The organism is Neptuniibacter pectenicola, assembly GCF_001597735.1.
Classification (GTDB): Bacteria; Pseudomonadota; Gammaproteobacteria; order Pseudomonadales; family Balneatricaceae; genus Neptuniibacter; species Neptuniibacter pectenicola.
In genome coordinates this window covers 1-115,343 of sequence record NZ_LUTS01000001.1, presented here as the reverse complement: position 1 = coordinate 115,343, position 115,343 = coordinate 1, and the positions used below count along the sequence as shown (strand labels likewise).

At 45.1% G+C, this 115,343-nt stretch carries 100 protein-coding genes and 1 CRISPR repeat array (1 of these 101 running past the window's edge); of the genes, 69 read left to right on the top strand and 31 right to left on the bottom strand.

The window, feature by feature from the left end; all coding sequences use genetic code 11:
* The 5 genes in view from dinG to A3773_RS00475 are tightly spaced (at most 29 nt apart) and all read left to right on the top strand, a layout consistent with a single transcriptional unit that may run on beyond the window.
* Positions 1-1,031, top strand: partial view of an ATP-dependent DNA helicase DinG gene (gene dinG, locus A3773_RS00495; RefSeq protein ID WP_331709161.1) — the end only. 1,126 nt of this gene lie to the left of the window's left edge; the window shows 1,031 of its 2,157 coding nt (coding positions 1,127-2,157); its start codon lies off the left edge, out of view; its stop codon occupies positions 1,029-1,031.
* A 29-nt stretch (positions 1,032-1,060) separates the two neighbouring features.
* Positions 1,061-2,494, top strand: a complete 1,434-nt coding sequence (rhlB, locus tag A3773_RS00490) for an ATP-dependent RNA helicase RhlB (protein ID WP_067981599.1) — start codon at positions 1,061-1,063, stop codon at positions 2,492-2,494.
* The gene (locus tag A3773_RS00485; protein ID WP_067981598.1) at positions 2,457-2,678 is read left to right on the top strand and encodes a hypothetical protein; all 222 of its coding nucleotides are present in this window, start codon (positions 2,457-2,459) and stop codon (positions 2,676-2,678) included. The genes rhlB and A3773_RS00485 overlap by 38 nt, the downstream gene beginning before the upstream one ends.
* 21 nt (positions 2,679-2,699) lie before the next feature.
* Complete coding sequence (locus tag A3773_RS00480) at positions 2,700-3,728, top strand: NAD(P)H-dependent glycerol-3-phosphate dehydrogenase (RefSeq protein ID WP_067981596.1); 1,029 nt, start codon at positions 2,700-2,702, stop codon at positions 3,726-3,728.
* 11 nt (positions 3,729-3,739) lie between these two features.
* The gene (locus tag A3773_RS00475; protein WP_067981594.1) at positions 3,740-4,177 is read left to right on the top strand and encodes a histidine phosphatase family protein; all 438 of its coding nucleotides are present in this window, start codon (positions 3,740-3,742) and stop codon (positions 4,175-4,177) included.
* On the opposite strand, the gene A3773_RS00470 is transcribed toward A3773_RS00475, so the two are convergent.
* Positions 4,125-5,933, bottom strand: a complete 1,809-nt coding sequence (locus A3773_RS00470) for a PglL family O-oligosaccharyltransferase (RefSeq protein WP_067981592.1) — start codon at positions 5,931-5,933, stop codon at positions 4,125-4,127. The genes A3773_RS00475 and A3773_RS00470 overlap by 53 nt on opposite strands.
* Before the next feature lie 103 nt (positions 5,934-6,036).
* Here A3773_RS00470 and A3773_RS00465 point away from each other — a divergent pair, with 103 nt between their 5' ends.
* The 3 genes from A3773_RS00465 (at position 6,037) to A3773_RS00455 (ending at position 8,686) form a co-directional block, all read left to right on the top strand.
* Positions 6,037-6,882 carry an alpha/beta fold hydrolase gene (locus A3773_RS00465; protein ID WP_067981590.1) on the top strand — a complete coding sequence of 282 codons (846 nt, stop codon included), beginning with the start codon at positions 6,037-6,039 and terminating at the stop codon, positions 6,880-6,882.
* A 78-nt stretch (positions 6,883-6,960) separates the two neighbouring features.
* Positions 6,961-7,779: a DUF4892 domain-containing protein gene (locus A3773_RS00460; protein ID WP_067981586.1), complete on the top strand. Its 819-nt coding sequence runs from the start codon at positions 6,961-6,963 to the stop codon at positions 7,777-7,779.
* A gap of 22 nt (positions 7,780-7,801) precedes the next feature.
* Entirely contained in the window at positions 7,802-8,686 is an 885-nt protein-coding gene (locus A3773_RS00455) for a patatin-like phospholipase family protein (protein ID WP_067981585.1), read from the top strand.
* A 20-nt stretch (positions 8,687-8,706) separates the two neighbouring features.
* On the opposite strand, the gene A3773_RS00450 is transcribed toward A3773_RS00455, so the two are convergent.
* On the bottom strand, positions 8,707-9,261 hold the full coding sequence (locus tag A3773_RS00450) for a Smr/MutS family protein (RefSeq protein WP_067981583.1): 555 nt from the start codon (positions 9,259-9,261) through the stop codon (positions 8,707-8,709).
* A gap of 65 nt (positions 9,262-9,326) precedes the next feature.
* Between A3773_RS00450 and prmB the strand changes: the two genes are divergently transcribed.
* The 4 genes from prmB to A3773_RS00430 all read left to right on the top strand — a co-directional run bounded on the left by prmB (position 9,327) and on the right by A3773_RS00430 (position 13,536).
* Complete coding sequence (gene prmB / locus A3773_RS00445) at positions 9,327-10,253, top strand: 50S ribosomal protein L3 N(5)-glutamine methyltransferase (RefSeq protein ID WP_067981582.1); 927 nt, start codon at positions 9,327-9,329, stop codon at positions 10,251-10,253.
* Between the two features lie 62 nt (positions 10,254-10,315).
* Positions 10,316-11,407 (top strand): chorismate synthase, encoded by a 1,092-nt coding sequence (aroC, locus tag A3773_RS00440; RefSeq protein ID WP_067981581.1) that lies wholly within the window; start codon positions 10,316-10,318, stop codon positions 11,405-11,407.
* A gap of 98 nt (positions 11,408-11,505) precedes the next feature.
* Positions 11,506-12,765, top strand: coding sequence for a threonine/serine exporter family protein (locus A3773_RS00435; RefSeq protein ID WP_075109457.1), 1,260 nt, complete (start codon positions 11,506-11,508; stop codon positions 12,763-12,765).
* A 30-nt stretch (positions 12,766-12,795) separates the two neighbouring features.
* The gene (locus A3773_RS00430; protein WP_067981579.1) at positions 12,796-13,536 is read left to right on the top strand and encodes a lytic transglycosylase domain-containing protein; all 741 of its coding nucleotides are present in this window, start codon (positions 12,796-12,798) and stop codon (positions 13,534-13,536) included.
* A 7-nt stretch (positions 13,537-13,543) separates the two neighbouring features.
* Here the strand turns inward: A3773_RS00430 and A3773_RS00425 are convergent, their stop codons facing one another.
* The gene (locus A3773_RS00425; RefSeq protein ID WP_067981577.1) at positions 13,544-14,401 is read right to left on the bottom strand and encodes a LysR family transcriptional regulator; all 858 of its coding nucleotides are present in this window, start codon (positions 14,399-14,401) and stop codon (positions 13,544-13,546) included.
* A gap of 152 nt (positions 14,402-14,553) precedes the next feature.
* Between A3773_RS00425 and A3773_RS00420 the strand changes: the two genes are divergently transcribed.
* A complete protein-coding gene (locus A3773_RS00420) occupies positions 14,554-15,207 on the top strand; it encodes a glutathione S-transferase family protein (protein WP_067982661.1) in 654 nt (217 codons plus the stop codon).
* Between the two features lie 114 nt (positions 15,208-15,321).
* Here the strand turns inward: A3773_RS00420 and A3773_RS00415 are convergent, their stop codons facing one another.
* The 4 genes from A3773_RS00415 to A3773_RS00400 form a co-directional block, all read right to left on the bottom strand.
* On the bottom strand, positions 15,322-16,086 hold the full coding sequence (locus A3773_RS00415) for an amino acid ABC transporter ATP-binding protein (protein WP_423804736.1): 765 nt from the start codon (positions 16,084-16,086) through the stop codon (positions 15,322-15,324).
* A gap of 18 nt (positions 16,087-16,104) precedes the next feature.
* A complete protein-coding gene (locus tag A3773_RS00410) occupies positions 16,105-17,208 on the bottom strand; it encodes an amino acid ABC transporter permease (protein ID WP_067981576.1) in 1,104 nt (367 codons plus the stop codon).
* 4 nt (positions 17,209-17,212) lie between these two features.
* Positions 17,213-18,397 carry an amino acid ABC transporter permease gene (locus tag A3773_RS00405; RefSeq protein WP_067981575.1) on the bottom strand — a complete coding sequence of 395 codons (1,185 nt, stop codon included), beginning with the start codon at positions 18,395-18,397 and terminating at the stop codon, positions 17,213-17,215.
* A gap of 77 nt (positions 18,398-18,474) precedes the next feature.
* Positions 18,475-19,488: an amino acid ABC transporter substrate-binding protein gene (locus A3773_RS00400; RefSeq protein ID WP_067981573.1), complete on the bottom strand. Its 1,014-nt coding sequence runs from the start codon at positions 19,486-19,488 to the stop codon at positions 18,475-18,477.
* A gap of 660 nt (positions 19,489-20,148) precedes the next feature.
* Between A3773_RS00400 and speE the strand changes: the two genes are divergently transcribed.
* The 4 genes from speE to phaR all read left to right on the top strand — a co-directional run bounded on the left by speE (position 20,149) and on the right by phaR (position 23,134).
* A complete protein-coding gene (speE, locus tag A3773_RS00395; protein ID WP_067981571.1) occupies positions 20,149-21,003 on the top strand; it encodes a polyamine aminopropyltransferase in 855 nt (284 codons plus the stop codon).
* A gap of 106 nt (positions 21,004-21,109) precedes the next feature.
* The gene (locus tag A3773_RS00390) at positions 21,110-22,270 is read left to right on the top strand and encodes an MFS transporter (protein WP_067981569.1); all 1,161 of its coding nucleotides are present in this window, start codon (positions 21,110-21,112) and stop codon (positions 22,268-22,270) included.
* A gap of 71 nt (positions 22,271-22,341) precedes the next feature.
* Entirely contained in the window at positions 22,342-22,608 is a 267-nt protein-coding gene (locus A3773_RS00385) for a DUF6489 family protein (RefSeq protein WP_067981567.1), read from the top strand.
* A complete protein-coding gene (gene phaR / locus A3773_RS00380; protein ID WP_231902101.1) occupies positions 22,601-23,134 on the top strand; it encodes a polyhydroxyalkanoate synthesis repressor PhaR in 534 nt (177 codons plus the stop codon). The genes A3773_RS00385 and phaR overlap by 8 nt, the downstream gene beginning before the upstream one ends.
* A 104-nt stretch (positions 23,135-23,238) precedes the next feature.
* On the opposite strand, the gene speD is transcribed toward phaR, so the two are convergent.
* The 4 genes from speD to A3773_RS00360 form a co-directional block, all read right to left on the bottom strand.
* Positions 23,239-24,060 (bottom strand): adenosylmethionine decarboxylase, encoded by an 822-nt coding sequence (gene speD, locus A3773_RS00375; protein WP_067981565.1) that lies wholly within the window; start codon positions 24,058-24,060, stop codon positions 23,239-23,241.
* Positions 24,061-24,223: 163 nt separating this feature from the next.
* Positions 24,224-25,288: a class III poly(R)-hydroxyalkanoic acid synthase subunit PhaC gene (gene phaC, locus A3773_RS00370; protein WP_067981561.1), complete on the bottom strand. Its 1,065-nt coding sequence runs from the start codon at positions 25,286-25,288 to the stop codon at positions 24,224-24,226.
* 6 nt (positions 25,289-25,294) lie between these two features.
* Positions 25,295-26,287, bottom strand: coding sequence for a poly(R)-hydroxyalkanoic acid synthase subunit PhaE (locus tag A3773_RS00365; RefSeq protein WP_067981559.1), 993 nt, complete (start codon positions 26,285-26,287; stop codon positions 25,295-25,297).
* A 58-nt stretch (positions 26,288-26,345) separates the two neighbouring features.
* Entirely contained in the window at positions 26,346-27,221 is an 876-nt protein-coding gene (locus tag A3773_RS00360) for a LysR family transcriptional regulator (RefSeq protein ID WP_067981557.1), read from the bottom strand.
* Between the two features lie 173 nt (positions 27,222-27,394).
* On the opposite strand from A3773_RS00360, the gene leuC reads away from it, so the two are divergent.
* From leuC to A3773_RS00280, 16 genes are all read left to right on the top strand, one after another.
* Positions 27,395-28,822, top strand: coding sequence for a 3-isopropylmalate dehydratase large subunit (leuC, locus tag A3773_RS00355; protein ID WP_067981552.1), 1,428 nt, complete (start codon positions 27,395-27,397; stop codon positions 28,820-28,822).
* Positions 28,823-28,845: 23 nt separating this feature from the next.
* A complete protein-coding gene (gene leuD / locus A3773_RS00350) occupies positions 28,846-29,493 on the top strand; it encodes a 3-isopropylmalate dehydratase small subunit (protein WP_067981550.1) in 648 nt (215 codons plus the stop codon).
* Positions 29,494-29,580: 87 nt separating this feature from the next.
* Positions 29,581-30,660 (top strand): 3-isopropylmalate dehydrogenase, encoded by a 1,080-nt coding sequence (gene leuB, locus A3773_RS00345; RefSeq protein ID WP_067981548.1) that lies wholly within the window; start codon positions 29,581-29,583, stop codon positions 30,658-30,660.
* A 152-nt stretch (positions 30,661-30,812) separates the two neighbouring features.
* Positions 30,813-31,928: an aspartate-semialdehyde dehydrogenase gene (gene asd, locus A3773_RS00340; protein WP_067981546.1), complete on the top strand. Its 1,116-nt coding sequence runs from the start codon at positions 30,813-30,815 to the stop codon at positions 31,926-31,928.
* A gap of 71 nt (positions 31,929-31,999) precedes the next feature.
* The gene (locus A3773_RS00335) at positions 32,000-33,022 is read left to right on the top strand and encodes an aspartate-semialdehyde dehydrogenase (RefSeq protein WP_067981542.1); all 1,023 of its coding nucleotides are present in this window, start codon (positions 32,000-32,002) and stop codon (positions 33,020-33,022) included.
* A gap of 143 nt (positions 33,023-33,165) precedes the next feature.
* Entirely contained in the window at positions 33,166-36,051 is a 2,886-nt protein-coding gene (locus A3773_RS00330) for a FimV/HubP family polar landmark protein (protein WP_067981536.1), read from the top strand.
* A 1-nt stretch (position 36,052) separates the two neighbouring features.
* Entirely contained in the window at positions 36,053-36,904 is an 852-nt protein-coding gene (gene truA / locus A3773_RS00325) for a tRNA pseudouridine(38-40) synthase TruA (protein ID WP_067981535.1), read from the top strand.
* 57 nt (positions 36,905-36,961) lie between these two features.
* Positions 36,962-37,600 carry a phosphoribosylanthranilate isomerase gene (locus tag A3773_RS00320; RefSeq protein ID WP_231902100.1) on the top strand — a complete coding sequence of 213 codons (639 nt, stop codon included), beginning with the start codon at positions 36,962-36,964 and terminating at the stop codon, positions 37,598-37,600.
* Positions 37,590-38,810, top strand: coding sequence for a tryptophan synthase subunit beta (gene trpB, locus A3773_RS00315; RefSeq protein WP_197462689.1), 1,221 nt, complete (start codon positions 37,590-37,592; stop codon positions 38,808-38,810). Before A3773_RS00320 ends, trpB begins: the two co-directional genes overlap by 11 nt.
* Positions 38,811-38,831: 21 nt before the next feature.
* Positions 38,832-39,635 carry a tryptophan synthase subunit alpha gene (gene trpA, locus A3773_RS00310; RefSeq protein ID WP_067981533.1) on the top strand — a complete coding sequence of 268 codons (804 nt, stop codon included), beginning with the start codon at positions 38,832-38,834 and terminating at the stop codon, positions 39,633-39,635.
* 15 nt (positions 39,636-39,650) lie between these two features.
* On the top strand, positions 39,651-40,580 hold the full coding sequence (gene accD / locus A3773_RS00305) for an acetyl-CoA carboxylase, carboxyltransferase subunit beta (RefSeq protein ID WP_067981531.1): 930 nt from the start codon (positions 39,651-39,653) through the stop codon (positions 40,578-40,580).
* Positions 40,581-40,657: 77 nt separating this feature from the next.
* Positions 40,658-41,926, top strand: coding sequence for a bifunctional tetrahydrofolate synthase/dihydrofolate synthase (gene folC, locus A3773_RS00300; protein WP_067981529.1), 1,269 nt, complete (start codon positions 40,658-40,660; stop codon positions 41,924-41,926).
* Positions 41,927-42,490 (top strand): SPOR domain-containing protein, encoded by a 564-nt coding sequence (locus tag A3773_RS00295; protein ID WP_067981528.1) that lies wholly within the window; start codon positions 41,927-41,929, stop codon positions 42,488-42,490.
* A gap of 64 nt (positions 42,491-42,554) precedes the next feature.
* Positions 42,555-43,049 (top strand): CvpA family protein, encoded by a 495-nt coding sequence (locus A3773_RS00290; protein WP_067981526.1) that lies wholly within the window; start codon positions 42,555-42,557, stop codon positions 43,047-43,049.
* A 33-nt stretch (positions 43,050-43,082) separates the two neighbouring features.
* The gene (gene purF / locus A3773_RS00285; protein WP_067981524.1) at positions 43,083-44,600 is read left to right on the top strand and encodes an amidophosphoribosyltransferase; all 1,518 of its coding nucleotides are present in this window, start codon (positions 43,083-43,085) and stop codon (positions 44,598-44,600) included.
* An 11-nt stretch (positions 44,601-44,611) separates the two neighbouring features.
* Complete coding sequence (locus tag A3773_RS00280; protein ID WP_067981523.1) at positions 44,612-45,829, top strand: O-succinylhomoserine sulfhydrylase; 1,218 nt, start codon at positions 44,612-44,614, stop codon at positions 45,827-45,829.
* Positions 45,830-45,935: 106 nt separating this feature from the next.
* Here A3773_RS00280 and thpR read toward each other — a convergent pair whose 3' ends face one another.
* On the bottom strand, positions 45,936-46,454 hold the full coding sequence (gene thpR / locus A3773_RS00275) for an RNA 2',3'-cyclic phosphodiesterase (RefSeq protein ID WP_067981522.1): 519 nt from the start codon (positions 46,452-46,454) through the stop codon (positions 45,936-45,938).
* A gap of 78 nt (positions 46,455-46,532) precedes the next feature.
* On the opposite strand from thpR, the gene A3773_RS00270 reads away from it, so the two are divergent.
* The 5 genes from A3773_RS00270 to A3773_RS00250 all read left to right on the top strand — a co-directional run bounded on the left by A3773_RS00270 (position 46,533) and on the right by A3773_RS00250 (position 54,348).
* Positions 46,533-47,474, top strand: coding sequence for a tRNA dihydrouridine synthase (locus A3773_RS00270; RefSeq protein WP_067981521.1), 942 nt, complete (start codon positions 46,533-46,535; stop codon positions 47,472-47,474).
* A 38-nt stretch (positions 47,475-47,512) separates the two neighbouring features.
* Positions 47,513-49,516 (top strand): methyl-accepting chemotaxis protein, encoded by a 2,004-nt coding sequence (locus A3773_RS00265; RefSeq protein WP_067981519.1) that lies wholly within the window; start codon positions 47,513-47,515, stop codon positions 49,514-49,516.
* Between the two features lie 105 nt (positions 49,517-49,621).
* Positions 49,622-50,140 (top strand): O-acetyl-ADP-ribose deacetylase, encoded by a 519-nt coding sequence (locus tag A3773_RS00260; RefSeq protein WP_067981514.1) that lies wholly within the window; start codon positions 49,622-49,624, stop codon positions 50,138-50,140.
* 387 nt (positions 50,141-50,527) lie between these two features.
* On the top strand, positions 50,528-53,023 hold the full coding sequence (locus A3773_RS00255) for a bifunctional diguanylate cyclase/phosphodiesterase (RefSeq protein ID WP_231902098.1): 2,496 nt from the start codon (positions 50,528-50,530) through the stop codon (positions 53,021-53,023).
* An 80-nt stretch (positions 53,024-53,103) separates the two neighbouring features.
* Positions 53,104-54,348 carry an ABC transporter substrate-binding protein gene (locus A3773_RS00250; RefSeq protein WP_231902097.1) on the top strand — a complete coding sequence of 415 codons (1,245 nt, stop codon included), beginning with the start codon at positions 53,104-53,106 and terminating at the stop codon, positions 54,346-54,348.
* 103 nt (positions 54,349-54,451) lie between these two features.
* On the opposite strand, the gene A3773_RS00245 is transcribed toward A3773_RS00250, so the two are convergent.
* Positions 54,452-54,871 (bottom strand): immunity protein Imm33 domain-containing protein, encoded by a 420-nt coding sequence (locus tag A3773_RS00245; RefSeq protein WP_067981512.1) that lies wholly within the window; start codon positions 54,869-54,871, stop codon positions 54,452-54,454.
* Positions 54,872-55,103: 232 nt separating this feature from the next.
* Between A3773_RS00245 and A3773_RS00240 the strand changes: the two genes are divergently transcribed.
* A complete protein-coding gene (locus A3773_RS00240) occupies positions 55,104-55,409 on the top strand; it encodes a DUF3622 domain-containing protein (RefSeq protein ID WP_075109440.1) in 306 nt (101 codons plus the stop codon).
* A 102-nt stretch (positions 55,410-55,511) separates the two neighbouring features.
* Here the strand turns inward: A3773_RS00240 and A3773_RS00235 are convergent, their stop codons facing one another.
* Entirely contained in the window at positions 55,512-56,282 is a 771-nt protein-coding gene (locus tag A3773_RS00235; protein ID WP_067981511.1) for a DUF4197 domain-containing protein, read from the bottom strand.
* 295 nt (positions 56,283-56,577) lie between these two features.
* Between A3773_RS00235 and sugE the strand changes: the two genes are divergently transcribed.
* From sugE to A3773_RS00205, 6 genes are all read left to right on the top strand, one after another.
* Positions 56,578-56,895, top strand: a complete 318-nt coding sequence (sugE, locus tag A3773_RS00230) for a quaternary ammonium compound efflux SMR transporter SugE (RefSeq protein WP_067981509.1) — start codon at positions 56,578-56,580, stop codon at positions 56,893-56,895.
* A 50-nt stretch (positions 56,896-56,945) separates the two neighbouring features.
* Positions 56,946-57,695, top strand: coding sequence for an SDR family NAD(P)-dependent oxidoreductase (locus A3773_RS00225; protein WP_197462688.1), 750 nt, complete (start codon positions 56,946-56,948; stop codon positions 57,693-57,695).
* A 205-nt stretch (positions 57,696-57,900) separates the two neighbouring features.
* Positions 57,901-58,374 (top strand): hypothetical protein, encoded by a 474-nt coding sequence (locus A3773_RS00220; RefSeq protein WP_067981504.1) that lies wholly within the window; start codon positions 57,901-57,903, stop codon positions 58,372-58,374.
* A gap of 75 nt (positions 58,375-58,449) precedes the next feature.
* Entirely contained in the window at positions 58,450-59,124 is a 675-nt protein-coding gene (locus A3773_RS00215) for a 2OG-Fe(II) oxygenase (protein WP_231902096.1), read from the top strand.
* A 914-nt stretch (positions 59,125-60,038) separates the two neighbouring features.
* The gene (locus A3773_RS00210; protein WP_067981499.1) at positions 60,039-62,024 is read left to right on the top strand and encodes a pyrroloquinoline quinone-dependent dehydrogenase; all 1,986 of its coding nucleotides are present in this window, start codon (positions 60,039-60,041) and stop codon (positions 62,022-62,024) included.
* Positions 62,025-62,083: 59 nt separating this feature from the next.
* Positions 62,084-62,464 (top strand): c-type cytochrome, encoded by a 381-nt coding sequence (locus tag A3773_RS00205; RefSeq protein WP_067982642.1) that lies wholly within the window; start codon positions 62,084-62,086, stop codon positions 62,462-62,464.
* Positions 62,465-62,735: 271 nt separating this feature from the next.
* Here A3773_RS00205 and metH read toward each other — a convergent pair whose 3' ends face one another.
* The gene (gene metH / locus A3773_RS00200) at positions 62,736-66,437 is read right to left on the bottom strand and encodes a methionine synthase (RefSeq protein ID WP_067981497.1); all 3,702 of its coding nucleotides are present in this window, start codon (positions 66,435-66,437) and stop codon (positions 62,736-62,738) included.
* 445 nt (positions 66,438-66,882) lie between these two features.
* On the opposite strand from metH, the gene panD reads away from it, so the two are divergent.
* From panD to A3773_RS00185, 3 genes are all read left to right on the top strand, one after another.
* A complete protein-coding gene (panD, locus tag A3773_RS00195; protein WP_067981495.1) occupies positions 66,883-67,317 on the top strand; it encodes an aspartate 1-decarboxylase in 435 nt (144 codons plus the stop codon).
* Positions 67,318-67,533: 216 nt separating this feature from the next.
* Positions 67,534-68,151 carry a bifunctional phosphoserine phosphatase/homoserine phosphotransferase ThrH gene (gene thrH, locus A3773_RS00190; protein WP_067981493.1) on the top strand — a complete coding sequence of 206 codons (618 nt, stop codon included), beginning with the start codon at positions 67,534-67,536 and terminating at the stop codon, positions 68,149-68,151.
* Positions 68,152-68,357: 206 nt separating this feature from the next.
* Complete coding sequence (locus A3773_RS00185) at positions 68,358-69,560, top strand: HD-GYP domain-containing protein (RefSeq protein ID WP_067981491.1); 1,203 nt, start codon at positions 68,358-68,360, stop codon at positions 69,558-69,560.
* 39 nt (positions 69,561-69,599) lie between these two features.
* On the opposite strand, the gene pabB is transcribed toward A3773_RS00185, so the two are convergent.
* Complete coding sequence (gene pabB, locus A3773_RS00180) at positions 69,600-70,958, bottom strand: aminodeoxychorismate synthase component I (protein WP_067981489.1); 1,359 nt, start codon at positions 70,956-70,958, stop codon at positions 69,600-69,602.
* 209 nt (positions 70,959-71,167) lie between these two features.
* Between pabB and A3773_RS00175 the strand changes: the two genes are divergently transcribed.
* From A3773_RS00175 to A3773_RS17490, 14 genes are all read left to right on the top strand, one after another.
* Positions 71,168-72,034, top strand: a complete 867-nt coding sequence (locus A3773_RS00175; protein ID WP_067981487.1) for an alpha/beta fold hydrolase — start codon at positions 71,168-71,170, stop codon at positions 72,032-72,034.
* Between the two features lie 142 nt (positions 72,035-72,176).
* On the top strand, positions 72,177-72,881 hold the full coding sequence (locus A3773_RS00170; protein ID WP_067981486.1) for a GntR family transcriptional regulator: 705 nt from the start codon (positions 72,177-72,179) through the stop codon (positions 72,879-72,881).
* Between the two features lies 1 nt (position 72,882).
* Positions 72,883-73,776, top strand: coding sequence for a methylisocitrate lyase (gene prpB, locus A3773_RS00165; RefSeq protein ID WP_067981484.1), 894 nt, complete (start codon positions 72,883-72,885; stop codon positions 73,774-73,776).
* Between the two features lie 81 nt (positions 73,777-73,857).
* A complete protein-coding gene (gene prpC, locus A3773_RS00160) occupies positions 73,858-74,985 on the top strand; it encodes a bifunctional 2-methylcitrate synthase/citrate synthase (protein ID WP_067981482.1) in 1,128 nt (375 codons plus the stop codon).
* 134 nt (positions 74,986-75,119) lie between these two features.
* Positions 75,120-77,723, top strand: coding sequence for a Fe/S-dependent 2-methylisocitrate dehydratase AcnD (gene acnD, locus A3773_RS00155; RefSeq protein ID WP_067981480.1), 2,604 nt, complete (start codon positions 75,120-75,122; stop codon positions 77,721-77,723).
* 251 nt (positions 77,724-77,974) lie between these two features.
* Positions 77,975-79,156, top strand: coding sequence for a 2-methylaconitate cis-trans isomerase PrpF (gene prpF / locus A3773_RS00150; protein ID WP_067981478.1), 1,182 nt, complete (start codon positions 77,975-77,977; stop codon positions 79,154-79,156).
* A gap of 247 nt (positions 79,157-79,403) precedes the next feature.
* Positions 79,404-80,255 (top strand): BrxR family helix-turn-helix transcriptional regulator, encoded by an 852-nt coding sequence (locus A3773_RS00145; RefSeq protein ID WP_067981475.1) that lies wholly within the window; start codon positions 79,404-79,406, stop codon positions 80,253-80,255.
* Positions 80,256-80,411: 156 nt separating this feature from the next.
* Positions 80,412-81,374 (top strand): type I-F CRISPR-associated endonuclease Cas1f, encoded by a 963-nt coding sequence (gene cas1f, locus A3773_RS00140; protein ID WP_067981472.1) that lies wholly within the window; start codon positions 80,412-80,414, stop codon positions 81,372-81,374.
* Positions 81,371-84,664: a type I-F CRISPR-associated helicase Cas3f gene (gene cas3f / locus A3773_RS00135; RefSeq protein ID WP_067981471.1), complete on the top strand. Its 3,294-nt coding sequence runs from the start codon at positions 81,371-81,373 to the stop codon at positions 84,662-84,664. Before cas1f ends, cas3f begins: the two co-directional genes overlap by 4 nt.
* Positions 84,664-86,097: a type I-F CRISPR-associated protein Csy1 gene (gene csy1, locus A3773_RS00130; RefSeq protein WP_067981469.1), complete on the top strand. Its 1,434-nt coding sequence runs from the start codon at positions 84,664-84,666 to the stop codon at positions 86,095-86,097. Before cas3f ends, csy1 begins: the two co-directional genes overlap by 1 nt.
* A complete protein-coding gene (gene csy2, locus A3773_RS00125) occupies positions 86,094-87,266 on the top strand; it encodes a type I-F CRISPR-associated protein Csy2 (protein WP_067981467.1) in 1,173 nt (390 codons plus the stop codon). Before csy1 ends, csy2 begins: the two co-directional genes overlap by 4 nt.
* An 18-nt stretch (positions 87,267-87,284) precedes the next feature.
* Complete coding sequence (gene csy3 / locus A3773_RS00120) at positions 87,285-88,265, top strand: type I-F CRISPR-associated protein Csy3 (RefSeq protein ID WP_067981465.1); 981 nt, start codon at positions 87,285-87,287, stop codon at positions 88,263-88,265.
* A gap of 18 nt (positions 88,266-88,283) precedes the next feature.
* The gene (cas6f, locus tag A3773_RS00115; RefSeq protein ID WP_067981463.1) at positions 88,284-88,916 is read left to right on the top strand and encodes a type I-F CRISPR-associated endoribonuclease Cas6/Csy4; all 633 of its coding nucleotides are present in this window, start codon (positions 88,284-88,286) and stop codon (positions 88,914-88,916) included.
* Positions 88,917-89,045: 129 nt separating this feature from the next.
* Positions 89,046-92,192: a CRISPR direct-repeat array (repeat unit 28 nt; unit sequence GTTCACTGCCGCACAGGCAGCTTAGAAA).
* Positions 92,193-92,211: 19 nt separating this feature from the next.
* Positions 92,212-92,487: a KilA-N domain-containing protein gene (locus A3773_RS17490; RefSeq protein WP_082800519.1), complete on the top strand. Its 276-nt coding sequence runs from the start codon at positions 92,212-92,214 to the stop codon at positions 92,485-92,487.
* A 337-nt stretch (positions 92,488-92,824) separates the two neighbouring features.
* Here the strand turns inward: A3773_RS17490 and A3773_RS00110 are convergent, their stop codons facing one another.
* From A3773_RS00110 to fusA, 3 genes are all read right to left on the bottom strand, one after another.
* A complete protein-coding gene (locus tag A3773_RS00110; RefSeq protein ID WP_067981461.1) occupies positions 92,825-94,972 on the bottom strand; it encodes a methyl-accepting chemotaxis protein in 2,148 nt (715 codons plus the stop codon).
* Positions 94,973-95,629: 657 nt separating this feature from the next.
* Positions 95,630-96,283 (bottom strand): DUF4253 domain-containing protein, encoded by a 654-nt coding sequence (locus tag A3773_RS00105; RefSeq protein ID WP_067981459.1) that lies wholly within the window; start codon positions 96,281-96,283, stop codon positions 95,630-95,632.
* A gap of 97 nt (positions 96,284-96,380) precedes the next feature.
* Positions 96,381-98,465 (bottom strand): elongation factor G, encoded by a 2,085-nt coding sequence (gene fusA / locus A3773_RS00100; RefSeq protein WP_067981457.1) that lies wholly within the window; start codon positions 98,463-98,465, stop codon positions 96,381-96,383.
* A 380-nt stretch (positions 98,466-98,845) separates the two neighbouring features.
* On the opposite strand from fusA, the gene A3773_RS00095 reads away from it, so the two are divergent.
* A complete protein-coding gene (locus tag A3773_RS00095) occupies positions 98,846-99,457 on the top strand; it encodes a MiaE family protein (RefSeq protein ID WP_067981455.1) in 612 nt (203 codons plus the stop codon).
* A gap of 81 nt (positions 99,458-99,538) precedes the next feature.
* On the opposite strand, the gene A3773_RS00090 is transcribed toward A3773_RS00095, so the two are convergent.
* Both A3773_RS00090 and A3773_RS00085 read right to left on the bottom strand, forming a co-directional pair.
* Positions 99,539-100,273: a UDP-2,3-diacylglucosamine diphosphatase gene (locus tag A3773_RS00090; protein WP_067981452.1), complete on the bottom strand. Its 735-nt coding sequence runs from the start codon at positions 100,271-100,273 to the stop codon at positions 99,539-99,541.
* A gap of 2 nt (positions 100,274-100,275) precedes the next feature.
* The gene (locus tag A3773_RS00085) at positions 100,276-100,806 is read right to left on the bottom strand and encodes a peptidylprolyl isomerase (RefSeq protein ID WP_067982639.1); all 531 of its coding nucleotides are present in this window, start codon (positions 100,804-100,806) and stop codon (positions 100,276-100,278) included.
* A gap of 283 nt (positions 100,807-101,089) precedes the next feature.
* Between A3773_RS00085 and A3773_RS00080 the strand changes: the two genes are divergently transcribed.
* Positions 101,090-102,757 carry a glutamine--tRNA ligase/YqeY domain fusion protein gene (locus A3773_RS00080; protein WP_067981450.1) on the top strand — a complete coding sequence of 556 codons (1,668 nt, stop codon included), beginning with the start codon at positions 101,090-101,092 and terminating at the stop codon, positions 102,755-102,757.
* 93 nt (positions 102,758-102,850) lie between these two features.
* On the opposite strand, the gene A3773_RS00075 is transcribed toward A3773_RS00080, so the two are convergent.
* Positions 102,851-103,399 (bottom strand): TetR/AcrR family transcriptional regulator, encoded by a 549-nt coding sequence (locus A3773_RS00075; RefSeq protein WP_067981448.1) that lies wholly within the window; start codon positions 103,397-103,399, stop codon positions 102,851-102,853.
* Positions 103,400-103,517: 118 nt separating this feature from the next.
* Between A3773_RS00075 and A3773_RS00070 the strand changes: the two genes are divergently transcribed.
* Positions 103,518-104,156 carry a glutathione S-transferase family protein gene (locus A3773_RS00070; RefSeq protein WP_067981447.1) on the top strand — a complete coding sequence of 213 codons (639 nt, stop codon included), beginning with the start codon at positions 103,518-103,520 and terminating at the stop codon, positions 104,154-104,156.
* Positions 104,157-104,708: 552 nt separating this feature from the next.
* Positions 104,709-105,716, top strand: a complete 1,008-nt coding sequence (gene trhO, locus A3773_RS00065) for an oxygen-dependent tRNA uridine(34) hydroxylase TrhO (protein ID WP_067981445.1) — start codon at positions 104,709-104,711, stop codon at positions 105,714-105,716.
* 66 nt (positions 105,717-105,782) lie between these two features.
* Here trhO and hisI read toward each other — a convergent pair whose 3' ends face one another.
* The gene (gene hisI / locus A3773_RS00060; protein WP_067981443.1) at positions 105,783-106,205 is read right to left on the bottom strand and encodes a phosphoribosyl-AMP cyclohydrolase; all 423 of its coding nucleotides are present in this window, start codon (positions 106,203-106,205) and stop codon (positions 105,783-105,785) included.
* Between the two features lie 129 nt (positions 106,206-106,334).
* On the opposite strand from hisI, the gene A3773_RS00055 reads away from it, so the two are divergent.
* The gene (locus tag A3773_RS00055; RefSeq protein WP_067981441.1) at positions 106,335-106,517 is read left to right on the top strand and encodes a hypothetical protein; all 183 of its coding nucleotides are present in this window, start codon (positions 106,335-106,337) and stop codon (positions 106,515-106,517) included.
* A 103-nt stretch (positions 106,518-106,620) separates the two neighbouring features.
* Here A3773_RS00055 and A3773_RS00050 read toward each other — a convergent pair whose 3' ends face one another.
* The 4 genes from A3773_RS00050 to A3773_RS00035 all read right to left on the bottom strand — a co-directional run bounded on the left by A3773_RS00050 (position 106,621) and on the right by A3773_RS00035 (position 109,452).
* Complete coding sequence (locus tag A3773_RS00050) at positions 106,621-107,493, bottom strand: MYG1 family protein (protein WP_067981439.1); 873 nt, start codon at positions 107,491-107,493, stop codon at positions 106,621-106,623.
* A 305-nt stretch (positions 107,494-107,798) separates the two neighbouring features.
* Entirely contained in the window at positions 107,799-108,377 is a 579-nt protein-coding gene (locus A3773_RS00045) for a HupE/UreJ family protein (protein WP_067981437.1), read from the bottom strand.
* A 55-nt stretch (positions 108,378-108,432) separates the two neighbouring features.
* Positions 108,433-108,852 (bottom strand): cytochrome b562, encoded by a 420-nt coding sequence (locus A3773_RS00040; protein ID WP_067981435.1) that lies wholly within the window; start codon positions 108,850-108,852, stop codon positions 108,433-108,435.
* Positions 108,853-108,999: 147 nt separating this feature from the next.
* Entirely contained in the window at positions 109,000-109,452 is a 453-nt protein-coding gene (locus tag A3773_RS00035; protein ID WP_067981432.1) for a hypothetical protein, read from the bottom strand.
* A gap of 507 nt (positions 109,453-109,959) precedes the next feature.
* Here A3773_RS00035 and A3773_RS00030 point away from each other — a divergent pair.
* Entirely contained in the window at positions 109,960-110,934 is a 975-nt protein-coding gene (locus tag A3773_RS00030; RefSeq protein ID WP_067981431.1) for a DUF1852 domain-containing protein, read from the top strand.
* A 44-nt stretch (positions 110,935-110,978) separates the two neighbouring features.
* Positions 110,979-112,007, top strand: a complete 1,029-nt coding sequence (locus A3773_RS00025; RefSeq protein WP_067981429.1) for a methionine synthase — start codon at positions 110,979-110,981, stop codon at positions 112,005-112,007.
* 592 nt (positions 112,008-112,599) lie between these two features.
* Here A3773_RS00025 and A3773_RS00020 read toward each other — a convergent pair.
* The 4 genes from A3773_RS00020 to A3773_RS00005 all read right to left on the bottom strand — a co-directional run bounded on the left by A3773_RS00020 (position 112,600) and on the right by A3773_RS00005 (position 115,095).
* Positions 112,600-113,136, bottom strand: coding sequence for a hypothetical protein (locus A3773_RS00020; protein ID WP_067981427.1), 537 nt, complete (start codon positions 113,134-113,136; stop codon positions 112,600-112,602).
* 123 nt (positions 113,137-113,259) lie between these two features.
* Positions 113,260-113,727, bottom strand: a complete 468-nt coding sequence (locus tag A3773_RS00015) for a hypothetical protein (RefSeq protein WP_067981426.1) — start codon at positions 113,725-113,727, stop codon at positions 113,260-113,262.
* Positions 113,728-113,920: 193 nt separating this feature from the next.
* A complete protein-coding gene (locus tag A3773_RS00010) occupies positions 113,921-114,577 on the bottom strand; it encodes an esterase/lipase family protein (RefSeq protein ID WP_067981422.1) in 657 nt (218 codons plus the stop codon).
* A gap of 125 nt (positions 114,578-114,702) precedes the next feature.
* Positions 114,703-115,095 carry a VOC family protein gene (locus A3773_RS00005; RefSeq protein ID WP_067981420.1) on the bottom strand — a complete coding sequence of 131 codons (393 nt, stop codon included), beginning with the start codon at positions 115,093-115,095 and terminating at the stop codon, positions 114,703-114,705.
* Positions 115,096-115,343 lie beyond the last annotated feature (248 nt).

Below are 115,343 nucleotides of genomic sequence, written 5' to 3'. Positions count from 1 at the left end.
CGAATGCTGCAGAACGGGTTGTACTGAAACTCGATCAGATCGTCGATCTATTAAAAGAGGCGATGGATGGCGAGTTAGCGGATATTGATAGAACGATTGCGGAGAAGTGGTATCCGCAAATGGGTATTTTTCTTTCCCGTATGCAGGGGATGTTTGGTTTAGCGCGCTCTTATGCTTCGCCGGATGAGAGAGGCGGGCTGCCAACGGCGCGTTGGGTATTACGTATTGATGGGAACGATGGCCTTGATCTAGAATGTTGTAGCAGTCCCGTATCTGCCGCTGTAACCTTACAAGAGCACTTGTGGTCACAATGTTATGGTGCAGTGGTAACCTCAGCCACCTTAACCGCGCTGGGTCGTTTTGATCGATTGTATACGGACTTGGGGATTCCAGCAGATAGCCCGTGCGCTATTTTTCAAAGCCCGTTTAACTTTAATGAAGCGGCTGAATTGCGTGTTCCGGCTATGCGTACGGACCCGAGTAACCCTAACGATCATAGCGGGGAGTTGGCTGAAATCTTATTAGCCACGTTGCCTAATGAAAAATCGACTTTGGTGTTATTCAGCTCTTGGCGACAGATGCGGTATGTTCTTGAGCAGATGCCTGATAAGATGGTTGCCAATATTTTGGTTCAAGGTGACCTTGCAAAGCATGAGATTTTGCGACAGCACCGTGAACGTATAGATAATGAACTGCCAAGTATTATTTTTGGACTTGCCTCATTTGCTGAGGGGGTCGATCTACCAGGTGATTATTTAACACACGTGGTTATCACTAAACTACCGTTTGGTGTGCCGGATGATCCTGTGGATGCTACTTATTCAGAATGGATTGAGTCCCAGGGTGGAAATCCGTTTGCTGAGTGGGTTATACCTATGGCCTCTATGCGTCTAACTCAGGCGACAGGGCGATTGCTTAGAACTGAAAAAGATCAAGGTATAATTACACTGCTTGATCGACGTTTTATTACGCGTCGTTATGGTAAGCAGCTATTGGCAGCGTTACCGCCTTATAGGCGAAATTTTTCTTAGGATATATTGAATTGACTATAGATAATACAATGGATATGCACGAAAAAAATGAGACCGAAGCGAAGGATAAATCTGTACCTTCTCACACATCACGGTCGGATAATGACAGCGCTGCATGGAGCCCCGATCAAGTAAATGTTCCGGAGGTTGAAGGGAAGCAACGTTTTTGTGATTTCAATCTGCCTGATACCGTGCTTCATGCGATAGCTGATCTTAATTTTGAGTACTGTACTGGGATTCAAGCTGCAACAATCCCCGCCGCACTTGAGGGTAAAGATATTATTGGTAAAGCGCAGACCGGTACCGGTAAAACTGCTGCTTTTCTGCTCGGTATCATTACCGATTTGCTCGACTTTCCTATTGAGGAAAAACGTCGTTTAGGTGAACCGCGTGCTTTAATTGTTGCGCCGACCCGCGAGTTAGCGTTACAGATAGCCGATGATGCTGAAAATCTAGCAAAGTATACTGATCTGCATGTGGTTAGCCTTGTCGGTGGTATGGATTACGATAAGCAGCGTCAGAAACTGAAGAAGAAACCGGTTGATATTCTGGTGGCGACGCCAGGGCGTTTGATCGATTTTGTGAACCGTAAAGATGTAGATCTGTGGAATGTAGAGATACTGGTTCTTGATGAAGCCGATCGTATGTTAAGCATGGGCTTTATCCCTGATGTACGTACTATCGTCCGTAATACACCACGAAAAGGCACTGATCGTCAGACATTGCTTTACAGCGCAACCTTTACTGATGATATCTTGAGCTTAGCGGAGCAGTGGACACTTGATCCGGTTGTGATTGAGATCGCTCCAGAGATCAGAACCACTGATAATGTCAGCCAAACGGTCTACCTTGTGGCCGCGGACCAGAAATACCGCTTATTGCGCAATTATATGGATAAGGATCAGGCTGAGAAGGTTATTGTTTTTGGTAACCGCCGTGATGAAACGCGTCGATTAGCCGAAAAACTATCTAAAGATGGGATTAAAGCGGCCCTGATGTCAGGTGAAATTCCACAGCAAAAACGCGTACGCACGTTAGAAGATTTCCGTAACGGGAAGATTCAAGTGCTGGTTGCGACGGATGTGGCAGGGCGTGGGATTCATATTGATGGTGTGACTCATGTTTTTAACTATCAATTGCCCGAAGACCCTGATGATTATGTTCATCGTATTGGACGTACAGGCCGTGCGGGTGCAGCTGGAGCGTCTATCTGTTTTGCGTGTGAGGATGATTCTTTTCTTATTCCAGAGATTGAGGCAGAAACAGGGGTTAAGTTGAACTGTATTCATCCTGAGCCTGAATTGCTGAAAGAGCCTAATACCACCGCTCGTACGCCTAAAGCTGAACCGCCCGCTCCGCAAGAAGTAGACCTACAGACTGAAGTTGTCAGCGACGATAGCGAAAGTGAAATTAATGGAAGTGACGATGCAGCAGGACACACACAAGACAAAGCGTCTAGCTAATATTATTGCGGTCGTATTTAGTGCGGTGATTGCCGCATTAGGTGTGGCCGGTTATCAACGTACAGATGATCCTTTACAGTTGATGCTTTTTTTAGGCTTAGCGTGTTTAGGGTACTTCATTGTCCTGTTGTTGTTTAAAGGCATTAATAAAATGCTGGATAGCTTGGACGATTCTGTTAAATAAGTTCTGTAGTGGAAAAAAATCATGTCTCAGATACGTAAGGTGGCCGTTCTTGGTGGGGGTAGCTTTGGTACCGTTATCGCAAATATGGTGGCGGAAAACGGTTCTGATGTTCGTTTGTGGTTAAGGGATCCTGTGCTCGCGGATGAGATTAATCAGCAGCATGAGAACACCCGTTATCTTCCTGGTTATTCCCTTTCGCGGAGTTTGCTGGCCTCAACGTCGTTAAAAGATGTTTTGTCAGACGTAGATCTGGTTTTTATCTCCATTCCTAGCCAATCCTTTCGGCAGGTTATTCAACAAGCGCGCCCTTTCTTAAAGGTAGATCAGATGCTGGTGTCTACTACAAAAGGGATAGAGGCTCATACCTTCCGTTTAATGAGTGAAATCCTTCGGGAGGAGATGCCTTCTGCGCGTATTGGTGTCCTTAGTGGGCCCAACTTGGCGAAAGAGGTGGCTGCGAAGCAGTTGACTGCTACGGTTATCGCTAGCGAATGTGCAGAGCTTCGTAGCGAAGTGCAGGCCCGCCTCCATTCATCCTATTTTCGTGTCTATGCAAGTTCTGATACTTATGGTGTTGAGCTGGGGGGCACGCTGAAAAATATTTATGCGATCGCCGCAGGTTTAAGTGCTGCCCTTGGAATGGGGGAGAATACTAAAAGTATGCTGATGACGCGGAGCTTAGCTGAGATGAGCCGGTTTGCCGTTTCTATGGGGGCTAACCCAATGACGTTTATTGGTTTGGCAGGCGTTGGTGATCTTATTGTGACCTGTATGTCTCCTCTAAGTCGTAATTACCGTGTCGGTTACGCTTTGGGCGAAGGAAAAAGCCTTGAAGAGGCTGTAGAAGCCCTTGGGCAGGTAGCTGAAGGTGTCAATACGATAAAGCAGGTTAAAGAAAAAGCATCTGAAATGCAGATATACATGCCGCTTGTTTCTGGTCTCTATGAAGTTGTTTTCAATAAAGCACCGATAGCTGAAGTGGTGAAAATGCTGATGATGAGTGAACAGAGTACCGATGTAGAGTTTGTCTTACCTCGCGAAGGCTTATGAGGTTTTTTTTGATGCGCCACGGTGAGGCTGAGTCTTCAGCATCATCGGATGCGGCAAGACGTTTAACGCCTTCAGGGGCTCAATCGGTCATTACACGTATCCAGTACAATGCTGAACGTCTGTCGAGCGTAAACCGTGTTATCCACAGCCCTTACCTTCGAGCGATTCAGACCGCTGAATCAGTCGCTCATGGGTTGAATCTAACGGCGATGGTCGACTCTTCACTTTGGACGCCTGACGCGGACCCTTTGACCGCGCTTGAGTCTTTAGCTGACCATATAGATTCTACACCGCTCATTGTTACCCATATGCCTCTTATCTCGTATGTAGAAGCGTTGTGCTGCGAAGGTGCAATCGCTTACCCTCGCTCATTCTCCTGTGCTGAGATCGCCGAGATCAAGGTTGAGTGGCCTGCGGCTGGGCTTGGGAGCTTAGTGCGTCGTTTTTAGCTTGGCGGGCTTTCTTATCTTTTTTGTGTAGCACGGCTTGCAGCTCTAGCAACCCTTTGTGTATAGGAAATGTACGTAAGGCTTGGTCGAGAACGGCATCCCTTTCTTCTGTGTTTCCTACAATATCGTAAGCAATGGCTAAGTCACGATAAGTAACAATAGCGGGAGTTGTTGTTAGTGAGTTTTTAGCCCAGTTAATATAATCCTGTGCTGGCTTTGTATTATTCTCTGATATACCTATCAGCATATTACGCCTTAAAATAAGATACGTTGTATATTCCCTAAAATACGCTGATTCGAGAGGTGAGCGTAGGTATTGGGGCTGACTTTGTTTGTATTTCAAATAACTGACGATACCTGCATTCGCGATTTGCGTTTGTACTAAACTTGTCGTAGTAAAAATAGAGATCGCCATAAAGCTTATAGGTATAGTGCGTTGGGCTGATGTCGATAGTCCATTGATTGCTATTGATTTCTTACCATGTTGATGGGTAAGAAATAGAAGGAAAAGGAGTAAAAACCAAGGGGTGTTGGATATATAAAAAGGGAGTTCTACTTGGGTATGAAGTGTTAACGGAAATAATAACGAAGCATACCCCCATCCTCTTTGCCAGCCTGTTTTAAAGAGTTGTATAAAGGTATAAACCGCAGCCGCGAGTATACCAATGATTGATACTATGCCCCCTTCAACTAACCAAAAGATCAACTCATTATGGGGGTGGCTAAAGCGGGGAGCTGATCTAAGACTATTGCCTTCCTGTTTTTGGTATTCTCGTCGCTCTTCTTGGAATACTTTTTGAAAACTGCCTAGGCCGTGCCCAATAAGAGGGGCTTGGGTGAAAATATCCCAAGAAAGAGTATATATATGCCATCTAACATCGGCGCTAACCCCTCCAATCGCTCTATCTACCTTATTTACTGTATCCTCGAGTCCGCTTTTGCCTAAAACTCCACCTAGAATAGTTGCTATCGTGAGTGCCAAAAAGATAGCTTTTGTTTGACGAAATAGTTTCCAACGACCGATCACAAGACATATTAAACCTAAGCTTGCACCGAGTAGCCCAACGCGTGATCCGCTGATAGCAATATTGTAACTTACGGTTAACGCCGCAATGATTAAGGTTGCTTGTGTTAAAAAACTAAAGCTACGAAGCGTTGGCCTAGATGCTAAATAGTAAGTAAGCAGTAAAAATGTAGCCATAAATGAAGCTTGTAAATTAACCTGTTGAAATATGCCTATTGGTGAATGTTTTGTGCTGACAGGCATAAAACTACCCAAATTGGCAGCGCCTGTTTGTGTTTGAATAACCCCGTAGGTGGCCGCGATTAAGCCCATGGCCATGAGAATATAAAGGCTGCGTTCGATATGTTTAGATGTAAGCTGGAATTGGAAGAGACTGATTAAAAATAGATAACCACCTAAGATAACGGACAATCTAACAATCCACTCGGTTGGGTTATTGTTTTCAGCAATAAATCCCGTTGCTAAGGCGCCTATAGGCAGTAGGGCTAAACCTAACCAGTATTTGGGTAAAATAATCTGTTGGTTTTTATAGATGAGAAAGCTAGCGCTGGCAATGATCCAGCTGGCAACAATCCATAGCGCGCTATTGTGGGGTATAAAGAGCCCTTCTCCACCGAGATTAGGTTGATAGTAGAAGGGGGCAATTAAGAACAGGCAGCCAAACAGGACAAAAAAAAGTCGCTGTGGTTTTTTTAAGCTAGGGTCATGTTCTAGTTGCTGTCCTAAGATCATCGCACTTTCCTTTTTGATACTTATTTCTGTAGAAGATCTTACCCGAATTTCTGTTTATAGTATGTAAATAGCTTTGCTAATCAGCCAATTAGTGAGAACGTTCATGTCACAGTGTCGAGAGTATTTAGTCAGCGCGGGGGGGTATAACATCGCGATAACGGAATATGGGAACCCTAAAGGGCGACCCGTATTAGCCTTGCACGGCTGGTTGGATAATGCGGCCAGTTTTTATGCCTTAGGCGAGTTTATCTCTGAAGTGCGTTTTATTGCGGTAGACCTTGTTGGGCATGGCCATTCTGATCACCGTCCCGCAGAGATGCCTTATTATATCTGGGATAATGTGACGGATCTTTACCGGTTGATTAGCGCACTTGGTCTGGAGCAGGTTGATTTAATTGGCCACTCGATGGGGGCGAGTATCGCGATGATGTTTGCTGCAAGCTTCCCGCAAAGGGTTGATAATTTAATGTTTATTGATGGATTGGGACCCTTGTTTTATGAGGCCGATACGCTACCAATGGATTTTTCTGATGCGATAACGAAGAGAGAACGGATGATCTCGCGCGTGCTGAAGCCTTATGGGAGCTTTGACGTGGCGGTTGAGGCGCGGGCGAATGGCCGGTGGCCGGTATCCAAGACGGCGGCAGAGAAGTTAATGGCGCGGGGGTTGACGCATACGGATAAGGGCTACATTTGGAATAATGACCCTAAGCTACTCTTACCCTCTTTAATACGCTTGAGTCCTGAGCAAATACGCTCTTTTATTCGAAAAGTTAAATCTAACGCTATAGTTATAATAGGTGAGACGGGGGCACGCGATAGCATCATCGACCCTTGGCTGGATGATTTGACCGATGCAGAGGTTATTGAATTAGAAGGTGGACACCATCTTCACTTGGATCTTCCTATCGCTCAGTTGTTAGCGGGTAAAGTAGATCGTTGGTGTTGAACAAAGGGTAGATGGTGAGCGATTGTCGGCGGGTCGGTTAGCGTCGTTATTATTTGTAGACGAATTGGGATAAATATTATGCGAACCTTGGTTGTTTTTTTATATATTTTGTTTTGTTCAGTGTATGCATCAGCAGAAACAGATCTTCCTAATTCAAGCGATTATCCTCAGCTTTTGCGTTTTCCTGGTTCCTATATCGTTCAATATGATCAGGGTGATGAAAACTATCGACTTGTTCTTGGCAGCCTACAAAAGGTTAACGGGGTTGTTATACCTGAGAAGGAGCAACGTTTAACCGGGTGGCTAACACAGATCACCTATCGTATACCGGAGCCAAGTACGCCCGATGAAGCGTTCTCAATGTTTGAGGCGCAGTTGACTAAGCGTGGTGCGACTACGCTCTTTAAATGCAGTGGACGGGATTGCGGTAGTAGTAACCAATGGGCGAACACTATTTTTCGTTATTCACGTTTATACGGGGTCGAGGAGAGTCAGTCTTTTGCCGCGTTTCGTTTAAATAATAAATATGTCTCCTTGTATGCGGTTGAGCGTGGTAATAAACGTGTTTACCTCCGACTCGATGTTTTAGTCGAAAATATTATGGGGCTGGATGGACAAGTCGGTGAGGGGGATGGAATACCATTCACGGGAAACGCGTCAGAACTGCAAGCACTCGTGGCCTATCTGAACGCCAATCCAGAGCAGAACGTGTGGTTAGTTGGGCATGACCTTTCAGGCCAAACACGGCAGCAGCAATTGGATAAGGCGAAAGAGAAACTGTTAGCTTTACAGTTACGCTTGATCGAACAAAACATCAGTTCAGACCGTATCAATGTATATTCCTTGGGTGGTTTTGCCGCAACGTCGAGTGCTGAGATTTTAGTCTTCATCGAATAACTTATAGGTGTAGAGGTATGTTATGGCAACAGTCTCGCTGGTTTTAGGTAGTGGTGGTGCACGAGGCTACGCCCATATAGGTGCGATTGAAGAGATAGAACGTAGGGGCTATGAGATCGTATCGGTCTCTGGAAGTTCTATGGGGGCACTTGTGGGAGGTATGTATGCTGCGGGCAGGTTGGCAGAGTACAAAGAGTGGGTGTTATCGCTGAACTGGATGCGGGTGGTAAAACTCTTAGACTTTACCTTGTCTAAAGGGGCGATTCGAGGGGATCGGATCTTTGTTAAGTTGGCTGACATTTTAGGCCCCCGTTTAATTGAACAGTTGGATATTGATTTTACGGCAGTGGCCGCTGATATTGCCCATCAAAAAGAGATTTGGTACCAAAAAGGACCGCTTCTTGATGCCATTAGAGCTTCGGTTGCCGTGCCTGGTTTATTTACGCCAGTTATTAAGGAGGGCAGAGTGCTGGTTGATGGTGGCATTCTCAATCCTCTACCTATTATCCCTGTAGTGGCTGCTCAAGCAGACCTGATTGTTGCGATTGATTTAAATACCGGTGACGCTAGCCACAGCCATTTAACCCTGCCGCGTAATCAATATTTAAATCGCAGCGGTGTGAGTGATGAGTGGAATATGCCGGATCAAAACCACCTTGACGATATCTTTACGCAGAAAGTCGATAAGATTGGTGGTCGAATGGATATATTGCTGAACTCAGTGGAGGTGATGCAGGCGAGTTTAGCTGAGTATAAAATTGCCGGTTATCCGCCTGATATCGTGATACGTATTCCTAAAAACTTATGCAGCTTTTATGACTTTCACCATGCTCTTCCTGCCATAGAGTACGGTCGACTTGCTGCGCGAGATCGGTTGGAGGCGTTTGAAACGGGTGAGCCACTGTAGTGGATATTAACTACTTACGCTTACTTGTCGCGTTTTAGTAATACATATAGTGCACCAGTGCCGCCATCTTTCGCTTGGGCTGAACAGAACGCAAGCACCCCCGGTAGTCGTTTTAGCCATTCATTAACGTATGATTTAATCATGGGTTGCTCACTGCCTGATGAATGAGCTTTCCCATGAATAACAATGGCGCAGCGACATTTGTTTCTGCGGGCATCAAAAATAAACCGACTCAGTTGATCGCGGGCTTGATCAACGGTATAACCATGAAGGTCTAATCCTTGTTCCCAAGGTATATGGCCTTGTTTCAGGCGCTTTAAAAGCTTTAATTGTACGCCTGGATTTGCAAAAACAAGCTCTTCAGTGGACTCAACGAGTGCAACCGCCTCATCAGATAAACCATCAATCACTTTATCGTCTTCCAGCGTTGCGGCTTGGCGTCGATAATGGTTATTAAGCTTATCTTTAGTTTTTTGGGCTGAAAGGTCTGCTTTGTCATGCTTATGTTGTTGGACACCTTTCATTGCTTCAAAAAATGATAAGGCTTCATTTTGCTCATCAGGTTGGTCTTTCATGGTGTTCCCAAGCAATATTTATTAGTATGGCGGTCTTTCATTAGTAAATTATCGGTCCAGAGTGTATGAGTGATCAACCCTTGTTTTCTAATTCAGTGAAAAATGAGTTACATAGCCTTAGAGATTACATCCGTTTTGCGATGAGTCAATTTGGCGAGCACCGAGTGTACTTTGGTCATGGGACGGATAACGCGTGGGATGAAGCGACACAGCTAGTCTTGGCCGCTGTTCATTTGCCGTGGAATACTAATCCCGCTGTGCTCGATGGTCGTTTGGCTGAAGATGAAAAAGAACAGGTGTTAGATTTCATTAAGTTACGTGCATTGGGCCGAAAACCGCTGCCTTATATTACCCATGAAGCATGGTTCTGTGAACTGCCTTTCTTTGTTGATGAGAGAGTACTGATTCCTCGTTCACCTATCGCTGAATTGATTAAAAATGAGTTTTCTCCTTGGTTAAGAGAGGGCACAGTGAATCGTATATTAGACCTGTGCACCGGGAGTGGGTGTATTGGTATTGCGTGTGCATATGCTTTTCCTGAAGCGGAGGTTGATCTTGCGGATATCTCTAAAGATGCGATTGATGTGGCCAATATCAATATTGAAAAACATGACATGGTTGATTGCGTCCATGCGATTGAGAGTGATCTGTTTTCAGGTTTAAGTGGTATAAAGTATGACCTGATTGTGAGCAATCCCCCTTATGTGGATGCGTCAGATCTAGCCTCTATGCCAGATGAATATGGCCATGAACCTGAATTGGCGTTAGGGTCAGGTCCCGATGGTTTAGATATCACCCGTAGAATATTACGGGAAGCATCAGATTATTTGACGGAGGATGGGTTGCTTGTTGTCGAAGTGGGTAATAGTGAAGTGCACCTCATGAAGGCCTATCCAGAGTTGCCAATTATCTGGTTGGATTTTGAGGAGGGTGGAAATGGTGTCTTTACAATTACTGCCCAAGAGTTGCGAGAATACAGAGATAGCATTTAATTTGTTATACTCGCGTGCTTCATTTTTATATATGTTTTTTAGTTTCTTAATGGATCGATACGATGTCAGGAAATAGCTACGGTAAACTGTTCACAGTGACCACATTTGGCGAAAGTCACGGTAAGGCATTAGGTTGTATTGTTGATGGTTGCCCCCCCGGCATCGAATTATCAGAAGCGGACCTTCAGCTTGATTTAGATCGTCGTAAACCGGGTACGTCCCGCCATACGACTCAACGTCGAGAGGCCGATGAGGTAGAGATCTTATCGGGTGTGTTTGAAGGAAAAACGACGGGAACACCTATAGGGTTGTTGATTAAAAATACGGATCAGCGCTCTAAAGATTACTCCAACATTGAAGAAACCTTTCGTCCAGCGCATGCGGACTACGTATATACGCATAAGTATGGCTTCCGTGATTATCGCGGCGGTGGACGCTCTTCTGCGCGTGAAACGGCCATGCGTGTCGCTGCGGGGGCGATTGCTAAAAAGTTTTTGGCAACTAAAGGCATTGGAGTTAAAGGGTACTTATCCCAGTTGGGCCCTGTGAAGATTGATCCTGCAAAGTTTGACTGGAACGAAGTGCACAATAACCCTTTCTTTAGTCCTGATGCGGACATCGTGAATACGATGGAGCAATATATGGATGACTTACGCAAAGAGGGGAATTCTGTCGGTGCTAAAATTAGCGTGGTGGCGACAGGCACGCCTGTTGGCTTAGGCGAACCGATCTTTGATCGTTTGGATGCCGACCTTGCACATGCATTAATGAGTATTAATGCGGTTAAAGGTGTTGAGATTGGTGATGGCTTTGAGTGTGTCGCGCAAAAAGGGACAGAGCACCGTGATGAGATGACGCCGGATGGTTTCTTATCAAACCACGCGGGAGGTGTTTTAGGCGGTATATCAACTGGACAAGATATTATTGCCCATATCGCGCTGAAACCAACATCAAGTTTGCGTTTGCCCGGTCGTAGTATTAATAGCCGTGGTGAAGCTATTGAGGTGATTACAACGGGGCGTCATGACCCTTGTGTGGGTATCCGAGCGACACCTATAGCTGAAGCGATGATGGCGATTGTATTGATGGACCATCTGCTTCGTCATCGAGGGCAAAATGCCGATGTAAGCTGTGATGTGCCAATTATTACATAAGATTTTATCAATCTAATATGTGTTCTAAGAAGGATAAATTAGTGATAATTTATCCTTCTTTGCATTTGGGCCTTAGGTCCAATTATTGAGTGTTAGCGATGTCTTTCGACTTACTAGATCACTACTCGCTGTATAAGCAACCTCACTTCCCCCCTCGAACGCTTCCGGTGGGGTTTATGCTGCGTTTGGCGCGTGCGCTACATACCTATGGTATGACGGCGTATGAGCTTGAAAGTACGATGAACAAAGTCGGTATTCGATTGGGTTTCGGACTTCAGTGCCTTGCTCAACCAACCACGTTGATTATGAGCTTTTCACACCCCGATGAGCCAGAGCCAAAAACCTACGTTTTTCGTGTAGAGCAAGGCGAGGTTAATCTTGAGCGTCAAATTCAGGTGCAAGAAATTGTAAGCGCAGTGCTTGATGAATCAGTATCAGTGGAAGAGGGCGCCGGTCGTTTAAAAGAGATCTCTAATACGCCTCCGCGGTTTGGTGCAAAAGGACAGATGGCAGCCTTTGGGCTTTTGGCCGGTTGTGTGGCTCAGTTGTTAGGGGGAGGCGTGTCTGAAATTGTTGTCGCGCTTTTTATGGGCGTGGTGACCGGGTTTGTGGCAGTTAAACTTTTACAATCCGAATCGCTTAGATATCTTTTTCCTACAATATCCGCAATTCTGTCCGCCTTATTGGCTAACTTTGTTGCGAGCTTTGGTTTGTTGTCATCGCCAGATATCGCAACGGTTGCAGGGGTGATTGCATTAGTGCCTGGGCTTCCATTAACAACGGCAGTCGCGGAATTAGCACGTCAAAATATGGTTTCAGGCACATCAAGGTTAGTGTATTCAGGTACTATTTTGCTGCAAATTGGCTTTGGTGTGGCCATAGGGAATGCGGTAGGGGTTGAGTTGTTCCCGGCAACGGAGATTAGTCGTGAGGTTTTTCTGCCGGATTGGAGTATTTGGATCTCTATTATCATTGCCGGCATCGGCTTGTGTTTTCTGTTCCAAGGGCGTCCTAGAGATATTCCGTGGATCGTTTTAGGTGGGCTGATCGCTTTTGCAACAACTTGGTACGGGAAAGAGTTTTTTGGGCATGTGATGGGAGCCTTTGTGGGAGCTTTAGTTACCGGTTTGGCGGCCAATCTATTCGAGCGCATTTCGGGGATTACGCGTGGGGTTATGCTGATGCCGGGTATCTTATTATTGGTTCCCGGTAGCGTTGGGCTACAGAGTTTATCTTTACTGGTTGAAAAGAACGTTTTAGAAGGGATTGATACCGCTTTTAGTATGAGCTTTGTTGCTATTGCGTTAGTAACCGGATTATTATTTTCCTCTTTAATTTTACCGCCGAAAGATATCTGACTTTACTTTATTGGGTGCTAAACTGCCATTATGGGTAATAAAGACGCTGCTTTTATCAATATTGAACGTTGTTTAACACATTGTATCGCTGTTATTTTGTGCTGTGTGTGTAGCACGGTTGGTGCAGGTGAAGTGCGTAAAATTATCCACCCTGATGGGCGTGTTGAATATACAAACCTGACGGATCAGCAACGTAAAGTTCATTTTACGAATCAAAGTAAGCAATCTACGAGCAGTATCTATAAATACCGTAATAATAAAGGCGTAGTCGCGTTTTCGGATCAGAAACCGGTCAATTTCGATTTTGAAGTGCTTCGTTTTGACTGCTACGCTTGCAGCTTATCTTCACGTGTTAATTGGCATACAACCCCTTTAAACCGTTCGACTTATCAATCGCAGGTAAAAGCGATGGCGCGTAAATATGGCGTTGAAGAAGCACTTGTTCGAGCGGTTATTCATGCGGAGTCTGCGTTTAATAAGAATGCAACTTCGCGTGCTGGAGCTCAAGGGTTAATGCAGCTTATGCCTGCCACTGCAAAAGAGTTAGGTGTGACTGATAGCCTGAACGCCCACCAGAATATTGAAGGTGGGGCGAAGTACCTTTCCCAGCTATTAAATAACTTTTCAGGTGATGTGCGCTTGGCGACGGCTGCTTATAACGCAGGTCCGGGGGCTGTCTCGCGTTATAACGGCATTCCTCCGTATGCAGAAACACAAGCCTATGTGAAGCGTGTTGCTATATTGAAGCAGCGCTACGCAAAAGCCGAGTAAGCCCGCCTTAATTATCGTACGAATATAGCTTTCTATAATGGTTGCTTAGTTCAGCTGCCATCGCCGAGCCAAAGAGAGGGTGCGGAACGGGTGCTACCGCTAACACTATATTAATAAAGGGGAGCGGCGGTAAGTCTGCTGAATGTTCAATCGATAAGCCCTGAGAAACGGTTGAGGCTGCAACGGCACTAATACCTAAGCCTTGTCGTAAGAGGCTTTTGATCGCGGTGGCGCTCGACGTGCTGCAAAGCAACCTGTAGTCGAGTCCTTGCTTCTCTAAACCATCAATGGCGGCACTGTGAAATTTACAATCTGGCTCGTATAGAATGAGCGCAAGCGGGGTGATCTCCATTAGCTGGGGGTGGCCGCCATGTACCCAGACTCCCCGATCATGCTTGAGTAGATAACCTTCTTCTATGTCGGGTGCGCCGGTTAAAATTGCGATATGAACGGCCCCTGCATCCAGCTTTAAGCGTAGCTGGCTACTGCAATCACAGCATATTTTAATATTTTGCTGAGGGAGTCTCTCTACGATGAGTGTGATGAGCTGAGGGAGAATCGATTCCGCATAGTCATCGGGGCAGCCAATGACTAAAGGAGGGTGGCCGCTACTCCCTGAAAAGCTGCCTATGACCTCATCGTGCAAAGATAGGATACGACGCGCATAACTCACTAAAAGGCGTCCCTGCTCCGTTAGCGCAAGGCTACGCCCCTCTTTGATAAATAACGCCTGCCCCGTTTCCTCTTCAAGCCTCTTCATCTGCATACTGATCGCACTTTGAGTCCGAAAAGTTTGTTTCGCCGCCCGGGTAAAGCTACCCGTATCAACAAATGCGATAAAGCTTCGTAGTGCATCTATATCCATGTGCTGTTCCATTCATACGTTTGAAGCCGTGGATGATTTAAATCCATCAGTCTTTTGAATAGGTGCTATCAAAACTATTGGTTAGTCAAAAGGAATGCAAGCTGAGAAGATGGAGAGGTAAACGAATGGCGATCTCTAGGAGGATGGTGGCGATGAAATTGATAATAGGTAACAAGAATTATTCATCTTGGTCGTTACGGGGATGGTTAATGTTAAAAGCGTTTGAAATCCCCTTTGAGGAGACGCTACTGCCCCTGTTTAGCGAGCAGTTCTATGCTGTTTTGAAAGATTATACGCCGGTAGGAAAAGTGCCTGTGTTGGTGGATCAAGACGTAAGTGTTTGGGATTCACTCGCTATCTGTGAATATCTGAATGAAACCTATTTACATGGCAAGGCATGGCCAAGTGATGCCCAGCACCGTGCTGTAGCAAGAGCGATGGTGTGTGAAATGCATTCAGGTTTTTCGGCGCTACGTAATGAGATGCCGATGAACTGTCGAGCTCACCGATCGATTTCGTTGAGCGAGTCTGCACAGCAGGATGTTGCTCGGATCGACCAGCTATGGGCTAGGTGTTTAACCCGCTATGCGGGAGGCAAACCGTGGTTATTTGGTGAGTTTAGTATTGCAGATGTGTTTTTTGCGCCGATCGTTTTTAGATTTAAAACATATGGTATATCGCTGTCGACCGAGTCCACGGCGTATCAAAAACGCCTGCTTACACATCCCGCGATGCAGTTATGGTTAGCGGAAGCCCTTAAGGAAACGGCGATAGTCCCAGAGGATGAAGCGGGGGAGGAACGGTGATAATTTCCAGCCGTTAGATAGTAAAAGCCGCAACTTGAATCAAGTTACGGCTTTGTTTTTCAAATAAGCTCGCTGGAGACTTAGTTGAATTATATCTATGTCTGTTAAGTGTAGTTAATGATCCAATATTTGGCTCAAGAATAACTGCAATCTATCTGTCTGAGGGTTATTAAAAATCTCCTCTGGTATGTTTTGCTCCACAATTTCGCCTGCATCCATAAAAATCACGCGGTCAGCGACTTTTTTCGCAAAGCCCATCTCGTGGGTTACACACAGCATGGTCATCCCTTCATCGGCGAGCTCGACCATTACATCTAATACCTCTTTGATCATTTCAGGGTCGAGTGCAGAGGTCGGTTCGTCAAAAAGCATGATTTCGGGGTTCATACACAAGGAGCGCGCAATGGCTACGCGTTGCTGCTGTCCACCCGAGAGCTGACCTGGGAATTTAAGTGCTTGATCAGGTATTTTGACACGCTCAAGATACTTCATGGCGATCGCTTCAGCTTCTTTCTTCGGCTTTTTCTGAACCCAAATAGGCCCTAAGGTTAGATTTTCAAGAATAGTGAGGTGTGGAAACAGGTTGAAGTGCTGAAATACCATGCCAACTTCGCGGCGGATCGCTTCAATGTTTTTAACATCTTCGATCATCTCAACGCCATTCACGGTTAGTGAACCCCGTTGAAACTCTTCTAAGCGGTTAATACAGCGTGTCATAGTGGACTTGCCTGAGCCAGAAGGGCCACAGACTACAATACGCTCACCTTTTTTGACACGAAGATTAATATCTTTCAATACATGAAAATCGCCATACCACTTATTGAGGTCTTTGATGATGATAATGTCGTCATTGTTTTCAATACTTTGTTCGTGGTTAATGCTCACAAAGATATCCTCTTAATTTCTATGGCTAGTGTCTAGCTTACGTTCAATGGATGAGCTGATCATGGACATACTGAAACAGCAGATCCAAAAAACAACGGCCACAAATAGATAACCTTCTGTTGAATGTCCGCCTAACCAATTTGAATTGGCGAGTGCGGTTTGGGTGGTGCTCAACATCTCAAAAATGCCGATAATCAATAGGAAGGTTGTGTTTTTAAATAGCATGACAAAGGTCGCCAAAATATTTGGCATAGATATTTTGATAACCTGAGGCAAAACAATCAGCAATGTTTTTTGCCAAAAGCCAAGACCTAAGGAATCGGCGGCCTCGTACTGCCCGCTTGGCACCGCTTGAAAACCGCCTCGAAACACTTCTGCCATATAGCCTGACATAAAGAGGGTGAGCACGATCCAAACACGTAGTAATTTGTCGACATTGGTTCCTTCAGGGAAGAACAACGGCAACATAACTGAGCCCATAAAGAAGAGTGCCAGTACAGGAACGCCTCGGAAGAACTCAATTAATATGACGCTTACACTACGAATAAAAGGCATATCTGAGCGTCGGCCTAAAGCCCAAAGGAAGCTTAAAGGGAACGCGACGATAATGCTGGCAGCGGCAAGCATGACGTTAAGCGTAAAGCCGCCCCAGTAATCGGTTGAAACATACGCTAAGCCGATTAGAGAGCCATCTAATATCACAATTGAGAAAAACGGCAGTAATAAAAATAGCGGGATTGCTACTTTATTACGTAGGTCTTTATGTAGTTTGAAGGAGGCGATAATAATCGCTACAAGAGCGATAAGGCAGGTATGAATTCTCCATACCTCTTCGATAGGGTAGCTGCCATAGAAAAACTGTTTTGACCAGGCAATGACAAAGACCCAGCATGCGCCATCCTTATTTGTACAGGCATCTTGTGTTGTACCGGACCAGTTGGCAGAGAAAAATAGCCAATCAAATAGCGGTGGTATAACCGTGACAAAAAAAGCGAGGAGTGCAAGGGTGACCAGAGAGTTTAAAGGCGTGGGAAAAAGATTGTCTTTTAACCAAGGAATGACGCCTACAACATCAGCTGGAGCGGGTTTATCGGGTAAAGGTTTAAACTCTTTCATAGCATCAATTCCGTTCCGCCAACTCTACGCTTGCGTTGAAACGGTTCATCACAAACGAGATAGACATATTGATCACAAAGTAAACCGCCATAGTCATAAATACGATTTCAATCGCTTGACCCGTTTGGTTTAACGTTGTCCCCACAAATACGGTAAAGAGGTCTGGATAGCCAATGGCCGTAGCCAGTGTCGAGTTTTTAACTAAACTTTGATATTCACTGTTTAGCAAAGGAACGATGACACGCATGGCTTGGGGAACAATAATCAACTTCATGATTTTGCTCTCTTTTAAGCCAAGACTACGGGCGGCTTCTGTTTGTCCATGTGGTACCGCCTGCACACCTGCACGTACCGCTTCAGCAATAAATGCACCGGTGTATACTGTCAGGGCTAATACGAGCGCCATAAGCTCCGGAATAATAGTAATACCGCCGCGGAAGTTAAATCCTTTTAGTGCAGGGAAGTCCCAAACAAAAGGGATACCGGAGAGTAATAGTGCAACCAGTGGTAGGCCAACTAGAATGCCTAAGCTCGTTAGAAATACAGGGAACTGTTGTCCTGTGTCATTTTGACGTTTACGTGCCCAGCGCACTAGAAAAATGATCGCCGTGAATGCCAAGCCAATCGCAGCATAGACAAACCCTGCACCGGGTTCAGCAATCAAGCCAGGTAGGTATAAACCACGCACATTGAGAAAGATAGCCTCTCCGATGCTAAGGCTCTGACGGGCGCCGGGTAGTGTTGCCAGTACCGCGAAGTACCAAAAGAAAATCTGTAGGAGCAAAGGGATATTACGGAAGGTTTCAATGTAAGCGACGGCGAGTTTTCTAATTAACCAGTTTTTAGAAAAGTGGGCGACGCCCATTAAAAAGCCAACAATTGTCGCGAGTACTATACCGATGGTCGACACTAAAATGGTATTTAACAGGCCTACAACAAATGTTCGACCATAAGTATAGGTCGCATCGTAGGGGATCAATGACATTAAAATGTCAAAGCCTGCGGTTGTAAATAAGAAATCATAACCGCTCTTAATACCCCTCGCTTCCATGTTGACGAGTGTATTGTTAATGATTCCGTAAAAGAAATAAGCCAAGCCCGCGAGTAATAAAAACTGATAAATCAGTGAACGGTTTCTTGGATTGTTGAAGAAGGAGGGTGAGGATTTCACCTGTGGCTTTTCAGACATAATTAAGCACTTATCTTCAGAAGGTTAGTAGTAAACATAGCAGAGGGACACGAAATGTCCCTCTTTTTTATGTTTTATTAACGTACTGGAGACGAGTACATAATACCGCCTTTGTTCCACTGAGCATTAAGACCACGAGCGATCTTAAGGGATGAGCCAGAACCTACATTACGTTCGAAGCTCTCAGCATAGTTACCAACCTGCTTAACAATGTTGTAGGCCCAATCAGCAGGAATACCCATCTTCGCACCGGCATCGCCTTCAGAACCCATCAAGCGTTTCTGTGAAGGGTTACCTTCCGCTTTGGCTTTATCAGCGGATGCGCTATCGATACCAAGAAATTCAGCTTCGATCATCGCCATCAATGACCAACGAACAACGTTGAACCATGCGTCATCCCCTTGGCTTACAACAGGGCCTAAAGGCTCTTTGGAGATAACTTCAGGTAGCACGATCGCAGATGAAGGATCAGATAAGCCTATGCGTAGTGCATAAAGCTGGGATTGGTCAGATGTGAGTACATCGCAACGGCCGCTCTCAAAGCCTGCGCGTGTTTGGTCTGATGTATCAAACGTTATTGCGTTATATGTAATGCCGTTTGTACGGAAATAATCGGCAAGGTTTAACTCCGTTGTTGTACCTGCTTGGATACATACTGCGGCACCATCAAGCTCTAAGGCGCTTTTTACGCCCAGTGCTTTAGAAACCATAAAACCTTGACCATCATAATAGTTCACCCCGGCAAAGTTTAATCCGAGTGATGTATCACGGGTATGGGTCCATGTAGTGTTACGCGAGAGGATATCGATTTCGCCAGATTGTAAAGCCGTAAAGCGCTCTTTTGCTGTTAATGGCTTGTATTGAACTTTGCTCGCATCTCCCAATACGGCGGCTGCCACTGCACGACATACGTCTACATCCAATCCGCTCCAGACGCCGTTTTCATCTTTCTGAGAAAAGCCGGCTAAACCAGTGCCCACGCCACAGGAAACAGTGCCGCGTTTCTGCACGTCTTCAAGTGTTCCTGCTTGTGCGCCCAAGGATAAACTGAGTGCTAAGCCAGTCGCGATTACTGAGGTAAGTTGTTTCATTATCTTTCTCCGTCAATTGTAGTGGCGATGACGCCAATCTTTGATGTTTTTATTGTTCTTATTAGGTTGATGCAGTTAATAAAACTTTCTTACTAGATACCCTAGCAGAATATATACCACCCTGTAGTTTAAATTATACTTTGGTCCAACCAATGTTAGATCCCTTTGTTTATGGGGACTGTGGCTTTGTTATGGATTCTCTAATATTAAAGAGGGTGCACTAAAATAGAACGTCACTACTTTTTATAGTGCAATATTGATGATTGTGTGAGCTTGAATGTCATTATTGTTGAACGTAATTGTTATTTTTATATATTTTGTTTAGTGATCTATCATGCCGGATGATCGGTGTTTGTCTGCCTCTAATTGGCCCCGTTGAATACAAGCATCGTCTTTTTTCTGAGGTAAAAAAGCAGGTTTAAGCCTGGTTAAGGGCGTCGTTAACTTCGGTGTTTGATGGTATGGCTTCTGCCTCTCGTTGAGGGTGATTTTTTGCAATAAGAAAAATGCAGTTCATTTAGGCATAAAGTTATTTTTTTCTCGCAGGTTGCAGTATAAAATGCGCGCAAAATGAGGTCCTAAGGATGGGCATCAATTAGAGCAATCATTAAATATCGTAATTCACCGAGAGTCGTGAATTTCGGATAGGATGAGATCCATATGACAACCGCTTATAGCGAAACGTTACACAAGGGTTACGGCCAAACATTTGATGTTGAAGAGGTGCTATTCGAGCACCAAACTGATTCTTGGCATCTTATTATTTTCCGTAACTCGGTTTATGGCACGGTCATGGCGCTGGATGGGATTATCCAAACCACTGAGCGTGATGAATTTGTCTACCATGAAATGCTGACACATGTTCCCCTGCTTGCCCATGGCGATGCGAAGCGTGTATTGATTATTGGTGGTGGTGATGGCGGTATTCTACGTGAGGTGTGCCGTCATGGCTCCGTTGAGCATGTGACGCAGGTCGAGATCGACCAAGCGGTGATCGATATGTGTAAAGAACACTTGCCGAATCATTCCGCAGGGGCTTTTGATGATCCACGGGTCAATATTGTGATTGCTGACGGGGTCGAATACGTTAATGAAACAAACGAAACCTTCGATGTCATTATCTCTGATTGCACTGATCCTGTAGGCCCCGGTGAAGTCTTGTTCTCTAGTCGCTTCTATGAAGGCTGTAAGCGTTTATTGAATGAGGGTGGGGTATTTGTTGCACAAAACGGTGTGCCCTTCCTACAGCAGGACGAGGTGGTTACTACCCGTCGCCGCTTGAGCCCTTATTTTGCTGATCAATCCTTCTACACCGCTGCTGTGCCCACATATATTGGCGGGCTAATGACATTGGCGTGGGGGTCAGATAATGCTGAGTTGCGTCAGTTAGGGATCGATGAATTAGCCGCGCGTTATAAAAAGAGCGGTATTGTTACCCGTTACTATAACCCGCAGATGCATGTCGGTTGTTTTGGCCTGCCTCAATACCTACTGCAAGCATTAGACGACGCGTAGTACTGCTTTGTTTACCTAAGCCGGTCAATTGACCGGCTTTTTTGTGACTGATTTCTGCTAGGCTCTGAGGTGTGAATACCACGCTGATTTTTAGGGTTATTATCGTTTGAACAATTACTTTCGCCTTTCGGGGTTCTATTTTTTTTATTTTGCCCTGCTTGGGGTACTGGTTCCTTATTGGAGTTTGTATCTGATTTCGTTTGATTTTGATGCGCAAACGGTAGGGGCACTAATGGCATTGCTACAGCTCTCTCGCATAGTCGCGCCTAATTTATGGGGCTGGATGGCGGATAAAAGCGGTAAACGTGTTGAAATTGTCCGCTTTGGTGCGCTCATGACCTGCCTGATGTTTATCAGTATGTTTTGGCAGGATACGGCTTTAGGTATCGGTCTGGTGATGTTGGCGTTCAGCTTTTTTTGGAATGCCGTTCTACCCCAGTTTGAGGTAATCACACTGGAAGAGCTGGGTGATAAAAAAGATAAATACAGCCAGATAAGGTTATGGGGCTCGATCGGTTTTATTGTCACGGTTGTGGGGATTGGCGCGTTACTTGATTTTATCAGTATACGCTGGCTGCCTAGCCTGATGCTTATTTTAATGATCTGTATTTGGTTGAATACCTTATTCATTCCTAAGCAAGCCCGCGTGATTGAGACTGAAGAGGAGGGGAGTCGTTCAGGTTTTATGGCGCTGTTGCTGCGGCCGCAAGTTATTGTTTTTTTTGTTATCTGCTTCCTTGTTCAATTTGGACATGGTGCGTATTACACATTTTATAGTGTATTGATGGTTGATGTAGGTTACAGCCGTACAGAGATCGGCTTTCTTTGGGCTATAGGTGTTGTCGTTGAAGTCTTAGTTTTTATCTATATGCATTGGATGCTTCAGCGCTGGGGGATCCGAAAGATTATGGTGGTTAGTTTGTTTTTATGTGTGGTTCGCTGGCTGTTGATTGGCACCGTGCCTGAAAACTTATCGCTTATGTTATTTGCTCAAACGCTACACGCGGCAACGTTTGGTTGTTTACATGCGGTGGGTATCGCATTAGTGCATGCGTATTTTACAAAAAAAACGTATGGCCAAGCTCAAGCACTGTTTTCTAGTATAGGGTTTGGTTTAGGTGGGGCCTTAGGGGCTTTTTTAAGTGGTCTGTTGTGGGATGATTTTGGTGCATTTTACACCTTTTCCCTGTCTGCCTTTGCCAGCTTTATTGCGGTTGCTTTAGCGCTGATATGGATCTACCCAGAAAAAGTGCACAAAAACTATTGATCTGGATATATTGCACTGCCGCAGTTTTACTATAGGATTAGAGGATAGACTACCCACTTAGGAGTCAGAGAGTGAAGTTTAAGATTGATATTGATATGTCTCCTGAAGAGCTGCGCAAAGTACTGGGTTTACCCGATGTGCAGCAATTTCAGGACGATATGATGACAAAGATCACTGAAAGGATGGAATCCGGTGTAGAAGGATATGATCCATTGACTTTGTTTAAGCCATATTTAACGGGTGGGGTTGGTTCGATGGAAGCACTGCAAAAAATCATGATGAGTTTAATGACCTCAACGTATAATAATTCTAATAGTGCAGATAATAAAAATGACTGATCAGCGAGATGATCAGCCGAATTCAAAGGAAAGTGACGAGAGAGATAGTACCTTGCGTATACTACGAAAATATACCAATCGTCGTTTGTATGACACATCACGTAGTTGTTATGTGACATTAGATGATGTGAAGCAGCTTGTACTTAGTGGTGAAGCTTTTAAAGTTGAAGATTCTAAAACCGGGAACGAGCTAACCCGTAATATTCTTTTGCAAATTATCAGCGAGCAGGAAGCCCAAGGGCATGGTACGTTGCTGACGAATCAAGTATTACAGCAATTGATTCGTTTTTATGGTGATAGTATGCAAGGGATGATGAGCCAATATTTAGAGCAGAGCATTGCTTCATTTTTGGAGCATCAAGATCGTATTCGTGATCAGATGCAAACGATGATGGGGGCCGCTAACCCGCTCACGGTGATGAACCGTATTGCCGATCAAAATATGCAGATGTGGGGTATGTTTAAGCCTGGTGAAAACCCGGATGGCACGGTCGATGATGACCCAGATACTAAGAACAAGCCTTAGGGGTTTGTAATCGTTTGGCTCTGGTGCTGGACGGTAAAAAAGTTAAAATAAAAGGCCGCTTTGTAAGCGGCCTTTTATTTTTTAGCTAACAGAGAAGATATGACTTAGGTGTTGTATTGCGTCATGTCGGGCATATTGCGGCCGTAAAAGATCTCATTCATCTCTTTATGTAAGCGTTCTGTCATCTCCTTCACATCCGCTTCGGGTAACTCCTCCTTCGTTGTTCCAAAGAGGTAGGTATTGAGATCCAGATCTTTCTGCATCATTTTTGTGTGGAAGATGTTTTCTTGATATACGTTCACATCCAGCATCTGGTAATTGTCATGGATGTCGGGGGTAAAGAAGTTTTGTATGGAGTTAATATCGTGATCGATATAATGCTTCACACCCTTGATGTCACGAGTAAAGCCGCGAATACGGTAATCAATAGTGACAATATCGGATTCCAGCTGGTGGATCAGGTAATTAAGCGCTTTTAAGGGCGATATAATACCGCAGGTCGATACTTCAATATCGGCTCTGAATGTGCAAATACCATCATCCGGGTGGGCTTCTGGATAGGTGTGGACACAGATATGGCTTTTGTCTAAATGCGCAACCACTGAGTCAGGCATAGGGCCCGGTTTCTCAGTTGTATCTACATCTTCTGAGTCTTTAATTGGTTCTTCTGCAACCAGTATGGTAACGCTTGCGCCTTGAGGCTCGTAATCTTGACGGGCAATATTGAGCACGTTTGCGCCAATAATCTCACAGCATTCAGTAAGAATCTCGGTTAGGCGGTCAGCATTGTATTGCTCATCTATATACTCAATATACTCCGCTTTTTGTTCAGGCGTTTGAGCATAACAGACGTCATATATACAAAAGCTCAGGCTTTTTGTTAGGTTGTTAAACCCTTCAAGCTTGATTTTCTTACTCGTTGGCAAGGCGGTTTGCTCCGTAATAAAGCATTACAAAATTTTAGTCGCGCGATTTTAGTAAACTATTTCGCGTGGAGGAAGTAAAAAATTACAGTAATGTCACTGAAAAAAACGAGTATTAGCCAAGTCAGCACGCAATAGAGGTGCTTGTGTATTGATATATAAGGATTTAATCGCGCTCAACAAGCCAATCCACGATGGCCGGGGCTACGTGAGTTTGTGACTTTCCTGATACAAAAACACCAATATGACCTGCTTTAACCTCCATTACCTGATAATCAGAAGAGGCGACGTACTTTTTAAGTGCTTTTGATGCGTTCGGTGGTACTAAGTGATCAAAACGACCAAAAATATTGAGAATAGGCTGGGTGATATTGGCTAAGTTGACCTGTTTGTCGCCAATCATTGCCTCGCCTTTAATTAATTTGTTTTGTTGGAAAAATTGGGTGATAAATTCCCTAAAGGCTTCGCCGGCTTGGTCTGGGCTGTCGTAGATCCACTTTTCCATGCGTAAAAAGCTTAAAGCGCGCTCTTTATCTTCGAGTTGATTGGGCATGCCTAAGTTTTTCTGGACGCCTAAGCGCATTGGCATTAACGAGTTGTAAGAATCATTAAGCATGCTGCCAGGTATGTTGCCATACGTTTCAACGGCTAAGTCGGCATCCACATATTTGGCTAAGTGGTACAGTAAGTTGTCTTTCGTTTGAAAATCAACCGGTGTAACCATTGGGATAAGGTTTTTGATCTTATGTGGGTTTAGCGCCGTGTAGCATAAGCTGAATGTCCCCCCTTGGCAGATACCTAGAAGGTTTGTTTGGTCGGTCTCCGCATGCTGACAAACGGTATTAACACAGTTATTGAGGTACTCATTAATATAGTCATCAAGATCTAAATAACGATCAGCGGCATCTGGGTATCCCCAATCGATTAGATAGATATCAAGGCCAAGCGCGAGTAAGCGCTGTAACATGGATCGCTTTGCTTCGAGATCGATCATGTAAGGGCGGTTAACTAAGGCATAACAGATCAGTAAAGGGGTTTTACAGCGCTTTTCTGATGGCGTTTTGTAATAACGAAGTTTGAGCTTGTCCTCTTGGTAGATTACATCATAAGGTGTTGAATCTACATCAACCTCTTTGAGCTGGTTGAGAGTCGTGTAACTTTTTAAAAGCTTACGATTGAACTCAAATAGCTCATGAGAGACAGTGGCTAGGTCAAGATCAAATCCGTTCATAACAGATTACCTTTTAGCGGCGTTCTTTAGCGTGGCCACCTCTTTTTTTAAAGCGGTGACCTCATTTTTAAGTTCAATTAGCAGTGCTGCGGTTGTGTCGGCTTGTAGTTTACCCACTTGCTGCTGCAACTCGATGACATCTCGCCGATTGGCTCTCATCTCTTTACGTAACTTATGTTGACGTTGAAGCGCGGTATCTAAGCCTTTGCGCGTTGCTAGACCGACCGACTGGAAATGTATATCACGGACGTCTTGGACAAACTTTCTAAGCTGCATGAGTGCATTGCTAATACGGCCGTGAGCACGTTGATAAGCATCCGTCATGACTGTTTTTGAATAAGCCGATTCGTAGGCATCAACCCAAATATCGTGTAACTGTTGTAAGCTGGAGACTTTTGTTTCTTTTGTGTTAAGGGTGTTCAACATTTGGCTCGAGGCGCTTTTGTTGATAGAGCTGTAATGTTTGACATAATCCTGCAGGGCTTCTTGGTACTCCATGGTTAGCTTAATCACTTCCCTTAACTGCTCTTGTGATTCTCTCTGGGTGCCAATAACCGGTGTTTCTAATAAGCTTTTGAGGCCGCTAATAAACGGATTGTCGAAAAGTAGGTCGTCTTGAAAGCTATGGGTTTTGAAAAGTGCGGCGAATTGTTCAGGCAATTGCCATTGCTGTATCAGTGCTTCAGATGTTTGCTGTTGCATATACTGCTGAAACTGTAAGACGGCTTCACTTAAATGTTGTTCACCTCCCTCTTTAAACTGTTTGAGTAACTGTTCTCCGTACTGGGTGAAATTACTGGACTGAGCGCCGAGTATATCGAGTAGTTGTGAGAACTGTTGAGGTGCATCTTGGTGAATCTTTTCTTGGTTCTTAGCAATAAACGCTGCCCATTCTTCAGGTGATTGAGCATCGCTACCGGAGGTGATGTTCTTCCAGTAGTTTTTTTGGGCATCCAGCAAGGCTTCTATATTTAAGCCGCTATTTTCCATCAGTTCCATCTCTCCGACTTTGCTAAGTAAGGCTATCTTATTACATCCGTCAACGGCTTACATCAGATTATCGTTGTGACTTTAGCATCTGAACTAAATGATTCGCCGCATTAGATAGCGTCCTGTTCTTATGGTAGATGATCCCTAAATTACGATGAACAGGCTCTGAATCAATAACATTAAGTGTTTTTAGGTCGTCTCCGACTAAACTTTGTGGCAAAAGACTCCAGCCTAGCCCTATATTGACCATCATCCTTATTGTATCTAAGTAATTGGTCGACATGGTTACATTTAATGTTAGCGCGTGTTGAAAAAACAATGTTTCAACTAATGAACGCGTAAACGTGTTGCTGCCGGGCAATATTGCATTGTAGTGAGTCAACTCCTCTAGTTTTATTTTATCTGCTTGAGCTAAAGGATGATCTTTGGCTACAACATACATAAGCAGGTCATCCCAGATCAAGTCAGAATGTATAGAGGGATCGGGGGCGGGGGATAAGGTGATGAGGGCTAACTCAAAATCGCCTTTGAGGACTCCTTCATAAGCGACCTCTGATTCAGCAAATTGTAGATCGAGTTCGACCTTAGGGCACTCGTGTGAAAATTTTTTTAGGTAGGGGGGTAAGCGGTGCAGGCTTATATGGTGACTGGCGGCTAATGATAAACCGCCAATGACATCGCCCGCATTAAGGTTACCAATCGCTCGTTTGGCATCGTCTAATTGCAGCAATATATCTTTCGCCCGGGGGAGTAGTGCGGCGCCTGCTTCGGTTAAGGAGACTGTCCGACCAATGCGGTCAAAGAGCTTGCTGCTCAATTGATCTTCGAGTAAGGCAATGCGTTTGCTAATGGCTGATTGTGTTAAATAGAGATGGTCAGCGGCCTTAGAAAAGGAGCGGCTTTCAGCAACAGCAATAAAGGCTTGTAATGTGTTTGTATCCATTTTTAATACTCCAGCAGTCTCTGTAGATAGTATCTATTCCTTTTAGGAATGCAAAGTATAAAAATTATGAATTTGTGTTGTTCGATAGTCTGCATTAGGATTGCCGCATACAATAAATTGATAGAGCTCTTTGGGAGGGCTTAATCAATAAAAAAAGAGTGAGGTAGGCTCCCATGGCTGGACAAACATTATATGACAAGCTGTTTGATGCGCATTTAGTGCGTACCAATGATGATGGCAGTTCTTTGCTTTATATCGACCGACAAGTACTGCATGAAGTAACGTCTCCGCAGGCATTTGAAGGTTTGCGAATTGCTGGCCGTAAGCCATGGCGCATAGATGCCAATATAGCAACCCCGGATCATAATGTACCGACGACTGAACGTTCTGCGGGTGTGGAGTTTATCGTTGATCCCGTGTCTAAAATCCAGGTTAAAACCTTGGATGAGAACTGTGATGAGTTCGGTATTCTTGAATTTAAAATGAATGATCACCGTCAAGGGATTGTGCATGTTATGGCGCCTGAACAGGGGGCTATCTTGCCGGGCGTGACTGCGGTGTGTGGGGATTCTCATACCGCGACCTTAGGTGCGCTTGGTGCACTGGCTCATGGGGTGGGTACGTCAGAAGTTGAACATGTATTGGCAACCCAGTGCCTGATCACTAAAAAAATGAAAAACATGCTCGTGCGTGTCGATGGTGCGCTGGGTGTAGGGGTAACGCCTAAAGATGTTGTTTTGCACGTCATTGGCGTGATTGGTACGGCGGGTGGAACGGGCTATGCCATTGAGTTTGGCGGTGACGTCTTCCGCAACATGTCAATGGAAGGCCGCATGACGGTATGTAACATGGCCATTGAAGCGGGTGCTCGTGTAGGGCTGGTGGCGGTTGATCAGATCACGCTGGACTATGTTGAAGGCCGAGCGTTTTCACCTAAAGGCGAAGACTGGAATCGCGCGGTTGAGGCGTGGCGATCATTGGTGTCCGATGAGGACGCTGAGTTTGATGAAGTGATCGTTATTAATGGCGCAGATATTGAGCCACAGGTTACTTGGGGCACGTCACCTGAGATGGTGGTTAGTGTTAGTGATCAAGTACCAAACCCTGCCAATGAGACCGATCCCGTTAAAGTGGATGGGATTAATCGTGCATTGAAATATATGGGGCTTAAAGCGGATCAAAAGATCACCGATATTAAGCTTGATCGTGTGTTTATTGGTTCCTGTACTAACTCCCGTATTGAAGATCTACGCGATGCTGCGAAGGTGGTTAAAGGGCGTAAAGTTGCAGACAATATTATTCAAGCGCTTGTTGTACCGGGCTCCGGTCTTGTGAAAACCCAAGCGGAAAATGAAGGGTTGGATAAGATCTTTATTGAAGCAGGCTTGGAGTGGAGAGAGCCGGGTTGTTCAATGTGCCTAGCTATGAACCCTGATAAGTTAGGTAATGGTGAGCATTGCGCCTCAACCTCTAACCGTAACTTTGAAGGCCGCCAAGGCTTTGGTGGACGTACTCATCTAGTGAGTCCTGCGATGGCGGCTGCTGCAGCTGTGACAGGGCATTTTATTGATGTACGTGAATTGCTTCAGGCGAATGGTTAATTAAAGGTATCGAGGAGAGCCTAATGAATAAGTTTACTTTGCATACAGGTATTGCTGCTCCGCTTGATCGAGCAAATATCGATACCGATATGATCATCCCTAAACAGTTTTTAAAGTCGATTAAACGCTCAGGATTCGGTAAGAATCTATTTGATGAATTGCGTTATTTGGATGAAGGTCAGCCGGATCAAGAGTGTACGGGTCGCCCATTAAATGAAGACTTTGTATTGAACAAAGCCCGTTATCAAGGGGCAAGTGTGCTGTTAGCACGTGAGAACTTTGGTTGCGGATCAAGTCGTGAACATGCACCTTGGGCGCTAGAAGATTTTGGTATTCGCTCTGTAATTGCGCCGAGCTTTGCTGAGATTTTCTATAATAACTGCTTCAAAAATGGCCTGTTACCTATTGTGCTAAGTGATGCGCAAGTGGATCAACTTTTTATTGAAGTGGAAGCATCGGAAGGGTACCAGCTAACGATTAATCTTGAAAAACAGGTTGTTGTTACGCCGTCGGGCGAAGAGATCGCCTTTGATATTGACGGCTTTCGTAAGCACTGCTTGCTAAATGGCTTGGATGATATAGGGCTAACGCTTCAGCATGCTGACGAGATAAAAGCGTATGAAGCTAAGCGCAAAGCAGAGGCGCCTTGGTTGTTTGGTGCGATTCAATAGTTGTGCTGTTAAGGCTTGTGCATTCAAGCCTTAGTCGATAAAAAATTTTAAACCTTGTGCTGACAAGGTGAAGGAAAGGTTAAGTAGATGTCTAAGAATGTATTGATACTACCCGGTGATGGGATTGGGCCTGAAATTGTCACTGAAGCGCGCCGCGTTTTAGCGTTGGTAAATGCGCAAGATAATTTAGGTCTTGAGCTGAGTGAAGCCCTGGTCGGTGGTGCTGCTATTGATGCGGATGGTGTACCGCTACCTGATGCAACGCTTGCAGCGGCTAAAGCCGCCGATGCTATTTTATTAGGTGCGGTTGGCGGTCCTAAATGGGATACGAATCCTGATTTTCAAATTCGTCCAGAAAAAGGTTTGTTGGGTATTCGGTCTAATCTGGGGCTGTTTGGTAACTTGCGTCCCGCGATTTTGTATCCTCAGCTAGCTCATGCGTCTTCGCTGAAACCAGAAATTGTATCTGGGCTTGATATCCTGATTGTACGCGAATTGACGGGCGGTATTTACTTTGGTCAACCGCGCGGTATTCGTGAGAAAGAGGGCGGTATTCGCGAAGGTTATAACACGTACGTTTATGATGAAAATGAGATTCGTCGTATTGGTCGTGTTGCCTTTGAAGCGGCGATGGCGCGTGATAAACGCCTCTGTTCTGTGGATAAAGCGAACGTCTTAGAAGTCACGGTTTTATGGCGCGAGATAATGGAAGAGCTTGCTAAAGAGTATCCAGAAGTTGAACTGAGCCATATGTATGTGGATAACGCGGCGATGCAGTTAGTTCGCGCACCTAAGCAGTTTGATGTAATGGTAACGGGCAACATGTTTGGTGATATCCTGTCTGATGCGGCAGCGATGTTGACTGGATCTATCGGTATGCTGCCATCGGCGTCCCTTGATGTGGATGGCAAAGGGATGTATGAACCCTGTCATGGTTCTGCACCGGATATTGCGGGTCAGGGACTTGCTAACCCACTAGCGACCATCTTATCGGCCGCTATGATGCTGCGTTACTCGTTGGGTGCTGGTGACAGCGCTGATCGTATTGAAAAAGCGGTGAGCAGCGTGCTTGATCAAAACTTCCGTACTGCGGATATTTGGTCTGAAGGCATGCAGAAAGTATCCACCTCAGAGATGGGTGATGCGGTGGTTGCTGCGCTGAGTTAAACCACTAAATATGACCTTGGTAGATAGGCGCAATCATAGCGTCTAACAAGGTTTTATTGCATAATGTTGCCCTTTGTCGGCTCCAGAGATCATTAAACATCTCGGGAGCCGATTTTGTGCTTATTTAGAATCCGAATTTTTTGGTGAATTTGATGAAACGTGTAGGTTTTGTTGGCTGGCGTGGAATGGTTGGTTCCGTGCTAATGCAACGCATGATGGAAGAGCGTGATTTCGATCATATCGAAGAGCCGGTCTTCTTCACTACTTCTCAAGTAGGTCAGGCTGGTCCCGATATTGGTAAAGATATTCCAGCGCTGAAAGATGCGACATCCATTGACGAGCTTAAACAGATGGATGCCATTATCTCTTGTCAGGGTGGCGACTACACAAAACAGGTTTATGCCGATCTGCGTGCTGCAGGCTGGGATGGTTATTGGATCGATGCTGCATCCTCTTTACGCATGGATGATAGTGCGATAATCGTGTTAGACCCTGTCAATATGAATGTCATCAAAGATGGTTTAAGCAACGGCGTTAAAACCTATGTGGGTGGTAACTGCACGGTTTCGCTGATGCTGATGGGCTTAGGTGGTTTATTCCAAGCGGATCAAATTGAGTGGATGACCTCTATGACGTATCAGGCTGCCTCAGGTGGCGGTGCGCGTCATATGCGTGAATTGATCTCTCAGATGGGCGTTATTAGTGATTCAGTGGCAACTGATTTAGCTAACCCCGCGAGTGCGATTCTTAACATCGACCGTCAAGTGGCTGAAACGATTCGTAGTGATGCAATGCCTGTGGATAATTTTGGTGTTCCTTTGGCGGGTTCACTGATTCCTTGGATCGACACTAAACTTGAGAATGGTCAAAGTCGTGAAGAGTGGAAAGCGTATGCAGAAACCAACAAAATTCTTGGTTTAGGTGATAGACCTATCCCTATTGATGGTACGTGTGTTCGTATTGGTGCAATGCGGTGTCATAGCCAAGCATTTACCATCAAACTGAAACAAAATGTGCCAATGGATGAGATTGAGTCTATGCTGGCGCAAGCGAATGATTGGGTTAAGGTGATACCTAATGAACGCGATATTACTGCGCAAGAACTGACGCCTGCAAAAGTGACAGGAACGTTAAGTGTGCCTATTGGCCGTTTGCGTAAAATGAATCTGGGCGATGAATTCCTTAACGCGTTTAGCGTAGGTGATCAGTTGCTCTGGGGGGCAGCCGAGCCGCTGCGCCGTATGTTGAGAATACTGCTGGAAGATTAACGTCTACCGCAGGAATCAAATTTTCACTAGCCCGACTTTGTTCGGGCTGGTTTGTTTTTAGGGTGTGGAAAATGGAACAAGGTTATAAAATTGCAGTGGTCGGTGCGACCGGCATGGTGGGTGAAACAATCTTGGAGATTCTGGAGCAGAGGGAGTTTCCGGTTGAGCAGCTTTTTTTGTTGGCGAGCGAACATAGCGTAGGCAAAAGTATTCAATTTAAAGAGAAATCCCATCGTGTCGCAGCCATAGATGAGTTTGATTTTTCTCAGGTTCAAATAGCTTTCTTCACAGCGGGTGCCTCCATATCAGAAGAGCATGCACAGATTGCTGCGGATCAAGGCTGTATTGTTATTGATAATACATCATGCTTTAGATACGAAGAGGATGTGCCATTGGTGATCCCTGAAGTGAATCCGGAGCATATCGCGGATTTTCGCAATAGGGGCATTATCGCTAACCCAAACTGCTCAACGATTCAGATGCTCTTGGCTCTCGCACCAATCCACCGTCATGCCTCAATTAAGCGTATTAATGTGGCGACCTACCAAGCTGTGTCAGGTAGTGGAAAGAAAGGTGTTGAAGAGTTAGCAGGACAAACGGCTAAATTATTGAATGCCCAAACACCAGAAAATAAAGTGTATCCTAGGCAGATCGCTTTCAATGTATTACCGCAAATTGATGAATTTCAAGATAATGGTTATACAAAGGAAGAGATGAAAATGGTTTGGGAGACCCAGAAAATTTTGGGTGATGAGTCCGTAAGGGTCAATCCTACGTGCGTACGCGTCCCTGTATTCTTTGGCCATAGTGAAGCGGTACATGTGGAATGTTGGGACAGTATCAGCGCCGAAGAGGTGAAAGAATTAATGATGCAATCGCCGGGTATCGCGCTAGTTGATGAACAGGCCGATGGCGGATATGCTACAGCGGTAAGCGATGCTGCGAAAAATGATGATGTATTCGTTAGTCGTATTAGGGAAGATATTTCGTGTGAAAATGCTATAAATATGTGGATAGTTGCCGATAACGTTCGAAAGGGAGCTGCTTTAAACAGCGTACAAATAGCGGAAATTTTGGTCCAACAGTACATTTAAAGGGCTTATATCATAGGAAATGCAAACAGGTGTTTGTATTTCCTTGACCAATAAGTGGTTTATAAACAATACTGTGGGAAGATTTCGGAATCGCAACCCGCTGAATTTGGCAGGGTTTTGTGGGTAGGGGAACAGGGATACTGATGATGTTGCGAAAACTCGCAGTCAGCCTTGCAGTGGCAGGGATTATAGGCGCGTCTAATGCTAATGCACTTGGCTTAGGCGAAATAAAAATACATTCGGCGCTTAATGAGCCTCTTAATGCAGAGATCAAGCTTCTTCAAGTAAGAAAGCTGGGTCCGTTACAAATACAGCCTAGGATGGCTGATATTGATGAATTTGCATTAGCAGGTCTTTCTAAGTCGCGTTTTCTCACTGACGTTAGCTTTCAAGTCAAAGTTAATCCTGATGGCACGGGTATGATTACCATGCGGTCAGCTAGGCCAGTGAAGGAACCTTTTCTTAACTTCCTTGTGGAGGTGAATTGGCCTAACGGGCGCTTAGTCAGAGAATACACACTTCTTCTTGACCCGCCGGTGTTTGATCCTACGCCTGTGAGGAAAACGGTTCAGCCGTCAGCCTCGAGTAAGGTTTCTTCATCGTCCGCACCTTCGAGTTCCAAGCCAAGCACTAGCAATTATCGTGCGGCAGACGGAAAAGTCCGAGTCGGCAATAACGACACTCTTTGGTCGATTGTTATAAAGCACCGTCCCAATGAAAGCATCTCTGCAAAAAAGATGATGATCGCTTTGCAGAAGAAAAACCCTCATGCCTTTGTTGATAACAATATTAATGGACTTAGAGCGGGTGCGGTTTTAACACTACCGACGTTAGCTGAAATTAATAAACTCAACGAAAAAGACGCAGCGTTAGAGGTTGTTCGTCAGGCATCGCAGTGGAAAAATAAAAGCATGCCGGCTGCAGACGTCTCTACCCCTGCGCCTATCGATGAATCGAAAAAAACAGTGGCGACCGAGGTCGTTCCTGAACCACCGGCACCTGTACCGGAAGACGATAAGTCAGCAGAACTAAAAATCGTAACGCCTAAAGAAAGCATTGAGCCTGAAGAAGGTGTTGCGACCGATCAAGCGAAAGCTGAGCCGGAAACCGCAACGGATGAGGCGGCCCCTGAAGGCGAAGAGAGTGCTGTCGCTGATGAAACGCAAGCGCTGAGCGAACGTAATGAAGAGCTTGAAGCGCGTTTAAGCGAGTCATTAGAAAATGTTGATAGAATTACCCGTGAGAACGTAGAGCTGAATGAACGCTTAGATGCCATTCAGTATGAGCTAGAAAAGCTTCGCGAAATGCTAGAGCTTAAAGATAGCGAACTTACGACCCTTCAAAATAAGGTGGTTGCCGCTGAAGCAGCGCCTAAACCACAACCTGAAAAAGGCTTCTTTGACTCACCGTTTATGCTTGGCGGGATTGGAGCGGCCATCATCGCATTCCTCGCTGGTTTATTCTTCTTTATGCGCCGTCGTAAAGAGGATGATTCGGATACCCCGGATGAATCTGCATTAATGCAAGTGCCTGAAGAGTTAAGTGAAAACGCTGCTGTCGAGCCCGAAGCGCCCGCAGAACCTGAACCTGAACCTGAAGCGATAGTGGATGAGTTATATATAGGTGATGAAGCGGATCTGCTTGAAGACGCTGATCTAGAACTAGGGGATACCAGTGATCTCGATGATTTAGATGACCTCGATCTTGATATGGATATGGATTTAGATCTTGAAGAGGATGCAGCAGGCGATGTGCTGAAGACTATTGAGCCTGATGAAAAGACAGACGACCTTGATGATATTCTAGAAGACGATGAGTTCGATCTGGGTCTAGATGATGATCTGATTGGCGAGGATGAAGCCGAATCACTGGTGGCTGAAGATAATGAACCTGATGACTTAGATGACATTTTAGGTGAAGTCGCTGATGAAGATGAATCCGACGCCCTTGATGATATATTGGGTGAGGTTGATGATTTAGAGGCGTTAGATGCTGAAATTGACAGCGCAACGGATGATATCGACCTAGAGTTGGACGATCTTGATTTCGAAATGGAAGATGATACTGGTATGGCTGATGTGTCAGATGACTCTGACAAGGCGGCTGCCGAACTCAATGATGACGGGTTAGATTTTGTCGTCGAACCTATGACTGGAAGCGCGACAGAGGATGACGCGGCTGATGAGTTAAATTCATTACTGGATTCCGTATCGGATGACGATGTTGATAAGTTAAATGATGTTGCAGAGCAGACCGAAGATGATGACCTTGATGCGATCTTAGGTGAGCTGGATAGTGATGATGCTGAGGAGCCTACTGAGGAGGCGGACGCATCGGATGCTGATGATGTTATGGCTGCCGATATTGAAGCAATGTTGGCTGCTAATGCTGATCCTGATGATGTTCCTATGGAAGGGCTGGTTGATATTGATGAACCAAGCGACCTTACACCAGAGGATGACCTAGAAGCCTTACTGGCGTCTGCTGAAGCGGATTCCGATGAGCTTGGTGAATCCGAGCTTGATGATACTGAATCGGATCAAAGCGATGCTGCTTCCGAACTCGATGCGATGCTTGGCGATCTGGACTTAGATCTTGATGCCGGCGATATGGCGGCGAGCGCTGCTGTAGCAGGTGCCGGTGCAGCAGCTGCAGCGTCTCTGGCGAGTGATGAGGAAGAGTTGGTTGTTGAAGATGATGGTTTAGAGTCAGAAGTCGCGGATGAATTGGAAGCAGACTTAGATTCAGAGCTGGAAGCTTTGTTGAATAGTAGTGATGATATCGAGCTGGAAGAACTTGCGGCTGAGGATGAAGACGTGTCAGCAGATGACGATTTTGACGAATTGGCAGGGTTGAACCTGCTAGAAGGTGCAGATGAAGTTGAAACAAAACTTGATCTAGCACGTGCGTATATGGATATGGACGATCTTGATGGCGCTAAAGATATCCTTCAAGAGATTGTTTCTGAAGGGAATGAGCAGCAGAAAGCTGAGGCTGAAGCGCTGATTACATCCATTAACGAAAAGTAGTATGTCAGAAAAAACAAATATAGAGCCTTCGGGCTCATCCCAAGGGGCGATTTCGATCGCCCCTTATCGTTATGCCTTATGTGTGGAATATTCGGGTGCTGCTTATCGAGGTTGGCAGATCCAAAAGGAAGAGGGTGTTCCTAGTATTCAGGATGAAGTACAAAAGGCCTTGTCAAAAATTGCAAACACACCTATCACTGTTGTTTGTGCTGGCCGTACCGATGCTCGAGTCAACGCGACCTATCAAATTATTCATTTTGATAGCCCGATTGAACGTGCAGACCGCGCGTGGGTTATGGGCACAAATAGTTATCTGCCTGAGGATATTGCAATCCAATGGGCAAAGCCTGTTAGTTTAGATTTCCATGCTAGGTTTTCTGCGGTAGAGCGCCGTTATCGGTACTTGATCTACTGTAATCCAGTTAAACCAGGCATCATGCCCCGTGGCGTCACATGGACATATAAAGAGATGGATGTTGAGCGTATGGCGCAAGCCGCTCGGCATTTAATTGGAGAGCATGATTTTACCTCCTATCGAGCCGTTGGCTGTCAGGCGCATAGTCCAGTGCGTACTGTTAAACAGTTTGAGGTGTATCGCTCGGGTCACTTGATTGTGCTTGATGTGTGTGCGAATGCCTTTTTGCATCATATGATTCGAAATTTTGCCGGTGTACTTATGTCTGTAGGCTGCGGAGATGCGGATCCTATCTGGGCGAAAGAGGTATTAGAGGCAAAAGATCGGCGAAAAGGGGGGGTAACTGCACCGCCTTTTGGGCTTTATTTTGTTGATGCCAAGTACCCAGATGAGTTTGAACTACCAAAATCTCAAATAGGGCCTTTTTTCCTGTCATAGTTGACTGACGTAAAGGGATGCAATCTGCTAATATCTGCACTCCAAAGATATTTTCATGTGAAATTTCAACAAGTGAATAGAACGCGCGTTAAAATATGTGGTATTACTCGTCTTGAGGATGCATTAGCAGCCATTCATTCTGGTGCTGATGCCCTAGGCTTTGTGTTTTATAAAAAAAGCCCAAGAGCGATTGAGCCTGAGGCGGCTGCAGAGATTATCCGTCAGTTGCCTGCATTTGTAACAACGACCGGACTGTTTGTTAATGCGGATCAAGCTTATATTGATCTGGTTATTAAAAAAACGCGTATAGATTTACTACAGTTTCATGGGGATGAGAACGCTGAGTTTTGTAATCAGTTTTCGCGTCCTTATATCAAAGCATTACGCATGAAACCGGGGTTGGATCTGCAGCTTGAGTGCCGCAATTATGCGGACAGTCAGGCTATTCTTCTGGATGCATATCGTCCAGGCATTCCCGGCGGCACCGGTGAGGTGTTTGATTGGGATTTAATTCCTAAACCGCACCCTTCTTCCATTATATTGGCAGGCGGGTTGACCTGTGAAAACGTTGCGCAGGCCGTAGGTACTGTCCAGCCTTTCGCCATTGACGTGAGTGGTGGGGTTGAACAGAGTAAAGGCATTAAAGATGCCGTTAAAATTGATAAGTTTATAAATGAGGTAACCCGTGCCAATTAATATTGATCTTAAAGCACTTTCTCAGTTGCCCGATAGTAAAGGCCACTTTGGTCCTTACGGTGGGCGTTTCGTTTCAGAAACTCTAATGGCTGCACTTCAGCAGTTAGAAGAAACGTATGAAAAACTGTGGCGAGATCCAGCGTTTCAGGAAGAGTTTGATCGTGACCTTGCTCACTATGTGGGCCGGCCTTCACCTTTGTATCATGCTCAACACCTCTCCGATAAAGTGGGCGGTGCGCAGATCTACCTGAAACGTGAAGATTTAAATCACACGGGCGCGCACAAAATCAACAACACCATAGGCCAAGCATTACTTGCGAAGTTTACGGGTAAGCCTCGCGTGATCGCTGAAACAGGGGCTGGACAGCACGGTGTTGCTACCGCGACTGTTGCTGCGCGTTTAGGTTTAGAGTGTCAGGTATACATGGGGGCTGAAGATGTTCAGCGTCAATCGTTAAATGTATACCGAATGAAGCTGCTTGGCGCCGAAGTTATCGCTGTAGAATCAGGTACGCGTACTCTTAAAGATGCGATGAACGAAGCGATGCGTGATTGGGTGACCAATGTCGACGATACTTTTTATATTATCGGAACGGCTGCGGGTCCGCACCCTTATCCAAAGCTCGTGCGTGATTTTCAGTGCGTTATTGGACGTGAAGCTCGCCAGCAGTGTTTAGACCAGATTGGTCGTCTACCTGATGCATTGGTTGCTTGTGTCGGTGGTGGCTCTAATGCTATCGGCCTGTTCCACCCCTTTATCGAAGACGCTGATGTGAAAATGTTTGGTGTTGAAGCTGGGGGTTATGGTATCGAGACTGGCCAGCATGCGGCACCGCTTTCAGCGGGTAGCCCAGGTATTTTGCATGGTAACCGTACTTACTTGATGTCGGACGACGCGGGGCAGATTATCGGTACCCATTCAGTATCAGCGGGTTTGGATTACCCCGGCGTAGGGCCTGAACACTCCTACCTTAAAGATACAGGTAGAGCGGTTTATGTTGATGCTACTGATGATGAAGCGATGGATGCTTTCCGTGCCTTAACGCGGATAGAGGGTATAATGCCTGCCATTGAATCAAGCCATGCGGTAGCATACGCCATGAAATTGGCAAAAGAGATGGATAAGGATCAGACCATTGTGGTTAACCTGTCTGGTCGTGGTGATAAAGATATTCATACGGTCGCACAGATCGATGGCATCAATATCTGATTTGTGCGAGGAAACTGAATTATGAGTCGTATTTCTACTAGCTTTGAAAAGCTAAAAATGGAAGGGCGTAAAGCGCTTATTCCTTATATAACTGCAGGTGATCCCGCACCTAATGTAACGGTTGATCTGTTACATGGTCTTGTTGCTGCGGGTGCGGACATTATTGAACTAGGTGTGCCTTTTTCGGACCCTATGGCTGATGGCCCTGTTATTCAATTAGCATGTGAGCGTGCCTTGCAGCACAATACTCGTTTGCTTGACGTCTTGGCCATGGTCGCAGAGTTTCGTACAAAAGATGCGTTAACACCTATTGTTTTAATGGGGTACTTAAACCCGATTGAGATTTTAGGGTATGAGCGTTTTGCCGATGAAGCAGAAAAAGCGGGTGTTGATGGTGTATTAACGGTTGATTTGCCGCCTGAAGAATCAGACGATTTCAATCGTATTATGCGAGCACATGGCATAGACACTATTTATTTGATTGCTCCGACAACCGAAGATGAACGTATTAAATATATCTGTGAAAATGGAAGCGGTTATCTTTATTATGTTTCGGTTAAAGGTGTAACGGGCTCTGCTTCACTGAATGTTCAGGCGGTGGCTGATAAGCTAGCGCACATTCGTAAATATACCGATATCCCATTGGGTGTTGGTTTTGGTATAAAAGATGCTGAATCGGCGAAAGCGGTTTCAGTCGTTGCTGATGGCGTCATTGTCGGCAGTGTTTTGGTGAATAAAATTGCAGATCTGGTTAAAGATCACGGGCAGATAGCGCCGCAGGTATCTGCAATTATAAAAGATATGCGTACTGCAATGGACAGCTAATTAGGGTTTTAAAAAATGAGTAACTGGCTGGAAAAAATCGTTCCTTCTCTGGTTCGTTCCGAGAAAAAGCGTTCAAACATACCTGAAGGGCTTTGGAAAAAGTGTCCTAAGTGTGAATCTGTTCTGTATCGTCCAGAATTAGAGAAGAACCTTAATGTTTGTCCTAAATGTGATCATCACATGCGACTTCATGCGCGTCGCCGCTTGGAGTTATTTCTTGATGCTGATAATCGTCAAGAGATTGCTGGCGATATCGAGCCGGTTGATCGCTTGAAATTCAGAGACTCTAAAAAGTATAAAGATCGTTTAGTGGCTGCTCAAAAAGCAACGGGCGAGAAAGATGCGTTAATTGCCATGCGTGGTGAACTCGAAGGGATGCCGGTTATCGCCGTCGCTTTCGAATTTAGCTTTATGGGTGGCTCTATGGGTGCGGTTGTTGGTGAGCGTTTTGTACGTGCAGCTAATATTGCCCTGAAAGAGAATATTCCCTTTATCTGCTTCTCCGCCTCAGGTGGCGCGCGTATGCAAGAAGCGTTGTTTTCGCTTTTCCAGATGGCAAAAACCAGTGCTATTCTTGAAAAGCTTCGCTTGCAAGGGACACCTTACCTTTCGGTACTAACCGATCCTGTTTATGGCGGTGTATCCGCTTCCTTGGCGATGTTAGGTGATCTTAATATTGCTGAGCCTAAAGCATTGATGGGATTTGCAGGTCCACGCGTTATTGAACAAACCGTTCGTGAAAAACTGCCTGAAGGTTTTCAGCGTAGTGAGTTCCTTTTAGAGCATGGCCAAGTCGATATGATTATTAATCGTAGCGAAATGCGTTCAGGCTTATCTCGAATTTTGCGTAAGTTTGTTCACGCCAGTCCAATTCCTGTACCGGAAACGGTTGAAGGTGAGATTGTTGTCGATGCGGACATTCCTCCTGCATCTGCGAATGATTAAGCATCTGTAAAAAGATAAATGGCCAACGTGAAAGCGTTGGTCATTTTCATTTTTTAAGCACCTATTATTAAGTCGTTATGAATCAGACTGCGAAAAATTTTACGCTTTCAGAATGGTTAACATGGATGGAAACATGCCATTCTTCTGAAATCGAGCTTGGGTTAGAACGCGTTAGCACCGTCGCTGATTTATTATCTTTAGACCTCTCCTCTTCTAAGGTTATGACCGTTGCCGGAACAAATGGCAAAGGTTCAACCGTTAGCTACCTTGATACGATCTACCGTCAAGCGGGTTACTCTGTTGGTTGTTTTACCTCCCCTCATTTTACTCACTATAACGAGCGGGTAAAAATTAACGGTGTTAACTCAGCCGATGAGCTGCTCTGCGCTGCCTTTGCACGAATCGATCAAGCGCGCGGCCAAATACCGTTAACCTACTTTGAATTTGGCACGTTAGCCGCTTTGGTTATATTTTCTGACCTGAAGCCCGATGTGGTTCTACTGGAAGTGGGATTAGGTGGCCGTCTGGACGCGGTAAATATCATTGATGCTGACCTGTCTGTTGTAACGACTGTTGCCTTAGATCATATGGATTGGTTAGGTGATAACCGAGACGTGATTGGGCGCGAAAAGGCGGGTGTTTTTCGTGCCGATAAACCAGCAATATGTGGCGACCTTAATCCTCCTGAATCTATTGCCGCTGTGGCTCATGAGCTTAACGCCACGTTGTTTCAAGCGGGGGACGCGTTTTCTTATCTTCAAAAGGGGGATATCTGGTCGTGGTGTGGCACCTCCCTAAATGGGGATAAGGTGAGGATCGACAATATACCTTTACCGCAACTACCTCTTCAAAATGCCGCGACGGCCTTGCAGGTTATTCAGTGTGCAGGGTTAGACGTAGCGGATACTTTTATCCGTTCGGGTATTGCGGCTGCGACCTTAACCGGGCGTATGCAGCTTATTGAAAAAGAGGGAACACGATATTGGTTAGATGTGGCGCATAACCCTGAAGCCGCCGCGTTATTAAGTCAAAAAATTACGGCCATGGAGGGTGACGTCACTTTAGTGCTTGGTATGCTTGCGGATAAGGATTGTGGCCAAGTGATTGAGCTATTAGCACCAACGGTGGACCATGTTTACTTTGTGGATTTAAATATCCCCCGGGGGCAAAAAGCCTCGGCCTTAGCCAGTTATCTTCCTCAAGGTAGATCGATGAAACAATGCGCCTCAGTAAGTGATGCGTTAAATACGTTTAAAAATGACCACAATCGATCTGGTAATGTTATTATTGCCGGATCGTTCTTTACTGTCAGCGATGCGCTGGCCGCATTTGGGAAGGAAGAGTAAATGCAGCAAAACGTTAAATACCGGCTAACAGGATTAGCTGTGATTTTAGTCTCCGCTGCCGTTGTATTTCCTATATTTTTTGATGGGGCCGGTTACAAAGAGCGCCATCTGACGTCAGAAATACCCGATGCGCCTGAGCGCCCAGAAATTGTAAGAATTCAACCACAACATAAACCGTTACCTGATACATCGTTGGCTGCTGAGCCTGCGTCGCCTGTGTCTTTACCGAAAGCGCCAGCCAATGTACAAAAAGTTATTGATAAAGCGGCGGTTGAGCATAACGTTGAAATCGATATTCATAATGACCAACCCGTATTAGATCAGGAAGGGGTCCCCGTTGCGTGGACCTTACAGTTGGCTAGTTTTAAAGATGAGGCCAATGCCAAAGGCTTGCGTAAACAGTTGATTGCGGAAGGGCATAAAGTCTTTACCCGAAAACAGGGTGATTTAGTGAAAGTTTATGTTGGACCTGAGTTTCAAAAATCGAGACTAGAGGCCCTTAAACTGACGTTAAAAACTGACTTTGGATTGAATGGTATTATCGTTCGTTTCACAACACAGTAATAATACGTTTAGTGGTGTTAGAAACTCTGATAAAATGCGCGCAATTTTACGCTGAGCAGTAGATATGAACTGGGCTGACTGGACAATCTTAACGATTATAGGAATTTCGAGCTTATTTAGCTTGAAACGCGGTTTTGTCCGTGAGGCATTATCATTGATAACGTGGGTATCTGCCTTTGTCGTTGCCAGACTGTTTTGCCAATCACTCTCTTTTCTACTTGAGCCTTATATTCAAACACCGTCAGTACGTTTAGCTGCGGCTTTCGCCATTCTTTTTATCGCCGCGTTAGTGGTTGGGGTCGTGGTGAATAAGCTAATAGGCGCACTGGTTGAAGCGACAGGTTTGTCAGCAACCGATCGGATTTTAGGAATAGGTTTTGGTGCAGCAAGAGGCGGTTTAATTATTGTCGCGATTATTGCACTGATTGGAATGACACCCGCGATCCACGATCGTTGGTTTCAGGAATCACAGTTGATTCCACACTTTGTATTAATGGAAGCATGGACGAAAGATGTAGCGGGCGATGTTGGCCGCATGATCTGGAATGCGGGACGCTAAATTTCTTTAGTTGGCACTTTGAGGTGAGTTTTAATGTGCGGGATTGTTGGCATTGTAGCCAAATCTAATGTGAACCAGACTATTTTTGATGCCCTAACAGTGCTTCAGCACCGCGGGCAAGACGCAGCAGGCATGGTAACTTGTGAGGGAAACCGTTTCTTTTTGCGTAAAGACAATGGCTTGGTGAACGAAGTATTTCGTACCCGCCATATGAAACGTCTGGCAGGGAACGTGGGTATAGGTCACGTTCGTTACCCAACCGCAGGAAGTTCTAGCTCTGCTGAAGCTCAACCGTTTTACGTTAACTCACCTTATGGGATAGCACTGGCCCATAACGGTAACTTAACGAATGCGGATGATGTTGCTGAGCAGATGTTTCGTGCAGACCTTCGTCATATCAACACCACCTCAGACTCTGAAGTCCTGCTCAATGTCTTAGCACATGAGCTTCAGCTTCAAGGTAAGTTGAAACCTCAGGCAGAAGATATGTTTGCTGCGGTTCAGCGAGTGCATGAGCGTTGTAAAGGTGGTTATGCTGCGGTTGCTTTAATTACCGGCTACGGCATGTTGGCTTTCCGAGATCCCCATGGGATCCGTCCACTGATTTACGGTAAGCGTGAAACAAAGTCAGGGACTGAATATATGGTAGCGTCAGAGAGTGTCGCGCTGGATATTTCAGGCTTTGAACGTGTGCGCGATATCGCGCCAGGTGAAGCGATCTACATTGATATGGCGGGTAATGTATCGACACAGCAATGTGCCGAAAATACCACCCTTGCACCCTGTTTATTCGAATATGTTTACCTTGCACGTCCTGATTCAATTATTGATGAAGTTAATGTGCATATCTCACGTATGCGTATGGGTAAAAAGCTAGCGGATAAGATTCGCCGTGAGCGCCCAGATCATGACATCGACGTGATTATTCCCATTCCTGATACTAGCCGTACATCCGCTATGGAGATGGCCAAGGAACTGGGTGTTACCTTCCGAGAAGGGTTTATCAAAAACAGATACATCGGCCGTACTTTTATTATGCCGGGCCAAGTTCAGCGTAAAAAATCAGTACGTCGTAAATTGAATCCCATTGGTATGGAGTTCAAAGATAAAGTCGTAATGTTAGTTGATGACTCTATTGTTCGAGGCACGACCTCGAGTCAAATTGTTCAAATGGCGCGTGATGTCGGTGCGAAGAAAGTGTACTTTGCGTCTGCAGCGCCGCCGGTTAAATTTCCAAACGTTTATGGTATCGACATGCCTGCGGCTGAAGAACTTATTGCCCATGGCCGTACGGATAAAGAGATTGGTGAAGAGATCGGTTGTGATTGGATGATCTATCAGGAACTTGATGATTTAAAACAATCCGTGTCTGAAGGGAATCCGAGCATTACTGAGTTTGATACCTGTGTCTTTGATGGACAATACGTTGCTGGCGATATTGATGAGAACTACTTAAAACGTCTAAAAGCTGCACGTAATGACTCCGCTAAAGGTAAGAACAAAAAAGCGAGCAGTAATGAATCTTCAAACCTGTGCAGTAAAATAGATTAAGAGGCCGATGAATGTCTATTTCTGATTATGAACGTGCAGACCGTATTCAGTTTGACCCTGAAGGGTATGATTTGGGTACATTAGCTGTACGCGCAGGTCAGCACCGCTCCCTGGAAGGGGAACATAGTGATCCTATTTACCCGACGTCTAGCTTTGTGTTTTCAAGCGCACGTGAAGCGGCGGCGCGCTTTGGTGGAGAGGAAGAGGGGAATATCTATTCTCGTTTTACCAACCCAACCGTGCAGTTTTTTGAAGAACGTATTGCTGCCCTCGAGGGTGGTGAACGCGCAGTGGCTACATCATCCGGCATGGCGGCTATTTTGAGCACTTGCCTTGCGCTAATGAAGGTGGGCGATCATGTTGTCTGCTCCCGTAGTGTGTTTGGGTCAACGGTTTCACTGTTTGAAAAATATCTATCTAGAACCGGTATAACAACCACTTTTGTCGATCCAACGGATCTTCAATGTTGGGAAGCTGCAATTACAGCGGATACCAAAATCCTGTTTTTGGAAACGCCCTCAAACCCACTGGCTGAGCTAACCGATATTTCAGCTGTGGCCGAGATTGCCCATAAGCATGATGTTTTACTGGTAGTCGATAACTGTTTCTGTACACCGGTGCTCCAGCAACCGCTTAAACAGGGTGCTGACATTATTATTCACTCAGCGACAAAGTATCTTGATGGACAAGGGCGTTGCGTTGGGGGTGTCGTGGTGGGTGCACAAAAAGAGATGGAAGAGGTGTTTGGTTTTATCCGCACCGGTGGCGCTTGTATGAGCCCTTTCAATGCTTGGGTGTTTCTAAAAGGTTTAGAAACACTGAAAATTCGAATGGATGCCCATTGCCGTAATGCCCTTGAGATCGCTAACTGGCTTGAACAGCAGGAGGGGATCGAGCGTGTGTTCTATTCAGGTTTAACCAGTCACCCGCAACATGAATTAGCTAAAGCACAGCAGTCGGGTTTTGGTGGCGTCCTTTCGTTTGAAGTGAAAGGTGGGCAAGACGCTGCATGGCGTTTTATTGATGCCACGACAATGGTATCGATTACCGGTAACTTAGGTGATGTTAAAACAACCATCACCCACCCATCGACCACAACCCATGGTCGCATGAGTGAAGAGGATCGTGTGGCGGCCGGTATCCATCAAAATTTGATTCGATTATCCGTCGGTATTGAAGATATTGGCGATATCAAAGCAGATATGACACGAGGTTTAGCTGCCCTTTAACGGCGCTTTATTTTGTTTGATAGCCTGCTCAAGAGCAGGCTTTTTTATGAGCGTCGATAAATAGATCCGGGACGCTGTTCGCTGCGTATAAATCTGAATACGTTATTTAAGGTATAAACTCAGCCTCTGACTGATACTCAGGTCCATCGGGTTTTAGATAGCTGCTCATGAGCTCAAAGCGGTCAGAGCTAAACTCAAGGTGAAAACCAAAGCTCTGTTGCTCGATCATTTGTGCGATGGGGGCTGAAATCTGTTTTGTACGAGCAATGGTGACATGAGGTTTAAAGCGGCGTTTCTCTAACCGGATACCTATCTCACGCATGGCGTGACATAAACGATTCTGTAGGTTAATCAGTTCAGGGTTTTCATCTACGCCTAGCCAGTAGATGCCTGATTTAAAGAAGCCTGTACCTTTCAGCGTAAGGGTGATGGGCTTAAACGTCAGTTCAGCAATGGCTTCAATGATAGCGTCGATTTTGTTGGGTGACAGTTCGCCAAGATAACTTAGTGTAATGTGTAGTTGGTTAAGCGGTGTCCAACGGAGGGACTCAATTTCAGGAAGGTAGAGTGCCGCCACCTGATTTTGCACCTCAGTCGGTAGATTTATTGCGAGAAAAAGCCGCATATACTTATCTTTCAATGCCTTTGTTAATAGAAGCTATAATATAATAATGCGTTCTACTATCTTACCTGTAATTATATTTTGAAAATTATTCTTGCGCCGATGGAAGGCGTTGTTGATTACACGATGAGAGATTTGCTCACGCAAGTGGGTGGCATCGATCAATGTGTGACTGAGTTTGTACGCGTGAGCGATCGTGTTCTCCCGGCCAAAGTGTTTAGGCGGCTGTGCCCTGAACTGTTGAACGGTGGTAAAACGCCGGCTGGGGTACCTGTTATTTTGCAGTTGTTAGGGAGTGATCCCACGGTGTTAGCAGGTAATGCACGCAAAGCGGCTAAGTTAGGTGCGCTAGGTATTGATCTTAATTTTGGTTGTCCGGCAAAAACGGTTAACAAAAGTAAAGGCGGTGCGGTACTACTCGATACCCCTGAATTGATTCATGAGATTGTTAAGGCCGTTCGTATTGCCGTGCCCGAAGGCACACCCGTGACGGCGAAAATGCGCTTGGGCAATAAAGATAAATCTTTAGCGTTTGACAATGCCCAGGCTATTGCTGAGGCAAAGGCGGATGGTCTGACGGTGCATGCACGCACTAAGCTTGAAGGTTATCGTCCACCGGCTCACTGGGAATGGATTGCGCATATTCGTGAGCAGGTTGATATACCGGTGACGGCTAACGGTGAGGTGTGGAGCTGGCAAGATTATGAGCAGTGCCGCGAGGTGAGTGGATGTGATGATGTGATGATCGGTCGTGGTTTAGTTGCGAGGCCTGATCTGGCCAAGATGATTAAACATCAGCAACGTAAAGAAGATGACGCAGCTTTAGAGTGGTCCCATGTGCTGCTATTGGTTGAGCGATACCTTGAGCGAGTGGAGCAGGATATCGCGGCTAAATATGTACATGGTCGTTTAAAACAATGGCTGTTTCACCTGCAACGAGAATACACTGACGCCGCTGTATTGTTTGAGAAAGTTAAGAAAATTAAGGAACCTTCTTTGCTAAGGCTTGCCTTACATGATTAAGTTGAATTATTGCTCAATAAAAACTGGAGAGATGATAAATGGGATTATGGATTAGACCAGCTGTAAAGCTGATGGGTAGCTTGACCTACCCCGCGAAGTTCACCATCGTTAGCGTTCTTTTTCTGATCCCGTTGTTATTGACGGTTGTTTTATATTGGCAAGAGTTAAGCCGCAATATTAATTTAACGCAGTCAGAACTGCGCGGTATTGAAATCATTAAACTGACTGAGCCATTGGTGGTTAATATAGGTCAGCACCGTGGTCTCACTAATGCTCTTTTAAATGGTAATTCGGCGGTAGAAAGTAAAGTAATGGATCGTCGCGCTAAGGTTAACCAAGCCTTAGTTGACCTTAAAGCGGGTTCTGCTGGGGTGAGTGACAGTACATTGCAGATGATCTCCGATTTAGAGAAGCATTGGGCGGACCTACTCGCCAACATTAATCGACAGACTCCCGCCGATGTTTTTGAGCTTCATAATGAATTTGCTGCAAAAGTAAGACACTTTAATCATATTTTGTTACGTGAGTTTTCATTAGAGCTAGACCCCAGTGCAAGTAATACCTACCTGATCGATAACGTAGCGTCATTCCTCCCTGTCATCATTGATGAAGCGGGGCAACTGCGTGGTAAGGCGGCAGGTGTCGCTGCAAAAGGAACCTTTACCCCCGATTCTTTTATCTATCTAAACAATATTATTGGGCATTTAGATGAAGTGTATCCGGGGTTATCGGTTGGTTTAACGATGCCCGAAATAGCTTCGATGGCCGACGATATCAAGGCCGCAGAAGAGGGGATTCGTAAGTATATTAGTTACGTTCATTTAAATGTTATAGAGCCTGACAGCTTAACGGTTGATTCCGATAAAGTGTTTGCTGAAGGAACGGCTGCTATCCAAAAGGTATTGAATTTATATCATTTGATGCTGCCTGTTTTATATGAGAAAGAGCGTGCCCATTTAGAGAAACAGATTTTTAGCCGTAACTTAATCGTGGCGGTTATCTTTATTACTGTCTTCTTAGCGTTTTACTTGTTTATGGGATTTTATCGCTCGACTGCTCAGACAATGGAAGATTTTAAACAGGTTTCTGAAAGGCTGGCCAATGGCGATCTCTCTGCGCGCCTAGATTACCAAGGTAAAGATGAGATGGCGGCTATATCGACAGGGATGAATAAGGTTGCCGATGGGTTCGAAGTTTTGGTGCGTGAAGCGCAGCGTGCGACAGACATTGTGGCCGGTAACTCAAAGCGTTTAGTGAGTGAAGCTACCCAAACTCGTGATGGTGTGGCGCGACAGAAAGAGGAAACATCCCATATTGCGGACGGGGTGGGTGATCTGGCAACAAGTGCGTCAGAAATAGCTCAAAATACCAATATGGCCTCATCGGCAGCACAAAATATAGAGACCATTGCTGCTGAAGGTTTAGCTGTGGTACAAAAAACAACCCAGTCGTTCACAGAGCTTTCACAAGAGGTTACGACAACCAGTGAAGTGATCAGTGAACTGGATCAAGATGTACAGAATATCCATGCGGTTTCGAGCGTCATCAGTGCCATTACCGACCAAACAAACTTACTGGCATTAAACGCGGCGATTGAAGCGGCACGGGCTGGTGAGCAAGGGCGAGGCTTTTCGGTTGTTGCTGATGAGGTAAGAACCTTAGCTCGACGTACCCAAGAATCAACCAGCGAAATCCGTGAAACCTTAGGTAAGCTGCAAGATTGTGCGACCCGTGCTGTCACTATGATGGAAAAAACCAGTCATTCGGTGAACGAGAACGTATCTGAAATGACCCGCGCCAGTGATGTGTTGCATGAGATAAATCACGCGTTAACCGATATGAACTTAATGAATGCGGGCATCGCTTCTGCAGCAGAAGAGCAGAGCGGCTTAGTGACCCATCTCCATAACAGTTTAGAGACGATTACTGAGGTGGCTAATAGGTCAGAAGATGCGGCAAGAAATACCTCAAGCCTTGCGGAGGAGATGTCATCATCGGCCTCGCATCTTGAAAGTGCACTATCCCGGTTCTCTCGGCGTTAATCGATACTAGGTACCTTATAAGCCCGTTGTTAATCACTTCGGGCTTTTTTAGTATTAGGGACAGTATTAGGTCAATAGCATCCAGATTTCATAGAGTAGAGCAGCATGGGCATTGATAAGCGGATAACGATTATTCAAGGGGACATTACTACCCTCAAGGTTGAAGCCATTGTTAATGCGGCTAATAACAGCTTGTTGGGAGGTGGGGGTGTTGATGGGGCTATTCATCACGCGGCAGGCCCTGAGTTGTTAGCAGAGAGCAGCATGCTCGGTGGCTGTCCTACCGGTGAAGCGCGGATCACCAAGGGGTATAACTTACCCGCGTCCTATGTGATCCATACCGTAGGGCCGATCTGGTATGGCGGTGATAATCATGAAGCCGAACAGTTAACTCAGAGCTATCAAGCCTGCTTGAGCATTGCTCAAGATCAGCGTTTTACGTCCATCGCCTTTCCTGCGATTAGTTGTGGTGTCTATGGCTATCCGCTGGATGAAGCGGCGAGTATTGCATTACAAACGGTTAATCGGGCGTTAAAGACGATGGAGAGCATGGAAAAGGTTATCTTCTGTGTGTTTAATCACGAGGTTAAACACGCGTATGAAAAGGCGGCCAGTGCGCTTTGAATGATCTAGTTCAACCGTTTTCAACAGGCGAGTTTTAGCCGCCTTCTTCTAATTAACCTATGGTTAATTAATGAGCCTCTACTATAAATGCCTCATAGATATATTTTAAGCGGGATATCCTTGTCCTATACCGTTTAAGATCTATACTTAAAAAGATGAGTCTAACATCTGTAACCCCCCTCCAATGCAGGCATGACTGCTGCTCTTTGGTCGGCTAATGTCTTTAAGCTTCATGGTTTTAAAGGCGTGTTACCTTTGACGAATAGTCGTTTTACTTGAATGTTAATCAAGTAACTTTACAGGGAATTTCACTATTTGCCGTTTTATCGCTGTTGGCTTGATTGTCATGCTCAGAACACAAATGCGTAAAGGTATGTTTAGATGAGGATGATGGATAATAGAAACCTACTGTTTTTAATCCGTTATGCATCTGTTGCGATTGTATGTGTCTTTGCGCTAGTGGTAACGATCGTTGCGATTCAAGACAATAGAGCCAAAGCGGTGCGCAGTATCGAAAGCCTTAGAGCTGAGTTATTAAACCAGCGTAAAGAGCTGATACGTTCACAAGTTGATCAAGTCTATAAGCAGTTACTGCTCAAAAAGTCGCAAATAGAAAGCACCCTTAAAGCACAAGAAAAAGGGCGTATCTACGAAGCCTACGCGATTGCCCATCATATTTACGCTAATAATATTCACAAGTCCGATACTGAAATTACCAAGCTGATTGCTGAAGCCCTCAGGCCTATGCGCTTTTTTAATGGGCGAGGTTATTATTTTATACTTGATCGCCAAGGTGTGATGGTCATGCACGGTCTTGATCCAGCGCTTGAAAACCAGTCCGTATGGAACGTCAAGGATAAAAACGGCAGCTACTTTTTTCGAGGATTGATCAATATCGTTAACAAACGGGATGAGGGGTTTCTGCGGTGGGCATTTCAAATGCCAAATGACCAGTCGGGTGATACCTTTGATAAGTTAGGTTTTGTTAAAGGGTTTGAGCCTTATGGCTGGGTCATAGGTACTGGCGACTATCTGGATGCATTTGAACGTGATGTCCAACAGGAACTACTCAAATGGTTCGCTGACTATGAGTACGATGAAGGGGGCTACTTCGTTGTATTAAATAGGCAGGGAACAGTTTTAGCCCACCATTATAATGATTTTTTAGGTAATGATCTGATGATTGGGGATACGGTTAAGGCCCCTTTGCTTGAGGATATATCAACGCAGGTTGCACAAGGGGGCGGCTATGTGAGTCACCTTAAACCACTGACGCTGAGCGGAAACGCTTCACTGGAGCATATTAGCTATGTGCGGTTGGTGAGTGATTGGGATTGGATTATAGGCACTGGCTTTAATTACAAAACCTTTGCTAAATACCTGAAAGAAAAAGAAGACCTGTTATCGCGGGATAATGATCAAAGTTTAATTAAACTGATCGCTATTGCGACGATCTCCATTTTGCTGCTTGTCGCAATCTCGCTGTATGTGAGTCATTTGATTGCCCGTCGTTTTGAAGTATTACAACAACGGATAAAAAATGACTTTAATACACTCGAAAAAGCTAAAGATAAAATGGAATTTATGGCCCTACATGATGACTTAACAGGGCTTCCCAATCGATTCCACCTTTCTCAAGAGTTAGAAAACAGCATCCGCTATACGACTGAGCAGGGCAGCAAGCTCGCCGTGTTTTTTGTTGACCTAGATAATTTTAAAAATGTGAATGACCTACACGGCCACGCTGTGGGTGATCAGTTACTGAAAGCGATTAGTCAAAAATTTGAAACGCTGACCATCGAAAAAGGTATGGTGTGCCGCTTTGGTGGGGATGAGTTTGTGTTCTGTTACCCCGACCTAAAAAGCCAGCAAGAAGCGAGTCAGTATGCACAATGTATCCAATCCGCATTGGCTGATCCTTTTATTATCGACAGTAAAATTATGACGGTGAGCTGTAGTATCGGCGCAACGATCTATCCTGATGATAGTACTGATACAGGTACCTTGATCAGTAAGGCGGATACCGTACTTTATCGCTCTAAAATGCATAAAAAGGGACAGATTGTTTTTTATGATGAGTCGATCAGTGAATATATAAACTATTTAATGAATGTTGAGCATGAGGTGGTGCGTGCGATTACCAATGATGAGATCTCCGTCTGTTACCAGCCTCAGGTTAATGTACAAACCCAGCAGCTTATTAGCGTTGAAGCGCTAGCCCGCTGGAATAACCCTACGTTGGGCAGTGTTCCACCGGGGACATTTATTACTGCAGCAGAAGAAACCGGTCTGATACATTCACTCGGGCTATTTGTGTTTAAGAAAGCCTGTGAAGATATTTATCGCTGCTCTCCTAACGGTGAGGGCGCAATTGGTTTATCGGTTAATGTGTCGCCGGTGCAGGTGCTAGAACCTGAATTTAGTGCAACGGTAATCTCACTCTGTGCGGAGGTCGGCATAGACCCCGCACGTGTTACATTGGAAATTACTGAGAATATTTTTATCCATAATATGGATAACGTACAGCCGGTCTTTAACCAATTACGAGACTATGGGTTTAATTTATCGCTGGATGATTTTGGCACCGGCTATTCCTCCCTCAGCTATATTAATCACTTACCATTAAATGAGATCAAAATTGACCGCTCGTTTATTGATAAGTTTTTAGAGGGGGGACAAAGCGACATGCTGGTACGTATGATCATCGGCCTAGGGCATTCCTGTGGAATGATTGTGGTTGCTGAAGGGGTTGAGACGGAAGCTCAGTTTGAAAAATTAGTGAGCTATGGATGTGATTTAGTACAAGGCTACTATTTTGATCGACCCCTCTCGATTGAATCCCTTGTTGAGCGTTACAAGGCATTAAGTGAGGCGATCGCTTGAGACACTGTTATCCGCTGTTTACTCTAGGTTTTAACCCATTTGCTAGCAAGGGTGTAACGCTGTCTATCCTTAGTGGGGTTGTGCTCAGTCTCCTTTCCCATGGGGTGACTGCGGAACCCGTTGAGGTTTCACTGTGGCGTCACCTCGCGAATGAGACTGAGGTGAATGCATCCTTAGCAGCCATTGCGCGGTTTAATCAGCGTCAGTCTCAGTGGAGGATTGTCCCTGATTTTATTCCAGAGCATACCTATACGCAGGCGCTTACGGCGGCGGCCCGGGCTGATGTCTTGCCATGCATTATTGATATTGATCAGCCACTGGTACCTAATTTTGCGTGGAACGATGTGATTCGCCCCCTTGATGGGCTGATTGATCAGTCGGTACTTAGCACTATCAACGCATCAGGAAAGGGAACCTATCGAGGTGAGGTCTACTCTGTGGGCCAGTTTGATGTCTCTTTAGCGCTGTTCACCCGTCGCTCCCTACTTAAGAAAATCTCAGTCAGAATACCTACCTCTGATCATCCGTGGAGTAAGGTGGAATTTATGCATGTGATCCGCGCGACTAAAGGGCTGGGTGAGTATGACTACCCATTTGATATGCGCCCTCACGATAAAACGGAATGGATTTCCTATGCTTGGGCTCCCTTAATGCGGTCGTGGGGGGCTGATTTGATCAATCGTGATAATTATACCCAAGCGGATGGCGTGCTCAATTCACCTGAAGCGGTTGCATTTGGTCAATGGGTCCAGCAATTGGTACATGACAAACTGATGGATCCTGCGCCTAAAGATGATGCTGGTTTTCCGGACGGGCGTGTGGCTGTTCAATTAAATGGTTCCTGGGCTTTACCCTATTATGACAAAGCAGTGGGTGATGATCTTTTAGTTCTGCCGTTACCAGATTTTGGCCATGGAACCGTAGTGGGTGGAGGGTCTTGGCATTGGGCGGTCAGTCGTACCTGCTCAAATGTACCGGCGGCCAAAGCCTTTATTACGTTTTTACTCTCAACCGATGAGATGGTTTATATCGCTAATGGTGTTTCTCCTACGCCCCATGTGACCGGGTTATTTCCAACCCGTCGCGAGGCCGTGGCGCAGACACCTTATTATGCTGAGGGTGGAAAGTGGCGGATGATTTACGAGTTTTCGGAGCGCTTTGCTAAATTAAGGCCAGAAACCCCAGCATACTCGGTTATCTCCTCAAGTTACAAAAAAGCGATGGCTGATATTTTAGATGGGATGCCGGTGAAAACTGCACTTGATTTAGCCGTCGAAAAGATTGAAACGACCATTAAGCGACATCAGTATTACAGGGATAAATAGCATAAGGGTATAGATGGGCGATTGGAGGGAATCCATCTTATATAGACAGGCTCCCTAGCTCAATCAGCTTGCATCGACAGATGCGGTGTGTGAAAAAACGGGTCTAGTCGCTGATCTCTACATTAAAGCGGTCAACATCGTTTGTGATCTCCACATCAACTTTAGGTGATGGGATTTTATAATCGTGTACACGTTCCCAGTTTTCACTGCCGGGTGCACGCTCCCAAACGGTGCCTGCATTAAATGTGACGAGTTCGCTCAGAGAGGGATCTAAACTGCACATTTTAACCACGGGAACGGGCACTAAGTTTGATAGTTCGTCTTCAAGAAACTCTTCGGTTTCGTACCCTGTAAACATTCTCCATCCAGTATCGTTGAGGTGTTCAGGGACCGTTTTATACATAAAACGAATAGGCAGCGTCTCGTCAAAGCATAGCTTAGATACGAGTGCTAAAAAGCCGTTTTTAGTTTGGTTTGTTTCTGACTCAGTGGATACGGGCGTGTCTATTTCAGGCGATTTCATGGCGTCTCTTTACTTAAAAACAATGAGCAAAATAGTAAACAGTGGCTATTCTAAACGTTCAGGCAGGATCAGGCTAGCAGCGGAAAGGCTAAGAAGAGGTCAAGTGGCATCGGTATTAAAAAGGCTAGGCGATCTGCATCGCGTATAAGGTAAATAAATCTATCTTAACTTTAGGGGAAGCGTGGTAGAATGGATTGCTTTTATGACTCATCTATATCTTCAGGAAAAATGAATGGCCAAGGGTAAGAAATACGACTATCAGGTAGTAGCAGAAGGTGAAACCTGGTCTGTAAAAATTTTGCGACAGGCAAGTGCCCGTAGAATTGTAGTATCAAAACGTCAGGATGGTTTTGCAACTGAAGATGAAGCCAAGGCGTGGGGTGAAGCTGAGCTAAAACAGTTTATGGAACAGCAGATCGAGCGTAATAAGCGTAAAGCAGAACGCCGTGTTGAGCGAGATGAAGCTGAAGCGCAAGCTCAGGCACGTTATGATGAAGCGCAAGCGCGTTATGAAGCATCACGTACTGAAGAAGACTAGCAGGTCCGACCTTTAATCACATAAAGGTCCATTAAAAAAGCCGAGTATGATCATCATCACTCGGCTTTTTTGTGTCTTAGGTAACACGTAGTGCACGTAGACTTATTGGAACACTTGTTTTAAGAGATCGGTTGTACGGGCTGCAGGGTTTTCACGAATTTTCTTCTCTTCGACTGCGAGCATGGTAAATAAGCCATTTAATGCTTCTTCGGTTACATAGTTATCTAAATCTACATTAACCTTATCCCCAACAAACGGAATCTCTTTGGCTTCACTGGCTAAGTCATTGTAGTAACGGGTTGCGCCCACTTGACCGAGAGACTCTTGAACGGTTGGCTGAAACAGTTCTCTGAGTTTTCCGCTGGTTTTCTCTTTAAAGTATTGAGTTGCTGCATCATCAGAGCCTGAGTAGATCTTTTTGGCATCATCAAAGCTCATCTCTTTTACGGCACTTACAATCAGCTCAGTTGCTTGCGGAGCGGCTTTCTCAGCAGCACGGTTCATGCTCTCTTCAAACTCATTCACTTGGCTTTCTAAACCGTATTTTTTAAGTAAGGAAGCAACTTTGTTGATACCGTCAGGTAGAGGAATGCGAATATCTTGATTATCCAAGTAACCACCGGGCTGGCTAATCTCTTCGATCGCACGTCGGCTGCCCACTTCAAGTGCTTCTTTTAAACCGTTTATCACCGTTTCAGTGCTGAGGCTGGTTGTTTTACCTGTTGTACTGGTACCAACCGCGGTGTCTAACACTTTCTTTTGTACCTCTTCATCTTGAACCGCTTCTTTGAGCATATCTGCCCAGCCTGCATAAGCGGTAGCGGATGAAATTGAAACGGCGAACATTGAGGCGATGAGATATGATCTTTTCATTATGCTTTTCCTATGTAGCAGTTAATCTAAGCATAACAAACAAGTCCGAATATAGCCTTAATGGGGTGGAAAATTAATGATAGAAACCGATCAAGGGAAGTGGCGGGTGTGGCTTCGTTTGCCTCGGTTACTGCGCGGGGAGGTGTGACCCGATTTTTTGGGTCAGAATTGTGCTAGGTCAAGGCTTGTATTCGAGCCTAGGTTAGATTAAAACGTTAGCACATTATCAACGAAGTGGGGACGACCTCACCGCTCAACTATTAATGGGGACGACCCCGTACCATGAGGGGGTTGTATGCATTGGTTTATTTTAATTATTGCGGGGTTGCTTGAGATCGGTTGGGCCATTGGTCTGAAATATACCGACGGCTTTACCCGGTTGTGGCCCTCGATCGGAACCCTTCTTTTATTACTGGCAAGTTTTTTACTGTTAGCTTTTGCCATGAAGGCATTACCGGTGGGTACGGCGTATGCTGTCTGGGTTGGCATTGGTGCTATAGGGACGGCAATATTCGGTATTTTCCTCTTTGGTGAATCAACTGACCCGCTTAAATTACTTAGTCTCAGCCTTATTTTTATCGGGATAATTGGTTTAAAACTAGCCCATACCTAACCCACACCTAACCGATGTTGTTAGGTTCACGGCAAAAGGGAGACGTGAAATTGTCAGGTGAAAATAGTAAGCGAGTGGCACTTGTTACAGGCTCCACCTCGGGTATTGGCAAAGCGATAGCAGAGCAATTGGCCAACGATGGGTTTACGCTTGCGTTTCACTCGCGCGCTTCTGTGGATGAAGGGACGACGTTAGCGAACACTTATCGTGGCGCAACCTATACCCAAGCAGATCTATCGGATCAAACGCAAGCGGCCCATCTCATTCAGGATGTACTTGCTTTGCATGGCCGCTTGGATGTATTGATCAACAATGCCGGTATCAATGAAGTGATACCCCATAGTGCGCTTAAGGCGGCGACACCCGATGTGTGGCGGCAGCTTTATGAAGTGAATGTGATTGCACCATGGACCCTTATTGCCGAAGCGGAGAACGCTTTGCGTGAGGCGTCTCGTCCAGAGCAACCTAGCTGTGTGGTGAATATAAGTTCCCATGCAGGGGTGCGCCCTAAAGGGGCCTCTATTCCCTATGCAGCGAGTAAAGCCGCGTTAAATCATGTGACACAACTGCTCGCACTTAGCTTATCACCCGCGATTCGTGTAAATGCGGTCGCGCCGGGTTTAGTGGATACGCCCATGACTCAAGCGTGGGTCGAAGCACATCAGTTGTGGAAAGAAAGATCACCCATGGGGCGTGGCGCTAAACCAAGTGAAATTGCGCATATTGTGTCAATGCTTGTTGCCAGCAGTTACCTTACCGGCGAGATTATATTGTCTGATGGCGGTTTAAATCTGGTGTAAGGCGCTAAATAAGATAGCGTTTAAGCACCGATATACTGTAAAAAGGATCTACGTATTGGATGGATAGGTTTCGCTGCGGGAGAGGGAGCCTAGACAAAATCATCACGCCTTTGTTCTTAATCTCACCCTCCTCGGCGATATGGTACATTGATCGGTTGTGATTACATTTTTTGATGACACCTAACGTATACATTAAAGGAAACACATGTTTAAAAAACCTCTAAAGCTCGCGGGATCGTTTGCCCTTATTTTGATGGTGGCATTTGCCGTGGTTGGTATTGGGTTTAATCTTTATGCCTCTAAATACCTAGACGCTGCGACACCCTATTTAGAGCAGAATATGCCCGCTGTTGTCAGCTGGGATTTTGAGCGCTTAAAACCTTTGTTGACGCCTGAGTCACGGGCTGTATTTGAGACAGAGCAAGGTCAAAGAGTCTATAAAATGTTCTCAAAGCTGGGTAGATTAACGTCACTGGACGCGCCTAAATTTTTAAATGCTAAGGCGGGTGTGGCCCTCGATAAAGAGCCATACGAAGTTATCAATTTCTCTATATTAGGACATTTTGAGGCGGGGGATGCTGAAATCACTCTTACCTTAGTGACGGCGGGTGATAGTTATCAAATCGACTATATTAATATGGGATCAGATGCGTTTTTAGCGCCCCCATTGAGTGATTAATGGCGACGCTAACGTTAGTTGCTCGCTCGGTGAAGGGTATCCCTCTAATAATATGGCTTTGTAAAGGTAGATAACGTGGTAGCCCTAAGACAACGGCCCTCTATGGGTGGCGATAGCACCGGTGATGAAACACTGTTTGGCCTTATCGCGCAAGATATTGAAAAGCAAGGTTACAGCATTCGTCCGGGCGCATTGCCGGAAGAGTTGGCCAATGCTTTATTGCTCTATCAGCAAAACGTAGAAACTGAAAAGTTTAAACGTGCGGGTATTGGTAGGGGAGATGACTACCTAGAAAATAAATTTGTTCGTACGGATGAGATCTGCTGGATTACGGGTGAAACTGAGGTGGGTAAAGCGTGGCTAGACTGGTCCTCAGGTTTGCAAAGTTTCTTAAATCGCCGCTTATTTTTAGGTCTTTTTTCATTTGAAAGCCATTTTGCCCATTATGGCCCAGGTGATTACTACAAAAGACATTACGATGCCTTTAAAGGTGAAGCCAACCGAGTGTTATCTGTTGTCGTTTACTTTAATACGGGGTGGACCCATGAAGAGGGCGGCGCGTTAGTGCTCTATAAAGATGACGCCGATAAGGAAGGTGTTAAGGTGGTGCCATTGATGGGCACATTGGTTACTTTCTTGAGTGAAGAGTTTCCCCATGAAGTGCTGCCGGCAACCCGAGATCGTTACTCTATAGCGGGATGGTTTCGTGTTAATACATCAGCGACTGATAAAGTTGATCCACCCCTGTAGCGAACGGGCTTGGGCTGCTCAATACCTGTATACCTTATCTACTAGAAAAACCGAGCGGCTCCCTGTTCGGTTTTTTTGTTTTCTTGTCGTTGAGTTTGGAGGTTAGATAAGGCTGTCCTCTTTTTATTACCTTCGCTCGCGTCTTCCGTTTGCCAACCTATCTTGGTTTTATCTATTCCATTCTCTTTCGTCTTGCGGCGAAGGCTAGGGTTTTCTATATCGTGCCCGCTACTATTTAAAAGCTTTAGTGTGTTTTTATCTGTCTTTTTTATAGTAATAGAAAAGGAAATTTTCCTATAACACTTCTCTTGTTACTGGATATATTATGGATTTATAGAATCAGCTAAGGGGCAGTGAGACGTAAACGAGATGCAACTATTTTAATCTATTCGTGTTAGTTTTTTATTAGGGTTTATCGCTTCTGTTTTATAAAACAGGTTACGATTTGTTTTTAACCGTAGAGCGTCTTTTTTACCTAGAAATTAACCCGTTATTTTACATGTGTGTATTGTCTTGATGTCACTATTTTTAGTGGCTAGGGCCTCCTTATGCCCAGTGTTTATAACAAGTGGTTTAAGCAAGGCAGATGCAAAGTGCGTGCTCTGTTTTGTTCTTAACAATAAAGTAGATAAGTTCAGAATAACGATTATTTTTTAGCAATAAATTATCTGTTTTTTAATGGGTTGTTTTGCTTGCTGGTTTTAGGTTTTTAAAAGTGCGGTCTTAAACTGTTATTAATAAACGTAATACTTTCTTATGGAGGTATTTCTTAAGGTTATCGTTAGATGACTTTTTATTTAAAGGATAAGTTGGGAATGTTAGAGCTTCTAACGGTGCGTCCTGAATAACTTATTTTTTGAATGTTTAGTAAAAAACGATAAATAAAAATTAAAATAATATAAAGGAAGAGGCTAATGTATAAATATAAATTATTCAGCCCTAGAAAACTCGCCTTAGCCATTGCTGTCTCCAGTGTAGCGGCAAGCGGTATTTCGTACGCGGCAACGCAATCTAATTGGACCGAATACAATGGTGACAAAGCTGGATCTAAGTATTCAGAAGCACCGCTTGTGACGACAGAAAGCGTTAAGCATATGTCGGTCGCATGGGAATGGTCCATGCCAGATAATCAATTATGGAAAGATAATCCAGATCTTCGGACATGGATGAACCAAAGTACACCCTTAGCGGTTGATGGCATTATCTATTCCAGTTCACCTATGACGTTCGTCTCGGCCTTAGATGGCGAAACAGGTAAAACGTTATGGACGTTCGATCCTGAAGCGTACACCTTTGGCTCTCCACCAAATTTAGGCTTTATTAGTCGTGGTTTAACCTATTGGGAAGAGGGTAACGATAAACGGATCATCGTAGGTACTGCGGATGGTTACTTAATCGCACTGGATGCTAAAACCGGTAAGCCAATTAGGTCCTGGGGTGATAATGGACGTGCTGATTTGACCAAAGGTCTGCTGAAGGCGGTTGATCGCGCAAACATCTCCTTAACCTCGCCGCCGATCGTGTGTGGTAATCAGATTATTCCAAGTATGGCCGTGTTGGACTCTTTTGCCGTCGGTCGTGCGCCGATGCAAAGTCATCCAGCCGGGGATATTCAAGCGTTTGATATTAAAACCGGTAAGCGTTCTTGGGTGTTCCATAACCCTCCACAAAAGGGTGAAAAAGGGAATGAAAGCTGGGATACCGATGCGTGGAAACAAACCGGTGGCATGAATATGTGGGCGCGCCCAAGCTGTGATGAAGAAAGTGGTTTGGTGTACCTGCCGTTCTCGACACCGACCAATGACTTCTATGGTGGTGAGCGTCCCGGCGATGGTTTGTTTGGTGATTCGCTGGTTGCATTGAATGTTAAATCAGGAAAAATCGCTTGGTACTATCAGTTAGTACATCATGGACTGTGGGATTACGATATTCCAACAGCACCTAACTTAATGGATCTGACGGTTGATGGTAAGAAGATTAAAGCGGCAGTCCAAGTAACCAAGCAGGGCTTTATTTACGCGTTTGACCGTTTAAACGGTAAGCCTATCTGGCCAATTGAAGAGCGTGCCGTTCCTCAATCAACGGTAGAGGGTGAAAAATCGTCACCGACCCAGCCATTCCCAACTAAACCTGCACCTTTTGTTCAGCAGGGAGTGACGCAGGATGACCTGATTGACCTGACACCCGAGCTGAAAAAAGGCGCCATGAAAATCCTTAAACGTTATAACTATGGGGATCTATTCACACCGCCTACAACGTCTAAGGCCGGTACTCTGCAAGTGCCAGGTGTACTGGGTGGCGCAAGCTGGGTTGGGGCTGCTCACAACCCTAATAGCAACGTTCTTTATGTCAACTCCTTCACTATTCCGTTCGGTATTAAGCTGAAGAAAGAGAAATCATCAGCTTATAAATATACAGGTACGTGGGCCGGTGTAGGTGGTCCTAAAGGTTTACCCCTATTTAAACCACCGTTCTCGACCATGACCGCGATTGATATGAATACAGGTGAACACTTGTGGCGCATTCCGGCAGGTAAGGGGCCGGTGAATCATCCAGAGATTAAACACCTTAATCTTGGACGGGTCGGTGTGCCTCGCCAGAGTCACTTCACCTTGACGAAAGATGTGCTGTTTGTGGCACCTGAGGGTACTTATAGTGTCTTAGGTTTATCGACACGGGGTAACGCCTTGGTAGCGCAAGCCTCTCAGGAAGAGGAAGAGCCTTATATGTACGCCCATGATGCGAAAACCGGTAAGTTGATCTCTGAGATAAAACTACCCGGTGGCGTGTTTGGAGCACTGATGTCCTACAGTATTAACGGCAAACACTATGTGGTAATGCCAGTAGGTGGTGCGGGTACAGATGCCAAGCTTGTAGCTGTTCAAGTAGGCGGTCAGTAAGGCGGTGAGGGCTGGAATGCTATCGCTTTCAGCCCTCATTGATCGTGCTAAGTGAGTTTATGATGAAAAAAATAGTTTTTTACCTATCAATTATTGTTGCTGTCTTTAGTTTCAATGTGTCATTGGCGGGCGGAGTACCGGCATCGGATGGGGATTCGGATAATGAGCTTGTGGTGCCTATCGATTTAACGGATCCAGACGCGATTGAAGCGGGCAAAGGGACTTTTCATTCTACCTGTGCAGATTACTGTCATGGTCATGAGCCCGCCCTGTTTATTGGTCGGGGGGATGAGTTAGAGCCGCAGTATATTTATCAAACCATCTTTAACGGTGGTCAGGGTGCTACACCGATGCCTCCATGGGGCGAAGTGTTTAGCGAAGAGGAGATATGGGAGCTTGTCTCATATATCAAATTTTTAGGAACCATTGAGGAGTTGTAAGTTACCTATATTTTCCTGCATCTTCGCGAGCAGCATCTCCAGCGCTTACGAAGGTGCGTAAGGGGTCAGTGAGTAAGCGGCCCCTTGTTATTGCATCGTATTTCAGATTTTTCTCTGCATCTATCTTTTGAGCGCGTAACCCGCGCTCCTTTTTTTAGATCAGGGCCTCGTTTATCTCTCTTCACCTTTATCTCTATTTCTAAATGTTGGGCATAAAAAAACCGAACGCTTTCACGCTCGGCTTTATGTGGTTTGTTTAATGGGTCAGTGCTTAACCTTCTTCTGGCTCATAGCCTAAATTAGGTGATAACCAGCGTTCCGCTTCTTTCATCTCCATGCCTTTACGTTTGGCATAGCTTTCAACTTGGTCTTCACTGATTTTTGCGACCCCAAAATACTGAGAATCAGGATGGCTGTAGTAGAAGCCACTCACCGCTGCTGTCGGCAGCATGGCAAATGAATCCGTAATGGTCATGCCTGTGTTTTTCTCAACATCAAGCAGTTCCCAGAGTAGGCCTTTCTCGGTGTGTTCTGGGCAAGCAGGGTAGCCCGGTGCCGGACGGATCCCTTTATACTTTTCAGCAATGAGGTCGTCGTTCGTTAGGGTTTCATCCGCTGCGTAACCCCAAAGCTCTTTACGTACTTTGTCATGCATCATCTCTGCCAGCGCTTCGGCAAAACGGTCAGCAAGGGCTTTTACCATAATGGAGTTGTAATCATCATGGTCAGCTTCATAGATAGCGACCAGCTCATCACAGCCGTGACCAGCGGTCACCGCAAATGCGCCGAGGTAGTCTGCTTTGCCGCTCTCTTTAGGCGCGACAAAATCAGAGAGGCACATATGGGCTTTGCCTGCGATTTTCTCGGTTTGTTGACGCAGGTTGTGAATTCGCATCCGCACGTCTGAGCGGCTGTCATCGGTATACAGCTCAATATCATCGTGGTCGACGGTATTCGCCGGGAATAGGCCGACGACCGCTTTGGCGGTGAGTAGTTTTTCATCAATCAGCTTTTTCAGCATGACCTTGGCATCGGCAAAAAGCTTAGTGGCTTCTTCGCCGATGATTTCGTCATTGAGAATGCGCGGGTAACGGCCTGCAAGTTCCCATGCGTGGAAGAACGGCGTCCAATCTAAGTAAGGTTCAATCTCTTCTAGTGAGATATTATCGAAGACCGTAATCCCTTGTTTGATAGGAACCGGTGGGGTGTAGTTATCCCAATCAATTTTAAACTTATTAGCTCGCGCAGCTTTTAGGCTGACACGGCGTTTGTCGGTCATGCGTGCTGCATGACGTTGACGAACCGCTTCATATTCCTCTTGGATCTCTTTTACGTAAGCGGTTTTCTTTTCGTTTAATAGGTTAGAGACAACGTTAACCGCTCGGGATGCGTTGGTAACGTGGACCACTTGGTCACGTTTATAACCGCGATCAATTTTTACCGCTGTATGTGCTTTAGAGGTCGTTGCGCCACCAATAAGGAGTGGGATATCAAATCCTTGGCGCTCCATCTCTTTCGCTACGTGTACCATCTCATCAAGGGAGGGAGTGATCAGCCCTGATAATCCGATAATGTCGGCATTCTCTTCGCGCGCGGTACGGAGAATGGTTTCAGAGGAAACCATCACACCTAAGTCGATAATTTCATAGTTGTTACATTGCAGCACAACGCCAACAATGTTTTTACCTATATCGTGCACATCCCCTTTAACGGTAGCCAGTACCACTTTACCGTTGGTTTGGCTGGAACCGGTTTTTTCCTCTTCGATAAACGGCATCAGATAGGCAACGGCTTTCTTCATTACGCGCGCTGATTTTACAACCTGAGGCAGGAACATTTTTCCTGCACCGAAGAGATCACCTACGATACTCATGCCATCCATGAGAGGGCCTTCGATAACGTGCAGAGGGCGGTCATGGTTTTGGCGTGCTTCTTCGGTATCTTCTTCGATAAACTCAGTAATACCTTTAACGAGGGCGTGGGCTAAGCGTTCATTAACCTCTAAATTGCGCCACTCCTGTGTTTTTTCTTCGACCTCTACGCCATCGCCACGATATTTTTCGGCAATATCCAGTAAGCGCTCGGTGGAATCATCGCGTTTGTTCTGAATAACATCTTCAACCGCCAGACGCAGCTCTTCTGGTAGATCATCATAGATTGCCAGTTGGCCTGCGTTAACGATCCCCATATCCATCCCTTGTTGGATCGCGTGATAGAGGAAGACGCAGTGAATCGCTTCACGGACCGGGTTGTTACCACGGAAAGAGAAGGACACATTGGATACGCCGCCAGAGACTTTTGCGTGGGGAAGGTTCTTTTTGATCCATCCGGTCGCTTGAATAAAGTCTACAGCGTAGTTGTTATGCTCATCGATACCGGTTGCGACGGCAAAGATATTCGGGTCAAAGATAATATCTTCAGGCGGGAAACCCACTTCATCCACTAAAACACGGTAGGAGCGTTCGCATATATTGATTTTACGCTCATAGGTATCCGCTTGACCGTCTTCATCAAATGCCATGACGACCACGGCTGCACCATAGCGACGTAATTTGCGTGCTTGGTGGACAAAGTTATCATGGCCCTCTTTTAAGCTAATGGAGTTTACAATCCCTTTGCCTTGGATACATTGCAGACCGGCCTCGATGACCTCCCACTTGGAGGAGTCGATCATAATCGGTACACACGAGATATCAGGTTCGGAGGCAATTAGCTTAAGGAACCGATCCATGGCAGCAAGGGAATCAAGCATCCCTTCATCCATGTTGATATCAATAATCTGCGCACCGTTTTCAACCTGTTGGCGAGCAACGTCAAGCGCGGTTTCGTAGTCTTGCTCTTTAATTAAGCGTTTAAACATGGCTGAGCCGGTTACGTTTGTACGTTCCCCGACGTTTACAAATAAGGCGTCTGCGCCAATGTTCATTGGTTCAAGGCCGGATAGGCGGCACTCAATCGGTAGATCCGGTAGCACGCGAGGGGCTTCGACTTCGACCGCTTCCCTAATCGCTTTAATATGCTCAGGTGTAGTACCACAGCAACCGCCAATAATATTGAGGAAGCCTGCACGTGCCCATTCGCCGATCTCTTCTGCCATCTGCTCAGGTGTTTCATCATAAGCGCCAAACGCATTAGGTAAGCCAGCGTTTGGATGAGCGGAGACAAAGGTTTCAGAGATACGTGATAGCTCTTCTACGTATTGGCGCAGTTCTCTTGGCCCCAGCGCACAGTTCAGCCCGATAGAGATAGGTTTGGCATGGCGTACGGAGTTCCAGAAGGCTTCTGTTGTTTGGCCTGTTAATGTACGTCCAGACGCATCCGTGATCGTGCCAGAGATCATCACGGGGAGGCGAATCTCATGTTCTTCGAAATAGGTTTCAACTGCGTAGATACAGGCTTTAGCATTGAGCGTATCGAAGATGGTTTCGATCAAGATAATATCGGCGCCCCCCTCAATTAAGCCTGCAAGGGATTCGGTGTACGCATCGACCAGCTGCTTAAATGATACGTTACGAAACGCAGGGTCATTAACATCAGGTGAAATAGAACAGGTTCGGTTTGTTGGGCCGAGCACCCCCGCCACGTAGCGAGGGCGGTCAGGTGTTTCCTGAGTCATCTCGTCACAGGCTTGGCGTGCTAAACGGGCCGCTTCAACGTTGATCTCACGACTGATCGATTCCATCTCGTAATCGGCCATCGCAATCTGGGTCGCGTTAAAGGTGTTGGTTTCGATAATATCAGCGCCCGCGAGTAGATATTCACGGTGAATCGCTTTAATGATGTCAGGTTGGGAGAGGACTAATAGATCGTTATTCCCTTTAACGTCGACCTGCCAATCTGCAAAGCGCTCGCCGCGATAATCCTTTTCTTCCAATTTATAATCTTGGATCATGGTGCCCATACCGCCATCTAAAATCATGATGCGGTTTTTTAGGCTTTCCGAGAGCGTTTCATAAAGCGTTTTATCTGTCACAACAACATACCTGAATCAGCGACTAAAAATTTATAGGCCGCTATTGTAAATCAATTAGTTAAGAAAGGGAGTGAGGAAAGTTAATGTCTTGATGAACCCTGTTCAACTTGTGCTTTATTTTTACCGTAGACGGAATAATTTATCGGTGTTGGCCAAAAGAATAGGATCTACCCCCTTAAAATTTCTGCGGATGGTGGTAGAATGCGCGCACTTTGTGGTTTATCCGCACAAATAATGATCTGTTTGGTTAATATATTGAACATTTTTTAGTATTATGTGCGCCGCAACATAAATGGTTGTATAGCCATTGCGAGCAATAACACGTAGTTTGGATTAAATGATCCAGTTATGTGGTGTTTACGTGCTACCTATACACATGGGTGATAGGTAGCGAAAGGGGAAACCGGGGTAACTCGGTATAGATGAGCAAACGCAGGATTAGTCTATGCTGCAGACATTCTTAAAGTGCAAGCTACACCGTGTAACAGTCACTCACGCTGAGCTTCACTACGAAGGTTCATGTGCGATCGATGGTGTATTGCTTGATCAGTCAGGCATTCGTGAATATGAATTAATTCATATCTACAATGTTAATAATGGCGAACGCTTCAGTACGTATGCAATTCGTGCTGAAGATAATAGCGGAATTATTTCTGTGAATGGCGCAGCTGCGCACAAAGCAAGTAAGGGCGATTTGTTGATCGTTGCTTCCTACGTTCAATTGGACGAAAAAGAAGCCGACGCTCATCAACCAACGCTTTGCTACTTTGAAAATGCCAAAGCGGATGGCGGTGTTGGTGCTACAGATGAAGAACTTCATCAACGTAACGTACTAACAGGCGTTAAACAGGCTATACCTGTTCAACCTAAAGATATTTAATTAGATTTTCAAAGCCACCTACTCAGGTGGCTTTTTTATATAAATCCCGTTGATTACAACGGGTTTTTTTTGGATGTTAATAAGCACATCTGTCTTTATGGATAGGTGCAAGGCATTCTTGCAAGGCCGCGTGATAGCAGGTAAATTGGCGGCCAAGATTATGCTTTATTGCATCTGTTTAAATAAATACACCAATTAATTTAATAGGAGTCGCGTGTGGAACTCGCTTGTCTTGACCTTGAAGGGGTCCTAATCCCTGAAATCTGGATCGCTTTTGCCGAAGAAACCGGTATCGAAGCGTTAAAAGCCACTACCCGTGATATTCCTGATTACGATGAGTTGATGCAGCAACGCCTGCGTATTCTTGATGAACATGGCCTTACACTGCCACAGATTCAGGATACGATTAGTCGTTTATCTCCTTTAGAAGGGGCGGCTGAATTTGTTGATTGGTTGCGTGAGCGTTTCCAAGTGGTGATTTTGTCTGACACGTTCTACGAGTTTGCGCAGCCGCTTATGCGTCAACTGGGCTTCCCAACACTGCTATGTCATAAATTAGAAGTGAATGAAGACGGTCGTATTACGGATTACACGCTACGCCAGAAAGATCCAAAACGTCAGTCTGTTCGTGCATTCCAGTTATTGAATTACCGTGTGATTGCAGCGGGTGATTCGTATAATGATACAACCATGCTGACGCAAGCAGAGTCTGGTATTTTGTTCCATGCACCGGATAATGTTATCGCGGAGTTTCCTCAGTTTCCTGCGGTACATACTTACGAAGATCTTAAACAAGAGTTCCTTAAGGCAAGTAACCGTAACTTAAGCCTTTAACTCACACTCGCTGTTTAGCGAGGTCAGGTGAACCTGCATGTCTATTAAGGTTTAATTGCAGGTTCCCTTCCTTAAGCTTGTTCTATATCAATTTTGCACCATGTTTTTACTCTATAATGCAGGCTGTTTCCGTAATTGCTTGCGTTGTGATGCGCATTATTCTTCACTATTCTGATACTTACCCACTGATTAGGTTTTTTTAATTCATGCTCAAAGCAAAGATTCTGACGGCGTGTGCCGATTTGACCGACCAATTGTCCGGATGTTTTTGTGACGGATATGATCTTAGCTATGCGCAATGTAAGGGTGGAACATTTACGGCAGATTGTAATATTGCCATTATCGGTAGCGATCAGTTTCAATCGGTAGGCAAGGCGGATGCCGCCAACACGGGTGCGGATAAAAGCGATGTGGAAAATGCGATCCAATACTATGCGCATTTAGGTATTCCTGTCTTTTTAGCGTGGACCGATTCAAAGGATGATTTCCGAGAGTTAGCGCTTAAATTAGGTTGTACCGATTACCTTGCCCCGCCTTTTATCGAGTCCGTTGTAAATTCCAAATGCAAAACCTACTCAGGCCTTGCCAACCTTAGAAAGAATCTCTTCGTTGAACCCACAGGCGCTGTTGAGCGTTCTTCAGGTATAGGTGAGGGTGAGGTGAACCTCAACGATCTTCATACGGTGCAGGATGCGGCTATTTTATGCCTCGCAACTATTGCGCGGGTGAGGGATCATTCGACAGGCAACCATATTCTACGGACACAGCATTATGTCAAAGCGTTAGCTGAGCATTTACGGCGGAGTCCGGAATATTGTGATGAACTGGATGATGAAACGATTGAGCTTTTTTATAAAACCTCAGCGTTGCATGATATTGGCAAGGTGGGCATACCGGATCATATCTTAAAAAATCCGGGTGAACTTTCGCCCGAAGAGTATGAGATTATGAAAAGCCATGCGCGACTTGGTTACGAAGCGATGCACTCCGCTCAACAGTTAATCGAGCATCAATCCAGTAGCCGAACGATCCGTTTTCTTGCCATCGCCCAACAGGTGACATTGAGCCACCATGAGCGCTGGGATGGTGAAGGCTATCCTGAAGGTTTAAAAGGAAAAAGTATCCCATTGGTTGCGCGACTGATGGCTGTGGCTGATGTTTATGATGCGATGATCTCACGTCGTCCGTATAAAAATGCAATGGATCATGCTTATGTGAAAAATGTGATCGCGAAAGGGAGTGGCAGCCATTTTGACCCCAGTGTGGTTAACGCATTTTTGGATCTTGAAGATATGTTTGAGCGTATTTCGCACGCGTTAGAGGATGCTTTTCCGTCATCTGCCGAGATGACCTTACATTCCATTTCAGATCTGATGGGGGCTGATGATAGCGTGTCCTCACCGAGCTAAGCGTGCCCCTTATTAAGATCGCCTATAACGGGGTGTCTCTTAATGGGGTGTTTCTTTTGGCAGGGTCGCATGTAAGCAATTAAGTAGATTATTAACCTTATCAAAGGTCTCCTCGTACTCCATCTCGTTTACCGAGTCTGCCACAATCCCGCCGCCTGCCCAGCAATAGATATGATCGTCTTCACAGAGCAGTGTTCTGATGGTAATACTGGTGTCCATCCTTCCGCACAAACTTATATAGCCAATCGAGCCGCAATAGATGGTGCGACGATGGGGCTCTAGTGATTCAATAATTTCCATCGCACGTATTTTTGGCGCCCCAGTGATCGAGCCGCCAGGGAAACAGTGTGCCAGTAAGGAGATCGGTGTGTGTTGCGGGCTTAAGGTGCCGGTCACGGTGCTTACTTTGTGATGAACGTTGGCATAACTTTCGATTGAAAAGAGTTTAGGGACTTTTACGCTGTTATGGGTGCAGACCTTACTGAGGTCATTGCGTAACAGGTCGACGATCATCAAGTTTTCTGCACGGTCTTTAACTGAATCCACCAGTGCTTGCTTCAAACGTTGATCCTCTTCGGGAGAATCGGAGCGCGGACGTGTACCTTTAATCGGTTTTGTCGTGACCTGCTGCATTTTGACTTCCAGAAACTGCTCTGGCGAGAGTGACAAAATAGGCGAGTGGTCTGAGTCTATAAAGGCAGAATAGGGGGTCGGTGCAACCTCCCTTAGTGCTTTGTACGCGTGCCAAGGGTCTCCGGTAAATTGGCTATCAAAGCGTTGGGCAAAATTAACTTGATAACAGTCACCCGCATGGATCAGCTCGTTAACCTGAGCTAACTTATCTTTATACTCTGGTGCGCTAAGGTTGGCGCTAAAAGGACGGGTCAACGTAAAGGGATCAGATTCCGCTGTGGCTGCGTTTGGAGCGGTGTCTGCTAACAGTGCCTCAAGGGTTGTTAATAGCGTCGCATCAACTTGGGCATCTGCCACTAGCCGTGTTGTTTGTGTTTTATGGTCCGTGACTATGGCCCATAAATACATGCCTACGCGCATATCGGGAAGCGTAGAAAAGTGCTCAGCCAGGGTGGGCATCTTTTCAATCGATCTGCCTAAATCATAGGAAAAGTGGCCGATGATCCCCCCTTGAAAGGGCAGATCTTCCATCTCTTTATGATCTGTTTTGTATTTGCTGTAAAGCCGTTCGAGTTGGGCAAACGCATCGGGGGTATCGGCGTTTAACTCTAAACGTTCCACCGGTGCTGCGGCAATGATGTCATAGCGTCCCCAGGGGCACTTTGGCCGCCCACTGTCGAGAAACACCGCATGGCCTAAAGGGCGCACAGTTTCAAAGTAAGGTTGGCTGTCAGCCAAATACGGAAGTGGGCGTTGAATAATCAAAGAATCAGCTTAAATAGCAAGTTACAAAAGTAGGGGTAGATTGTAAGTAACCGGATAGTCACTGTCTATGAAAGTCTCATTAATTGCATTGCTACCAAAGATTGTCGACAAAATGCTTAACCCGAGGTGGGATTAGGCTAAAATACAGTAGATACAGTGGTAGGCTTAAATTTTACGTATTGAATAAGTTAAAGAAGAGAACGCAGTTAATGAAACATCCTTTTACGGTAGAGCAACGTGAATTTCATCTTCCCGATCAGCATATTGTTTACCGACTGTATCGTAACCCTAAGATTAAAAGTAACCGCCGCTTAGTTTTACTGCATGGGGCAGGCGTCGCCGGTGAGGATACCTGGTCGTTTATTATTGCCTTCTTAACCCAATGGTCAGAAGTACTCGTCCCTGACCAGCGAGGGATGGGTGATACCCATTATCCCGACGGTAACGAGCACCCTTATACGGCGCAAGAGCTGGTCGGCGACCTTAATGCGTTGGTTGATCATCTGTGCTGGTGGACCTTTGATTTAGGTGGCTACTCTATGGGGGGCTTAGTGGCGCTTCTATTTAAGCAGCAGCACTCAGACCGTGTAGAGAAACAGTATTTATTAGAATCTGCCGTGTTGGATCGTCCTTGTTGGGAAACAACCATCGATTTGAGGCAGCAGTTTTCCCAAGCCGCCGTTCACTTGCGCGGTGCGGCTGATATCAAGAAGGGGATCGTAAACTTTTTGGATGCGATCTCTCCCAACCGTAAAATCTCGCCTGAAGTCGAAGCGTTAACTATTCAGCGGTTAGGGTTAAGGCCTGAAGGGTTCGCGAATGCACTGGATTGTGTAACGACCGCCATCAAGCAACTGGACCGTGATAGCTTGGTTGCTTCTCAGGGGGATGTAAGTAGTGTGATTGGGGGTAACAGTGTTGAATTAATGCATCAGTATCAACGGGAACTCGCTGAGCGTTTACCTAATTGGCACTACTTTTTGATGGTAGGTACAGACCACTCGTTACCGTTTCAGAAGCCGCGCCAGATCGCCCGGATAATGAATGACGAGTTGCTGCGTTATATGGATAAATAGAAATATTCAAATAAGGGGGTAAAACCCTTAAACTTTTGTATTGTGTTGACAATAATTGGGCGTTTTCGTGTTGACTGCGTTATTTGGCGGTAGTATCGTGGCTTCAGTTCGAGATTGTCGACAATTTATAATGTGAGTTGTGATGACAGAAACGATAAGTAGTAAAATGTTTCAATCTAAAACACGTACCTTGGCTGATAGCGTTTGCGAACAAATTGTAACCGCAATCGTAATAGGGGAGATTCCTCCCGGCCAAAAAATTAGTGAGCCTGAGCTTGCTAAGACTTACGGCATTAGCCGAGGCCCTTTACGTGAAGCAATGCGTAAATTGGAAGCCTTAAGGTTGGTTGAGCGTAAGCCGCATATAGGTGCCCGTGTTGTTAATCTGTCGGCAAAAGAGCTGATCGAAATCTATCGAGTCAGAGAAGCCCTAGAAGGAATGGCTTGTCGCTTAGCAGCAGAGAATATGCCGCAAGATGAGATTGATAGTTTACGAGACCTGCTTGATGAACATGAACAGAGCATCGATCAACTTGATGGGCGCTCTTATTTTCAAAAAGAGGGTGATTTAGATTTTCATTACCGAATTGTTAACGGCAGCAAAAATGCAAAGCTGTTGGAATTTCTCGGTGGCGATCTCTACCACCTTGTAAGAATGTATCGATATCAGTTCAGTGTCTCTAGCTCCAGACCAAAACGCGCACTAAAAGAGCATCGCCAGATCATAGACGCTATTGAGTCCCGTGATCCCGAATTGGCAGAAATGCTTATGCGTCGTCATATTGGAGCAGCCCGCAAAAATGTGGAAGAGAAGCTGAATGCAGCGACCGAATCCAGAGGGGAATAACATGTCTAAACACCTATCTGCAGGTGCACGTTTTCGTAAAGCGCTAGCTGAAGCTAGCCCATTACAGATTGTAGGTACGACTAATGCTTATCACGCGATGATGGCGGAACGCGTTGGTCATAAAGCTATTTACTTATCTGGCGGCGGTGTTGCTAATGCATCCTACGGTCTTCCTGATTTAGGTATGACATCAATGAACGACGTACTTGAAGATGTACGCCGTATTAGCAGCGCTGTTGAAACGCCGCTTCTCGTTGATATTGATACGGGGTGGGGTGGTGCGTTTAACATTGCTCGTACCATTAAAGAGATGACAAAAGCGGGCGCAGCCGCTGTGCATTTGGAAGATCAGATTGCACAAAAACGTTGCGGACACCGTCCTAATAAAGAGATCGTTTCACTAGAAGAGATGGTCGATCGTGTTAAAGCGGCTGTTGACGCTAAAACAGATGACGACTTCTTTATCATTGCGCGTACCGATGCATTCCAAATGGAAGGTCTTAACGCTGCGGTTGAACGTGCACAAGCCTGCCTAGAAGCGGGTGCGGATGGTATCTTCGCTGAAGCGGTTCACACATTAGATGATTACAAAGCCTTCTCTAAAGGGATCAACGGCGCTCATCTATTGGCTAACATTACTGAGTTTGGCGCGACACCGTTGTTCAATAAAGACGAACTCGCGGAAACCGGCTCAACGATGGTGCTTTATCCTCTGTCTGCATTCCGTGCGGCCAATAAAGCAGCACTTAATGTGTATGAAGCACTCCTACGTGACGGCGATCAAAAAGCAGTTGTCGACACAATGCAAACACGTATGGAACTATACGATTTCTTGAACTACCACGATTTCGAACAGAAATTAGATGGTCTGTTTGCTGAAGGCAAAAATAAGTAAGTAGGCGAGTTTGACGGTTAATAATTTTAAATTAGTAACGAGCAGGCCGCTAGAGCCTGCCTTATATAACAGGAGCACAATATGGTAGATAAAAAACTTAGCGGCGCGGGTCTGCGAGGACAATCCGCTGGTGAAACCGCACTGTGCACTGTAGGTCAAACCGGCGCTGGTCTAACCTACCGTGGCTACGATATTAAAGAACTGGCTGACAAAGCGCAGTTTGAAGAAGTTGCTTATCTGCTGCTTTACGGGAAATTGCCTAATCAGGCAGAACTGGATGCCTATAAAGCAAAACTAAAGGGCATGCGTGCGCTGCCTGACGCGCTAAAAATCGTTCTAGAACAGATTCCTGCTGACGCCCATCCTATGGATGTTATGCGTACAGGTTGCTCTATGCTGGGTAATCTAGAAACCGAAAAAGACTTTTCAGAACAGCATGATCATATCGATCGTATGTTGGCGACGTTCCCAGGCATTATTAACTACTGGTATAACTTCAGCCACAAAGGCAAGCGTATCAATGTAGAGACCGACGCTGATTCCATCGGTGAACAGTTCTTATGGACGCTACATGATAAAAAGCCTGAGCCTCTTCATGTTGATGTTATGCACGCCTCGTTGATTCTTTATGCCGAGCATGAATTCAATGCCTCTACGTTTACCGCACGGGTCTGTGCTTCAACGCTGTCGGATATTCACAGCTGTGTTACCGCAGCGATCGGTTCCCTACGTGGCCCACTGCATGGTGGTGCTAACGAAGCAGCCATGGCGATGATTGAAAACTGGCGTTCGGCGGATGAAGCGGAAGCTGAAGTCATGGGTATGCTGGCGCGTAAAGATAAAATTATGGGATTTGGACACGCGATATACCGTGAATCAGACCCCCGTAATGCGATCATCAAAGAGTGGTCTAAGAAGCTATCTGAGCAAGTGGGCGATCAATACCTATACGCCGTATCTGAGCGTGTTGAAGCGGTTATGTGGCGCGAGAAGAAACTGTTTTGTAATGCTGACTTCTTCCATGCGTCCGCTTACCACTTTATGGGTATCCCTACTGAGTTGTTCACACCTATCTTTGTGTGTTCACGTGTAGCGGGTTGGACAGCCCATGCGATGGAGCAGCGTGCTAACAACCGTATTATCCGCCCAAGTGCAGATTACACCGGCCCTGAAAGTGCCGAGTGGGTTGCTATCGAAGATCGCGACTAAGCGATCGGGTTTGGCGGCCAGCCCTTGAACAGCCGCTAAATCATTTTTAAATTTTTAGATAAGGGGAGCGGGCTTTGCGCGTTTAATATGCCTGCTTCGCCTCTCTGAGCCATACTTGATGGAGTTCAGACCTAATGAATACTGAATACCGTAAGCCCTTACCGGGTACTGATCTTGATTACTTTGATACGCGTGCCGCGATCGAAGCGATCCAGCCGGGCGCCTATGCAAAGCTACCTTACACCTCTCGCGTATTAGCGGAGCAGTTGGTACGCCGTTGTGAACCTGATGCCTTAACTGACTCACTAAAACAAATTATTGAGTTTAAGCGTGACCTTGATTTCCCATGGTATCCAGCCCGTGTTGTTTGTCATGATATTTTGGGGCAAACCGCACTGGTGGATTTAGCTGGCCTTCGTGATGCGATTGCAGAACAAGGCGGAGATCCCGCTAAAGTAAACCCTGTTGTGCCTACACAGTTGATTGTGGACCACTCACTTGCTGTTGAAGCGGCGGGTTTTGATCCCGATGCTTTCGAAAAAAACCGTGCGATTGAAGACCGTCGTAACGAAGACCGTTTTCACTTTATCGAATGGACAAAAACAGCCTTTGAAAATGTCGATGTGATTCCTGCGGGTAACGGCATCATGCATCAGATTAACTTGGAGAAGATGTCTCCGGTTATTCAGGCACGTGATGGCGTAGCTTTTCCTGATACCTGTGTTGGTACCGATTCCCATACACCGCATGTTGATGCATTAGGTGTTGTCGCGATCGGTGTCGGTGGTCTTGAAGCCGAAACCGTTATGCTTGGCCTACCGTCTATGATGCGCCTACCAGATATTATTGGCGTAAAACTAACAGGTAAGCGCCAGCCGGGTATTACCGCTACAGATATTGTTTTAGCGATTACTGAATTCTTGCGTAACGAAAAAGTGGTATCGTCTTACCTAGAGTTTTTTGGTGACGGTGCAAAAGAGCTGACCATTGGTGACCGTGCAACGATCTCCAATATGACACCTGAGTTTGGTGCCTCAGCGGGTATGTTCTACATTGATGAACAAACCATCGATTACTTAAAATTGACCGGTCGTGAGCCAGAGCAAGTTGAACTGGTTGAAAAGTACGCTAAATTAACCGGCCTATGGGCGGACGATCTAGAAAACGTTGAATATGAACGTGTGCTTGAGTTTGACCTGTCCACCGTGTGCCGTAATATGGCTGGCCCATCCAACCCTCATCGTCGCTTGCCTACCGCTGATCTTGAATCCCGTGGTATTGCTGTACATTTAGATGAAGCGCTTGAAGAGGAAGCCGAAGGCTTAATGCCCGATGGTGCCGTGATCATTGCCGCCATTACCTCGTGCACTAACACCTCTAACCCACGCAACGTTATTGCGGCGGGGCTAATTGCTAAAAAAGCCAATGAGCTGGGCTTAGTGCGTAAGCCTTGGGTTAAATCCTCGTTTGCGCCCGGCTCTAAAGTTGCCAAGCTTTATTTAGAAGAAGCGGGTCTGCTCTCCGAGATGGAGAAGCTAGGTTTCGGTATTGTTGCTTACGCGTGTACAACCTGTAACGGTATGTCCGGCGCACTGGATCCAAAAATCCAACAAGAGATTATCGATCGCGACCTTTATGCTACTGCCGTACTGTCCGGTAACCGTAACTTTGATGGGCGTATCCACCCGTATGCGAAGCAAGCTTTCCTCGCATCGCCACCCTTAGTTGTTGCGTATGCAATTGCGGGTACAGTTCGTTTCGATATTGAGAAAGACGTTCTAGGTAAAGATAAAGAGGGTAACCCAATTACCCTAAAAGATATCTGGCCAAGTGATGAAGAGATCGATGCATTGGTAGCTACATGCGTTAAACCTGAGCAGTTCAAGCAGGTTTACATCCCAATGTTTGACTTAGGCGCGCGTGAACAAGCGAAGAGCCCACTATACGATTGGCGTCCAATGTCGACCTATATTCGTCGACCTCCTTACTGGGAAGGCGCACTCGCAGGCGAGCGCACCATGAAAGGTATGCGTCCGTTAGCGGTACTCGGCGATAACATCACAACCGATCATTTATCACCGTCCAACGCCATTCAAGCGTCCAGTGCGGCCGGTGAATACTGTGCCAAAATGGGACTGCCTGAAGAGGACTTTAACTCCTACGCAACGCACCGTGGTGATCACTTAACCGCGCAGCGTGCGACCTTCGCTAACCCTAAACTGCTTAACGAAATGTGCCGTGATGAAAACGGTGAGGTTAAACAGGGATCGCTTGCGCGCATTGAGCCTGAAGGTAAAGAGAGCCGCATGTGGGAAGCGATTGAAACCTACATGGAGCGTAAACAACCGCTAATTATCGTTGCTGGCGCTGACTACGGTCAGGGGTCTTCACGCGATTGGGCAGCCAAAGGTGTACGTTTAGCGGGTGTTGAAGCGATCATGGCTGAAGGCTTTGAGCGTATCCACCGTACTAACCTTGTGGGCATGGGTGTCTTGCCATTGCAGTTTAAAGAGGGCGAAACACGTCATACCTATAATATCGATGGTACTGAAACCTTTGATGTTGAGGGTGAACTATCACCCCGTGCAGAATTGACGGTTGTTATTCATCGTACCAATGGTGAAACGGTTAAAGTGCCTGTGATCTGTCGTTTAGATACGGCCGCAGAAGTACATGTTTATAACGCCGGTGGTGTATTGCAACGCTTTGCTCAAGACTTCCTTGAAGAGAGCGCTTAAGTTATTCGCATAAACACCTGATAGGTGCAGCGTTTAGATAGGGTTAGTTGATAGGTTTTTATTAACTAACCCGTTAATTTAACACGCTGCACCCGTCATCATCGAGATGACTAATAGTTAAGATCATTTACTAACAATAACTGGCCAGAGTAGAGACTCCATTAGAGAGTAGGAACGTTATTGTTACTAAATGTTTTTCATCATCGCGGGTGCAGTAAAGCCCCTGCATAGTTTTTACAGGTTTAAATCATATGGCAGCGCATGTACCTCAGATTAAAATCCCTGCAACCTACATCCGGGGCGGCACAAGTAAAGGTGTTTTCTTCCGTCGACAAGACCTGCCTGAAGTCGCACAAGTGCCGGGTAAGGCGCGCGATAATATTCTACTGCGCGTGATCGGCAGCCCAGACCCTTATGGTAAACAGACCGACGGTATGGGGGGAGCAACCTCAAGTACCAGTAAAACGGTTATTTTGGATAAAAGCAGCCAGCCCGATCACGACGTTGACTATCTGTTTGGTCAAGTAGCGATCGACAAAGCTTTTGTTGATTGGAGTGGTAACTGCGGTAACTTAACCGCTGCCGTGGGTGCATTCGCCATCAGTGGTGGGTTAGTTGAGGCTGACCGTATTCCTGAAAATGGTATGTGTGTCGTGCGTATTTGGCAGGCAAATATCAAAAAAACCATTATTGCCCATGTGCCTATCACTAATGGTGAAGTACAAGAAACGGGTGACTTTGAGCTGGATGGTGTTACATTCCCAGCGGCTGAAGTTGCCGTAGAGTTCATGGACCCTGCCGATGGCGAAGGATCCATGTTCCCTACAGGTAATCTCGTTGATGACCTTGAAGTGCCAGGCGTAGGTACCTTTAAAGCGACCATGATCAATGCCGGTATCCCCACTATCTTCCTCAACGCTGAAGAGATTGGCTATACCGGAACTGAACTGCAAGATGCCATCAATGGTGATCCAGCGGCCTTAGAGCGTTTTGAAACGATCCGTGCCCACGGCGCCATGCGTATGGGACTGATCAACGACCTATCAGAAGCGGCTGCCCGTCAACATACCCCTAAAGTTGCTTTCTGTGCACCCGCTAAAGCGTACGTTTCTTCAAGTGGTAAACAGCTCACTGAAAACGATATAGACCTTGTTGTTCGCGCACTCTCTATGGGCAAACTGCATCACGCGATGATGGGAACCGCCGCCGTTGCCATCGGTACAGCCGCCGCCATCCCAGGTACGCTCGTAAATATTGCGGCCGGTGGAGGAGAGCGTACCGCCGTCACCTTTGGTCACCCATCGGGCTCCTTAAAAGTAGGTGCTGAAGCAAAATTAGTGGATGGAGAATGGACTGCGACAAAAGCCATCATGAGCCGCAGTGCACGCGTATTAATGGAAGGCTGGGTAAGAATACCGGGTGATTCCTTCTAATCTCTGGAGAATGCCACGTGATGCCGAGGCATTTTTTAGATTTATAGATCTAACTGGATCTGAGAGTTGAAGAACGCCGCGTAGATTGGTTTCCCTATCAGGATCAATCTGCAGTTCTTCTTTGAGCCTTATGTGTAAACATAAGGCTTTTTTTTGTTTAGTATTACTGGCATTAGTTTGAAAATTTGATTGCTTAATGATTATTAAGTTATAACGCTATTCAACTGGGCATAGAGATAGGACGTGTATGGATACACAAGAGCATATTGAAACTAGTTTTCAAGAGAGAGAATGTTTTCTTATTATTGAAAACTTTGCCTTATGGGAGGGAAGGGTTAATACAACCTATCTACGGAATATTTTAGGTGTTAGTCGTCAAAAAGCATCGGACTTATTTGCCCTTTACCAGCACTTGCATCCAGAAAACCTACATTATGACGCTTCTCTTAGAGGGCATGTTCCCACGGATGAATTTTCACCTTATTACGCTTCTGGGCATATAGATGATTATAGCCAGCTGCTTTATCGCAGCGGGCATCCAGAGTACCTGTCTATTTTTGAGACAGGTTTTTGTTACTTAGAAGCGCCCTTACGTAATATCTCTCCTAAATTAGTCCAACCTATTATGCGGGCGATTCGCGACAAGCTACGTATAGATATTGGGTATACGTCTCTAAGTAGTCCTGAATATGAATCTCGCATTATCTCACCTCATTGTTTAGTCTTTGATGGTATCCGCTGGCACGTTCGTGCGCATTGTGGAAAAAGTCATGAGTTTCGCGATTTCGTACTCTCACGTTTTAATGGCGAGGCCGAATTTGAAGGCCCTGCATCATGCGCCGCCGAGCAAGACGAGCGGTGGAACACGTGGCTAGACCTAATTATCCAACCAGATCCAAGGCTTACCCCTCAAAAGCGTAGGTTGTTAGAACTGGATTACCAAATGGAAAATGGTCAGCGTGTCATCCCCGTGCGTGCGGCATTGGTTATGTATCTGATTCAGCGCCTACGGCTTGATCACTACGATAAAACGCCTGAAGCCCAGCAGATCATTATAGAGCCTGAATGCCTCAAGCGTGTTTCATACTACCTGCCTTAAAAAACGACATGTGTTTTTAACCAGCATTGTTGGATTTATATAAACAAGGTTGAATAAGCATCGTCAGGATGACAGCAGGACGTTGGAATAAGGTAAAGGATACCAAGGAAAAGGAAAAGCCAAGGATGGCTTATTAATAAACTAGGACACACGAATATGGATCAGTTGACCGATCTAAAAGCTATTTTGCATTCTCACCGAGCGAACCTTTATTACTTGGAACATTGCCGAGTGATGCAAAAAGATGGCCGTGTCCTATACCTCACCGAAGCGAATAAACAAAACCTCTATTACAACATACCTATAGCAAACACGACCGTATTGCTTTTAGGAACAGGTACATCTATTACTCAAGCAGCTATGCGGATGTTAGCGCAAGCGGGTGTCTTAGTCGGATTTTGTGGTGGCGGAGGGACGCCGTTATTAATGGCAACAGAAGTAGAATGGTTAACACCACAAAGTGAATACCGTCCTACTCAATATCTACAAGGTTGGCTTAGCTTCTGGTTTGATGATGAAAAGCGTTTTCAGGCGGGTAAACATATTCAAGAAGCAAGAGTTACCTATCTTGAGCGAGTTTGGGGTAAAGATCGTGACCTCCAAAATGAGGGTATATCTCTTGACGCAGGCCAACTCAAAACATCATTAACACGTTATACAGACCGACTGACTGCCGCAGAAAAACCGGCTGATCTATTGTTAGCAGAAGCGCAGCTAACAAAATCCCTATATAAATTTATTGTGCAATCCGTTTCCTTTGGTGACTTTAAAAGGGAGCGAGAAGGAACCGACAAAGCCAATGCCTTTCTCAATCACGGCAACTACCTAGCCTATGGGTTAGCAGCCACTACGCTATGGGTGCTGGGGATTCCCCATGGATTTGCTGTGATGCACGGGAAAACGCGACGGGGTGCGTTGGTATTTGATATAGCGGATTTGATAAAAGACGCCATTATCTTACCTTGGGCTTTCATCTGTGCGAAAGAAGGGGCAACCGAACAAGAGTTTCGCCAACAATGCCTGCAAGCCTTTACTGATCATAAGTCTTTAGAGTTTATGTTTGAACAAGTGAAACAACTCGCTTTGCGCGGTGAGCCAGAAGAGGAGATCGTGCAATGATGGTCACCTTCGTTTCCCAATGCGAAAAAAATGCACTGAAAAAGACCCGCCGCGTATTAGATGCCTTTGCCGACCGTATTGGTGATAACACATGGCAAACCATCATTACTCAAGACGGTCTTCTAGCGGTTAAAAAACTGCTTCGTAAAACCGCGAGTAAAAGCACAGCGGTGAGCTGCCATTGGATGCGCTCACGATCACGTAGCCAGTTATTATGGGTCGTGGGCAATAAACGGAAATTCAACAGTGAAGGCATCGTGCCAGTGAACTATACCGAAGGTGCTTTAGTGCCGTTTATGGATAAAGAAAAATGGCAGCGCTTAACTTTAATGAAAAATGCAGTCGCTATAGCAGCTCTCTTTCATGATTTTGGTAAAGCAAATATTCTATTTCAGGAAAAATTAAAAGGCGAAAGTAAGAATAAATATGAACCTGTCAGGCATGAATGGGTGTCACTAAGAATTTTTCAGGCATTTGTTGGAGAGCAAACAGACGAACAGTGGTTAATAGCGTTAACTGAAATAGATAAAAATCATAGTGATGATATCTACCAAGACGGTATTAGTGATGGTAGAAATAACCCATTAGCTCATTTACCACCTTTGGCTCAGTTGGTCGGTTGGTTAGTGCTTAGCCACCATAAGTTGCCTTTTGTACCTAGTTGGAAGGAGAACTTAATTCCAGAAACCTTACCAGCAATTCTGCATAAAAATGGAGTCAGTCCGCTAAATAGTTGGTTTGCAGAAGAGTTACAAGTTTTCTGGAACTCTTACAACTTTAAAGACGAAGATAGCCAAAGTTATCTACAAGATAATTGGACGTTTGATGGCGAAGGTTTGCCGTATAAAAGCACTAAGTGGCGACTTAGAGCCATAAAGGCCGCAGATAAAGCACTGCAAAATATCAAACAGTTATCCGATAAAAACCTTCTACATGATGAATTATTTACTAGTCATCTTGCTCGTATGGCATTGATGCTTGCAGATCATCATTACTCGGCACAAAAAGAGCCAACCAAAGAATGGCAAAGCCCTAACTATGAAGTTTTTGCTAATACAGACAGGGAAACGAAAGCGTGTAAACAACAGCTTGATGAGCATTTAATTGGTGTAGCTAAACACGCGGTAGATATTGTAGGCGCTTTGCCACAACTTAAAAGCAGCTTACAAGCGTTGGAAGATAATAAGTTTTTAAAAAGTAGCAAAGCTGATGATAAATACGCTTGGCAAATAACAGCGCAAAAAGTTGCATTAGAGCTAAGTGAATCCAGTAAGAAACAAGGCTTTTTTGGTATTAATATGGCATCGACAGGTAAGGGGAAAACCCTTGCCAATGCCAAAATCATGTATGCCTTAGCGAATAAAGAGCAAGATTCTCGCTTTACCGTAGCTCTGGGGTTAAGAACGCTCACCTTACAAACAGGCCGAGAATATCGTAAACAGTTGGATTTAACCTCAGAGCAATTAGCGATTGCCGTAGGCGGTTCTGCTTCTAAAGCCTTATTTGAAAATGAGCAAAACAAAAAATTATCTGAAGAAAGCTTCGGGACCGGCAGTGAGTCTGTTGAAGAATTCTTAGATCCAGAACTATATGTTGATTATGACTTATCAGGTGCCGAACACAGTTTACATCACTGGACTTGCACTAATCCGCGCATTGAAAAGCTTGTGCAAGCCCCTGCGTTGGTTTGCACTATTGATCATTTAATCCCTGCAACAGATGGAACCAAAGGCGGCAAACAAATTGGTCCGATGTTAAGACTGCTCACTTCTGATTTAGTCATTGATGAACCTGATGATTTCGGTCTAGAAGACTTGCCAGCTTTATGTCGATTGGTTTACTGGGCTGGCATGTTAGGTAGTCGGGTTCTACTTTCTACTGCCACCATGCCACCAGATTTGGCCTTTGCTGCTTTCCAGGCATATCAAGCAGGCTGGGCTGAATATACCAAAGTGAATATTACTGTTTGGAATAAAAACATTAACTGTGCTTGGTTTGATGAGCGTGAAAAGGGCGGCGCTATTAAAGCGGAAGTTCAATATTTTTCTAACTTTAAAGAGCAGCATGAAAAGTATGTTAAAAAACGAGTGGAATATTTAAGTTCAGGCGTAGCAAAGCACAAAGCTGAAATTCTCGATAATTTAACATTAACAGATAATATCTATGTCAATTTTGCTCAAACAATTTTGCAAGGAGCAATGGCGCTACATAACAACAATCATGTAAAGCTAAACGGCAAGCAGGTTTCTATTGGTTTAGTGCGCATGGCTAACATCAAACCAATGGTTGCAGTCGCTAAGGCTTTACTAAACTTATCTGTACCTGAACATACGCACATACATTTATGTGTGTATCACAGCTGTTACCCTTTAGCAGTGCGTTCCCACTTAGAAAGTCAGTTAGACCAAATGTTAAACCGTAAAGAAAACTGGCCACCGCAAAACCTACAAAATTTAATTGAACAAACAACAGCAAAAAACCAATTGTTTATTGTATTAGCTTCGCCTGTAGCAGAGGTTGGACGTGACCACGATTATGATTGGGCAATTATTGAACCTAGCTCTATGCGTTCGATTATTCAGATCGCAGGGCGGCTGCTAAGACATAGAGATCACGTACCTGATCAAGAGAATATTCTACTTATTAATCAGAATATAAAACAGCTTAAAGGCTGTGAGCGCTGTTTTAATAAACCGGGTTTTGAAGTGGAAAACTTAAAGCTTAAGTTAAATGCGCATACGTTAAGGGAAATATTGCAAGAGTCACAATATCAAACCATTAACGCGGTAGAAAGGGTGGTTAAGAGCAAACAGCCACCGCTAGACAATTTGGTGTCACTAGAGCACCAAGCGTTACTTGAAAAGTTATTTAAAAACCCTGATTCAGCCAAACTATGGTGGAAAGAGCAGGCACATTGGTGCGGGGTGCTTCAAAAATTACAAGTATTTAGAAAGTCCGATAAAGACGAAGCTGTTTATTTACTCTACAAGAACAATGAACTGACTTGGGAATGGAAGAACGAAACGGTTTACCCACCAAAAATGGGCGCATTATCAGGGGCTGGTATCTCAATTAAGGAAGAGCCCTCCATTTTTCCAGCCAAAGGATTCAGTTTTTGGTTTGATTTAAACCCGCAAAAAATATACCGCGAATTAGCCCATGATTTTAACATCAGTGAAGAAACTGCTGCCCAGCGTTTTGGTGAATTAAGGCTGGTTAGCTATAAAAAAAACGATATAAACGAATATAAATATTTTTCTAATTTAGGGGTTTACCAAGAGGTAAGGTGATGAATGAAGATCTCAGTATGAATGGTTGGCGTGATGCAATAATTTTATTTTTTCAGACAAGGATAAACACATCAGCTTTGGCTAAAACGACTAAATATATAGAAGAAAAGACTGCTGCTTTAAAAACTGAATTGAACGAAAAAAAGCAAGTAAGGCTTTCTGTTTCTATAGAAAATAAGCGATTAGAGCTTGATGAACTAAAAACTAACCCGGATGAAATAGCTGAGTGGCTCGATAAAAGCACAACAACAAAAATAGGTGTTGGAAATAGAATAATTAAAACCACTCATCCACTAAAGTTCAGCCATAGCTCAGCACCCAACGACGGGATTTTAGTGGACTATGAAGACCAATTCCCTTTACTAACAACTGCTTCTATTGCGAACGATTCTAAAGTTTTCGATATGGCACACAATAATGGTGCATTAATAAGTATCTCTAGATTCTTAGCATTGTCTTATGACGGCTCGACTATTTATGACTTAATCTTTGAAGATAACTTTTGTTTTTTAGATGGTTTTTATAAAAATAAAGAGCAGTTAGAAATTTGGAAAGCGGGCTTTAAAGCTCTTGTAGAGAAAAGAAGTATAAAGTCAGTAAGTTTCACTAAGCAGGTCTATTTTCCTGTCGATAGTGAAAACTATCATCTGCTAGCTCCATTGACATCGTCTACACTTTCTGAATCAATTTTTACCAAAATAACAAGTGCTAAATATAAAAAAAGAGCTGATTATTTTGATAAAAATGGTTCTTTAGCACCTCGGTTGATAATGCCGGAAAATAAAAACGCAGTTATTAGAGTTGGTGGAAATAATCCGCAGAATGTTTCAATGCTAAATAGAGGAAGAAACTGGAAATTATATAAAGATTCAAAAAGTTCTTATGGTGTTTACTACGTAGTTTCATCTGAACCACCCGTTTGGCATTCACAGCTAAAAGCTCCCGCAGACAAAGTGAACTTTTTTTATGAATTATCCGGAAATTATGAAGTTAAAGAAAATATTCAATATTTGGCTGACTTTTTAACTCGCTTTGAAAACTTACAACTCAGCATTAAAGATCCTAAACGCATGCGCTGGGTTGAAGAGTGGATTGAAAATATAGCTGATGAGGTGCTGGTTTATATTAAATCTATACAAGCCTTGCCATCAGGTTGGTCTGCCACAGAGGGAATTAAATTAAAGGTTGAGCATCAAGTGTTATTAGATCGCTATCGCCAAGATGAAGTTTTTTCAGCAATTAAAAATAGCAGTGATTGGCAGACGGTTGTTATTCAAGATTTTTCTGCTTGGCTAAATAATCGCCTAACTAATACCAATGAAAAATTTACACCACAAGATGCACATTCCAAGCTGTGGATGAAAATATTTAAATTTAACTTTAGAGAAGAGTTTAACACTAAAGGATTAAGGCAGCAGGAGGAAACAATATGAGCCAGTACCTATTAATTGAAAGAGTTAAGGTGCAAAACGCTAATGCCGCTTCTGGTTTTACGTGGGGATTTCCAGCAATAACGCATTTTTTAGGCTTTAGTCATAATTTAAATAGAAAATTAAAAACAGATTTAACTTTAAATAGTTTTTCTCTAGGTGGGTGCGCAGTTATCGCACACAGTAGTAAACCTATTACGTTTAAAACAGAAAATGGATTGTTATTTTCTCAGAATAGAGGAATTAATTACTTAGAAGCTACAAAGCCAGGAGATACTCACAAAGCACCATCTGTTATTGAAGAAGCCAAAATGAATATGACGGTTTCCCTACTAATACCAGTAGATGGTTACTTAGGTGGTTTACAAGACTTATTGACAGCATTTATTAAAAAAAACTGCCAAATACAACGCTTAGCAGGCGGAACAGTGTTGTCTGTAGAGAATGTAGAAATTATAGACTTGGATAAAGACGAGCAACTTAAAAGTGTTAGACGGAAGCTATTACCCGGCTTTATTTTGCAAGATAGATCCAGTTATTTAGCCGAGTATTTTTCAAAGTTTAAGGAGAGTAACCCTAAAGAAGAGCTACTAGATGCATGGTTTGATTTTATTGCCTTGAAGCAAGTGGCGCGGCCAGTTTGTGAATTGTTAGATAAGCACTTGGCCAAACAAGCGGAGAAATCTGAGTCAATTTTGGTATTAAATGATATTTGGCTTGAACATAAAAGTCAGCCCTATCAAAAAGAAAATATACCTAATGAGTTAATTGCTTACTTTGAAGAGCAGCAGGAAAATATTAATCCTAAAATTTTAATGCAATGGGAAAGTTACTTAGAACCAAATGAAAAAACGGCGGCTAATTGGGAGTTTGTTAAAAAACCGAAAGCGGGTTATTTGGTGCCAATAATGACAGGCTATAAAGCCATTACGGATGTTTATCCAGCAGGAGAAATTGATGGCTCCAGAGATTCTGAAACTGACTTGTGTTTTGTTGAATCGGTACATTCTGTCGGTGAGTGGCAAAGTGTTCATCGCTTAAAAAGACAAGAGCAATGGCAAGCCAGTATCTGGAGATATGCGCCTTATAAAAAAGATTGGTATTTGTGCAAGCAAAGCACAGAAAATAAAGTTTCACCCACTGAATCAATAACAGATGAAGTTTATTATTAATTTTAAAAGGAATAAATAATGACTATTGAATTACCAAGTATGTTAGCTTTTGAACGTAAATTAGAAACATCCGACGCTTTAATGTTTTCAGGCGAATGGGAAAATATTACATCTTCAGAGATATGGCAGGCTATCCCTATTACTAAAAGACAAAACCGTTCTACCCAAAGTGCGCATGGCACAAGTGATGCGGATAAAATCAAGCCTAATCCCGTATCATCAGACAGTGATGATGCTAATTTGCCTTTGAAACACGATACCCTAAAAGTAAGTTTTAGCATGCGTGTTGTTGGTAATTTGGGCATACCTTTTGGGTGTAATTCCCCCGCCTTTAGTGACGTAATTAAAGCTAAAACAGCAGATTTTAAACAAGGTAAAGGTATTGATACTTTGGCTTATCGCTACGCTTACAATATAGCTAATGGACGTTTTCTATGGCGTAACCGTGTTGGTGCAGAAGAAATAACGATTATTGTTAAGGCAAGGAGCAGCTCTTTTAAATTTAATGCTTATGACTTTTCTTTAAATGAGTTTGAAAAATCTAGCGACAATGCTGGTTTACAGGAGTTGGCAGCAATCATTGCTGAAGGGTTAAAAGGAGATCAACAAAACTTTGTGCTTGTTGAGGTGGATGCCTTTGTTAAACTAGGCCATCAGCAGCATGTGTTCCCCTCACAAGAAATGAATATGGGTGAAAAGGGCAAGGTCTTGTTTAAACTTGAAGGCTGCGCCGCTATCCATAATGTAAAAATCGGTAACGCTATTCGCACGATCGATACTTGGTATAATCGTTATGAAGAACAAGGGCAACCTATTGCGATTGAACCTTTTGGTGCGGTTACCCAAATTGGTGATGCTTTCCGTAAAAGCAAAAAAGAAGGCGACTTGTATTCGTTATTGGTTGACTGGGTCAATAGCAGTGAATTATTACCAGAGCAAAAAATGTATGTTACTGCGAACTTAATTCGTGGCGGTGTATTTAGTAAATCAGCGAAGTAAGGGTAGTGAGAGGTGACAATGAACTACTACCAAGATATCACCCTGCTGTCGGATGCGGATATTGCACTAGGTTTTCTCTGGCAGAAAATCTATCAGCAAGTGCATATCGCCTTAGTGGAGCAGAAGGTGGATGCACAGCATAGTGCTATAGCGGTCAGCTTCCCGGCTTATGGCGGTAAAGGCTTTCCTTTGGGTAATAAGCTGAGGGTGCTGGCTAAAGAAAAAGAGCAATTGGAAACATTAAATCTCGTTGGATTTCTGAGTCGATTCGAGGATTACACGCATCTTAAATCAATACAGCCAGTGCCGGAGGACGCACCTCTTGTTACCTTCGTCCGCAAGAAAGTAAAAGGGCTGGCTCGTATCGAAAAAGATATGCAGGCTAAAGCGGAGCTTTGGGCAAAACAATCAGGACAAAGCATTGCGGACTGTCTAAAACAGCTTGAAAAAACCAAACCAAAGGCAGAATCAAAAGCGCCTTTTATTTGGATGGAAAGCCAAGAAACCAAAGCGGGGAATTCCAAGGGCGCCGCCAGATTCCCACTGTTCATTGAACGAATAAAGGTCAGTGACGCGCAAGAAGGGCTTTTTAACTGCTATGGCCTGAGCGCCTTAAGTGGAGATCAAGCTTCTACTGTTCCTGATTTTTAACCAAAAAAATTGCTCTTTAAAAATAAGTAATAGAAACAGATAGTTGCAGAAATCGCTGAAACCATTGGTCTTTTTGCCAATATCAGGTTAAGTGTTTGATGCAGCTATTTTTTCTGCGTTATACTTCCAGTTCACTGCCGCACAGGCAGCTTAGAAAAACATAAAACGTACGACCCGCACTGGGGATTAGTTCACTGCCGCACAGGCAGCTTAGAAAACAGTTATACTGATATAAGGAACCGCCAACACGTTCACTGCCGCACAGGCAGCTTAGAAATGCCAACGTCTCTGTATATGCGTTGATAATAAGTTCACTGCCGCACAGGCAGCTTAGAAAAGTAGGCTCAACTTATTCTGTCTCTAGCTTCTGTTCACTGCCGCACAGGCAGCTTAGAAATGCCCAGTATCGGAGGTACTAGTAGACGTTATGTTCACTGCCGCACAGGCAGCTTAGAAAAACAAAGCGCCGACCAACTCATTAATGAAAACGTTCACTGCCGCACAGGCAGCTTAGAAAGACATCGTGGACACCTTTAGAAATAAGGAAACGTTCACTGCCGCACAGGCAGCTTAGAAAATCTACCATACAACGCGCACGACCCAACGAATGTTCACTGCCGCACAGGCAGCTTAGAAAGCTATACATCATGGTGATCCGGGTTCTTTTAAGTTCACTGCCGCACAGGCAGCTTAGAAAAGTTCTAATGCCCTATGTGCTGTTTTTTTAATGTTCACTGCCGCACAGGCAGCTTAGAAAAGCAGAGGCCGCAGCTCTTCGCTTATCTAGCGGTTCACTGCCGCACAGGCAGCTTAGAAAGACACACCCAGCAAAACACTCTCAACACGGTTGTTCACTGCCGCACAGGCAGCTTAGAAACATGAGTGGTGTGGCTCTTATCAATCTACTACGTTCACTGCCGCACAGGCAGCTTAGAAAGCTACTTCACGCCATAGCTCCTCTACATCACGGTTCACTGCCGCACAGGCAGCTTAGAAAAACAAAGCGCCGACCAGCTCATTAATGAAAACGTTCACTGCCGCACAGGCAGCTTAGAAAGTATTTATTTGGGGGACATCGACGAATCTGCAGTTCACTGCCGCACAGGCAGCTTAGAAAGAGTTGATAACATTTTCTAAACAGGGATAAGCGTTCACTGCCGCACAGGCAGCTTAGAAAAGTGAAGAAAGCAGAAATTAACGCACCAAGGAGTTCACTGCCGCACAGGCAGCTTAGAAAAGTTACTCCGTTTTCGTCAGCAACGTCTATATGTTCACTGCCGCACAGGCAGCTTAGAAATTCATAACCCTATCCATAGCATAGATACGAGCGTTCACTGCCGCACAGGCAGCTTAGAAAGAGCTATCACTCGCACTAAGCCAACAAAGCGCGTTCACTGCCGCACAGGCAGCTTAGAAATTGTTATTTGGCGCGGGAGATAGTGATGAAGAGTTCACTGCCGCACAGGCAGCTTAGAAATAAAGGTGGCATGTGTGCGGTTTGTGAGCATCGTTCACTGCCGCACAGGCAGCTTAGAAAGTTTGCTGTTACCGCCTCTGCGGGTAATTTCAGTTCACTGCCGCACAGGCAGCTTAGAAAGATGGAAACATACGGTCGATCTCCTGCAATGAGTTCACTGCCGCACAGGCAGCTTAGAAAACTTCAGAAGTTCGTGCGATTTATTCAGATCCGTTCACTGCCGCACAGGCAGCTTAGAAATGTGCGGCCTGCTAGCCAGTCTGCATCGGAGAGTTCACTGCCGCACAGGCAGCTTAGAAAAGATGGTGAGATTTTATATTTTGATTCTATGGGTTCACTGCCGCACAGGCAGCTTAGAAAATCGACATCTGTTGTGAAATCCCAGCAATTTCGTTCACTGCCGCACAGGCAGCTTAGAAAAACTAAGGAGATCAACGAAATGAATTTATGGAGTTCACTGCCGCACAGGCAGCTTAGAAACGAACCATAGAACTCAGCAGCCCAATAAGAACGTTCACTGCCGCACAGGCAGCTTAGAAATGACACTCGACCGGATTAGACGGTTGAAACGTGTTCACTGCCGCACAGGCAGCTTAGAAATTTGTTGAATAGAGCTATCAGCATCAGACAGAGTTCACTGCCGCACAGGCAGCTTAGAAATAGATGATCAGGTGTGACATCAGATCCTATCTGTTCACTGCCGCACAGGCAGCTTAGAAAGTTAGCTCGAATATCATGCTAGTTAATACATAGTTCACTGCCGCACAGGCAGCTTAGAAATGAAGGCTCAGTCACCGGAGTATTTTCCGATGGTTCACTGCCGCACAGGCAGCTTAGAAATGCAAAAAAGAAGCTGAAGACGACTGGCAAAAGTTCACTGCCGCACAGGCAGCTTAGAAAAGCCTGTCACCAAGTCAATTCTGCTTGCTTAGGTTCACTGCCGCACAGGCAGCTTAGAAAATTGCAACATCCGAGCAGTATGTATCGATCGCGTTCACTGCCGCACAGGCAGCTTAGAAAAACAGAAACCGAAAACAAAAATACTGATAATAGTTCACTGCCGCACAGGCAGCTTAGAAATTTTCATCGTCACGATTAAATGCGGAAGGAACGTTCACTGCCGCACAGGCAGCTTAGAAAGTTCATAACACTGTGATAAAGTTGAACGATTAGTTCACTGCCGCACAGGCAGCTTAGAAATACCTTGTGATACATCAGTTAACGCGTACACAGTTCACTGCCGCACAGGCAGCTTAGAAAAGGTGAGCCTCAATTCACGTATGCTGATACATGTTCACTGCCGCACAGGCAGCTTAGAAAGATGCGTTCGAGGGGACTAGAGTCAAATGGCAGTTCACTGCCGCACAGGCAGCTTAGAAACGTTAAAAAATGATAAATAAAATCATAGATACGTTCACTGCCGCACAGGCAGCTTAGAAATCCCGCAAAGCTTATGGTTATATGTCTAATCCGTTCACTGCCGCACAGGCAGCTTAGAAATCCTGAATCTCCAGCGAATAACGCCTCTGCTGGTTCACTGCCGCACAGGCAGCTTAGAAATAGGCGCAGGCGGTTTAAACTTTGATTTCACAGTTCACTGCCGCACAGGCAGCTTAGAAAATCGGGGACATACGTAGCTCCATTTCTACCAAGTTCACTGCCGCACAGGCAGCTTAGAAACATAGGCATAAAACAGATAGGCCAGCAGCAGGTTCACTGCCGCACAGGCAGCTTAGAAATACCGCTTTCGCGCTTGCGCGTATCGGTAGGAGTTCACTGCCGCACAGGCAGCTTAGAAACGGGCTTCGTAACAGGAACATCATTGAATTTCTTGGGATTTGGGAGCAGCTGAATAATTCAGAGTTTAAATACGTCGAATTCGACGGGTTTAAAAAAGAGGCTGGACTTAATAGCTTCACCCTAACACCCAAGCAGTGGATCGAATCGACCAATGCTAAAGGGCTGGTTTCCAGACGAGGCCGCTATGGTGGCACCTTCGCGCAAAAAGATATCGCCTTTGAGTTTGCCAGCTGGATCTCTGTTGAATTCAAGCTCTATCTGATTAAAGAGTTTCACTGCACACAGCCCGTTTAGAAAGGTAGTGCTTCGCGCGGAGTCCTATTCGCTGAGGCAGCCGTTTTGGGCATATAAAGGTGAGCGCCTACAGGGAGGAGGTGTTTTTGTTGGGTTGGGTGCGTAATTTATTCGCCCTGGCACCTGTTCCGGGCATAAAGGGTGGGCTCCACATAGAGCGGTGTGTAGGAGGCCAACCTTTGGCCGAATGGGTTGTGTTTTTGTGAGGTTAAGTACGTAAATTATTCGGGTGATTTTTTCTTGTTCTTGCACCTAATTCTTTCGCCCACGGGGTGAGCTCCTACACCGGACGTGCATGTAGGAGGCCAACCTTTGGGCGAATGGGCTTGAGCCTGCTTTAGTATGCGCTAACTTGGAACACGCTAACTAACTGGTTGAGTTTATGGGCGGTGTTTTTCACCGAGGTGGAGCGTTCTTGTAGCGTGCTAATCGACCCATTCATCTGTTCTGCGGAGACGCCTACTCGTCGGGCAGCATCACCGTGACGTTGGCTGTTATCATTTAGCTGTTTGATGGCTAAAAACATATGCTCCACGAGGTTGTGCAAGGATGTGTTCTCATTCGAGGCTTCTTCCGTTCTTTTCAAATTGCGATCAACCTCTTGTACCCCTGATTCCATAAAATCTACGGCGCTCTGGGTTTCTTGCTGAATCCCTTCGATCATCTGCTGAATCTCATTCGCCGAAGCGGCGGTGCGATGGGCTAAGCCGCGAACCTCTTCTGCGACAACGGAAAAGCCTCGTCCATGTTCACCGGCTCGGGCCGCTTCAATGGCGGCATTAAGAGCCAATAAGTTGGTTTGGTTGGTGATGTCACTAATAACGCCAATAATTTTACCGACTTCAACGGTACGGCTATTGAGTGAGTTAACTTGTTTCGCCGATGTTTCAACGATGTTGCGAATATCTTCAGTACCAGAGCGCACGGATTCAAACTGTTGACGGGCCTCCGACACGACTGTATCCATTGCCTCTTTGAGAGATTCAGCGGTGTTTGAGGCTTGACCGATTTCAGTGAGTTGCTCTTCGAGTAGTACCAGTATTTCCTGAATCGCATCGCTGACCTCAGCTGATACTTGATAAGCCTCTTTATTGGTCTCGAGCATCGCTTGGTTGGTCTGTTTAACGTGGCTGCTGGAGGTAATAACTTGGCCAACAATACCGTCGAGGCTATCAATAAAACTATTAATCCAGCGGGCCATGTCGCCGGTTTCATCGGCGACCAGTTTGTGGGGCTCCACCCGTTGTCGCAAGTTGCCTTCACCTTCAGCAATGGTGCGAATAACCTCGGTCATATCATCGAGCCGAGATGCTAACTTGTTGGTGCTGAGTTTAGGGAACATTAGGGTAGTAACCAGTAACAGCAGCAGCGATACCGCATCAATCGCATATTGCGGTAGCTCAGTGAAGGTGTGCAGGGCGCTGTTAATGCCCAGAATCGCCGCGGCAGTGAAGCCAAAGCCTTTCATTAAGCTTAGGTTGATCGAGCGGCGACGATAGACCTCTTCTAAATCACCTTCGCACATCATACCCCAACGGTCGGGCGAGCCTTTTAGTTGAAAGGTTACTCCCTTGCCGATCACCGGAATGTGGCGATAGTCAGAATAACCCGGGTAGGTGATAAATAGATTTTCACCGTTACGAATAGTTTCGCGTACGCCCGGATGGAGTTGGCCGGTGGCGGGATCGGTAAACCGCAACTCTAGCTCAGTATGGCGTTGGACTCTGACCGTACCCCATCGGGTGTGGATGCCACTTTTTAAGTTCTCGCCGTGGGAAAAGGTATTATCTTCAAACCGGGAGCGTGATAACGCCGTACCCGGCTGAATATTCCGGTCGAGATGAGAATCGACCATAAAAATATAGTTATCACCGGATTCTGGATAAATATGGCCAGCCTCCCGTTGGATCAGGTCACCGAGAACATCGTTCGGTACACGACCACAAATAGCGCCGATAGACTCGCCATTTTTCTCAATGGGTTGGTAGAACATCAGGGTGACTTCATCGTGGAACTTAGAGCTGGAGGCACCAATATCTAGCGTGAGAGGGTCGGTGTAGGGACCATGTAAAAACTGTTTTCTTACGCCTTGGGTCCAGGCGGCGCTGGCAAGGTCGGATGCTCCTATATGAGTGCGATGAGTCGAACTGATGACCGTGCCTTCAAGGTCGATCAAAAACAGTTCAGAAAAATCGCGGTTCGCTTCCAATCGTTGGGTGAGCCACGACAGGTCGATATTATCAAAGGTGGGGCCAAGGTGCTCAGCAAGAAAGGCGAGCTGATCCCATTGGTGTTCTACCCATTGATTAAGAATTTTCACGCGAGTGGCGGCAATACCTTCAAAGGTTTGCTCCACTGATGAATAGGTGTGACGGTTTAGAAAGCAGGATTTATACATTGCAAACTTACCAGTGCTACCAAACCAGTTAAGCCACTTTCTTTCCTGCGCGCTGAGGTTCATTGAACTACTTTTAAGTTGATCCATGACTACGACTACCCTCAAACAGTATAAAAATATATAGATAATTATGTTAGTGCAAATAGCATGCCGTTAAATTGGGTAGTAATGAATTCAAAAGGAAAATTCCCCGAGGAAGCAATATTCGCGGGCTTTATGGGATATGGCGCATTTTGTTATGGTGCGTGTTGCAATAACGGCTAGAGATTTCGCACCGTATTGGTGCGTTGATGCAGTGTTTGTAGGAGGCCAGCTTTTATGCTCGGAACGAGTGCCTGGCCAAAGGTGTTTGTGTTTTTGTGGGGTTGAGGTGTGTAATTCATTCGCCCTGGCACCCGTTCCGGGCATAAAGGGTGAGCTCCTACAAGGGATTGGTGTGTTTGTGGGGTTGAGGTGTGTAATTCATTCGCCCACAGGGTGGGCTCCTACAAGGGATGCGGTGTCTATAGGGGTTGTCTGTAGGAGGCCAGCCTCTGGCCGAAGGGGTTGGTGTGTTTGTTGGGGGAGGGTGCGTAATTCATTCGCCCACGGGGTGGTCTCCTACAAGGGATGCGGTGTATATAGGAGGTTGAGGTGTGTAATTCATTCGCCCACAGGGTGAGGTCCTACACGGGATACGGTGTCTATAGGATGTTGGGTGCGTAATTCATTCGCACTGGCATCCGTACCGGGCATGAAGGTGGGTTAATCCCACCAAAAATACCAGCTGTCGTGGTTGATTAGCATCGATGCGAGTTTAGCGACGCTTTCTACGCCTTGGTCTACGATGTCGTTGCAGTAAGCGTATTGCTGCCAAGCGAGTGCCATCGCGTCTTCTTCGGTTGTAGGTGGGTTGCTAATATGGGCTTCGATCAGGTCATTGCTGACGGCAACGATCTGTGCGCCGTATGCTTGCTGCCAGTGTTTCCATATAGCGCAGTGGATGTCTGGGGTAGGGCATTGGTTCCAACCGCCAAAGTTGAAGTAAGCGGGTATTTTCCAGTTACGATCTGTCTTTATTTTTGCGCCGATTAAGTCGCTGATTGGTTCGCCTGTCATGATGTCTTGGGCTAGGCTAAAGCTTTGTTTCTCTTTTGATTCGCCTTGCCATGTACCGGTGATCGCGGGGAGGTCAATTTCATCGTTTAGTACATTGAGTCGTTCTTGCAGCCACGTGTTGGGGTTGATCAAGGTTGAGTCTTTGATGATCTCTTTTGGGCTGCGCTGGCGGGATTCTATGGCGTCTTCGATATAGGTTAGATCTTCTTGGGTACCGCAGACAATAACCTTGTTGTCTTTGCCGCAGGATTTGATTGCTTTGTTATAAGCGGTTGTGGCGTCAAGGTTAATAAATTTCATAGGGTGGCTCTAGGTTTTATCGGGTTTGCTAAATGGACTATACAAAAAAGCCCGATGATTTCTCATCGGGCTTTTTGTTGTGCGTTAAGTAATTAGATTACTTAGCGGCATTGCGTGCTTTAACGTCAGCAATAACCGTTTCTGCAACACTTGTTGGACAAGCGCTGTAGTGAGAGAACTCCATAGAGAACTGACCACGACCGGATGTCATTGTACGTAGGTGTCCGATGTAACCGAACATTTCAGATAGTGGAACGTCTGCTTTAATACGTACACCAGAACCTGCTGCTTCTTGACCAGAGATCATGCCGCGACGACGGTTAAGGTCACCGATAACATCACCTACGTGATCTTCTGGCGTGAACACGTCAACTTTCATGATAGGTTCAAGAAGCTGTGCGCCTGCTTTAGGGATAGACTGACGGAATGCGCCTTTTGCAGCGATTTCGAAGGCTACAGCAGAGGAGTCAACCGCGTGGAAACCACCGTCGAAAAGCTCTACTTCAACGTCTAGTACTGGGAAGCCAGCTAGAACACCCTGTTCCATCATGCTCTTGAAGCCTTTCTCAACAGCAGGGAAGAATTCTTTAGGTACGTTACCGCCTACAACTGTAGAGGTAAATGTGAAGCCAGAGTTTGGCTCACCTGGTTTGATACGGTAATCGATTTTACCGAACTGACCAGAACCACCAGACTGTTTCTTATGGGTATAAGAATCTTCAATCTCTTTAGTGATTGTTTCGCGGTAAGCTACTTGAGGCTCACCAACAATTAGGTCAACGCCGTAAGTACGCTTAAGGATATCTACTTTGATATCTAGGTGAAGCTCGCCCATACCACGAAGGATTGTTTGGCCGCTATCTTCATCTGTGTGTACTAGGAATGTTGGATCTTCTGCAACCATTTTACCAATGGCAAGACCCATTTTCTCAGCACCGCCTTTATCTTTAGGCTCAACAGCGATAGAGATTACTGGCTCAGGGAATACCATAGCTTCAAGCGTACATTCATGTTTAGGATCACAAAGTGTGTGACCTGTCTGTACGTTTTTCATGCCTACGATAGCGATGATGTCACCGGCTTGAGCGGATTCAAGTTCTTTACGCTCGTCGGCTTCCATTTCACACATACGACCAATACGTTCAGTTTTGCCTGTGAACGAGTTGAGGATAGTGTCGCCTTTCTTCAACTTACCGGAGTAGATACGGATAAAGGTAAGGGCACCGAAACGGTCATCCATGATTTTGAATGCAAGGGCACGGAATGGCTCGTCAACAGATACGGTAGCAACCTGACCTGTTGGTTCACCTAATTCATCCGTTAGATCCTGTGGAACAACTTCTGTCGGTGATGGTAGGTAATCTACAACGGCATCAAGGATTAGCTGGATACCTTTGTTTTTGAATGCGGAACCACAGTATGTTGGGAAGAACGCTAGTTCAAGTGTACCTTTACGGATGCAACGTTTGATCTCTTCAATAGAAGGTACTTCGCCTTCCATGTAAGCCATCATTAGGTCGTCATCTTGCTCAACAGCTGTTTCGATTAGCTGTTCGTGGTACATATCAACGTCGTCTACCATGTCGGCAGGTACGTCTTTAACTTCGAAGTTCTCAGGTAGGCCAGTATCATCCCAAACGTAAGCTTTTTTGCTTAGGATGTCGACAACACCAACAAAGTCATCTTCACGACCGATTGGTAATGTCATAACAAGAGGCTTAGCCGCTAGTACGTTTTCGATCTGCTCAACAACTTTAAGGAAGTCAGCACCCAAACGGTCTAGTTTGTTTACGAAGATGATACGGGATACGCCGGATTCATCTGCATAACGCCAGTTAGTTTCTGATTGTGGTTCAACACCACCAGAACCACAGAATACGCCGATGCCGCCATCAAGTACTTTAAGAGAACGATATACTTCAACAGTGAAGTCAACGTGTCCCGGAGTATCGATTACGTTCATACGGTGATCTTTCCAGAAAGTGGTGATCGCCGCGGACTGAATGGTAATACCGCGCTCAGCTTCCTGTTCCATGAAGTCAGTAGTAGATTCACCATCGTGAACCTCACCAGTCTTATGGATTTTACCCGTAAGCTTTAGGATACGTTCTGTTGTAGTGGTTTTACCCGCATCTACGTGCGCGAAAATACCAATGTTTCTGTACTTGGATAGGTCTGTCATCTCTTTACTCGACTATGTGAGGTCCTAAAATTGCGCGACAGTATACAGTCTTTTTTATGACTTTTCGAAGAAAAATTACAAGTAAATGGGGCTTTTGATTAGTTTTTTTTTATCCTTGGAATTTATCGAGAAATTAACGCCGCTGGCGAGAGGGTTTTTAGCCTGTTTTACAAGGGCGCGGGCGGTGTTTTTTCTAGTTGCTTGTTAGTCGGTAACGGTGTCTTTATTGCGTTGGGTATCGAATAAAAAGAGAGTAGGACTGCGCTTTATCAATTTATTCATACTTTGTCGCGGTTCTCTGGGTATGGGGTGGTGCATGCGTATTCATCGCTCGCTATAATGCCTCCCCACTTTAGTTAGCATGGTATTGGATACAATTAATGGACGCGCTCGATGAGATTAAAGGCTTTTTAGCCTGTGAAACCCCTGATTTATGGATTCAGGCGGCACTGGCCAATCAGGATATTTTATTGATCGATCATGCCCATTGTGAAAAGAAGGCGGCATCAACGGCGATGCGTTTGATGTTTCGCTATGTAGATCGTGTTGACCTGTTAAATAAAATGTCCCGTTTGGCGAGGGAGGAGTTGATCCATTTTGAGCAAGTGCTTGCGATTATGCAGGAGCGGGGTGTGGTTTATACGCACCTTTCATCGGCACGTTATGCTGGTGGAATGCTGAAAAAGGTACGTACCTATGAACCCGGCCACCTTATTGATCTATTAATTGTAGGTGCATTTATAGAGGCTCGATCCTGTGAACGGTTCGCCAAACTGGCCCCTTTCTTAGATGATGAGCTGGCTAAGTTTTACCGTTCATTACTTAAATCGGAAGGGCGTCATTATCAAGATTATCTTGGTTTAGCGGAAGAGTATGCGGGTGAGCCTATTGAAGACCGTATTCAAGTCTTTAGAGAGGTGGAACAGAACTTGGTTGAAAGTGATGACGATGAGTTTCGTTTTCATAGTGGTAAGCCGACATTTATGGCGTAAGGCTGGCTGAGGTTATCAGCGCTTGTTAAGGCAAGCGCTTATCGTAATAACTGAATACTCTTTATCTAGCGTACGTCTTATTTAAGGCGCATCGGCAATACCAAAGCTGATCAGTTGATAGTTGTCATGATCGACTTTTAAATACCAACCCTGCGTGTCCCAATCCCCGAGTACAATCCTAGTGGCTTCATGGCCTTGAGTATCAAAGGTATGGATGGCTGGACGGTGGGTATGACCATGAATCATGAGCGTAACATCGGCCTTGTTAAGCTGCTTATTCACTTCATCGGCATTAACATCCGTGATGTAATCATCCTTTTCCGCTGTCCGTTCTTGACTGGTGGTGCGTAGCTGTTTTGCGAGGGCTATACGTTCATCTATAGGTTTACTGAGGATCTGTTGTTGCCATGCGGGGTTACGTACCATCGCACGAAACTGCATATACTCTTGATCGTCAGTGCAGAGCTGATCACCGTGCAAGATGAGCGCCTTGCCTATGGGCAGGGTGTGTACGGTTTGTTCGGGAAGTAACTCGGCCCCAATACGGTCGGTAAAGTCTGAACCCACTAAAAAATCACGGTTGCCATGTTGAAAGTAAATTTTGCAACCGCCATCACTGAGCTGTTTGAGCTGAGCGACTAACGGCTCAATACCGGGTACGGGCGCATCATCGCCGATCCAGGCATCAAAAATATCACCTAACAGGTATAACGCATCAGCACCTTGAGCGGTGTGTGATAGGAAAGATGAAAACGCCCGAGAAAGATCCGGGCGTTCGGGTTTCAGATGTAAATCTGAGATGAAATAAACAGACATGTTTACTCTTCAGTGCTTTCTGCTTCGGCGTCTGCTTTTTCGTCTACAAGTTCAGCCGATTCAATAATGATGTCTTCTACAGGCACATCTTGATGGCCCGCACGCATCGTCGTCGCAGCCGTTTTTAGTTTGTTAACTACATCCATACCTTCAACGACTTTACCAAAGACGGCATAACCCCAGCCTTCTGTTGTTTTAGCCGTATGATCCAAAAAGGTATTATCGGATACGTTAATAAAGAATTGTGCAGAAGCGCTATGCGGGTCCATTGTCCGCGCCATTGCAACCGTACCCGCTGCATTGGAAAGTCCGTTATCGGCTTCGTTTTCTATTGTTTCGCGTGTTACTTTTTGAACCATGCCCGGTTCAAAGCCACCACCCTGAAGCATAAACCCGTTAATCACGCGGTGAAAAATCACACCATCGTAAAAACCGTCGGTTACGTATTGTTCAAAGTTTTCTGCTGTTTTTGGGGCTTTTTCGTAATCAAGCTCTAAGGATATGTCACCAAAATTGGTATGGAGAATTATCATCGTTATAGTGTCCACTTCTTCGCCTTTAACCGGGCCATTATACTCAAGTCGAAAAGAAACGCATCCTTGTTTGTTCTTTGGGAGTAACTCTAAAGGCAATAGGGCGCTCCGAAGAACTGAACGGACTAAATAATAGGTAAATCGATCAATTTGTTTGTTTGTGCTCTGCCATTTATAGAGAGCATCCGTTTATAATGGGGCAACTTTTTACTCGCCTTACGGATTTTGACCGTATAGTAAGGCGATACAGAATTCATGCTATTCCAGGATTAAGACGCTACCTATGAGCACAACAGAAAGCAGCAAGCCAACAAACTTCATCCATCAAGTGATAGAACAGGATCTGGAGCAGGGTAAAAACGGCGGTAAAGTTGTTACCCGTTTTCCGCCAGAGCCCAATGGCTACTTGCACATTGGTCATGCTAAATCGATCTGTTTGAATTTTGGAACAGCAGAAAAATATAAAGGTGGGTGTAATCTTCGGTTTGATGATACAAACCCAGAGAAAGAGAGCCAAGAATATATCGATTCTATTATTGAAGACGTTAAATGGTTAGGTTTTCAATGGCAGGGCGATATCTGCTACACCTCCAATTACTTTGATCAGCTTTACGCGTGGGCGGTATACCTTATTAATGAAGGTAAAGCCTATGTGTGTGACTTAGGTCCAGACGAAGCGCGTGAGTACCGTGGTAACTTCACTACACCGGGTAAAGATAGCCCGTATCGCAACCGCAGTGTTGAAGAGAACCTCGCACTCTTTGAAAAGATGAAAAACGGTGAGTTTGCGGAAGGTGCTTGCTCTTTACGCGCCAAGATTGATATGCAATCACCTAACATGAACCTGCGTGATCCGATGATCTATCGTATCCTGCATACTAATCACCATCAGACAGGCGATAAATGGTGTATCTATCCCATCTATGATTTTGCCCATGGCCAATCTGATGCTATAGAAGGTGTGACGCACTCGATCTGTACCTTAGAGTTTGAAGACCACCGTCCACTGTATGAGTGGTTTCTTGAAAACTTACCGGTACCGGTGGTGCCTAAGCAGTATGAGTTCTCACGTTTAGAACTTAACTACACCATCACCAGTAAGCGTAAGCTTAAACAGTTGGTGGATGAGAACATTGTCACCGGTTGGAATGATCCACGTATGCCGACAATCTCTGGTTTACGTCGTCGTGGTTATACCCCCGCATCGTTACGTAACTTCTGCGACATGGTGGGTGTTACGCGCTCCAATGGTGTGGTTGATATGGGGATGCTTGAAGCCGCAGTGCGTGAAGATCTCGATAAAAACTCGCCACGTGCCATGTGTGTTGTTCGCCCTTTAAAAGTGACAATCACTAACTATGATGACGCGTTAGAAGAGTGGTTTGAGCTACCGAAACATCCAAAAGATGACACAATGGGTATGCGAAAAGTGCCTTTTACTCGCAACTTGTTGATAGAGCAGGATGACTTCGCTGAAGTGCCTCCTCGCAAATGGAAACGTTTAACACAAGGTGTGGCGGTTCGTTTACGTGGCGCTTATGTCATCACTTGTGATGAAGTGATTAAAGACGCTGAGGGTAACGTGGTTGAACTTAAATGTTCATACGATGCGGCTACTAAAGGCGCTAACCCGGAAGGGTACAAACCTAAAGGTGTTATTCATTGGGTATCGGCTGATAACTCTGTGCCATGCGAAGTGCGTGAATATGATCGTTTGTTTACGGTTGAAAACCCTGACGCGGATAAAGAACGCGACTTTAATGAATTTATCAATCCTGAGTCACTTGTGGTAGTAACGGGCGGGCGCTGCGAGAGTGGTTTAGCGGATGCTGCGGTTGAAAGTCGCTACCAGTTTGAGCGGACCGGTTACTTCTGTGTTGATGCGGATTCTACGGCAGAGACCTTAGTGTTTAACCGTACGGTTGGATTGCGCGACTCTTGGGGTAAGTAATACACCTACGCCTAACATTAGGTACGCGATAAAAACGGTCTCTTTAAGAGGCCGTTTTTTTATGCGCCTACCGGGCGGGACCCTATTGAGTCGTTAAGGGTTAACGCCCTCACGGCAGGCATTGAGCAGACGTTCGGCAAAATCATCCTCGTTCACCGCACGGGCAATGGCTAAGCCTCCAATCATCAGCACGGCTTTTTTCATTGCGTCTTTTTCGCTCAGGGCTTTTTCATCGCCATTCAATTCATGAATGTTATCAATAAAACCTTTTAGCACGCGGGTATAGGTCGACCGTACGTTGTCATCACGTTGATGGATGTCGGTGGTTAAAAAAGCAAGCGGGCAGGAGAACTCACCTTGTCGGTGTTTATCGCTTAAATAGGTTTCAATAATATCGGCTAGCTTAAACCCTGATTGCTCTAAAGTATGGCGTTTAGCGAGCTTGGCGGCCGTTAAAATCGCTTCGGCATAGAGCTCGCTTTTAGAGTTAAAGTGGTTGTAAAACGCACCGCGGGTAAGGCCTGCATGCTTCATCACATCGTTGATCGCTACATTATCAAACCCCTGTTTGGTAAAGAGTTCGGCTGCGCTGCTGATAATCTTTTCGCGGCTTGTGTTTTTTTGCTCTGTTGTCCAACCCATTAGCTATCGCTCCTCGCTTGCGTTAAATGAGTATGGCATAGGTTCAAAATATGTTCTTGAACATATAGTGGTAGTTACTACAGTGGTACCTCATTATTCATAAAACTGGAGTACAGTTATGACCGCACCTATTAAAATTTACGGCCCCTCTTTTAGCACGTTTGTACGTAGTGTCATGATGGCATGTGAACTTAAAGGACTCGCTTATGAAGTTACGACAGAGGTGAATGGTGAAGAGGTTGGCTTTCATACTGCGGGCCATAAAGCGATTCATCCTTTTACCAAATTCCCCGTGCTATTAACCGATCAAGGTCCGATTGCTGAGACCGTCGCGATTTTGCATTATTTAGAGAATGCGTACGGTGGTACGCCGTTGTACCCAACCGATGCGTTTGCCCAAGCGCAGGTTGAGCAGTGGAGCGGCATTAGCGGTATCTATGTGGATTTTAAGATTGTTCGTAAAGTGCTGTTGGAGTTTATTTTCCCCCAAGGTGAAGATGGCTCAGTGCGCATGGATAAAGTAGAAGCTGCGCTTCCCGGGGTTGAGCATGGATTAGCTGTTGTTGCTGATCAGTTAGCGGAACAGCCTTACCTGTGCGGTAATGAAATAACAGCGGCCGACCTGATTTTGATTCCAATTATCGATTACATCGAAAAAGCAGAAGTGGGTAAACCCCGCGTTGCTAAACATGCCAACCTATTAGCGTACATTGAAAAAATACGTGCAGAAGCCTTTGCCAAAGATATTCTGGGTTAAGGAGCGTAATTCATTCGCTCACGGGGTGAGCTCCTACAAGGGATGGGGTGTGTCTATAGGGGGTGTTTGTAGGAGGCCAGCCTTTATGCTCGGAACGAGTGTCTGGCCGAAGGGATTGGTGTTTTCGTTGGGGTGGATGCGTAATTCATTCGCCCACAGGGTGGGCTCCTACAAGGGATTGGTGTGTTTGTTGGGGTTGGGTGTGTAATTCATTCGCTCACGGGGTGAGCTCCTACAAGGGATTGGTGTTTTTGTGGGGTTGGATGCGTAATTCATTCGCCCCGGCACCGACAGGGGGTATTTGTAGGAGGCCAGCCTCTGGCCGAAGGATTGTGTTTGGGTTAAAGAGCGTAATTCATTCGCCCACGGGGTGAGCTCCTACAAGGGCTTTCATCGATAGTATGTGCGCTTCCTTTCCTAATGCTTTAAAATCCGTTTTCTGAGTATTTTACTCGGTTTTCAGGTAGGTATTCCCTACATTCTGTTTGCTATGTGGCCACGTTGGCTGCCTCTATTTTGCGTTGGGATTACGCCCCAATTAGCGGAGTCTATATGTCTAACCCAGATCAAAACAACACCCCTATAGTGGTGTGTGCCTTATATAAATTTGTCACCCTCGATGATTACGAAGCGTTACGTCAACCACTGCATGACTGTATGGTCGAGGCGGACGTTAAGGGCACCTTGCTGCTTGCGGTGGAAGGGATTAACGGCACCATTGCCGGTACACGTCAGGGGATTGATGCGGTCCTTAATTGGTTGCGTCAGGATGAGCGTTTATCGGATGTAGGTTATAAAGAATCGTTTGATAGCAGCAATCCGTTTATGCGGACCAAGGTTAAGTTAAAGAAAGAGATTGTGACCATGGGGGTTGAAGGTATTGACCCTAAACGTGTGGTAGGCACGTACGTTAAGCCGAAAGATTGGAATGCGTTAATCTCAGACCCAGATGTTGTACTGGTTGATACCCGTAATGACTATGAGGTGGCGATTGGTACTTTTGAGAACGCTTTAGATCCAGAGACAAAAACGTTCCGTGAATTTCCTGAGTATGTTGCAAATAACTTAGACCCTGAAAAGAACAAAAAAGTGGCGATGTTCTGTACCGGTGGTATCCGTTGTGAGAAATCTACGGCCTACTTAAAAGAGCAAGGGTTTGATGAGGTTTATCACCTTGAAGGCGGCATTTTAAAATACCTAGAAGAAGTGCCTGAAACCGAATCTATGTGGAAAGGGGACTGTTTCGTATTTGACGGTCGTGTATCCGTAAAGCATGGGCTCGAAGTGGGTGATTACGATCAGTGTCATGCGTGTCGTATGCCGATTACCGAAGAAGAGAAGCAGTTAGATAGTTATGAGCGTGGTGTCAGTTGTCTACATTGTATAGAGACCATGACGGATGAGCAGAAAAGCCGCTTTAGAGAGCGGGAACATCAAGTTCAACTGGCGAATGAACGGGGCGAAGCCCATTTAGGCGGCGATGTGCAAGATGCGGTTAAAGCACACCGTAAAGCAAAAGAAGCCTACCGTGAAGCGCAGAAAGATCGCTCTAATCGCTAATCATCTAGCGAATAAAAAACCACGCCATTGCGTGGTTTTTTATTGTCTTATTTTCGAGCGCTGCGCCTATTCTGCGCAGCACGGCTCAGCAATAATCTCGATCTGATCACCCTTTACCGCATGGAAGAAGCAGTTAGAGCGTTCGGTATGGCAAGCGGGCCCCGACTGATTGACTAAGCACAGTAGGGTGTCGCCATCACAATCAATACGCATCTCGACCAAATGTTGCACGTGCCCAGAGCTTTCACCTTTGCGCCAGTAAGCTTGGCGGGAGCGGGACCAGTAACATACGTGGCCCGTTTTTAAGGTTTCCTCAATTGATGCGCGGTTCATCCACGCCATCATTAAGACTTCACCGGTTTCGTTTTGCTGAGCGATAGCGGGAATTAATCCGTCCTCATTAAAACGTAAATTATCTAAGGCTGAGGTTAGATCTGTTTGAGCGCCGATTTTTGCGGACTCTAAATCGTAGTAAAAGTTGTTTTTCATAATCGAATTCGTCTATGCAAGCTGATCTTGCGGGCATCATACCACAAGCTTATTTAGGGCTAAGGAATAAAGATTGAATTTTTATCCGATCTTGCACTCAAACAAGGAGTCAGTAGATGGATATAAAAAATGAAGATACGTATTAGTTTATTAGTGTTTGTTGTGACTGTATTGATAACCTTATGTTGCGGACGCTATTGTTCAACCCTTATCGCTGAACAGGCCGATCAGAGAGGGGCGCAATCAACGCAATCTATGTCTGTGCCCAAAGATAGCAAGAGCGAGGGGCAGGGTGGTTTAACCGCAACGTAAACGTTTATAAAAGGAAAGAAGCTTCCCTTTTATAAACCTGTTTATCAATTGCTAAGCGTAACGCTGCTAGCAACCAAATGATCTGTTTAGTTGAAGCGCCCGTTTAAGCGTATTCAAGTGCCATTGCTGCCATTTTCATTGTGCTTTCAAACGACTCAGCACCTGCAATAAATAATCCGTTATGGCAGAACATAGCATCATCAAGCCCTGTCACTTCTTGCAGGGCTTGATCAGATAAGCCCGCCCAAGGTTTAGGCAGTGATTTTCTATCTTCAAATGACCCCGGTTCTACCGGAACGGTTTGAATTCGCCATTGACCCGAATCTGATGGATAGATCATGTAGAGCGCCTCTTCAGATAAGGCGTGTACGGTTCTTTTCCAGGGGGTAAATTTTTCTAACACAATGACGCGTGGATCTTTGGCATCTTCAATCGCCTTAGCGACAATCGATTTGGCACTAATACCGCCATTTGCTGATGCAATAAAGCGTGTTAAAACGCGCGTGGCAAACTCAACCGCCTCATCAAAGCCGGTATCAAAGTGACTATCTTCCTGCCATGTCGGGTTAAACATAGAGATTGTTTGGCTAAGGCTAATCCCTTTAGCAACCCCTTCTACATGGCCACAATCGATGGCATCAATGGTCGAGACAAGGCCCGCATCGACAGAGTCCGCGACCTCTTGATTGCCTTGGCATATTTCTAAACCATAGGTTTGCCAAATCAAACCAAAAGAAGAGTAGGGAATACCGTTCTCGCGCTCACCGGCACCGCCCCGTTGATGATGATCAAAACGGCCCGTCTCGGGGTCATATTCACCGCCCACATCAATCGCAAGATCAGCCTTAGCAATCAAGGCTAAATCACGTGTGCGTATCAGTGTAAGCGACGGAAAAATATGTTTAAGTGCAGCGATACTAAATACGTCATCTGCATGAAAATTACCGCTGTGCGTTGCTACTGTTATATCAGTCATTGGTTTTGTCTTATCAAAAAGGAAGAGGGGGCTGATTAAGCTTACAGTATGGCGTCCCATTGTGAGGGCATTTAATCAGTAAAAATCATAGGGGCGATCCTATAGGAAGACCGTCATTAAAAATAGGGGGCTTTTAGTTGTCTAAAACTAGCTCGGTTTAAAAAGTGGCGGTTACTGCCCGTAACCACTGGAGGAATACTTGGGTTAGCCATTCTCTAATTGGTGAAAGCATCATGGCCGCTGTTTACCGTATGTGTAGAAAGCGGCCATGATTATGGCGATCTAATAAGCGCCTGATGAGGTTTTTACATGATAACTAAGTGGAAACCTATACCTGCGATACCCGCGCCTAGATACCTTAAGAGCTGTGCTCCATTAGATAGTTGAGTGGCAATTGTGCCGATCAACACGCCTATAACATGGATACTCGCTGTGCCTACAATAAAGCCGAGGGCATAATAGGCTGGGTTTGCTAAGTAAGGCATTTCAATGCCGTGGGCGTAACCATGAAAAATCGCAAAAAAACCGACAAAACACATGGCCAAAATAGGTGCAATTTTTCTCTCGATTGTCAGTGAGATACCTAAAACAAGCACCGAAATTGAAATGCCAGTTTCCACAGACATTAAGGCAATATCATTTAAGCCTAGAACACCGCCTACTAGCATGACTAATACAAATGTTGTAGGTACTAACCATAGCGCACGGCCGCCCATTTGTGCGCTAAGAATACCAACACTTAACATGGCTAATAGATGGTCAAACCCAAGGACAGGGTGAGATAACCCCGCTATAAAGCCTCCGCCATTTGCTTGATGTGCAAAAGCGACGCTGGGAAGAAGTATGGAAAGAATAATGCCTGAGAGTGTTAATAGTCTTTTCATAATGAGTCCTTGTTTGTTTCTTGTTTTTACCTAAATCAGGTGATTAGGTTCCTTTTTATTTAAAAAAGCTTAGGAACATCTCCCAGAGACCGGGCTTAGCTTTTTTATGGTACTCCGTACGCAACTGGTCGATTGTGCTGAGCTCTTGTTGAACTAGGCTGAGGTTGTCAGCTGTTGCTGGTGGAATCGCATCAACAAAACGCGCTACTTTATCTAAACCTTCCAGCGAAATGACTTTACGTTCCGGCGAAAAATCATAAGCTTGCGCGCTTTTGAGGTAGGTTTTGAACTCGCCAAGATTTTGATTAAAGCCCTGAGCTGAATCGGCATCCAATGCATGTTTATAATGCAGTCGCATCTGCTTCATGGTTTTCTTTAAATTTAGGGGTTCCCCTGCGCTGCTATATCCAGAGAAAGCGACTAACAAGATAAGCGACAAAGCACTCAGTACTAGTTTTAACGATAAGCGCTGCATAAACAAACTCGACCTTCACAGTGATTAGAGGGTATTTACGAAGCAATATACCAGATCTTCTGTAAGATCACCCCATTGTTGAGCACCACTCGCCACCCTTGTTGTGACTGGGGTGGCGAGCGGGTTTATCGGTTGTGTTCGGCTACTTTAGCAAGCCTGTTCCTGAAAGGGGATCACAACGGCTTGTTTCCCTACAGCGATCGGTTGGCCTCCCTGTGCCGCCGCGTATCTTTCCGCTTCGGGCAGGGATGTGAACCAGATATTGGGGTAACCGGCATGCTTTAATGCCAAATTGTAATCAAGCGGTTGTGCTTCGGGGTGGGCTTTGATCGTTGTCTTGTAGTCTGACCAATTAAGGTTTCCAGCCTCTAGGGCTAGCATGTGCAATATATGTTTGCGCTGGATAGTCATTCGTTGACGGTAGAGTTCGGGTAATGAAATGTGGCGAAAGGTTTCGCTGGCAATCAATCTGCGCAACACAGGCAGAGAGTGTGGACGTGAATCAGATCTAGCCGCACGGTGTAATGATTTTGCTACACGTAGTATCAGTTTAAGTCTGTCGTTTTCGGGTGTGTTAAGACCACGGCTGGGCTTTGTCATATGCATATCGCCTACTTTAATCGGTCTACTCGCTATCAACCTGAGATGATATGCAAGCGGCTGCTTGCGAAATATATATGATTGGCACTATCGCTTTTGCGAGGCAGGCGTCCAATAAGCCTAAACGCATTATCCTCTGACGAGACTTTGGCTGTCAACCGGTTGGCTTTCGTTGCAGCGTGGGTGAGCGCCATCACCTTATAACGAACAGTAGAGATCTTATGTTCGAACCCACCTAAAAAAATATGACAGCGATCTGTTGATAGTCCTCGTATTTTTAATTATGAATTTAATTCAATAAAATTTGAATATAAAGCATTTTTATTCATCATAAAGAGCAGGTATAAAATACATTCAGCTATTCAGCTATTCAGCCTAGACAATATTGCAGTTGACTCTGATAAGGCCATACAGGCCAACAGAGGGAACCGGCACAATAAGCTAAACAGGCGAGACATAGTCAGGAATCAATTCAGGCTTTATACAAGGAATTAGGGTGCGATTACGATGAATACAGATTTTACCTTTACGATTAAGCGCATTGGCTTCGATAAAAACTATCGCCCGTCAAACAATACGCGCATTACAACTAACTTTGCCAATTTAGCCAGAGGCGAGCGTCGTCAAGAGAACTTGTCTAACACCCTAGAGATGATTGATAACCGTTTTAATGCCATGGCCCATTGGGATAACCCTAATGGGGATCGTTACTCTGTCGAATTAGACATTATTTCTGTTGATCTCGATATTGAGGGTAATGGCCAAAGCTTCCCCGCGATTGAAGTATTAAAAACAAACATTGTTGATCATAAAACGGAAGAGCGAATCGAAGGGATTGTTGGCAATAACTTTTCTTCTTATGTTCGCGATTATGATTTTAGTGTCTTGCTGTTGGATCATAATAAGCATCAGTCCACATTCAGTATTCCAGAGAACTTTGGTGACCTGCACGGTAAGTTGTTTAAATATTTTGTTAATTCAACGGCTTATAAACAGCATTTTACAAAACCGCCGGTGATCTGTTTGAGCGTTTCTGACAGTAAAACGTACTATCGAACAGAGAATCAGCACCCTGTTTTAGGGTTTGAATATCAGCCGAATGAGCCATCCTTGACGGAGCAATACTTTGAAAAAATGGGCTTACAGGTGCGTTATTTCATGCCCCCAAATAGCGTGGCTCCGTTAGCGTTTTATTTCTTTGGCGATTTGCTGAATGATTATACCCCCCTCGAACTGATCAGTACGATCAGTACGATGGAGACCTTTCAGAAAATCTATCGTCCTGAAATTTATAATGCCAACGCTGTGGCAGGCCAACGCTATCAGCCTAAGTTGAAAAACCGAGATCACTCCGTCACCCAAATTATTTATGACAGAGAAGAGCGAAGCCAATTAGCTAATGAACAAGGTAAGTTTGCTGAAAAGCACTTTATCAAACCTTACCAAACGGTGCTTGAGCAATGGTCCGCTAATTACGCTTAAGCATTACGTTCAATTATTCAATGACAGAGACGGCATGATTTATTATGAAAACACTATTACCAACATCAACCGCAGGCAGTTTACCTAAACCTTCGTGGCTTGCAGAACCTGAAACACTCTGGTCGCCTTGGAAGCTGCAAGGTGAGGCATTAATTGATGGCAAACAGGATGCATTACGTGTGTCATTACACGAGCAGCAACAGGCGGGTATTGATATCGTCAGTGATGGCGAGCAAACGCGGCAACATTTTGTGACAACCTTTATTGAGCACCTAGACGGTGTTGATTTTGAAAAACGTAAAACCGTTAAAATTCGCGATCGTTATGACGCGAGCGTCCCCACGGTTGTTGGTCCTGTTTCCCGCCAAAAACCTGCGTTTGTTGACGATGCTAAATTTTTACGTCAGCAAACCAAACAACCGATTAAATGGGCATTGCCTGGCCCCATGACGATGATCGACACGCTCTATGATGACCACTATAAGAGCCGTGAAAAGCTCGCATGGGAGTTTGCCAAAATTCTTAATCAAGAAGCCAAGGAGTTAGAGGCGGCAGGCGTTGATATTATTCAATTTGACGAGCCCGCATTTAATGTTTTTTTTGATGAGGTTAATGCGTGGGGGATCGCGTGCCTAGAGCGGGCAATTGAAGGGCTGAAATGTGAAACGGTTGTACATATCTGTTACGGCTATGGCATTAAAGCCAATACCGATTGGAAAAAAACATTAGGGTCCGAGTGGCGACAATATGAAGCGGTGTTTCCCAAGCTGCAACAATCGAATATCGATATTATCTCATTAGAGTGTCATAACGCCCATGTCCCTATCGAGTTACTTGAACTGATTCGAGGTAAAAAAGTGATGGTAGGGGCGATTGATGTCGCGACTGACAAGATTGAGACCCCTGAAGAGGTCGCCGACACCTTGCGAAAAGCACTTGAATTTGTCGATGCTGATAAACTCTACCCCTGTACCAACTGCGGTATGGCACCTTTATCTCGTCGAGTCGCCAGCGCCAAGCTCGAAGCATTAAGAGCAGGTACAGAGATTATTAGACGGGAGCTTTTAGCTTAAAATAACGGGCTCAGAAAGCCTTTTTAGTGAGAACGCTTCACTATCGAAAATTGCTTTCAGTAAGGTATCTGAGCCGGTTATTCCTATTGATGCTTATGCTCGAATCCATCTCTTTTTATTTTTATACGCCATAAACACAAAATTAAACTGAATAATCTTATTAGCATACGGGACTCTCGATAGTGCGCTGTAGTGGACAAAACAGCGAGGATTATTTGTAAACTCAATGTGTTCATAAAATTGATTAGCCGCTGGTGGCGCAGCTGAACATTCAATGCTAAGCGGTCGTGACATACTTCACACACCTTGTAAAAACCTGTAAAAGAATATGGCCTAGTTAGGTATCAGCCACCAACATGCACGATGCAAGACCTGACCCCTTAGGTTTTTGATTCTCCTTTTCGCTTAGACATAATGACTTCCACGAGGTGCTGACCCCCATTTTCGTGGGTTAGCTGAAAGCCAGAGGCATACGATAGAATGGGGGTAGAGTAAAAATAAACGCATTTAATCTAAAAGCTCATTTAAGCCTCCTATGTATTTAATTTTACTCTGACTCTGTTTGTTTTTTAGCCTACTTTTATTAGGCTATTTATTGAATTAGCTTTCTAAATTCATTGTTCTGCACAACTTTACCAATGAGGTTTTGAACGGCTGGCATTAGCGCCTGAGCTGTTTGGTTACAAGCCGTTTCGCCATAAAAGCTTGTTGTATATGAATAATTTTCTGATGCGGAAAGGGAATGTCCGTTTGATGAATTAACAGTAAGCGCGAGATTCCATGTCCCTGAGTTTGATGAGAAATCGATAGCGTCTAAATTTCCTGTCAGTGTAATTGTTGCTGAATTGGAATAAGCCTCTGCGATTTTCAGCTCATCTACTAAAGCTTTTTTAATAAAGTTCTCAAAGGTCTGTCCGTCAGGAGTTTTAATTGGACCAACGCCACGACACATGATTTCTGTTTGGCCTGGTTTCGACGCGGTAAACTCACCTACATCCAGTTTTGTTCCATTGATCTCTTTTAAAGCCGTTACATTATCGACTGATATTGAATAACGGTTAGCTGAGTAGGTTGAGCAACCTGTCATAACTACGGCTAAGAACAACGTTACAATAATTTTTGGAAACATACTTTTTATTCCTTGTTTGTTTAAAAATTAGTAGGCCCAACGTGCCTGCTTGTTAATGAAATTTGGTGTTCCATATAGCGCTTACAGCAGTTGAGTGTATCATGTGTCAACTGCCTGTTTTTGTTAGCTGTCAGCAACTTTTCTTCCTGACGAATCTTCAATCCAAATTGTTGAACCTTGCGGGCTTAGCTTCCCTTTAACTGTATATACCTCACCAGCTTTAGGAGAGAACGTTACATTTTTCTCGACAGTAAGGTCATCTGAAAACAGACCCTGAGCATCAGTTGGGTAAAAAATATGACCTATTACTGAAAAGGTTTGTTCCTGAGTAGTTACCTGATGCTCTTTAATAATTGGAGAAAACATCGTTCCCTTTCCTATGTGGGCTACTCGGGTTAAATACCAACTTGTTTCTACTCTTTTCTCATCGATTTTAGTGACATAAAAATAGTGTGCATCAAGAGACGTTTTGTTGGCATATGAGTCCATGACTGTTGCCGTTTCTCCCGAGTACCCTTGTGGAATAGGCTCATAGAAAGAAGCACAGCCACTAAGAGCTACTAATAAGAAAATGCAAATAAATCTAAACATTATTAACCACTATCCTTTGTTGGTTTGATTGACAGAAACTTACGGCTCAAGCCTGGCATTGTGCAGTACCCGTTATTCTTCGGCTCACTGTAGAGTAACTAACTCCAATATAATCACTTATCTCCTTCATGGTGTAATGGCCACTTTCATAAGCTTTCAGCAGGAACACATGCTGTGTTCGTTTAACGTGTAGTTAGAGCGAAACCCTATGATGCTGAAACTTTCCCTTTTTCAGGAATATTTTTACTTGTTGAATCACCGCATCATCTCGCATAAGAAAGGGGTGAGAAACGGGCATAATGATGTGGTCAGTCATCCCTTTTACTTTTGTTTTTTCGACAGACACTTTGCCATCGTCAGGGTTTGGAAGCATTTGAGAAAGTATTGGATTAATAGTTGAACTGCCCGCTATTACGCCTACTTGATAGGTCACTGCTCCAAGTGAATTTGGAACACTTGTTTTATCTGTGCCTAATTCTAAACCTGCAGGGCCATTAATAAATTCAAATCCAGGAACGTTTTTTAATTTATCAACAACCTCACTTCCTTTATTCGGTGGACCTAGCATTACCACACGACCTAAGCGGTCTAATTTGTTATCACTTAAATATTGACGTAACACAATCCCACCCAAAGAGTGAGTGACAAAATTTATGGTTAGGTTAGGTTTACATTGCGCGACAGCATTAGGAATATAATTTTTGGCTATACTTTCAATATCATGTTTGGTTGAAGGGTAGTCAAAGTTCACTACGGCATAGCCAGACTTTTCAAGTTCTGCTTCCATTTTATTCATAGAACTATCGGAACGAGCCATCCCATGAAGTAAGACAACACATTCCTCAGCCATTGAAAAAGTACACCATAAACACAAAATTAAACTGAATAATCTTATTAGCATACGGGACTCTCGATAGTGTGCTTTAGTGGACAAAGCGCGCTTGATCTTGCCCCGATAAAACGGATAGGTGCTCCTTAGTCGCAGCGGTACATTCCACAAATTTTATGACCATCGAGATCCAAGAAATAGCACAGGTGCTTTTTGCCAGTAGAATTATCACGTAAGCCTGGAGGAGCTTCAATGCTAGTAGCGCCGTTTGATATGGCAACAGAATGAAATTCTTTTACTTGCTCTGGTGAGTCACAAGCAAAGCCAATAGTTGAACCATTAGCTGCACATGCGGGTTCACCATTTATAGGCTCAGTAACACAAAACACTGACCCATTATGAACATAGAACAGTCGTTTCTGGCCAGTGTCATTTACATTATGTACTGGCTCGTTGATACCTAGCACAGCTAATACAGCGTTATAAAAACGTTCTGAACCTTCTATATCATCGGTTCCGATCATAACATGGCTAAACATTTCGATATCCTTTTAACAACTCAATGACAATTCATTTATTGAGATTTAATTGATGAAAGCTACGTAAAGGCATAGGAGCCTAACGCTTTGCTAAGCAGCAATAAAATAGCTGGCTAAAATTAGCGAGGAACGAGCAAAAGCCAGCTGTTTTTTGTCCGTTTAAGCAACTTGTGTACGCCCAGCATGGGCATGAACTAATGAGGTGAAAGTCCTCTGTAGGAAGGTCACCATCCATAGCGATTTATATC

Coding starts and splice junctions, on each gene's coding strand:
- rhlB (WP_067981599.1), top strand. CDS start 1,061: ATGGATATGCACGAAAAAAATGAGACCGAAGCGAAGGATAAATCTGTA.
- A3773_RS00485 (WP_067981598.1), top strand. CDS start 2,457: ATGCAGCAGGACACACACAAGACAAAGCGTCTAGCTAATATTATTGCG.
- A3773_RS00480 (WP_067981596.1), top strand. CDS start 2,700: ATGTCTCAGATACGTAAGGTGGCCGTTCTTGGTGGGGGTAGCTTTGGT.
- A3773_RS00475 (WP_067981594.1), top strand. CDS start 3,740: ATGCGCCACGGTGAGGCTGAGTCTTCAGCATCATCGGATGCGGCAAGA.
- A3773_RS00470 (WP_067981592.1), bottom strand. CDS start 5,933: ATGATCTTAGGACAGCAACTAGAACATGACCCTAGCTTAAAAAAACCA.
- A3773_RS00465 (WP_067981590.1), top strand. CDS start 6,037: ATGTCACAGTGTCGAGAGTATTTAGTCAGCGCGGGGGGGTATAACATC.
- A3773_RS00460 (WP_067981586.1), top strand. CDS start 6,961: ATGCGAACCTTGGTTGTTTTTTTATATATTTTGTTTTGTTCAGTGTAT.
- A3773_RS00455 (WP_067981585.1), top strand. CDS start 7,802: ATGGCAACAGTCTCGCTGGTTTTAGGTAGTGGTGGTGCACGAGGCTAC.
- A3773_RS00450 (WP_067981583.1), bottom strand. CDS start 9,261: ATGAAAGACCAACCTGATGAGCAAAATGAAGCCTTATCATTTTTTGAA.
- prmB (WP_067981582.1), top strand. CDS start 9,327: ATGAGTGATCAACCCTTGTTTTCTAATTCAGTGAAAAATGAGTTACAT.
- aroC (WP_067981581.1), top strand. CDS start 10,316: ATGTCAGGAAATAGCTACGGTAAACTGTTCACAGTGACCACATTTGGC.
- A3773_RS00435 (WP_075109457.1), top strand. CDS start 11,506: ATGTCTTTCGACTTACTAGATCACTACTCGCTGTATAAGCAACCTCAC.
- A3773_RS00430 (WP_067981579.1), top strand. CDS start 12,796: ATGGGTAATAAAGACGCTGCTTTTATCAATATTGAACGTTGTTTAACA.
- A3773_RS00425 (WP_067981577.1), bottom strand. CDS start 14,401: ATGGATATAGATGCACTACGAAGCTTTATCGCATTTGTTGATACGGGT.
- A3773_RS00420 (WP_067982661.1), top strand. CDS start 14,554: ATGAAATTGATAATAGGTAACAAGAATTATTCATCTTGGTCGTTACGG.
- A3773_RS00410 (WP_067981576.1), bottom strand. CDS start 17,208: ATGAAAGAGTTTAAACCTTTACCCGATAAACCCGCTCCAGCTGATGTT.
- A3773_RS00405 (WP_067981575.1), bottom strand. CDS start 18,397: ATGTCTGAAAAGCCACAGGTGAAATCCTCACCCTCCTTCTTCAACAAT.
- A3773_RS00400 (WP_067981573.1), bottom strand. CDS start 19,488: ATGAAACAACTTACCTCAGTAATCGCGACTGGCTTAGCACTCAGTTTA.
- speE (WP_067981571.1), top strand. CDS start 20,149: ATGACAACCGCTTATAGCGAAACGTTACACAAGGGTTACGGCCAAACA.
- phaR (WP_231902101.1), top strand. CDS start 22,601: ATGACTGATCAGCGAGATGATCAGCCGAATTCAAAGGAAAGTGACGAG.
- phaC (WP_067981561.1), bottom strand. CDS start 25,288: ATGAACGGATTTGATCTTGACCTAGCCACTGTCTCTCATGAGCTATTT.
- A3773_RS00365 (WP_067981559.1), bottom strand. CDS start 26,287: ATGGAACTGATGGAAAATAGCGGCTTAAATATAGAAGCCTTGCTGGAT.
- A3773_RS00360 (WP_067981557.1), bottom strand. CDS start 27,221: ATGGATACAAACACATTACAAGCCTTTATTGCTGTTGCTGAAAGCCGC.
- leuC (WP_067981552.1), top strand. CDS start 27,395: ATGGCTGGACAAACATTATATGACAAGCTGTTTGATGCGCATTTAGTG.
- leuD (WP_067981550.1), top strand. CDS start 28,846: ATGAATAAGTTTACTTTGCATACAGGTATTGCTGCTCCGCTTGATCGA.
- leuB (WP_067981548.1), top strand. CDS start 29,581: ATGTCTAAGAATGTATTGATACTACCCGGTGATGGGATTGGGCCTGAA.
- asd (WP_067981546.1), top strand. CDS start 30,813: ATGAAACGTGTAGGTTTTGTTGGCTGGCGTGGAATGGTTGGTTCCGTG.
- A3773_RS00335 (WP_067981542.1), top strand. CDS start 32,000: ATGGAACAAGGTTATAAAATTGCAGTGGTCGGTGCGACCGGCATGGTG.
- A3773_RS00330 (WP_067981536.1), top strand. CDS start 33,166: ATGATGTTGCGAAAACTCGCAGTCAGCCTTGCAGTGGCAGGGATTATA.
- truA (WP_067981535.1), top strand. CDS start 36,053: ATGTCAGAAAAAACAAATATAGAGCCTTCGGGCTCATCCCAAGGGGCG.
- trpA (WP_067981533.1), top strand. CDS start 38,832: ATGAGTCGTATTTCTACTAGCTTTGAAAAGCTAAAAATGGAAGGGCGT.
- accD (WP_067981531.1), top strand. CDS start 39,651: ATGAGTAACTGGCTGGAAAAAATCGTTCCTTCTCTGGTTCGTTCCGAG.
- folC (WP_067981529.1), top strand. CDS start 40,658: ATGAATCAGACTGCGAAAAATTTTACGCTTTCAGAATGGTTAACATGG.
- A3773_RS00295 (WP_067981528.1), top strand. CDS start 41,927: ATGCAGCAAAACGTTAAATACCGGCTAACAGGATTAGCTGTGATTTTA.
- A3773_RS00290 (WP_067981526.1), top strand. CDS start 42,555: ATGAACTGGGCTGACTGGACAATCTTAACGATTATAGGAATTTCGAGC.
- purF (WP_067981524.1), top strand. CDS start 43,083: ATGTGCGGGATTGTTGGCATTGTAGCCAAATCTAATGTGAACCAGACT.
- A3773_RS00280 (WP_067981523.1), top strand. CDS start 44,612: ATGTCTATTTCTGATTATGAACGTGCAGACCGTATTCAGTTTGACCCT.
- thpR (WP_067981522.1), bottom strand. CDS start 46,454: ATGCGGCTTTTTCTCGCAATAAATCTACCGACTGAGGTGCAAAATCAG.
- A3773_RS00265 (WP_067981519.1), top strand. CDS start 47,513: ATGGGATTATGGATTAGACCAGCTGTAAAGCTGATGGGTAGCTTGACC.
- A3773_RS00260 (WP_067981514.1), top strand. CDS start 49,622: ATGGGCATTGATAAGCGGATAACGATTATTCAAGGGGACATTACTACC.
- A3773_RS00255 (WP_231902098.1), top strand. CDS start 50,528: ATGATGGATAATAGAAACCTACTGTTTTTAATCCGTTATGCATCTGTT.
- A3773_RS00245 (WP_067981512.1), bottom strand. CDS start 54,871: ATGAAATCGCCTGAAATAGACACGCCCGTATCCACTGAGTCAGAAACA.
- A3773_RS00240 (WP_075109440.1), top strand. CDS start 55,104: ATGGCCAAGGGTAAGAAATACGACTATCAGGTAGTAGCAGAAGGTGAA.
- A3773_RS00235 (WP_067981511.1), bottom strand. CDS start 56,282: ATGAAAAGATCATATCTCATCGCCTCAATGTTCGCCGTTTCAATTTCA.
- sugE (WP_067981509.1), top strand. CDS start 56,578: ATGCATTGGTTTATTTTAATTATTGCGGGGTTGCTTGAGATCGGTTGG.
- A3773_RS00220 (WP_067981504.1), top strand. CDS start 57,901: ATGTTTAAAAAACCTCTAAAGCTCGCGGGATCGTTTGCCCTTATTTTG.
- A3773_RS00210 (WP_067981499.1), top strand. CDS start 60,039: ATGTATAAATATAAATTATTCAGCCCTAGAAAACTCGCCTTAGCCATT.
- A3773_RS00205 (WP_067982642.1), top strand. CDS start 62,084: ATGATGAAAAAAATAGTTTTTTACCTATCAATTATTGTTGCTGTCTTT.
- panD (WP_067981495.1), top strand. CDS start 66,883: ATGCTGCAGACATTCTTAAAGTGCAAGCTACACCGTGTAACAGTCACT.
- A3773_RS00185 (WP_067981491.1), top strand. CDS start 68,358: ATGCTCAAAGCAAAGATTCTGACGGCGTGTGCCGATTTGACCGACCAA.
- A3773_RS00175 (WP_067981487.1), top strand. CDS start 71,168: ATGAAACATCCTTTTACGGTAGAGCAACGTGAATTTCATCTTCCCGAT.
- A3773_RS00170 (WP_067981486.1), top strand. CDS start 72,177: ATGACAGAAACGATAAGTAGTAAAATGTTTCAATCTAAAACACGTACC.
- prpB (WP_067981484.1), top strand. CDS start 72,883: ATGTCTAAACACCTATCTGCAGGTGCACGTTTTCGTAAAGCGCTAGCT.
- prpC (WP_067981482.1), top strand. CDS start 73,858: ATGGTAGATAAAAAACTTAGCGGCGCGGGTCTGCGAGGACAATCCGCT.
- acnD (WP_067981480.1), top strand. CDS start 75,120: ATGAATACTGAATACCGTAAGCCCTTACCGGGTACTGATCTTGATTAC.
- prpF (WP_067981478.1), top strand. CDS start 77,975: ATGGCAGCGCATGTACCTCAGATTAAAATCCCTGCAACCTACATCCGG.
- A3773_RS00145 (WP_067981475.1), top strand. CDS start 79,404: ATGGATACACAAGAGCATATTGAAACTAGTTTTCAAGAGAGAGAATGT.
- cas1f (WP_067981472.1), top strand. CDS start 80,412: ATGGATCAGTTGACCGATCTAAAAGCTATTTTGCATTCTCACCGAGCG.
- cas3f (WP_067981471.1), top strand. CDS start 81,371: ATGATGGTCACCTTCGTTTCCCAATGCGAAAAAAATGCACTGAAAAAG.
- csy1 (WP_067981469.1), top strand. CDS start 84,664: ATGAATGAAGATCTCAGTATGAATGGTTGGCGTGATGCAATAATTTTA.
- csy2 (WP_067981467.1), top strand. CDS start 86,094: ATGAGCCAGTACCTATTAATTGAAAGAGTTAAGGTGCAAAACGCTAAT.
- csy3 (WP_067981465.1), top strand. CDS start 87,285: ATGACTATTGAATTACCAAGTATGTTAGCTTTTGAACGTAAATTAGAA.
- cas6f (WP_067981463.1), top strand. CDS start 88,284: ATGAACTACTACCAAGATATCACCCTGCTGTCGGATGCGGATATTGCA.
- A3773_RS00110 (WP_067981461.1), bottom strand. CDS start 94,972: ATGGATCAACTTAAAAGTAGTTCAATGAACCTCAGCGCGCAGGAAAGA.
- A3773_RS00105 (WP_067981459.1), bottom strand. CDS start 96,283: ATGAAATTTATTAACCTTGACGCCACAACCGCTTATAACAAAGCAATC.
- fusA (WP_067981457.1), bottom strand. CDS start 98,465: ATGACAGACCTATCCAAGTACAGAAACATTGGTATTTTCGCGCACGTA.
- A3773_RS00095 (WP_067981455.1), top strand. CDS start 98,846: ATGGACGCGCTCGATGAGATTAAAGGCTTTTTAGCCTGTGAAACCCCT.
- A3773_RS00090 (WP_067981452.1), bottom strand. CDS start 100,273: ATGTCTGTTTATTTCATCTCAGATTTACATCTGAAACCCGAACGCCCG.
- A3773_RS00085 (WP_067982639.1), bottom strand. CDS start 100,806: ATGATAATTCTCCATACCAATTTTGGTGACATATCCTTAGAGCTTGAT.
- A3773_RS00080 (WP_067981450.1), top strand. CDS start 101,090: ATGAGCACAACAGAAAGCAGCAAGCCAACAAACTTCATCCATCAAGTG.
- A3773_RS00075 (WP_067981448.1), bottom strand. CDS start 103,399: ATGGGTTGGACAACAGAGCAAAAAAACACAAGCCGCGAAAAGATTATC.
- A3773_RS00070 (WP_067981447.1), top strand. CDS start 103,518: ATGACCGCACCTATTAAAATTTACGGCCCCTCTTTTAGCACGTTTGTA.
- trhO (WP_067981445.1), top strand. CDS start 104,709: ATGTCTAACCCAGATCAAAACAACACCCCTATAGTGGTGTGTGCCTTA.
- hisI (WP_067981443.1), bottom strand. CDS start 106,205: ATGAAAAACAACTTTTACTACGATTTAGAGTCCGCAAAAATCGGCGCT.
- A3773_RS00055 (WP_067981441.1), top strand. CDS start 106,335: ATGAAGATACGTATTAGTTTATTAGTGTTTGTTGTGACTGTATTGATA.
- A3773_RS00050 (WP_067981439.1), bottom strand. CDS start 107,493: ATGACTGATATAACAGTAGCAACGCACAGCGGTAATTTTCATGCAGAT.
- A3773_RS00045 (WP_067981437.1), bottom strand. CDS start 108,377: ATGAAAAGACTATTAACACTCTCAGGCATTATTCTTTCCATACTTCTT.
- A3773_RS00040 (WP_067981435.1), bottom strand. CDS start 108,852: ATGCAGCGCTTATCGTTAAAACTAGTACTGAGTGCTTTGTCGCTTATC.
- A3773_RS00035 (WP_067981432.1), bottom strand. CDS start 109,452: ATGACAAAGCCCAGCCGTGGTCTTAACACACCCGAAAACGACAGACTT.
- A3773_RS00030 (WP_067981431.1), top strand. CDS start 109,960: ATGAATACAGATTTTACCTTTACGATTAAGCGCATTGGCTTCGATAAA.
- A3773_RS00025 (WP_067981429.1), top strand. CDS start 110,979: ATGAAAACACTATTACCAACATCAACCGCAGGCAGTTTACCTAAACCT.
- A3773_RS00020 (WP_067981427.1), bottom strand. CDS start 113,136: ATGTTTCCAAAAATTATTGTAACGTTGTTCTTAGCCGTAGTTATGACA.
- A3773_RS00015 (WP_067981426.1), bottom strand. CDS start 113,727: ATGTTTAGATTTATTTGCATTTTCTTATTAGTAGCTCTTAGTGGCTGT.
- A3773_RS00010 (WP_067981422.1), bottom strand. CDS start 114,577: ATGGCTGAGGAATGTGTTGTCTTACTTCATGGGATGGCTCGTTCCGAT.
- A3773_RS00005 (WP_067981420.1), bottom strand. CDS start 115,095: ATGTTTAGCCATGTTATGATCGGAACCGATGATATAGAAGGTTCAGAA.